The following is a 115,343-nucleotide window of genomic DNA, read 5'->3' as shown; positions in this document are numbered from 1 at the left end:
TGGCCATGTACGACAGCAAGCGCCGCGGCCGCAACAGCTGGCAGGCGTTCACGCCCGAACTGGCCGAGCAGCAACTGCACCGCCTGCAGTTGGAAACCCACCTGCGCCGCGCCGTGCACAACGACGAGCTGCACCTGGTCTACCAACCGCAGGTCGACCTCAGCGACGGCAGCGTGGTCGCGGTCGAGGCCCTGATCCGCTGGCGCAACCGCTCGCTCGGCGAGATGCGTCCGGACCGTTTCATCGGCCATGCCGAGACCACCGGCGACATCGTCGGCATCGGCGGTTGGGTCCTGCACGAGGCCTGCCGGCAACTGCGCGAATGGCGCGATCAGGGCCTGCATATCGAACGGGTCGCGGTCAACGTGTCCTACCGTCAGTTCCTCGGCGACGACCTCGCCAGCAGCGTCGCCCAGGCCCTGTCCGAATACGGCCTGTCCGGCAGCGCGCTGGAGCTGGAATTCACCGAGCGCGTGCTGATCGAGGACGCGCCCGACACGGTGCGCACCTTCGCCCGCCTGCGCGAACTCGGCGTCAGCCTGTCGATCGACGACTTCGGCGAAGGTTATAGCGCCCTCAACTACCTGCGCCGGCTGCCGATCCACGGCCTCAAGCTCAGCCAGTTGTTCGTCCAGGGCGTGCCCGACAACCATTCCGACGTCGCCGTCTGCCAGGCGGTCACCGGCATCGCCCGCAGCCTCGGCCTGGGCCTGGTCGCCGAAGGCATCGAGACCGAGCGCCAGCGCGCCTTCCTGCGCGAACTCGGGGTCGCCGTCGGCCAGGGCTTTTTGTTCGCGCCGGGATTGGCTCCGAACGACCTGCGCGACTATTGCCGCGGGTTGATGCGCAGTTGAGGCATGGGTCGCCCTGTTTGTGGATGATGCTTGCGGCATCACTGCCGGCGAGCGCTTCTCTCGCCTGCCGCTTCGCGCCGATCGAGTGCGCATAAACGCGGTCGCCGCCGCGATGCGGACATGAGGCGCTGCCCGGCAGTCCCCCGACCAACTGCACGGCCGCAACGTCTTCGCAAGCGCCCCGACCTGAGCGAGGATGTAGCCCAACCCGCACAGAGTTCCGCCCGCATGACCTTGCCGCCCGGTGTCGTATTACGTCCGATTCTGCCCCGCGACGATGCCGCGCTGGCCGCCATCGCCCGGCAGGTGCAGGCGGAATTCGGCGCCGGCTCGGTCAGCGACCCCGAGGTGGACGCCATGCAGCGGGTCTACAGCCGGCCGCGCAGCGCCTACTTCGTGGTCGAACGCGACGGCAGGCTCGGCGGCGGCGCCGGCATCGCCCCTCTGCTCGGCGGCGACGACGGGGTCTGCGAACTGCGCAAGTTCTACCTGCTGCCATCGGTGCGCGGGCTCGGGCTGGGCCAGGCGCTGCTGGACAAGTGCCTGTTGACGGCGCGCGGGTTCGGCTTCGGCCAATGCTATGCCGAGATGCTGGACCGGATGAGCGACGCTCAGCGCTTGCTGCAGAGCAACAGCTTCCAGTTGCTGGAAGCGCCGATGGGCTATGGGGAACTGCCCGGCAGCCATAGCTGGTACTTGCGCTCGGTTTAGGAGCCCAGCGCCCCGGCCGCAAAGACTCAGAGCCATGCCTCAGAGAAGCCCCCGGTGTTCGGCTACGCCGAAGTAAAGCGGAGCCTGCCTTCGCGGAAACGACGGTAGGTACTGGTCGTCCTCTGCCGCCCCCGTCTAAGCCTCGGCCGGAAGGGACCGCAGCCCCCGCCCCGACGCCCGCCCGGCTCGTCCTTTAGAATGGCCGCCTTTCCGCCTTCAGGACCGCTCATGCAACTCGACAACGTCCGCGCCGTGATCACCGGCGGCGTTTCCGGCCTCGGCCTGGCCGTGGCCCAGCACCTGGCCGCCCGCGGCGGCAAGGTCGCCCTGTTCGACGTCAACGACGACAAGGGCGCGCAGGCCGTGGCCGAACTCGGCGCCGACAAGGCCCGCTATTTCCGCACCGACGTCACCGACGAAGCCGGCGTGGCCGCCAACCTCGGCGCCGCCAAGGAATACCTCGGCGGCCTCAACGCGACCATCAACTGCGCCGGCATCCTCGGCGCCGGCCGCGTGCTCGGCAAGGACGCGCCGATGGCGCTGTCGCAGTTCCAGACCACGGTCATGGTCAACCTGGTCGGCAGCTTCAACGTCGCCAAGGCCGCGGCCAACCTGATGCAGCACAACGAAGCCGGCGACGACGGCGAGCGCGGCGTGATCGTCAACACCGCCTCGGTCGCGGCCTACGAGGGCCAGATCGGCCAGGCCGCGTATTCGGCCTCGAAGGCCGGCGTGGTCGGCATGACCCTGCCGATGGCGCGCGAGTTCTCGCGCTTCGGCATCCGAGTGATGACGATCGCCCCGGGCATCTTCTGGACGCCGATGGTCGACGGCATGCCGGATTCGGTGCAGCAGTCGCTGAGCGCCTCGATCCCGTTCCCCTCGCGCCTGGGCCGTCCGGAGGAATTCGCCGACCTCGTCGCTTACATCCTCGGCAACCGCTACCTCAACGGCGAAACCATCCGCCTCGACGGCGCGACGCGGTTGGCGCCGAAGTAAAGCCGGGAATCGGGAGTCGGGAGTCGGGATTCGCAAAGCGATCCGCGCCCGCTCCCAACCTCCTCGGCTCCTGGCTCTTCCTAATCCCGAATCCCCAATCTCGAATCCCTAACGCCCATGAAAGCCTACGACGTAAAAAAAGGTAACGTAATCGAGCACAACAACACCGTGTACCAGGTGCGCGACATCGAACGCAGCTCGCCGCAGGGCCGCGGCGGCAACGTCAAGTTCCGCTTCACCATGTACTCGGTGCCCGGCGGCACCAAGTTCGACCTGAGCGTCGGCGGCGACGACGAGCTCAAGGAAGTCGAGCTGACCCGCCGCCAGGTCACCTACTCGTACAAGGACGGCGACGCCTTCGTGTTCCTCGACGACGAGGACTACACGCCGTACACGCTCGATGCCGACGTGGTCGGCGACGACGCCGGCTACATCGTCGACGACCTCGGCGGCTGCTACGTGCAGATCATCGACGACCAGCCGGTGGCGCTGCAGCTGCCCGCCAGCGTGGCGCTGGAAGTGATCGAGACCCCGCCGGAGCTCAAGGGCGGCACCGCGACCAAGCGCCCGAAGCCGGCCAAGCTGTCGACCGGCATCGAGATCATGGTGCCCGAGTACATCGGCACCGGCGAGCGCGTGCTGGTCAACACCGCCACCGGCGAATTCGCCGGCCGCGCCGACTGATCGTGACGCAAGGCTTCGAGTATCGCTTCGCAGCGGCGACCGACGCGGATCTTCCGCGTCTGTTGCCGGTGCTGCGCGCGTTCTACGAAGCCGAACACCTGCCCTGGAACGAGGCCGCCCTGCGCCGCGCACTGGCGAGCCTGGTGGCCGATCCCGATGCCGGCCGTCTGCGCCTGATCGAACGCGACGGCGAGATCGCCGGCTACTTCGTCCTGGGGTTCTGCTTCAGCCTCGAATTCGGCGGCCGCTACGGTTTGCTCGACGAGTTGTTCGTGCTGCCGGCGCATCGCGGCGGCGGCCTGGCCAAGCGCGCGCTGGCCGAAATCGAAACGCTGTGCCGGGCAGAAGGCCTGGACGCGATGCGGCTCGAGGTCAACGACGACAACGCGCATGCGCGCGGCATCTACGAACGCGCCGGTTATGCGGCCCATCCGCGCCGATTGATGACCAAATGGTTGCGCGACTGAGCGGCCCGATCGCTCGGCAGTCCGAGGCGTGCGCCCCCGCTGCCGCGTTCAAACGCAAGCACGCCGTCATGGATCCTTACGCTTTTCCCCGGCAAAAAACGAAAGAAAACCGGATACTGGCTTTCGCTTGAACGACGGCAACGATGCAGCGTATCCGATGCATCGAGCGCGGATGTCCCGACTCTAGCACCCGGTCACAACTCGCCAGGCACGCGGTCCTCCTAAGGCGCTGCAATGCCGCTGCAACCTCGCTCGGTCACGCTCTATGCTTTGCCCGACGCGGCCGTTCGGCCGCGCGCGCAACGCCCCGCCAGTTCCGGAGCCAGGCCTTGACCACGTCCACCCGTCGCGACTTCCTCAAACTCGCCGGCGCCTCCGCCGCGCTGGGCCTGCTGCCTCCCTCGATCCGCGCCGCCCTGGCCACGCCGGCCGCGCGCGTCACCGGCACGATCCAGGACGTGCAGCACGTGGTGATCCTGATGCAGGAAAACCGCTCCTTCGACCATTACCTCGGCGCCTTGCGCGGGGTGCGCGGTTTCGACGATCCGCGCCCGATTCCGCTGCCCGGCGGCAAGACGGTCTGGCAGCAGCCCAAGTCGACGACCAACGCGCAAGCGGTGCTGCCGTTCCGCCTCGACACCCGCACCACGGCCGCGCATTGCATGGCCGACATCGACCACAGCTGGAAGGGCTCGCACACGCGCTGGAAGGACTACAACGCCTGGGTCGCGACCAAGGGTCCGATGTGCATGGGCCACTTCACCCGCGAGGACCTGCCGTTCTATTACGCGCTGGCCGACGCGTTCACGGTGTGCGACGCCTATTACTGCTCGCACCACGGCCCGACCAACCCGAACCGCATGCATCTGTTCGCCGGCACCAGCGGCATGACCGTCGGCGATTTCGGCCCGCAGGCGGTCAACAACGCCGACGACGGCAACTGGACCGCCGACATGGCGCTGGACAAGCCGACCTTCGCCGGCCATCGCTGGACCACCTATGCCGAGCGCCTGCAGAACGCCGGCATCGGCTGGCGCGTGTACCAGGAACACGACAACTACGGCGACAACTCGCTCGCCTACTTCGCCAATTTCCGCAAGCTCGACCGCCAGTCCGAACTGTACAAGCGCGGCCGCGCCTGGTCGCCCGGCTCCACCGCGGAAAACGCCAAGGCCTCGCGCGGCGAATACCTGATCGCCGACTTCGCCAAGGATGTACGCGAAGGCAGCTTGCCGGCGGTGTCGTGGATCGTGCCGTCCTACATCATGAGCGAGCACCCGGAAGCCACGCCGGCCTACGGCGAGTCGCTGACCGCGCGCCTGCTCGAGGCGCTGGTCGCCAACCCCGAGGTCTGGTCCAAGACCGTCTTCATCATCGACTACGACGAAAACGGCGGCTTCTTCGACCACGTGCCGCCGCCGCTGCCGGCGATCGGCTCCAGCCTCGGCAAGAGCACGGTCGACACCGCGACCGAAAACTACAACGGCGTGCCGGTCGGCCTGGGCGTGCGCGTGCCGATGTTCGTGATCTCGCCGTGGAGCAAGGGCGGCTGGGTCAATTCGCAGGTGTTCGACCACACCTCGGTGCTGCGCTTCCTGGAAGCGCGCTTCGGCATCGCCGAACCGAACATCAGCGCCTGGCGCCGCACCGTCGCCGGCGACCTCAGCACCGCCTTCGACTTCGCCAATCCGAACGCGCAGTGGCCGGCCCTGCCCGATACCGGCGGCGCCATGTCCGGTGCCGACGCCAGTTGCAAACTGGCGACGCCCAAGCCGCCCGCGCAAGCGCGGATGCCGCGCCAGGAGCGCGGCCAGCGGCCGGCGCGCGCGCTGCCGTACGAGTTGCGCGTCGACGGCCGCATCGAGGCCAGCAGCGGCCGTTACTGGCTGGACTTCGGCAACGACGGCGTCGCCGGCGCCTGCTACAACGTGTACGCCGGCAACCGCAGCGACGGCCCGTGGTACTACACGCTCGACCCGGGCACGCAGTTGTCGGATTACTGGAGCGCGAAGCAATACACCAACGGCGTCTACGACCTTTCGGCGTATGGCCCGAACGGTTTCCTGCGGGTGTTCCGCGGCGACCTGCTCAAGGCCACCGCGGCCCAGGGCGCGGACCCGGAAGTCTCGGTCCGCCACGACGCGATCGGCGAGATGCTGGTGCTCGAATTCGTCAACCGCGGCCGCGCCGCTTGCCGCCTCAGTCTGCGCGCCAACCGCTACAGCGATGCGCCCGCCCGCTATTACGACCTGGCCCCGGGCGCGAGCTTGCGCGATCACTGGCCGCTCGCCACGAGCAAACGCTGGTACGACTTCAGCATCACCTCCGACGCCGATGCCGGCTGGCTGCGCCGCATCGCCGGGCATGCCGAGAACGGCGCGGCGAGCGTGAGCGATCCGGCGATCGGGGCCTGAGCCTGCGTTCGCAGCATCTGCAGTAACACCGCTCTCGCAGGGCGGTGTCAGTGACGATCAAGACCTCGCGGCTGGCGAAGCCGGCTGACTATCGTGGTCGCGGCTTGCGCCGCTCCTACCCCACGGGACGGCGCTGTTTGAGGGTAGGAACGGCGTGAGCCGCGACCGCGGGGCGCGCAGAGGCAACGCTGCCGATGGCATCCATCAAGGCGGCGTGCTTTCGCCGGGGTTGGGGCGACGCGAGCCGCGACCTCGGGGGCGCGCCGAAACAACCATGCCGATGCCATGCATCGAAGTGACGCGCTTTCGCCGGAGTAGGAGCGGCGCAAGCCGCGACATCGCGGCGACGGTCTCTCGGCGCCTCAATCCGGAAAATTCAGATCAAGATCAAACCCAAAGCTTCCGCCGCTGAAGCGGCGGGTTACTTTCTTTTGTCTAAAGCAACAAAAGAAAGGTAACCAAAGAAAAGTGCTTTGTTTTGAATCACCAGCCCGCACGAGCGGTGCCGACGCGGGGATTTTTCATACGGGACATCCCTGTCCCGATGAAAAACGGCGCGCATCCCTGCGCGCCGCCCTCCGGGTCTTCTCTGGCCTTCGCTAGTGCGAGGCGGCGCACAGCCAAAGCCGAAGCAGCAACAGGAAATCGGAGCGCGGCGCACCATCCCTGTAGGAGCGGCGTGAGCCGCGACCGAGGGACGCGCAGAGGCAACCATGCCGATGCCATCCATCGAAGCGGCGCGCTTTCGCCGGGGTAGGAGCGGCGCAAGCCGCGACCGCGTCGTTACGGTCTTGCGGCGTATGGATCAAGAAGGATCTGAATCAGGGTCAGATCAAGATCAAACCCAAAGCTTCCGCCACTAAAGCGGCGGGTTACTTTCTTTTGTCTAAAGCAACAAAAGAAAGATAACCAAAGAAAAATGCTTCTCTTTGAATCACGGGCCCGCGCGTTCGATGCCTCCGCGGTGATTTTTCATACGGGACATCCCTGTCCCGATGAAAAACGGCCCGCATCCCTGCGGGCCGCCCTCCGGGTCTTCTCTGGCCTTCGCGAGTGCGAGGCGGCGCACAGCGAAAGCTGCAATGCGGAACAGGATCGCGGCGCACACCATCCCTGTAGGAGCGGCGTAAGCCGCGACCGCGGGACGCGCAGAGGCAACCATGCCGATGCCATCCATCGAAGCGGCGCGCTTTCGCCGGGGTAGGATCGGCGCAAGCCGCGACCGCGTCGTTACGGTCTTGCGGCGCAGGCTTTAAGAAAGATCAAGATCAAGATCAAACCCAAAGCTTCCGCCGCTGAAGCGGCGGGTTACTTTCTTTTGTCTGAAGCAACAAAAGAAAGGTAACCAAAGAAAAATGCTTCTCTTTGAATCACGGGCCCGCGCGTTCGATGCCTCCGCGGGGATTTTTCATACGGGACATCCCTGTCCCGATGAAAAACGGCGCGCGTCCCTGCGCGCCGCCCTCCGGGTCTTCTTTGGCCTTCGCTAGTGCAAGGCGGCGCACAGCCAAAGCCGAAGCAGCAACAAGAAATCGGAACGCGGCGCACCATCCGCTGTAGGAGCGGCGTAAGCCGCGACCACCGGACGCGCAGACGCAACCATGCCGATGCCATCCATCGAAGCGGCGCGCTTTCGCCGGGGTAGGAGCGGCGCAAGCCGCGACCGCGAATCTGCGGCCGCCGGCGCGGACGGTCGGAGTAGCGCAGTCGCGCTTACGCCGCTCCTACAGGTATCTCGGCCGGCAACGCCGCGAGATCGAGGCGACGCGGTCGCGGCTTGCGTCGCTCCTACCCTGTTCTCATTCGGAGAAACGCACCAGGGGCCGCGCGTTGCCCGCTACAGCCGCATGCCCAACCAGATCACCGTTTCGGTCGAGGCCGACACCACCGGCGACAGCAGCCGCGACCAGAAGCGGTCGGTGGTCAGGCGGCCGGCCGGGGCGTCGTGATGTCGCCGCTCTTCCTCGACCGGACCAGTTCGCTCAGCATCCGCAAGGCGAAGAAGCGTGCCATGGCGATCTGACCGGCGTAGAGGTGCACCGCTCCGTGCTCGCCGGCGTGATTGACCTTGAGGATGCGGCCGCCCGGTTCGGTATCGCCCGGCGCCGCCGGCGGAGCCATGGCGGCGGCCGTCTCAGCGACGGGCCAGCCACTTGCGCGCCATGCGCCGCATCGAATCGTCGGCGCCGGGGTCGTCGGGCAGTTCGGCGATCTCGCGCCAGGCCAGGTCCAGCGATTCCTCGCTGACCACGTAAGCCTCGTTGTCGCTCGCGCGCACGACGTACCGCAGGTCGTAATGCCAATGGCCGGGAACGTCGCGGCGTTCCGGGATCCAGTGGCGGTCGAGGTCGAACAGCTCGGGCTCGACGCTGAGCCCGGTCAGGCCGGACTCCTCCTCGGCTTCGCGCAGGGCCACCCGGGCCAGGTCGCGGTCGCCGTCGGCGTGGCCGCCGAGCTGCAGCCAGCGCTCCAGTTTGCGGTGGTGGGTCAGCAGGACCCGGCGCCCGGCCCGGTCGACCAGCCACGCCCCGCCGGTGAAATGGCCGGCCAGGCGCTCGCGCAGGAAGGGGTCGCCCGGGGCCAGGGCCCCGTCCGGGGCGGTGCCGCGGCCCTGGGCCTCGTCGAGCAGGTCCAGAAACGCCAGCGTATGTTCGGCTTCCTGCGGCCAACGTCGGCCATATTCGATGAGATTGGAACGCAGATCTTCGATGACGTCGGAATGTTTCGCAGGCATGCGGAGTCAGACACTGGCGCGCGACCGGGGGCGCGATTATGCGGGCAAAGCCCGTGACGGTGTGCGCTTGCCGCCCATTTCCACCCTGGGTTAAGGTGGCCCGCCGCTCCACTGAGGGAGCCGGTCATCGTCGTCGCCAGAACGACGGGTAGAGATCACTTCTTACGAGAGAGAGGGGAGTTCGATGTCGAGAGGCCTGTTCATCACCAAACCGGTGGCGCCGTCCGGCCACGTGGATGCCGGCGAGCCCGTAGAAGGCAGCCTTGAAGGCGAAGCGACGCTCAAGCGATCGTTGACCGCCACCCAACTGGTGATGCTAGGCATCGGCGCCGTGATCGGCGCCGGCATCTTCGTCCTCTCCGGTCACGCCGCGGCCGAACACGCCGGCCCGGCGATCGTGCTCAGTTTCGTCGTCGCCGGCATCGCCTGCGCGCTCGCCGGCCTGTGCTACGCCGAGTTCTCGGCGATGATGCCGGTCTCCGGCAGCGCCTATTCCTATTCCTACGCCACCCTGGGCGAATTCGTCGCCTGGTTCATCGGCTGGAACCTGGTCCTCGAGTACCTGTTCGCAGCCTCGACCGTCGCGGTCGGCTGGTCGGGTTATCTCAACAGTCTGCTGACCACCTTCGGCATGGGCCTGCCGGCGTCGCTGGCGGCCGCGCCGCTCAACGTGGTCGACGGCAGCATCGTCTACACCGGCGGCCTGATCAATCTGCCGGCGGTGGCGATCATCGCGGCGATCAGCGGCCTGTGTTACGTCGGCATCACTCAGTCGGCCTTCGTCAACTCGATCATCGTCGCGATCAAGGTCGTGGTGATCACCCTGTTCGTGGCCTTCGCCGCCAAGTACATCAACCCGGACAACTGGGTGCCGTTCATCCCGGAAAGCCAGGGCCCCGGCAAGTACGGCTTCGACGGCATCATCCGCGGCGCCTCGGTGGTGTTCTTCGCCTACATCGGTTTCGACGCGGTCTCGACCGCCGCCGGCGAGGCCAAGAACCCGCAGCGCGACATGCCGATCGGCATCCTCGGCTCGCTGGTCATCTGCACCATCATCTACATCATCGTCTCCGGCGTGCTGACCGGCCTGCTGCCCTATCACATGCTGAGCACGCCCAAGCCGGTCGCGACCGCGCTGGAAGCCTTCCCGGCGCTGGGCTGGCTGAAGTTCGCGGTCGAGATCGGCGCGATCGCCGGCCTGAGCTCGGTGATCCTGGTCATGCTGATGGGCCAGCCGCGCATCTTCTACTCGATGTCGAAGGACGGCCTGCTGCCGAAGTTCTTCGCCAAGGTGCATCCGAAGTTCCAGACGCCCTACATCGGCACCATCATCGTCGGCATCTTCGCCGCGCTGCTGGCCGGCTTCCTGCCGATCGGCCTGCTCGGCGAGCTGGTCTCGATGGGCACCCTGCTGGCCTTCGCCACCGTCTGCGTCGGCGTGCTGATCCTGCGCCGCACCCGCCCGGACCTGGCGCGCCCGTTCCGCGTGCCGCTGGCGGTGCTGGTCTGCCCGCTCGGCGCGGCCGCCTGCCTGTACCTGTTCTGGAAGCCGTTCTCCGAGCATTGGCACCTGATGACCGGCTGGACCGCGATCGGCATGCTGATCTACTTCGGCTACGGCTACCGCAACAGCAAGCTGCGCAAGGCCGCCAACGGCGCCTGACCGGCACGCAGTCGGCAAGGCCGGCGGAGCTTCCGCCGGCCTTTTTCCTTTTCACGACACCGCCTCCATCGTTCCCGCACCGAACTTCGCCCACCTGCCTTGAAGCCGTCCTCCCCGCAAAGGCGGGGAACCAGAGACTTCACAGTGCGCCGGCGAGGGCCCTGGATTCCCGCCTTCGGGAATGACGGGCGAGGGTCCGGGCTCGGCCGCAAGCAGCATCAGGAAGAAACACATGCTGGGACAACTCTGGGCGACCAAACACCCGCACGCCGCCCACACCGACGCCGAAGGGCTGAGCCTGCACCGCACGCTCGGGCCGTGGGGCCTGACCGCGCTCGGCATCGGCGCGGTGATCGGCGGCGGCATCTTCGTCATCACCGGCAAGGCCGCGGCCGAGCACGCCGGCCCGGCGATCATGCTGTCGTTCGTGCTCGCGGCGATCTGCTGCACCTTCTGCGCCCTGGCCTATGCCGAGTTCGCCGCGATGGTGCCGGTCTCGGGCAGCGCCTATACCTATACCTACGCCACCCTCGGCGAACTCGCCGCCTGGTTCATCGGCTGGATGCTGATATTGGAGTACGGCGTCTCGGCCTCGGCGGTGGCGGTCAGTTGGACCGGCTATCTGCTCAGTCTGCTGGAACATTTCGGCATCACCCTGCCCGCCGCGCTGGTGCAGGCGCCGCTCGACGCCAAGCTGCGTCCGACCGGCGCGATCGCCAACCTGCCGGCGGCGGCGATCGTGCTGGCGCTGACCTGGCTGTGCTACGTGGGCATCCGCAAGTCCTCGGCCATGAACATGGCGATGGTGCTGCTGAAGTCGGGCCTGATCGTCCTGGTGATCGTGGTCGGCTGGAAATACGTCGACCCGACCCTGTGGCAGCCCTTCATCCCCGAGTCGCAGGGCCCCGGCAAGTACGGCTGGGAAGGCGTGCTGCGCGGCGCCTCGATGGTGTTCTTCGCCTACATCGGCTTCGAGGCGGTGTCGGTGGCGGCGCAGGAGTCGCACAAGCCGCAGAAGGACATGCCGATCGGCATGCTGGCCTCGCTGGCGATCTGCACCGTGCTCTACATCGGCATGGCCGCGGTCATGACCGGCCTGGCCCCGTACACCCTGCTCGGTACCGACGAGCCGGTGGTCACCGCCATCGCCGGCCATCCGGAGCTGAACTGGCTACGCCTGGTGGTCGAGATCGGCGCCCTGGTCGGCCTGTCCTCGGTGGTGCTGGTGATGATCATCGGCCAGCCGCGCATCTTCATGATCATGGCGCGCGACGGCCTGCTGCCGCCGGTGTTCACCAAGATCCACCCGAAATACCGCACCCCGCACATCAACACGGTGATCACCGGCATCGGCATCGCGCTGCTGGCCGCCCTGTTCCCGCTCGACATCCTTGGCGACATGACCTCGATGGGCACCCTGATCGCCTTCGCTTCGGTCTGCGCCGGCGTGCTGATCCTGCGCCGCACCCAGCCCGACCTGCCGCGCCCGTTCCGGATCCCGTTCGCCTGGGCGATCTGCCTGGCCGGCATCGGCAGCTGCCTGGTGCTGCTGTCGACCATGACCGCGCACAACTGGATGCTGATGGGCATCTGGACCGGCATCGGGTTCGCCATCTACTTCGCCTACAGCTTCCGCCACAGCCGGATGCGCAAGATCGACGCACAGCGGTAAGCGCGCGGCTTGCCGCGGCGAGCCGGAAAGGCGGAATCGGACACCGGAATCGTACCGGGGCCCGGTTCCGCTTTTTTCGTTCATGCACGCGGACCGGGCGTCGGCTGGCGCGGCTCCCGGGGCATGGCCGCCATCGGCCGGCCTTTGCGCCCGCTCGCCGCCCGATCTGCCGCGTACACCGATCCGATCGCCCGGACCGGGTGTCCGCTCGTAGCGTCCACGACTCGCCATCAAGGAGTTCGTGCATGCCGTCGACCCGCGTTTCGGCCATATGGGGCCGTGTTCTGCTGGTGGGCGCGCTCGCGTCGTGCCCGCAGGGACCGGCGCAAGGAATCGGGCGCAACCAGACCGCGCCGGCGCCGACGACGCGGTATGTCGCAGGACGCTGGTGGAACGGGCACGGCTTCGATACTCAGGACCGCTGCGTTCAAGGCACCCGCTTCGTCGCCTGCCGCGGCGGCAAAACCGGGCGCGTCGTCGATCTCGCCGGGCGCTACGCGATTCCGCCGCTGGCCGATGCGCACAACCATGTCACCAGCGACACCGCGCGGGCGATCGCGGCGGGCGTGTTCTACATGATGAACCCCAACAACCTGGCTTCGTCGAGCCCTCCACCCGAGCGGCGGCGCCCCACGCCCGGGCAGATCGACGCGATCTATGCGATGGGCGGCATCACCGCGCCCGGCGGCCATCCGGTGGCGCTGTATGAAGACGTGATCGGCCCGCGTTACTACAAGAACAAACGGCCGGCCGATTTCGTCGGCGACGCGTATCACTTCGTCACCGCAGCTACCGATATCGGGCCGGTGCTCGACCGGCTGGTCGCCCAGCACGCCGACTTCGTGAAGGTCATCCTCGAACACTCGGAGGAATACGCGCGCCGCCGCGACGATCCGGCGTTTCGCGGGCGGCGCGGGCTTGATCCTTCGCTGCTGCCCGAGTTGGTCCGACAGGCCCATCGCCGCGGGTTGCGCGTCGCGGCACATATCGATACCGCGGCCGATCTGCGTGCGATCGTCGCGGCGAAAGTCGACATCGCCGCGCATATGCCCGGCTACTTCGGGCCGCAAGACAGTTTGGCCACGCTCGACGCCTATGCCATCACCGACGCCGACGCACGGGCTGCCGCGCGCGCTGGCCTACGCGTGATCCCCACCGCCTGGCTGGCCTCGGAGCGTTCCGACCAGGCCCGGTTGCCGACGATCCAAGCCATGCAGCGCGCGAACCTGGACAAGCTCAAGCGCGCCGGCGTACCGATCCTGATCGGAACCGATCGCCAAAGCGACGCGGTGATCACGGAGGCGCGATATCTGCTCTCGCTCGGCGTAATGACGACGCCGCAGGCGCTGGACGCGCTGACCCGGACGACACCCCGGTTCATCTTCCCCGGGCGGCGGATCGGCCGCTTGCGGCCCGGTTACGAAGCAAGCTTCCTGGTGCTCGACGCCGATCCCTCGCGCGATCTGCGCGTGCTGCCAGCGGCGATCGTCGAACGGATCAAGCAGGGGGTGCCGATCGGCGCGCCCGCGCAGTAGTGCTGCGGCCCGCTCGCCGGACGGGAGCCGCAATCGCCGGATCGTCCGGCGCGCGCTTGCGGACGCGGCTCAGGGTTCGGTGCCGGCCGGGCCGGAAGGCCGAAAACGGCTCCGGCCTGGACCGGCGTCGCCCCCTGGGCCCGCCCTCATTCCCAGCGCGCCTTGTCACATAACGCTGCGTTGCCGCAAAAACGAGGCAAGCGCCACATCGCGACGGTAAACTCGGCACCATGAACAGCTCTCTGCCCTACGACCCCCAACGCCTGTCGCACTGCGCCGGCGAGATCATCGTCAACGTGCGCGAGCTGGCGCTGCGCGGCTGGACCCCGGCCACGAGCAGCAATTTCTCCAGCCGCATCGACGCCCAGCACGTCGCCATCACCGTCTCCGGCCGCGACAAGGGCCGGCTGACCGAAGGCGACATCATGGTGGTCGACCTCGACGGCCAGCCGGTCGCGACCAGCCACCGCCCCTCGGCCGAGACCCTGCTGCACACCCAGTTGTACAAGCGCTATCCCCAGGTGGGCTGCGTCCTGCACACCCATTCGCAGACCCAGACCGTGGCCTCGCGCCTGTACGCCGGTGCCGGCCACGTCCACCTGGAAGGCTACGAGCTGCTCAAGGCCTTCTCCGGCACCACCACCCACGAGACCGCGCTGGACCTGCCGGTCTACCCGAACACCCAGGACATGCCGACCCTGGCCGCCCAGGTCGACGCCACCCTCGACCGCCAGGCGATGTGGGGCTATCTGATCGACGGCCACGGCCTGTATGCCTGGGGCCGCGACATGGCCGAGGCCCGGCGCCATCTGGAGGCGTTCGAATTCCTGCTGGGATGCGAACTGGAACTGAGGAGATTGCAGCGATGAGTCGCCTGCGCATTTTCGTCGAGGACCAACCCGACACCCCGCAGCTGAGCACTTCCGACCAAGGCGAGATCGCGCGCGAACTCGCCAAGATCGGCGTCGGCTTCGAGCAGTGGCAGGCCGCGCAGCCGGTCAAGCCGGGCGACCCGCCCGAGGCGATCATGGCCTCCTACCGCAGCGACATCGACCGCCTCGTCGCCGAGCGCGGCTTCAAGACCGTCGACGTGGTCAGCATCGCCCCGGACAACCCGCAGCGCGAAACGATGCGCGGCAAGTTCCTCGACGAGCACTACCACAAGGAAGACGAAGTGCGTTTCTTCGTCGCCGGCTCGGGCCTGTTCACCCTGCACGTCGAACCCAAGGTCTACGAGATCAAGTGCGAACAGGGCGACCTGATCTCGGTGCCCGACAGCACCCTGCACTGGTTCGACATGGGCCCGGAGCCGAGCTTCGTCGCGATCCGCTTCTTCACCGAGCCGGACGGCTGGGTCGGCCACTTCACCGGCAGCGATCTGGCCCAGCAGTTTCCGCGCTACGAGAAGGGCCAGGCGGGGTGAGTCCAGTAACGAGTGAAGAGGAGCGAGGAACGAGCCGGTTGCGCTCGCACCCGATTCGCTTCGCTCGTTCGCCGGCCCCCGCTGGCGCCCACTGCGCGCATAACGCCCAACGCTCGTTCCTCACTTCTCTCCGCTCACGACCGGTCCTATGCCCATCCGCGCCATCCTCACCGATATCGAAGGCACCACCAGCAGCATTTCGTTCGTCAAGGACGTGCTGTTCCCGTACGCGCGCCGCGCCCTGCCGGCCTTCGTCGCCGCGCGCGGACGCGAGCCGGCGGTGCGCAAATGGCTGGATGCGGTCGCGCTGGAAAACGGCGGCGTCTGCCAGGACTCGGTGGTGATCGAGGTGCTGCAGGGCTGGATCGACCAGGACCGCAAGCACACCGCGCTCAAGGCGCTGCAGGGCATGATCTGGGCCGACGGCTACAAGAGCGCCGACTTCACCTCGCACATGTACCCCGACGCGGCCCCGGCGCTGCGACGGTGGAAGGAGCAGGGCCAGCGCCTGTACGTCTATTCCTCCGGCAGCGTGCCGGCGCAGCGGCTGCTGTTCGGCCACAGCGACGCCGGCGACCTGACCGGACTGTTCTCGGGCTGGTTCGACACCGAGGTCGGCGGCAAGCGCGAACGCGACAGTTATGCGCGCATCGCCGAGTCGATCGGCTTGCCGGCGGGCGAGATCCTGTTCCTGTCCGACGTGGTCGAGGAACTCGACGCGGCGCGCGAAGCCGGCCTGGCCACCGTGCTGATCGACCGTCTCGACGACTACCCGCAGCCGCGCGAAGGCGAAGCGACCCACGGCCACATCCGCGCGGAGTCGTTCGCCCAGGTCGAGGTTTGAAGGCGGGCGGCGGTTCGTCGTCGCGCCACCCTGCCCTTTGCCGGCGCCGCTCCCGGGCAGGCGCGGCGCAAGCCGCGACCGCGCACGCACGCTAACGGTCGAATCACGACGGCCTACCGCAGCGCCACGCTGCGATGAGCGCAGCGCCGTCCCGCTACAGCCGGCTCAGATGCCGGATCCGCACTTCATCGCGCTCCACGCCGCGTTCGCTGGCGACCTGACTGCGGATCCGCTCGACCAATTCGGCCGGATCGAACCCCCCGGCTTCCGGCGGCGCGTAATCGAGCGTGGTCTCGCCGCGGATGCAGAACCGGCCGCCGACCAGGATCTCGTAATCGGCGAAATAGAAATGGTGCTCGGACGCCGGGCTCATGCGCGCCGCTCAGGTGCCGACGTGGACGTCGTTGCCGCTTTCGGCGCAGCCCAGATGCTCCAGGGCGATCGACAGGGCCAGGGTATAGCTCTGCGCGGCGTAGCCGTGGACCAGGCGCAGGCGCGGGCCGCATCGCGGCGCGATCGCCGGCTCCAAGGCGTTCATGTCGTCGTCGTGGACCTCGATGTAGGGCATCGGCAAGCGCGCCAGCGCGCCGCGCAAGGCCTCGCTCGGCGGCACGCAGGCGCCGGGGTCGAGCAACAGCAGTTCGGTATTGGCCGCGCGCATCGCCCGCAGGCAATCGACCAATTCGGCTTCGCTGCGGCAGCTGCGCAGTGCGAGCGCCTTGCCGGCGATGGCGGCGCGCTCGACCAGGCTCGCGCGGACCGCGCCGGCCAGGGCCGGCGCGCTCGGATCAACCTCGGACATACCGCCTTGCGGGCCGCGCAGGATCAGGATCGACACGTCGCTACTCACGGCGCACTCGGAATGGCGCGCCTGCGGAGCACTGTAGGAACGAGGGGCGTAAAGGCGCCATTCGCGACGCCGGCGGCGGCGTAAAACCGGCGTCAATTCGTGACGGGTTCGCTGCGTACGGTTCGCTGGAAAGTTCGCTTGGATGACGGTGTTTGCGCCGCGGTCTGCGTTTCGATGTCGCGGCTTGCGCCGCTCCTACCCAAGAGCCGCGCAGCAAAGGGGTAGGAGCGGCGCTAGCCGCGACCGGGCCTTTGCAAGATCGCGGCGAAAACATCGGCAAGGGCGATCGTTACGCGGCATCGGCAGCAAAGACGACCGCGCCCTCCCCTCACCCGTGAATCTTCTCCCCGCGCGCCAGCATCGCCACGAATTTCTCGATCCGGCTCGCGCGCGTCTCCGGCTTCTTCGCCGTCTGCACGCGCCACAACACCGCATAGCGGTTGGTCTTGTCGAGCTGCTCGAAAAACGCGCGCGCCTTGGGCTGCCGGTCCAGCGCCTTGGCCAGGTCGTCGGGCACTTCGATCTTGCTGGCCGAATCGTAGGCCGCGTCCCAGCGCCCGTCGGCCTTGGCCGCCTCGACCTCGCGCAGCCCGCCGGTGGCCATGCGGCCTTCGGCGATCAGGCGCTCGACCTTGCCGATGTTGATCTTCGACCACAGCCCCTTGGGGCGGCGCGGGCTGAAGCGCTGCAGGAAGAAGCAGGCGTCGAAGCTGCGCTTGAGCCCGTCGATCCAGCCGTGGCACAGGGCCACGTCGAGCGCCTGCTCGTAGTTCACCGTGACCACGTTCTGGCCCTTCTTGGCGATCTTCAGCCACACCCCGCTCGCCTCGGGATGGTCGAGCAGCCATTGCTCGAATGCGGCAGCGTCGTCGAAGACGATGATCGGCGATTCGTCGAGTGCGGCCATGGGGTCAGTCCTGTGCGGCGTCGAGCAGACGGTAGGAGGCGGACAGGCGCTGCTCGCCCTGCCACGGGTCGAACACGCGTACCTCGACCCGGTGTTCGCCGGCGGCGGCATCGGTCGGCAGCATCGCATTCCACAAATGCGCCGACGGCGTGGCGATGGCGGCGCGGTCGTAGCCGCGCAAGCGTTCGGCCTCGTCGTCGCGCGCGTTCTCGGCCAGCACCGCCGGGTCGGGTTGCTCGATGCGCCGCATCGGCTTCCACTCGCCCTGGTCGATGCGGTACTCGACCCGGCTGTCCTCGCGGCCCATGTAGACGTTCGCGAACACGCCGCGGACCGGGTAGGAGCCGCGCCGCACCGCCTTCGGCAGATACAGGCGCAGATAAGGACTCGCAGCCCGGCCGCTGTCGCTCTGGCGCGCCGGGAACCAACGCAGGCCATAGCCGGCGTCATTGCGCACCGACAGCCGCGCATAACCGTTCGGGGTGCCGTCGCTCATGGTCGTATCCGGGATGCCCTGAGCATCCTTGACCCCGGACCAGAACGCGCCGCAGGCCGCGCCGACGTTGTACTCGTGCAGCGGTTTCGCGCCCTGCCAACCGTCGGCGGCGTCGTGGAAGACATGCCGCTGAGTGTGGCTGTGGCCGCTGAGCACCAGAACGTTCGGGAACTCCTTCAGCAGCGCGAACAAACGCTCGCGATCGGCCCGGCGGAAAGTCTCGCGGCCCGACGCCGCGTCGAACAAGGGGATGTGCAGGGCGAGCACCAGCAGGCGCTGTTTCGATGCGCCGGCCAGATAGTTTTCCAGGAAGGCGAACTGGTCCGGACGCAGGCCGCCGATGTAGTCGGGCTTCCCGCCCGGCTGATAGACCACGTCGTCGAGCACCACGAAATTCGCCTGCGACTCCTCCCAGGCGTAGCTGTCCGGCCCGTAGACATGGCGGAAACTCAGCAGCGAGTCCTCGTCGCGCGTCGCGTCGAAATCCAGGTCGTGGTTGCCCGGCGCATGCAGCCACGGCACCCCGAGGCGGGCGGTGACCGCATTGAGCTGCGGGTACAGCGTCAAATCGTCGTGGGTGATGTCGCCCAGGCTCAGTCCGAGGTCGGCCACGCGCGCGCCGGCGCGGCCGGCAAGCAGCGGTTCCACGATGTCGCGGCGGTAGTAGTCGACATCGGTCGCGGTCTTGGTCTGCGGGTCGGCGAACACCAGCACGTCGAGCGCGCCGGCCGGCTTGCGGCGCTCGGGAATCAGGCCGTAGTCGCGGCAGCCCATCGCCACCGGCATGCCGCCGTACTTCAGCGCCGGCCCGTCCTGCAGCCGCACGTTGAGCCAATAGTCCGGCAGCCCGCTGGCGCGATTCGCCAACCGGTAACCGGCCGGTTTGATCAGGAACTGGCTGCGGTTATCGCGCAGCGGCAACCGGAACCTGCCCTGCGCGTCGGTGACCGCGATGCGCTCGCCGTCGGACACCCGCTGCCCCGGCAGCCCGCGCTCTCCGGCATCGCGCCGACCGTTGCCGTTGCGGTCCTCGTACACGCTGCCGCCGTCGCAGGGCCCCGCCTGCGCCAGCGAGGTGGCGGGGACGGCCAAAGCGAACCACAAGGCGGCGGACACGGACGGACGCATGGAGGACTCCGGAATGAGCGCTCATTATGCGGCGATCGCCGGCCCGGACCGAGGCCGGCGGCACGCTGTGGGATGAAGGGATGGGGGACGAGGGGAAGGGCCGGCATTGTGTTAACCGGTGGTCAGCCGCCCTGGGAACATTCACCGGTGATGCGGGTGCGACGGCGCTTGCGGGTCCGCGGTCGCGGCTTACGCCGCTCCTACAGGGATGGATTCGCGGCTTTGGGTTGCCAGGCTGCTCTTTGCAGGAGCGACATGCGTCGCGACCGCGGAACGCGTGGAGATCTGAAGGCCGTCGTCATCCATCAAAGCGGCGCGCTTTCGCCAGGGGTAGGAGCGGCGCAAGCCGCGACCACGTCGTTACGGTCTTGCGGCGCGCAATTCAAGAAAGATCTCGATCCAGATCAAGATCAAACCCAAAGCTTCCGCCACTAAAGCGGCGGGTTACTTTCTTTTGTCTAAAGCAACAAAAGAAAGGTAACCAAAGAAGTTGCTTCTTTTTGAACCAAGGGCCCGCGCGAACGGTGCTTTCGCGGTGCTTTTTCATACGGGACATCCCTGTCCCGATGAAAAACGGCGCGCATCCCTGCGCGCCGCCCCTCCGGGTCTTCCATGGCCTTCGCTAGTGCGGACCCGCGCACAGCAACATCAACCCAGTATCAATGTCGACATCAAGAGTTACCGCCACAGCTAAAACAGGAAATCGGAGAACGGCGACGCCCTCCCCTGTAGGAGCGGCGTAAGCCGCGACCGCGAATCTGCGGCCGCCGGCGCGGGTGCGGGGTTGCTCGGTCGCGGCTTACGCCGCTCCTACAGTGGACGGTACGCGGCGCCGTTGCCGTTGCCGTGACTTTGATTTGCCTTGCTCTGCCGCTTTGCCGGTCAATTGAAGACCCGGAGGGCGGCCCGCAGGGATGCGGGCCGTGCGCAGGCAGGCCATGGATGGCCTGTCTGGAGCATCCCTGCGTCGGCTTCGATCGTGCGGGCCTTTGATTCAAAGAAAGCACTTTTCTTTGGTTACCTTTCTTTTGTTGCTTTAGACAAAAGAAAGTAACCCGCCGCTTTAGTGGCGGAAGCTTTGGGGTTGATCTTGATCTTGATCTTGATCGAGATTTTAGAAAGAAACGCCGCAAGACCGTCACGGCGATGTCGCGGCTTGCGCCGCTCCTACCCCTGACGGGCTGCCGCCGGCATCGGCGCGAGGTTGAAGCGGTGCGTGCGACTTACGCCGCTTCTGGAAAGGGGACCAGCCGCTGAGGACCCACCCAGTCACGCCGCGAGGCCGCGGCTGCGCGGTCGCGGCTTGCGCCGCTCCTACCGTGAGAGCGGATCGCGGGACCGGCGATGCGAACACTCCAGGACGAACTAATCGCCCTGCGAACCCCGGTGCGGCTTGCCATGCCGCTCGCGCAGCACCGCCACCGCGTCGCCCAGCGACAGGCCGCGCGCGCGCAGCAGCACTTGCAGGTGGAACAGCAAGTCGGCGGCTTCGCCGCACAGGGCGGCATCGTCTTCGGCCACCGCGGCCAGTGCGGTCTCCACGCCTTCTTCGCCGACTTTCTGGGCGATCGAACGCACGCCCTTCTCGAACAGCTTGGTGGTGTAGCTGCCGGCCGGGCGCTCGCGTTCGCGCTCGGCGATCAGGCCGTCGAGTTCGCCGAGAAAGGCCGCGGCGTCGGCCGGCGCGGTCGGGAAGCAGCTGTCGCGGCCGAGATGGCAGGTCGGGCCGTGCGGACGCGCGCGCACCAGCAAGGTGTCGCGGTCGCAATCGGTCTCGATCGAAACCAGGTCGAGGTAGTGACCGGAGCTTTCGCCTTTGGTCCACAGCCGCTGCTTGCTGCGGCTGAAGAAGGTGACGTGGCCGCTGTCGAGGGTGCCCTGGAGCGCGGCGCGGTCCATGTAGCCGAGCATCAGCACGCGCAGGTTGGCCGCGTCCTGGACCACCGCCGGCAGCAGGCCGTCCTGCTTGTCCCAGGCCAGGGCGTCGATCTGCTCCGCGCTCAGCGTCGCGGACGCTGCTACCGGAGGATTAGTGGAGCTGTCGGACTGGGACACCCTGCTCTCGCAATGCTGCTTTCAAGGCCGGAATGCGGATGCTGCCGGAGTGGAACACGCTCGCGGCCAGGGCCGCGTCGACGTCGGCCTGCAGGAACACCGCGCCGAAATGCTCGATCGCGCCGGCGCCGCCGGAAGCCACCAGCGGCACCTCGCAGATCGCCCGCACCGCGGCGAGTTGTTCGAGATCGTAACCGCTGCGCACGCCGTCGCTGCCCATGCAATTGAGCACGATCTCGCCGGCGCCGCGCCGCTGCGCCTCGACCACCCAGTCCAGGGTGCGCCGGGCCAGAGCCTGGGTGCGGGTGGGGTCGCCGGTGTACTGGCGCACCCGCCATTCGCCGTCGGGGTCGCGCAGGCTGTCGATACCGACCACCACGCACTGCACGCCGAACTCCCCGGCGATCTCGCCGATCAGCTCGGGTCGCTCCAGCGCCGGGGTGTTGATCGAGATCTTGTCGGCGCCGGCGTTGAGCACGCCGCGCGCGTCGTCGACCGAGCGGATGCCGCCGGCGACGCAGAACGGTATGTCGATCGCGCGCGAGACGCGCTCGACCCAGTCGCGGTCGACGCTGCGGCCCTGCGGGCTGGCGGTGATGTCGTAGAACACCAGCTCGTCGGCGCCCTCGTCGCGATAACGCAACGCCAGCTCGACGATGTCGCCCATATCGACGTGGTCGCGGAAACGCACGCCCTTGACGACGCGCCCGTCGCGCACGTCCAGGCAGGGCACGATGCGCCGGCTCAATCCGTTCAGCATCGGCGCACCTGGCGCAAGGCATCCGTCAGTTCGAACCGGCCTTCGATCAGCGCCTTGCCGAGCACCGCGCCGGCGCAGCCGACGCCGTCGGCGGCGACGATGTCGGCGATGTCGCGGATGCCGCCGGACGCCTGCAGTTGCACGTGCGGGGCGACCTCGTGGATGTGCCGGTACAGGTCGAGGTTCGGCCCGGCCAGGGTGCCGTCGCGGGAGACGTCGGTGCACAGCAGGTGGCGCAGGCCGGCCTGGGCATAGCGTTCGAGCAAGGGCTCCAGGCGCACGCCGCTGTCCTCGGTCCAGCCGGCCACCGGCAGTTCCCAGTCGCCTTCGCTGTTCTGGCGCACGTCCAGGGCGATGGTGATGCGGTCGGCGCCGAAGCGCTTGAGCCAGCCGATCACCAGCTCGGGTTCCTTGATCGCCAGCGAACCGACCACGACCCGGTCCGCGCCGGCGTCGAGAATGGCCTCGACGTCGGCCTCGCTGCGCACCCCGCCGCCGGTCTGCACGCGCATCCAACTGGAGGTGGTGATCGCGCGCAACAACGGCGCCAGGGTATAGCCGCCGTAGCGGGCGGCGTCGAGGTCGATCAAGTGCAGCCACTTGGCGCCGGCCTCGGCGTAGCGCGTGGCCAGGGCGAGCGGCTCGGTCTCGTAACGGGTTTCCTGGGCGTAGTCGCCCTGGTGCAGGCGGACGACCCGACCGTCGCGAACGTCGATCGCGGGATATAGCGTGCTGTTGCCCATGTTCACGCCTCCAACGCCAGGAAATTGGCGAGCAGGCGCGAGCCGACGGCGGCCGAGCGCTCCGGATGGAACTGGGCGCCGTAGCAACGCCCGCGCCCGGCGACCGCGGTGAAGCTGCGGCCGTAGCTGGCGCTGGCCAGGGTGTCCGAGGTCAGCGGCGCGGCGTAACTGTGGACGAAATAGGCTTGGTCGCGCTCGCCGATGCCGGTCAACAATCCCGGGGCGCCGGTGGGCGTTTCGCATTTGTCGAGGAAATTCCAGCCCATGTGAGGCACACGTACTCCTGGTCCTGATTGCAGCCTGGTGATCCGGCCCGGAAGGAGTCCGAGGCACTCGACCTCGCCCTCCTCCGAGGACTCGTACAGCAGCTGCATGCCCAGACAGATCCCGAGCAACGGCTGCTGCAAGCGGCGGATCGGATCGACCAGGCCCCGTTCCCGCAACCGCGCCATCGCGGGGGCAGCTGCGCCCACGCCCGGCAGGATCACGCGATCGGCCGAGGCGATCGTTGCGGGGTCGGCGCTCAGGATCGAACGCGCACCCAGCCGCTCCAATGCATAACGCACCGAGCCGATGTTCCCCCCACCCGAGTCGACGACTACCACCCACGACATCACAGGACCCCTTTGGTACTCGGCAATTCGCGACCTTCGCGGCGGATCGCCTGGCGCAGCGCGCGCGCCACGGATTTGAAGCAAGCCTCAACTTTGTGGTGATCGTTATCACCTTCTACGTTCAGATTCAGGTTGAGCCCGGCGGTTTCGCACAGCGAACGGAAGAAATGCGCGACCAGCTCGGTCGGGAAATCGCCGACCCGCTCGCGCGCGAAGGTGCCGGAAAACACGAAATACGGGCGGCCGGAGAAATCCAGCGCCGCGCGCGCCAGCGTTTCGTCCATCGGCAATACGATCGTATGTTGGCCTGGTGTGCTTTCTCGAAGTGTGTTTTCCGCAAATGTGCTTTCTTCGGTTGCGGCCCGCTGAAGTGTGCTTTCCTCGCCCGCACGCTCCGAACCGCCCGCCGCCGCCGCGTCGAAGCCGTAGCGGCCGATGCCGCGCTTGTCGCCGAGCGCCTCGCGCAGGGCCTGCCCCAGCGCCAGCGCGCTGTCTTCGATGGTGTGGTGCTCGTCGATGTGCAGGTCGCCCTCGCAACGCAGCTCCAGGGCGAAGCCGCCGTGCTTGCCGATCTGTTCGAGCATGTGGTCGAAGAAGCCCAGGCCGGTGTGGACCTTGGGTTCGGCGGCCCGGTCCAGGTCGACCGCGACCTCGATCCGGGTCTCGCGGGTGTTGCGCTGCACCCGCGCGGTGCGCGGGCAGTCGGCCAGGGCGTGGGCGATGCCGGCCCAGTCCCACTCGCCGCCGAACTGCTCGGTGCGCAGTTGGAACGCGCGGATGCCGAGGTTGGCGGCGAAGCCGTTGTCGGTCTCGCGGTCGCCGACCATCGCCGAGCGCGCCCAGTCGATGCCGCGGTCCTTCAACAGCGGCAGCGCCAGACCGATGCCGGGCTTGCGGGTCGGCAGGTTCTCGGCCGGGAAACTGGTGTCGATGAGCACCTCGCGGAACACGATGCCCTGGCTTTCGAACACCTGCATCATCAACTGGTGCGGGCCGTCGAAACTCCAGCGCGGATACGCCTCGGTGCCGAGGCCGTCCTGGTTGGTGACCATCACGAACTGGTAGCCGGCGTCGCGCAGCTTCAGCATCGCCGGGATCACCCCGCGCACGAAACGCAGCTTGGCGTAGCTGTCGATCTGGAAATCGGCCGGCTCCTCGATCAGGGTTCCGTCGCGATCGACGAACAGGATCGGCGTCAGCGCGCTCATGCCGCCACTCCGCGCATCTGCGCCGTGCGGGTCAGCACCTCGATCACCGCCGCATTCTGTTCCGGCGTGCCCAGGCTGATGCGCAGGGCGTTGCCGAGCTGCGGCGCGGCGCGCATGTCGCGCACCACCACGCCGGCGTCGAGCAGGCCGTCGAACGCCGCTTGGGCATCGTCGAAACGGGCGAGCAGGAAGTTGGCCTGCGAGGGATAGACCTGGAGCACCCCGGGCAAGGCCTGCAAGGCCGCGTACAGGCGTTCGCGCTCGCCGATCGCGGTGACCACGCGGGCCTTGGTGGTGTTGCGCGGCACCTCGGCCAGGGCGCGCAGGGCCAGGTTCACGCACGGCGTGGGCAGCGGATACGGCGCCTGGCAGCGCTGCAATGCGGCGATCAGCTCGGCGTCGGCGATCACGCTGCCGATCCGCGCCGCGGCCAGCGCGTGCGCCTTCGACAGGGTCCGCAGCACCGTGATATTGCGGCGCGCGGCGAGCAGGCTCACCGCCGAGGGACCGTCGGCGAATTCGAGGTAGGCCTCGTCGACCACGACCAGGGCGCGGCCGCGCAGGCGCAGGGCCAGCGCGTCGATCTCGGCCAGCGGCAGCAAGGTACCCGAAGGGTTGCCGGGCGAGCACAGGAACACCAGCCGGGCCTGCTCGCGCTCGGCCGCCTCGGCGACGGCGGCGAAATCGCAGGCGAAACCGGCCGGCGTGTCGCGCAGGGCGACTTCGACGGCGCGGGTGCCGTGCAGGCGCGCGTTGACCGCGTACATGCCGAAGGTCGGCGGCGTCAGCACGATGGCGTCGCCGCCCGGGCGGCACAGCGCGCGCACCAGCAGATCGATCGCTTCGTCGCTGCCGCGACCGGCCAGGAGCTGCTGCGGCTCGCAGCCGTACAGCCCGGCCAAGGTCTCGCGCAGGCGCTGCGGTTGCGGGTCGGGATAGCGGCGCACCGAACCTTCGCCGTCGGCGACGCTCGGCCAGGCGGCCTCGTTGGCGTTGAGCCAGACCCGGCCGCTGCGCTTTTCGCTGCGCGCCGAGCTGTAACCGGCGAAGTCGCGCAGGTCTTCGCGCAACAGGTTCAGGGGGTTGTCGTCGTTCATGTCGATCCGGTCCGTTGCGTTCGCGCCGCTCATGCCGCCACCGCCCGCAGGCGTATAGCCACCGCCTCGCGATGCGCGTCCAGGCCTTCGGCCGAGGCCAGCTCGACCGCGCACGGCCCGATCGCCAGCAGGCCGCGCGGCTGCACTTCCTGCACCGTGATCGCGACCTGGAAGCTGGCGACGTTGACGCCGCTGGCGTAGCGCGCCGCGCCGCTGGTCGGCAGCACGTGGTTGGTGCCGCTGCAGTAATCGCCCAGCGCCTCCGGCGCCCAGTCGCCGAGGAACACCGAACCCGCGGCCTCGACTTCCGGCAACCGCTCGCGCGCATCGCGCAGGGCCAGGATCAAGTGCTCGGGGGCGTAGCGGTTGCTGACTTCGAGCGCGCGTTCGATCGAATCGACCCGGATCGAACGCGAGGATCGCAGGGCCGCACGCGCGGTGTCGGCGCGCGACAGCCGGGCCAATTGGGTCTCGAGTTCGAGGTCGACCGCATCGAGCAGGGCCTCGTCGTCGCTCAGCAGCAGCACTTGCGAGTCCGGGCCGTGTTCGGCCTGCGACAACAGGTCGGCGGCGACGAAGTCGGCGCGCGCGCCGGCATCGGCGATCACCAGCACTTCCGACGGCCCGGCCGGCAGGTCGATCGCCGCCCCGCCCTCGATCAGCGCGACCTGGCGCTTGGCCTCGGTGACGTAGGCGTTGCCGGGCCCGAACAGCTTGTCGCACTTGCCGATGCTTTCGGTACCGAAGGCCATCGCCGCGATCGCCTGGGCGCCGCCGAGCTTGAACACCCGGGTCACCCCGCAGCGGCGCGCGGCGTAGAGCACCGCCGGGTCGGCGCTGCCGTCGCGGCGCGGCGGCGTGCACAGGGCGATTTCGCGGCAACCGGCCAGGTCGGCCGGTATCGCCAGCATCAGCGCGGTCGACGGCAGCGGCGCCGAGCCGGCCGGCACGTACAGGCCGACCCGGCGGATCGGCCGCAGGATGCGTTCGCAGCGCACGCCGTCGGCGGTGTCGATCGCATACGGCTCGGTCATGCCGGCGTCGTGGAACAGCGCGATGCGTTCGGCGGCCTCGTCGATCGCCGCGCGCAAGGCCGGCGTGAGCGAGGCCTCGGCGGCGTCGAACTCGGCCGCATCGACCGCGAAGCGCTCGGGCGCGGCGCCGTCGAAACGTTCGGCATACCGGCGCAGCGCGGCGTCGCCGTCGCGGCGCACCGCTTCGACGATCTCGGCCACCGCGGTCGCGGTCGAGGCCCGGGTCTGCTGGGCGGGACGGCGCAGCGCCTGTTCGCGCGCGGCTTCGTCGAGCGCATTCCAGTCGAGGCGTTGCATCTTCGCGGTCATGCCAGCATGCCCTCGACCGGCACCACCATCAGCCCGCGCGCGCCGGCGCGCTTGAGTTCTTCCAGCCGCTGCCAGGTCACCGCGCCGTGGCACAGCGCCTGCAGGGCCACGCCATCGCCGTTGTCCAGGCTCATCACCGTCGGCGGTTCGGCATCGGGCAGCAGCGGCAGCAATTCGTCGAGCAGATTGCGCGGCGCCTGGAACATCAGCAGCTTGCTGTTGCGCACCCGCAGGGCGCCGTCGAGGCGGCGCAGCAGCAGGTCGGCCAGTTCGCCGCGCACGTCGTCGAAGCCGACGGCCGGGCCGGCCAGCACCGCCTCGCTTTCGATCAGGGTCTGCACCGGCTTGAGCTGGTTGGCCGACAGGGTCGCGCCGCTCGACACCAGGTCGCAGATCGCCTCGGCCTGGCCCAGGCGCGGGGCGATTTCGACCGAGCCCGACAGCAGCACGACCTGGGCGTCGACGCCCTCGCCGGCCAGCCACTGCGACAGCAGCGCCGGATAGCTGGTGGCGATGCGCTTGCCGGCCAGTTGCTGCGGGCCTTCCCAGTGCCAGGCCTCGGGCACGGCCAGCGCCAGCCGGCAGCCGCCGAAACCGAGCGCGCGCCACTCGCGGAACGCCGATTCGCGGCCGTTGCCGCGGCGGTCGCCGTCCTGTTCGAGCAGGACGTTGCGCCCGACCACCCCGAGGTCGCAGACGCCGTCGGCGATCAGGCCGGGAATGTCGTCGTCGCGCACCAGCAACAGGTCGACCGGCAGGGTTTCTCCGTAGCAGAACAAACGATCGCGGCTCTCGCGCCAGCTCAGCCCGCAGGCGGCCAGCAGCGCACGCGCCGGCTCGGCGAGACGGCCGGATTTCTGGATCGCGATGCGCAAGCGGTCACGCGCGGCGGCGCTGGCGGGAGGGCTCATGAACGGGTCTCGGAAGGGGGCGGTCGATGCGGGAAAGAGGCGGCAGGCCGATGGCGGCGTGCCCAGGGGAAGCGCGGAAGGCGCGAACGGGGTCAGCGATGTCGCGTGGCGCGCCGGTGCAGGGCCGCGCCGTAACCGCCGGTGCCGCGCTCGAGCACGCGGGCGACGCGCCCGATCGTGGTCACGCTGACCTGGGTGCGGTCGTGGATCTCGCGATACGGCACGCCTTCGTTGAGCAAAGGCACGACCCGCCAGCGATCGCTCATCGCCTCCAGCTCGGCCGGCGTGCACAGGTCCTCGAGGAAGGCCCGCACCTGTTCGGCGCTGCGCAGGCCGGCCAGGGCCACCGCCAAGTCGGCGATCGCATCCTCGGTCTGCTCGGTGTCGTTGGCGCGGCGCTTCATTGCGGAGAACTCGGTCGGCTGGGCGGATGGGGTGCAGGGCGGTCGACCGCGGCCGGAAAGGCTGCGGGCCGACGCCCGACAACTGAATGCATTAATGTACTAACGCGTTAATACATTATCGATCCGGCCGACTTTCGTCAAGCCGGCCTGTCGCGGCGATGAATTGCGTTAAGACTCAGATGCGCCCGGACCTGCGCCCCTGGCCGGGGTCGAGGCGCCGCGCGACCGCTGCCCCCCGACGCTCCCGCCACCGCGACGCAACGGCCTGTGTCCGCCACCGCCCACGGAAGATGAATACCAACCCTGCCCTCGTCGCCGCACCGAGCCGCCCCGCCTCGCCCCAGCGCCGCTGGGCCGGGTGGGCCTGGCTCTGCCTGCTCGCCGCCACGCTGTTCGCGCCGGCCTCGGCGCAGAGCGTGCTGAACCTGGAGCGCAGCACCCGCGAGGTCGAGCTCGCGCCGTTCACCCGTTACTACCACGACACCGGCGGGCGCCTCGACCTCGACGGCGCGCGCCGGGCGCTCGCCGAAAAGCGCTACCGGCCGCTGCCCAACGGCAACGGCTCGTTCGGCTTCCAGCGCGGCGCTTACTGGTTCCACGTGGCCGCGGTGAACCGCAACGGCGAGGTGCCGCGCTGGCTGCTGGTGCAGCAGTTCGCACTGAGCGACCGCCTCGACGTCTACACCCGCACGCGCGACGGCGCCTCGACCCACCAGATCGGCGGCGACAGCCAGTTGTTCGCCTCGCGCGCGATCCGCTACCGCCATCCCAATTTCTGGATCGACCTGCCGGCCGACCAGCCGGTCGACATCTTCGTGCGCGTGCGCAGCGACAGCTCGATGCAGGTGCCGCTCACGCTGTACACGCCGAGCGCGTTCACCGAACTCGCGCGCGACGCCCAGTTCGGCATCGGCCTGTACTACGGCATCCTGGTCGCGCTGTTCTTCTACAACCTGGTGCTGTGGCTGAGCCTGCGCGATTCCAGCTACTTCTGGTACCTGTTCCACATCTGCGCCTTCGGCCTGGTGCTGCTGACCCTCAACGGCCTCGGCTTCGAGTACCTGTGGCCGCGCTCGCCGTGGCTCGCCGACCACTCGGTGCCCTTGTCGATCTGCCTAGCCCAGATCGGCATGCAACAGTTCGCGCGCAACTTCCTCAGCCTGCGCCGGCGCTGGCGCTTCGGCGACTACGTCGGCCTGGGCATGATCGGGTTCTTCGTTCTGCTCGGCATCGCCGCGACCCAGTTGCCCTACCGCATCGCCACGCCGATCGCCTCGGCGGCGGTGTTCGTCAGCATCGCCTGGATCGCGGTCGAAGGCATCGTGGTGATGCGCCGCGGCTACAAGCCGGCGCGCCTGTTCCTGCTGGCCTGGTCGGCGTTCCTGCTCGGCACCGGCATGTTCGCGGCGATCGCCTTCGACCTGCTGCCGAAGATGTTCATCACCGAATACGGCGTGCAGATCGGCTCGGCGCTGGAAATGCTGCTGCTTTCGGTCGCGCTGGGCTATCGCTACGCCTCGCTGCGCAACGAGAACGAACGCATCGTGCGCGAGGCCAAGGAGCAACTCGAACACAAGGTCGAGCAGCGCACCACCGAGCTGCGCAGCACCCTGGCCCTGCTCGAGGACGCGCATGCGCGCCTGCGCGAGACCAGCCAGCGCGACGGCCTGACCGGCCTGCACAATCGCAGTCATTTCCGCGAGGCCTTCGAGGCCTTGCTGCACCGCTCGCGGCGCCAGCATCGGCCGCTGGTGCTGATGATGATCGACCTGGACCACTTCAAGCAGATCAACGACCACCACGGCCACCTGGTGGGCGACGAATGCCTGCGCTGGGCGGCGGGCCTGATCGCGCAGATCCTGATCCCGCACCACGCTCTGCTGGCCCGTTTCGGCGGCGAGGAATTCGTCGCGGTGCTGCCCGACCAGGACCTCGATGCCGGCGCGCAGGTCGCCGAGGCGCTGCGGCTGCGCCTGAGCTCGCAGCCCTGCCCCAGCCGCAGCCACGACATCCCGGTCACCGCCAGCATCGGCGTGCACGAGATCGCACCGGATGCGGACATGGGCGTGGAAGCGGCGTTGCAGTTCGCCGACCAGGCCCTGTACCTGGCCAAGGCCGACGGCCGCGACTGCGTGCGAGTGTGGGGGGCGGCGGTGCAGGCCTGAGCCGGAGACGGCGATTGCGCGGACCGCGCGATGCGGCTCAGCCCCGCAGTCGCCAACTGCGCGTCACCGGCCGTACATCACATCGGACCGCAGCGCGTACTTGACGCCTTCGGGCACCGCGGCGCCTTCGTGCCAGGTGTCGTGCACGAACAGCAGGCCGGCGCCGGTCTTCGGCACCACCTTGAACTGGCGGAAGTCGGTCTCGCCGCCAGCGAAGTCGTCGTTGAGATACACCAGCAAGGTCAGCCGGCTCGACCGGCCGTCTTCGCTCCAGGGGCCGTCCTTGTGCATGCGGAACCGCTGGCCCGGCGAGTATTTGTAGAAGCGCAGCGCTCTCGGCAGGCCGGCCGCGCGCTCGCCCTCGAGCACCGGCAGTTCGAGCGCGGACAACCGCTGCCACAGCCGCTCGACCCAGGCCGGCGACTCGAACACCACGCGTTCGTTGTTGCGCACGTGCTGCAGGCTTTTCTGCTCGCCCGACGGGCTGCGCACGCCGGCCGATTCGAAGCCGTGACCTTCGGCGAGCGCGATCAAGGCCTCGCACTCGGACGGCGCCAGCAAGCCGTGGACGCTGAAGACGCGGACGCTGTGGAAGATCGTCTGCATCCTGGGCTCCTGCCGGGGAACAACGATTCGGTGGCGATCCGGTGATGTCGGTGCCGGAGGCACAGCGGCCCTCACCCCAACCCCTCTCCCGCCAGCGGGAGAGGGGCTTTGGCGTAGGTGTCGCTCAGTCCTGCATCGCGGCGCGCGCCGCGGCGATCAGGGTGCCTTCGTGGATCAGTTGCACGGCGGTGGCGACTTCGCCGTCGAGCGCGCGGTCGCGGTCGAGGAAGGCGATGGCTTCGCGCAGCCTGGCGTGCGCCGCGGCGACCGCCTTGCCCGGACGGAACTCCTCGGCGGCCGCCAGTTCGGCGCGCAGGCCTTCGACCTCGGCGAGGAACCCCGGGTGATCGGCGCTGTCGCCGATCGGGCCACCCGAGACCTTGCTCGCGAGCGTCTTGGCGTCGGCGCGGTCGGCCAGATCCCGGGCGGCGTTGATCATGTCGCGGCGCAGGTCCAGCGCCTGGGCGGCGGTGTACAGCTCCAGCGCGAGCACCTTGCCGAGGTCCTCGGTCATCGCCAGCACGTGGCGGGCCTCGTTGGCGCCCATCGAAACGTGGTCCTCGGCGTTGGCGCTGGTCGGGATCGAATACACCGAGGCCGGATGCGCGCGGCTGGCGAGATCGTTGACGATGGCCGCGGCGGTGTATTGCACGATCATGTGGCCGGATTCGGTCGCGTCCTCGTTGCCGATCAAAAAGCCCGGCAGGCCGTCGTTGGTGGCCGGGTCGACCAGCTTGTTGAGGCGGCGCTCGGAAATGCTCGCCAGCACCGGAATCGCGGCCTTGACGTAGCTCATCGCCAGCGCCAGCGGCATGCCGTGGAAATGGCCGGCCGAGATCACCTGCTCCTCGACGTGCTCGGCCTGCGCGTCCGGGAACACGATCGGGTTGTCGGTCAGCGAATTGAGTTCGATCTCGAGCACGCGCGCGGCCTGGGCGATGGCATCGCGCACCGCGCCGTGCACCTGCGGGATGCAGCGCAGCGAGTAGCTGTCCTGCGGCTGGTGCTTCTTGCCGCCGCGGAACGGACGGAAGCGGGTGTAGAACTTCTCGCGGCCGTGGCGCTGGCTGAAGGGCACCCAGTCCCAGCCGATGTCGAAGCTGAGCTGCTGCGACTGTTCGGTGTCCCAGCTCTGCGGCAGCCAGGGACGGAAGCGCGGCACCAGGTGATAGGGAATGTCGGCGAGGGTCGAGCCTTCGAGCAAGCGGCGCAGGTTGGCGGCGACCTCGACCTGGCCCGGGTGCGGACGCAGGTCGTGCACGGCCTCGGCGAAGGCGCCCAGGCGGCCGGCGAAAGCGTCGATGGTCATCGCCGCGGCGAGGTCGGCGGTGTCGAGCAGATCTTCCAGGCGGGCCAGCGCGAGCACGCCGCAGGCGAGCATCTGCGCGGTGCCGTTGTTGAGCGCCAAGCCTTCCTTGTAGGACAGCTTGACCGGGGTCAGCCCGGCCAGCTGCAGCGCTTCCGCGCCCGGCATGCGCCGGCCGTCGTAGTAGGCTTCGCCGCCGCCGAGCAACACGATGGCCAGGTGCGACAACGGCGCCAGGTCGCCGCTGGCGCCGACCGAACCCAACTGCGGCACCACCGGCACGATGCCGGCGTTGAGCATCGCCGCGAGCGCCTGCAGGGTCTGCACGCGGATGCCGGAGTGGCCGCGCATCAGGGTGTTGATGCGGATGCACAGCATCGCGCGCACGATCTCCGGGGCGAACGGCTCGCCGACGCAGACCGCGTGGGTGACGATCAGGTTGCGCTGCAACTCTTCGTGCAGGGTCTCTTGATTGCGCTTGGCGCCCGGCAACTGGTCGCGCAGGTGGTGCGCGCCGAGCAGCCGGTCGGCGTTGCTGCCGAAGCCGGTGGAGACGCCGTAGATCGGTTCTTCGCGGCGCACCTGTTCGGCCAGGAAGTCGGCCGCGCGGGCCACCGCCGGCAGTTGCGCCGCGGCCAGTTCGACCTGGGCGCCGTAAGCCACGGCCACGAGCTGCGAACGCGTCAGCGAACGGCCATCGAGTTGGATCTTGTTCAAGTTGTAACCTCGCCTCGCACCCTGGCGATCATCTGAACGGCCGCGCTTACGCCGCGAACGGCGCAGCCCGGCCGAGCGTACTCGGGAGTCGGTGCGTCAATGAAACGATGGGAACCGCGGCGGCGTCATGGCGCCGCGGCATGGAGTCGGCCCGCACCCGCGCCGGATCGCGATCCGGTGCGGGACGAACCACAGAATCGGCCGCGGACGCGAACCCGCTCGCCCGCCGCCGCGGCCCCGCCGTGCAGCAGGCCGCCGCGCGGATCGTCCGATCCGCCGCGCCGGCCCGGCCTGCACGGGCCGGGGTCACTTCATGACCCGCGACTGCTCCAGCTCGACCCGCAGCGTGCGCGCCAGCTCGGCGCGCGACACCTCGAACTGGTCTTCGCGGCGCAGGTCCTTGACCGTCGCCGTGCCCTTGGCGATTTCGTCCTCGCCCAGCACCACCACGAAGCGGATGCCGGCGCGGTCGGCGTACTTGAACTGCTTGCCGAGCTTGGAGGTCTCCATCACCACTTCGGTGTTGAGGCCGCCGTGGCGCAACTCGTTGGCCACCGCCAGGCAGTGCGGCAGGTGCGCGTCGTCCATCTGGGTGACCAGCACCTGCACGCTGCTGTCGGCGGTGCTGACCAGGCCGGCTTCCTGCAACTGCCAGAACAAACGGGTCAGGCCGATCGAAATGCCGACGCCCGGCAGCTTGGACTTGGTGTAGTGGCTGGCCAGGTCCTCGTAGCGCCCGCCCGAACAAATCGAGCCGATCTGCGGGAAGTCGTCGAGGGTGGTCTCGTAGACCGTGCCGGTGTAGTAGTCCAGGCCGCGCGCGATCGAGAAGTTGAGGGCGTAGTTCTTTTCCGGCACGCCCAGCGCGCGGATCAGCTCCAGCACCTCGCGCAGCTCGGCCGCGCCTTCGCGCAGGGCCTCGTTGCCCTCGCCCAGCGCGGCCAGCCTGGCCAGCGCGTCGGCGTGCGAGTTCGAACGCACCGCGACGAAGTCGAGGATGGTCGCGACCGCGTCCGCGGCCAGGCCGAAGTCCGGCCCGGTCAGGGTTTCGCGCACGTAGTCGGGGCCGCGCTTGTCGAGCTTGTCGACCTCGCGCAGCACCAGCGCCTGCAGGCCGCCGTCGGCGACGCCCTGGGCCTCGAAGAAGCCGCGCAGCAGCTTGCGGTTGTTGAGCTGGATCGTGAACGGCCCGATGTCGAGCTCGGAGAACACCGCATAGATCGCCGCCGGCAGCTCGGCGTCGTAGCGCACGCTGAGGCTGTCCTTGCCGATCACGTCTATATCGCACTGGTAGAACTCGCGGAAGCGGCCGCGCTGCTGGCGCTCGCCGCGGTACACGCGCTGCATCTGGTAGCGGCGGAACGGGAACGCCAGCTCGTGCTCGTGTTCGGCCACGTAGCGCGCCAGCGGCACGGTCAGGTCGAAGCGCAGCGCCATTTCAGGCACCCCGCGCTCGCCGGACTGCGCGCTCTTCTCCAGCGAGCCGGTGGACTGGACGAAATAGACCTGGCGCTCGGTTTCGCCGCCCGACTTGGTCAGCAGCACCTCCGACAGCTCCATGACCGGGGTTTCCACGGGCAGGAAGCCGAAACGCTCGAAATTGCGCCGGATCGTGTCCAGCATGCGCTGGAAGGCGATCTGGTCGCGGGGCAGCAGCTCCATGACTCCCGGCGGGGTACGAGGCTTGATCAAGCGGAACTCCAATACGTCGGCCGCGCCGACAACGAGCTGGGGGGTTGGAAAGCGCCACAGTTTAACGGCCGCCCCCGCTCCCTGCTCGCCCGATCGACAGACCCCTTGCGCCGGCCGGGGGTGAGTCGCTAGAATTTGCGGCTCAGCAGTCGGGGTGTAGCTCAGTCTGGTAGAGCGCTACGTTCGGGACGTAGAGGTCGCAGGTTCGAATCCTGTCTCCCCGACCAATGCTGAGAGTGTTTCTGACTAAGCCGGCCTTGCGCCGGCTTTTTCGCGTCTGCGCATCCGGCCCTTCCGCGCATGGCCTCGCCCCACGGCCGGAGCGGGCCGGCAGGCGACGCGACGCGTGTGCAGCCGCGCCTGCGCACCGCAGACCCGGACGCCTTCCCTACTGCGACGGGAGATTCGAAGGATGTCCCCGGCCGGCCCGACTCCCGCGCACCCGGGCCAAGCCCTCGGCCGTCCGAGGGGCCGGCAGCGCCCGTGACTACAGCTCTTGTCCGAACATGAGCCGATGGCCGTCGATGGTGCGGACACCGAACTCGCGCATGCCCCAGGGCTTGTCCGACAGCGGCTGAGTGAACTCGGCGCCCGCAGCCCGGTATTCGGCGAACAGGGCAGCAGCGTCCGACACGGTCACGTAGCCGTACCACGAATGGTCGCCCAGCTCCGCCGGCGGAATCGCGTCCGCGCATTCGCCGAGCATCACCCGGAAACTTCCGCGGGACAGAAAGCTCCAGCCGGGCGCGGTGAAATCGATGCCCAGGCCGAGAACGGACACGTAGTAGTCGGTGGACCGGGCCAGGTCGAGTACCGCCAGCGTGTAGCGAACCTTGGTGAAATCCGACATCGGCATCTCCTCGCCATAAACCGCGTTGCTGCCCGCGCTAACGAAGCCGCAGGACTGCGCCCTCGCGCCCCGGCGTATGCAAGCTCAGGCGTGGCCTCGGCTCCCTCGGCTCTCGCACTGCGGCACCGCGTTCGGGCAACGAGGGCGCCCCGGTCTCCGGGGCGCGCACCTGGCATTGCCGGCGCTCGGCAGGCTTGGCCGTCATGCGCCGGCGCTGCGCCGCTCAGCGCAGCGGGAACGGCAAGGGGTTGGTGTGGTGCACGACGATGTTCACCACGCTCACCCGGCACTGGTAATGCAGCAGCGGCACGACTTCGTTGGCGCCCGGGTCCGGCCAGACCTGCGAGCGGTAGACATCGCAGATCGACTGCGCGAATGCACCCTGCCCGCGATACGCGAACAGGATCGCGTTGTCCCACAACTGCCGGAAATACACCACCGAGTCGGGGGACGGAGCCACCGCGGAGGCACTGCCCGCACTTACGAGCGTCGAGGCGCCGAGCGCCGCGGCCAACACCAGCTTCAATGCATTCATTGTCTTGATACTCTCCATGTGATTGACGATGAAACGACGGCACAGCGCCTGTATAGACGAGGCAGTGCGGCGGCATCCCTTACCTCGAACCTCGTGGTTTGTTCGTTCCCGGATGCGCATCACAGGCGGAATGCGGCACCGGCCTGCCGCAGCTCATGGCCTCGCGTGGTGTCGGCAGGAATTTCGAGCGCATGCAAACGGCCGCCCTCGCCACAAGGCTCGCTGGCTCGGCCCAAGCAGACCCGGCCAGCCTCCGAAGACGCCGCCCGGTCGATTGACGATATGCGCATGGCGCGGCGTCGATGAGGCGTCCTAGCCGCTCGTCCGCGACAGCGCCGCCTCCACGGGCAGGAACTCGCCGACCCGGGCGAAGCCGTAACCCTGCTCGCGCAGGGCCGGCACGAGCCGGCGCACGATCTCGACGATGCCGTGACGGGCGTGGCCATGCTCGTCGTCGCCGTCGTGCAGCAGCACGATCGCGCCGGGGTGGATGCGCGCCAGCACCGACTCGACCACGCAGGACACGTAGCCCGGCGCCTGCGGTTCCAGCCAATCGCGCGGGTCGACCGACCAGCCGACCACGGTATAGCCCAGGCCGGCGAGCGCATCGACCTGCCCCGGCGCGATTTCGCCGTAGGCCGGGCGGAACAGCCGCGGCGCCTCGGCCACGCCGGCCTCGCGCAAGGCCGTCGCGGCCGGATGGATTTCGCTCGCGATCCAGTCCTCGACGCCGAAGCCGCGCGCGTCGGCATGGCTCAGCGAGTGGTTGCCGATCTCGTGGCCGTCGCGAAGGATGCGTTCGATCAAACCCGGTTGCGCGCGCGCGGCCTCGCCGACGCAGAAGAAGGTCGCGGCGACCTCGAGTTCGGCCAGGACCGACAACAACGCCGGCGTGGCGCGGCCGGGGCCGTCGTCGAAGGTCAGCGCCAGCCGGCGCTGGTCCGGCGATCCGCGGCCGAGGTAGCTGCGCGGGCGATCGGCGAGGAAGCGGTGATAGTCCATGCGCGGCTCCGTTCAGCGTGTCAGCCAGGTCTTGCGATGGCCGCGCAGTTCGTCGATCAGCCCGATCACGTTGGCCGGCAGCAACAGCACGTCGATCACGGTGTTGCAGATCGACACCAGCACCAGGTCGAGCGGCCCGAGTTGCAGGCGCGTGCGCGCGTGCATCACCGCGATGAAATTGAGCAGCGCCATCAGCCACCAGTTCAGGGCGGCGATGCCGAGCAAGGTCGGGCTGCGGTAGATCGAGGCGCCGGCGATCAGCAGCAACAAGGTCGGCACCAGCGCCGACTGCGCCCACAGCAGCCACCACGGCAGCATCTTCATGGTCCGCGGCCAGGAGATGCTCCAGGCCACGCGGAACGACTCCAGGCGCCCGCGCGCCCAGCGCCGGCGCTGGCGGAACAGGCCGAAGAAGGTCGAGGGGCAGATGGTGTAGGCGATCGCGTCCGGCGCGTAGGCGATCGAATAACCGTGTGCGAGCGCGCGCCAGGTCCAGGCGATGTCCTCGACCAGCCATTCGCCCCAGCCGCCGAGTTCGCGGATCACCTGCGTGCGATGCAGCGAGAACGCGCCGGCGACCACGTTGACCACGCCGATCTTGCTCTGCACGTAGCGGATCGCGGCGAGCGCGCCGACATGCTCGTAGAACTGCAGGCGGTGCAACCAAGAGTTATGCCGCCCGGCCGGTACGATCAGGCCGCAGGCGGCGGCGTGGCGCGGCGAGCTGTACAAGGCCTCGACCGCGCGGCGCAGCGAGCACGGCATGATCACCGTGTCGCTGTCGATCACCGTGACCACGTCGGACTCGGCCGACAGCTGCGGCAAGGCCGCATCGAGCGCCAGGCCCTTGGCGCCGCCGTTGCGCGCCAGCGAGATCAGGCGATAGGTCTTGTCGCGCGGTTGCGCCAACCAGGCGGCCACTGTGGCCGGGGTGGAATTGGTCGAACCGTCGTCGACCAGCAGCACTTCGATGCGGCCCGGATAGTCGGCACGCTCGATCGCGTCCAGCGTCATCAGGAACGAAGCCTCGGGCTCGTTGTAGAACGGCACCAGGATCGAGACGAAGGGATAGTGGGCGAGCGTCGGCGCGGCCGGCCGCCGCACCGCCTTGAACAGCGCCCATCCGGCCAGGAACACCAGGCAGCACAACAGCACGAGGGTGGAGAAACCGACGAGGCCGGTCAGGACGAGCTGGCTCAACATGGGGCGATGCATCCGGCAGCGCGATACGCGGCCGCGGCATCGTCGATGCGCAGTCACGCTCGCAGGGTCTGATTGGCAGACCGGACGCGTCGATACGGGTCGCCGCGCGTATGCGCGGCCCCGCACGCCTGGTGCTTGTGGGGGGAACTACGTTGGGCAGGACGTGGTGGGGTTAAGGGTTGCTCGGTCGAAACGCAATGCGTTGTCGCGTTTTCTCAATAGAGAATGAAAGCAGCAAAGGTTTTATTCTGTGACGACGGCAAGCAGTTCGACGATCGTTGTAGCGTTGCTCGCTCGACATGCGATCGAGGATCGATGAAGAATCGAAACCGAACCGTCTTATCCCCCGGCCATCATGAACACTCCCCCGACGCCGCACTCCGCTCACGCCGCCCCTGCGTTCCGTCCGCGCTTCGACATCGGCGCGCAGCGCATCGACTGCGGGCGCGAGCCGGACGTCGCCACCCACGACGCGGCCGATCGGTTCGCGAGCTGGCCCCTGCTCGACTATTCGTCGTGCGAACCGACCGAGGACCAGGCCGCGATCAACCGCTGGCTGGCCGCCGCCGACCTGGGCGAGCGCGACATCCTGCACGTAGGCACCGGCAATTCCTCGGTGGCGCGGCTGCTGGCCGGCAAGGTGCGCGGCATCGTCTCGGTGACGGTGGCCCGCAACGAGTGGGAACACGGCAACGCGCTCGGCCTGCCGCGCTACTCGGTGCATCTGCTCAACAAGCACAGCGACGACTTCGCCCGCCGCTTCGAGGCGGCGAGCTTCGACTGCATCCTCGACAACAACCTCGCCAGCTTCGCCTGCTGCCAGCGCCATCTCGAACGCTATTTCGAGACCCTGGTGCACTTGCTGCGGCCGGACGGTTTCATCCTGACCCACTGGCTCGGCATGCAGTGGACCCTGGACGTCGGCGTCGACGACGTCGAACCGGTCTGGCGGCTCGACGCCGGCAAGCTGCGCGCGATCGCCAGCGCCTACGGCCTGGCGGTCGAGCGCCAGGACGAGTTGTTCTTCCTGCGGCGCGCGCGCGCGCCGCAAGCCGGCGCGGCCCAGCTCTGAGCCGCCGCTCGCCGCGCCGGCGCCCGCGACCGCCGTGAGCGAGCGCTCCGCCCCGCCGATCGGCCCGGCGCCCGGTGCTCCGCCGCGCCGTCCGCGCAACCGTTTCGCCACCGCCGCGCAGCTGTGGCGCATCGGCCGGCGCGAGCCGCGTTTCGGCGGGCTGTTGCTCGACAACCTGATCACCACCTTCGGCGCCAGCTTCACCCTGATCGCGCTGCCGTTCCTGGTGATGCGCCTGACCGGCAGCGCCTTCGACCTCGGCCTGACCGCGGCGATCGAAGCCTTGCCGAGCGTGCTGTTCCTGTTCTTCTTCGGCGGCTTTCTCGACCGCGCCAACCCGATCCGGGTGCTGTGGATCTGCCGCGCGCTGTACGTCCTGATCAACGCCGGCATGGGCCTGCTGACCTGGTTCGGGCTGATGACGATCGAACTCATCTATGCCCTGGCCCTGTTCGGCGGCCTGGTCTGGGCGGTCGCCTACCCGGCCGGACGCGCGAGCTTCGGCCTGTACATCCGCAAGGGCCTGCTGCCGGCCGGCAACGCCTTGTTCGCGGTGGCTTCGAGCCTGGCGATGATGCTGCTGCCGATGCTGGCCGGCACCCTGATCCTGGCCTCCAGCGACAACCGGGGCCTGGCGATCGCGTTCGGGATCGACGCGCTCAGCGTCGCCGCCTCGCTGTGGCTGCTCGCCGCGGTGCGCCGGCGCGGACCGGTGCGGCGGCCGGCCCAGGCGAGCGAAGCCGGTGCCGCACCGGCGCAGACGGCCGCGGCGTCGCTCCAGGCGATTCCGCGCAGCTATTACCTGTATCTGTTGGTCAGCACGGTGCTGGTGTTCGGACCGGTGCAGATCCTGCTGCCGGTGCTGCTGGTCGAACACGGCGATACGCGCTATTTCCTGGTCTATGTCGCCCAGTTCGCCGGCATCGCCGCGGCCGCGGTCTTCGCCGGCCACGCATCGAACGGCCTGGCCGCGGTCATTGCGAAACTGCTCGCGTGTTGGGCGGTGGCCGCGCTGGCCTATGGCCTGCTGACCTGGAATGCCAGCCTGGCGACGGTGCTGGCCGCGTTCTGCCTGCTCGCCGGCGCGTCCAATTTCTACGGCATCCAGTCGCTGTCGTGGCTGCAGCGCAGCGTCGCGGCGCAGCACATGGGCCGCGAAATGACCTGGTTCTCGGCAGCGACCATGGGCGCGATGCCGCTGGCGACCTTGTCGACCGGACTGTTGCTCGAACGCCTGCGCTTCGCCGCGACCACCCGCTGGCTGATGGCGCTGATCGCGCTGTGCCTGCTCGCCGGCCTCGTCCATCTGCGGCTGCGGTTGGCGCGCGCACCGCTGCCGCAAACGCTCCGGGGGCCGACGGCCCCCGGAGCTTGACGCCCGATGACGTTCGATACCGCCGAACGTCAGTTGGTCTTGAAGCCGTACATGAAGGTCGCCGGCACGCCGTTGACCGCGCCCGCGGTGCCCGGGTTCGGGCTGGTGTTGCCGGCGCCGCCGAGGCCGTCCCAGTTGGTCTGGCCCAGCGAATACAGCCCCGCGCCGACGATCGACAGCGCATTGAGCGCCGCGGTCTGGGTCGGCGCCGCACCGTAGTAGGTGACGAAGCTGCGCGCCGCGCCCGGAGCGAGCGAACCGAAGCGGAAGTCCATGTGCGAACCCAGATCGCCGGGGCCGTTGTCGGTCATCGGCCCGGACAAGCCGGAGTTGGCGGCGAGCGGATCGAGCGAGTTGAAGCCGTTGTTGTTCCAGGCCAGCAGGAACGGCGACGCCCCGGCCAGGGTGATGTACTCCGAGAACGTATTCGGCGGCACGTCGTAGTCGATGCCCCGGGTGTAACGCAGGTCCTTGACCGTGGTGCGGCCGATGTTCTCGATCTTGACGTCGACCCGGTACAGGTAACTCGTCGCCGCGATCGGGGTGTACTGATGGGTCACCCGGAAGGTGCTGCCGACGGTGACCACCGAGGTCGCCGCGCTCGTGGTCGGAGTGAAGCTCACCAGGGTCACGTTGCTGATGCCGGAGCAACGCGAGGTCCGCCCGCTCACCGGCGCGGCCGGATCGGCGTTGGCCACGCCCCAGCCTTCGCAGGGTGCGCCCGGCGCCGAGGCTTCGCCGTTGGTCGGCATGTAGCGCAGGCCGACCAGGCGGGTGCCGTAACGGCCGCTCGACAAGGCGATGTTCGGGCACTCGATGTTGAGATGACCGGTCGGCGCCACGCCGAGCTGGATGATGCCGTTGTTGATCAGGCCCGGGCAGCCTTCCGGCGGGTCGACCGCACAGACATAGCCCCAATCCCTGGCCTCCACGCTCGGCGTGTCGACCCGCTGGAACTTCGGAATGCGTTCCAGGTGCGGCTGGAATTCCTTGTACGGCAGTTGCGGCCTGAACGCGCCGGGGTCCCACAGATCGGCGCAGCCGGTGTTGAGGCCCGGGTCGACCTGGACGAAGTAGAAGTCCTGGATATCGCCGACGCCCTGCCAATCGCCGAAGGTGTTGCCGGCGAGGATGAAGCGGTCGTTCTTGCGGTCGATGGCGTACAGGCTTTCGCGGAACTTGTCGCCGAAACGGCGCGGCGACAGGCCGCCGTAACGCAGCAGGTCGCCGGTGTTGGCCGCGAACAGAAAGCCCTGGGTGCCGGCGATGGTGCCGACCACCGCGACCGCGCCATCGCGGCCGTCCAGGCCGCGCGCTTCGACCACGTCGAAGGCGGTGAAGCTGGCCTGGTCGCGATCGACCCAGCTCGCCTGCACCAGCGGCCGGCAACTGTAGCGGGCGTAACGCGCCAGATAGGCCTGCGACGCGCTGCCTTCGTCGAGCCCGGTGGAGGCGCCGACCGAGACCGTCTCGCCGCTGTAGTTCGCGTTCAACAGCGCGGTCAGGCCGTGGAAGTCGCGATGGTCCTGGCCGTCGATCAACACGCTGCTGCACACCGGCGCGCCGTTGGCGTCGGTGCGGAACATCAGGCCGCCGCGCTTGGCATCGGTGGTCAACGCGGTGCCGGCCACGACGATGTCGGTGAAGCCGCCGCTGCTGGCGAGGTTCTCGGTGACCGCGCGGAAACGCAGGCCCGGCCAGTCGCCGCTGCCGTCGTAACGGTGATCCCACAGCACGTTGCCGGCCGCATCCAGGCGCGCGATGCGGCCGAGGGTGCGGCCGTCCTTGTCGTTTTCCTCGCCGACCACGACCAGTTCGCCCTGCGCCGCCTTGCTCGGCATCACCGCGCCGGTTTCGATCAGGTCATAGCCGGTCGCGCGATGGCTGGTCGCGGCGTTGTCGAGCAAGGTGGTCCAGATCTGCCGTCCGCGGCAATCGAGTTGCAGCACGTAGATGAAGCTGCCTTCGCCGAGCTGCACCGAACCGGTCACGGCGAAACCGCGCTCGCCGCTGAGTTCGGCGATGCCGTACGCGTCGGAGCGCTTGCTGCCGGCGATCATGTAGGCCTGTTGCCAGGTGTCGATGCTGCTGTCGTCGGTGACGCCGACATCGTTGGCGCGGGTCACCAGGACCTGGGTAGTGCCGTCGCTGGCGCGACGGGTGCCGACGGTGACCGAGCCGCGGCCCGGACAATAGTTCACCGCCTTCACGTCCTCGCCGCCGTCGCGCCAAGGTTGGTTGCCGTAGTGAGTTTCGAAGTTCTGGGCTTGCGCCAAGGGCGCGGCGAGCATCAAGCCCGTTGCCAGCACCGCGGCGTGATGCCGCAGCCTGGAGCCGGTACGTCCCATGAGTTCCATATGAGCCTCGTTGCGGAATCGTTCCGCGTGGATGGGTCGATCGCACTGCATCGCCGACCATAGCCCTCCCCGGCGCGCGTTCCGAGGAAGAACACGGGGCGATACCGGGACATAACGGGAACGATTCGCGCGATCGGACCGCTGCGTTCGAGGCGAACGCATGAGCTTTCCGTTAAAGCGCACAACGCGTCACAGCGCCAATGCGAGCGCCGGCAAGTTAGCGTCGCACGCGCCGACCGACGGCGTGCGGTGAGAACCGCGTGCGACGAGAACGGCGCACGATGAGAACGACGCGCGCCGATCGGCGGCGCGCGAGGTAACTCCACGAGTGCGACCGTCGGCGCGCGACCCTGCGACGCCGCGGCACGGCAGCGCCATCGACCTGAGGACGGAGCCGCTTCGCTGCGGCGCGCCCTACTTCGCCTCGCCGAGCAATTCCACCTCGGCCAGCTCGATGCCGCCCTGTCCGGCGCCGTCGGCGAGCAGGCGCAGGCGATAACGCGAATACGCCGCCGGCTCGGCGATGGCGAACGCGCGCGTCTGCCGGCGCCAGGCGAAAGCCTGCCCGCTGCGTTCGTCGAGGGTGGTCCACTGCGCGCCGTCGTTGGAGCCCTGCAAGGCCCAGGCCTGCGGATCGCCGCGCCGCGCCGCCGAGGTCAATGTGTACAGGCGCACCGTCGCCGGCGTCTTGAAATTCCAGCTCAGCAAGGGCATCGGCCCGCTCAGGCGCGTCGCGGTGGTGGCGTCGTCGTCGAACAAGGCCGCCGCCTGCTTGGCCGCGACACCGGCGACCGCGGCGTTGTCGCGCCGTCCCAGATCGTGCCAAGGCTTCGGCGTCTCGCCATCGGCGCTCAGCGATTCCGGCAGCGCCTGCGCGCTGCTGGCCCAGTTCGACGGCGTCGGGCCCATGCGGAAATCCAGCACCGCGCCTTGCGTCAATAATTCATGCGGCAGGGTCAAGCGGTCCCAGGCTTCGCCATTGACCCGCAGCGACTGCACGTAGCGGTTGCGCGCGCTGACCTTGGGCGCGTTGATCCGCAGCTCGCGGCCGTTTTCCAGGCGGATGCTCATGCGTTCGAACCGCGGCGCGCCGATCACGTACTCGGGCGAGCCCATCCGCAGCGGATAGAACCCCGCGGCGCTGAACAACCACCACGCCGACATCTCGCCGTTGTCCTCGTCGCCGGGATAGCCCTGGCCGATCTCGCCGCCGACGTAGAGGCGGTCGAGGATGTCGCGCACCTTTTCCTGGATCCGCCACGGCTGGCCGGCGGCGGCGTACATGTACGGAATATGGTGCGAGGGCTGATTGCTGTGGCCGTACTGGCCCATGCGCACGTCGCGCGCTTCGAGCATTTCGTGGATGACGCCGCCGTAGCTGCCGACCTCGAAGGTGCCCGGCGTGGCGAAGAACAGATCGAGCTTGTTGCCCAGCGCGGTGCGCCCGCCGTACAGCGCGCTCAGGCCGGCGCCGTCCTGCGGCGCGTGGAAGGCCATGTTCCAGGCATTGGTCTCGGTGTAGTCGCCGCCCCAGCGGGTCGGGTCGAACTCGGTCGCGGTGTAGCGCCAGCGGCCGTCGCGGTGGCGGCCGACGAAGAAGCCGAGTTGCGGATTGAACAGGTTGACGTAGCCGAGGGCGCGATTGCGGTAGTACACCGCATCGTCGCGATAGCTCGCCCGGTAGGGATCGTCGGCGCCCGCTTCCTGCGCCAGCGCGCCGGCCAGGCGGCCGATCGCGTAGTCGTTGATGTAGCCGTCCATCGACCACGACAGGCCTTCGCCGACGGTGGTGTCGGTGTAGCCGGTGAAGATCGCGCGCTCGATGCCCTTGCGGCCCGCGCCCGGCACCGGGCTGACGCTGGACGCGTTGCGGATCGCCGACTGGTAGAACGAGCGCACGTCGAAATTGCGCACGCCCTTGAGCCAGGCGTCGGCGAAGGCGACGTCGGAGCTGGTGCCGACCATCAGGTCGGCGTAGCCCGGCGAGGACCAGCGCGCGATCCAGCCGCCGTCGCGGTATTGCTGGACGAAGCCGTCGATCATCTCGCCGGCATGACCAGGGGTCAGCAGGACGTAGGCCGGCCAGCTGGTGCGGTAGGTGTCCCAGAAGCCGTTGTTGACGTAGACCTTGCCGTCGACGATGGCCGCGCCGGTGGCCTCGGCGCTGTCCTTGCCGGCCGGCGCCGAGAACGGACTCGCGTACCGGTACAGCGGCCGCTCGGCGGTGCCGGTGTTCTCGTAGCCGCTGTTGGGGTACAGGAACAAGCGGTACAGATTGGAATACAGCACCGCCTGCTCGTGCGCCGGCGCGCCCTCGGCGCGGACGATGCCGAGCTTGGCGTCCCACGCAGCGCGGGCGCGTTCGCGCACCGCGTCGAAGTCTTCGTCGGCACCGATTTCCAGTTCCAGGTTGCGCCGCGCCTGCTCGACGCTGATCAGCGAGGTGGCGATGCGCATCGTCACCTGGCGGTTGGGGTCGCCGCTGAGGTCGAAGCCGTACCAGGCCGAGACCCGGTCGCGGCCGCCGGCCTTGTCGCGGTCGAGCCGGGCGCCGTCGCGGATGGGCCGGTCGAAGCAGGCGTAGAAGAACAGGCGCGAGGCGCCGGTCGAGAGCTTGCTCATGCTCTCGCTCCAGCCGCTCAGGCTGCGGCCGTCGCGGTCCAGGCGGATGTCGCCGTGTTCGTCGCGATGGTCGAACAGCAGTTGCGCGCGGGTCTCGCCGGGCTCGGCCGGGAAGGTGAAGCGCATCGCCGCGGCATGGTCGGTCGGGGTCATCTCGGCGACCAGGCCGTTGTCGAAGCGCACCCGGTAATAGTCGGCGCGCGCGGTTTCCTCGTCGTGGCCGAAACTCAGCGCGCGTTTGCTACGGTCGAATTCGGGCCGGCCCTCGCCCATCGCCGGCATCACGTGGAAGGTCTGGCGGTCGCCCATCCACGGGCTCGGCTCGTGCGACAGCGCGAAGGCCTCGATGCGCGGACGGTTGTCGTCGCCGTTGCGCTCCTGATACTGGTAGATCCAGTGCGAACCGGCGTTGGTGGTCGGGGTCCAGAAGTTGAAGCCGTGCGGCAGCGCCACCGCCGGGAAGGTGTTGCCGCGCGAGAAGCGGCTGTTGGAATTGCTGCCGCGGCGGGTGTCGACGTAGTCGCTCGGGCGCAGCGCGGCGCGCTTGCCCTTGGCGAGCGCCGGCGCCGGCGCGATGCGCAGGTCGTCGAGGTAGCCCTGGTACGGCAGCGCGCTGTCGCCGTCGTGGACCAGCAGTATCCGGCGCACGCGGCGGCCGGCGGCTACCTCGCCGATGCGGCTGCTGACCGCGTTCCATTGATCCGGGTAGAGCAGCCGCGCCATGCCCTGCTCGCGCGCGGTCAGGCCATTGCCGTACAGGTCCAGCGGCTTGCGTTGCGACAGCCGGCTGCCGTCGTCGAACACCAAGTCGATGGCGACATAGGTCGAAGCGTTGCGCAACGCATCGAGTTTCGACGGCGCGGCCTGGCCGGGGAGGTGCGCGCTCGACAGCGGGAACACCCGATAGGACAACTGCGTGTCCTTGGTCACCGCGATGTCGACCTCGAAGGCCTGCGCGCTTTGCGCCGCCCCGCTGCCGACGCCTTGGTAGCGCAGCGAGCGCACGCCGCTGAAGCCGACGCCGGGTTTGGCGGTCAGGGCGGCCGCCGCGGGCGGGCCGCCGTCGGCGCTCAGGCGCGGCGCCGGGCTCGCGGCCGCGGTCTCGGCGATCGCCGGCTCACCGGCCTCGAACGAGGTCCAGAAGCTGCGCGCCGGCCCGGCCGTCGCGGCCGGCGCCAAGGCCCCGGCCAGGACCAGGGCCATGGCCTGTTTCGCTCTCGCCCCTGCGCCCTCGCGGCGCACTGCGTACTTTGCCGACATTCCCGCTCCCGTTGCACCGGACGGCGATCGCCTCCGATTCGCGTTGCGCCGACCGGCGAACGCCCCTGCTTTGGCGATTTGAATCGATCTAAATCGACCTTGTCAAACCGCGCCGCAGCATCGGCCGCCGCCGCGCACCGGCAAAAAATCCAATCTGAACAATCACTTCCACCGCGAACCCCGGCCCGGGTGGCGCGCCTTTGGCACACCTTTTGCGTCACCCCTCCTGGAATGTGATTTGCATCACATTTTTGTGCTGGTCTAGATCAGCACTTGCAGCCCTTCGCAACACGGAAGTCCGTCCCCCATGCCCACCCCGCATCGACTTGCTCTCTCCCTTGCTTTCGCGACCGCGAGCGCAATCTGCCCCTCAACGTCAGTTTTTGCTGCAGAGCGTCATACTGCCACGGCGAACCCGATGCCCGACATCGAGCGCCTGCGCGCCGAACGGCAGTGGCTCGCCGCGCTGGCGCGCATCGAAAGCGCGCAGGCGTCCGCCCCCGGCGACGACCGTCTGTACCGGTTGCAGGTGCTGACCCTGGCCGATCTCGGCAGCGCGCATCGCGCCTGGACCCTGTATCGCGCTCGTCCCGAGCTGTTCGATGCCGCCGAACGCCAGCGCCTGGAGGCCGGCCGCCTCGCCCGCCTCACGCTCTGGGGCAGCCTGTTCCCCGAGGACGAGACCACCCGCCTCGACGAAATGCGCGACGCGCGCGAGGCCTTCGGCCAGTACCGCGCCACCCAGACGCCCGGGCAACGCCAGGCCGACCTGCGCACCCGCTTCGACGAACTGCTGCTGCTCAATCACCTCGAACGCCATGCCGAGGTGATCGAACGCTACCGCGCCCTGCAGGCCGAGGGCGTCGAGGTGCCGATGTATGCGCTGGCCAAGGTGGGCGCCTCGCTGCTCGCCGACAAGCATCCCGAGCAAGCCGCGAGCGTGCTCGAACGGGTCGTGCGCGAGTGGCCCGAGGATCACGACTCGCAGTTGCAACTGGCCTACGCCTATTCGGAAAGCGAGCGCTTCGACGCCGCCCTGGCCCAGTTGGACAAGATCAAGGCGGCCGAGCCGGCCTGGGTGCGCGTCGACGGCGCCAAGCAGAGCTTCGAGAACTGGCGCCACTACGACGCCGACAGCACCCACACCATGATCCGCCTGTACGGCGAGGACACCGTCGGCGCGCAGCGGCGGCTGGAAGCGATGGCGGCGATCGGCCCGGACAACCCGAGCCTGCAGACCAACCTCGGCGTCGCCTATCAAAAACGCGGCTGGACCGACCGCGCGCTGCAACGCTTCCAGATGGCGAGCACGCTCGAACCGAGCAACGTCGGCGCGCGCATCGGCCAGATCGGCGCCTACCTCGAACACGCCCGCGTCGACCTGGCGCGGCCGATCCACGACGAGCTGATCGCCCACCGCCCGCGCGACGTGCAGGTCAAGCAGATGAGCGAGTCCTGGGACCGGCGCCTGGGCTGGCAGTGGACGCTCAGCACCGCCGGCGGGCGCAGCGACGCGCGCGGCGGCGGCGCGGCCGCATCGCCGTTCGGCAGCCGCGACGCGGTGCACCGTTTCGAGATCCGCAGCCCCTTGATCGACGACCGCTGGCGCCTGACCGCGCACGCCCAGGACGCCTGGGCCGACTACCCCGGCGCCCGCGTCCACGACCGCCGCAACGGCGTCGGCGCGCTGTACGCCTACGACCGCCTCAGCCTGGGCTTCGGCGTCGATCGCGCCGACGACCGCTGGCTCGCCGGCGGCGACCGCACCGGCTACTACCTCGACGCCGGTTGGCGCCTCGACGATGCCTGGCACGCCAATGCCTCGTGGTATCGGCAAACCCCGGACGCGTCGCTGCAGGCGCGCCGCGCCGGCATCGACGCCGATGCCCTGAGCCTGGGCCTGCGCTGGACGCCGAGCGAACGCACCACGCTCGGCGCGAGCGCGCAGCAACTGCGCTACAGCGACGACAACCGCCGCAGCGCGCTCGCGCTGAGCCTGGACCAGCGCCTGTACACGCGACCGCACCTGCAAATCGCCGGCCTGGCCGACCTGTCGACCAGCCGCGCCAGCCGCCGCGATGCCGAGGTGCCGTATTTCAACCCCAGCCGCGACGCCTCGCTGAACCTCGGTGTGCGCCTGGATCACGTCGCCTGGCGCCGCTACACCCGCCACTTCGTGCAACGCCTCAGCGCCAGCGCCGGCCCGTACTGGCAACAGGGCTACGGCAGCGCCTGGGTGCCGCAGCTGCGCTACGAACACGAATGGCGTTTCGGCAGCGGCCGCACGCTCAACTACGGCGTCAACTGGTCGCGTCCGGTCTACGACGGCGTGCGCGAGGACCGCGTCGCCTTCGATCTGAGCTTCCGTTGGGGTGAGGAATGAACATGTCGTCTTTCGCTGTCTCGCGCGCCGCCGTCTCCACCCGTCTGCACCGCAGCTTCCATCGTCTGCTCGCTGGCGCAGCGCTGGCCTTGGCCGCACTGGCGCCGCTCGCGGCGAGCGCCGACGAACTGTTGGTGCTGAGCTATCACGACGTGCGCGACGAAGTGGCGCGCAAGGGCGACCCCGATGCCTACGCGGTCAGCACCCAGAACTTCGCCGCGCACCTGGACTGGCTGCACGGCCACGGCTACCAGCCGGTCGCGCTGAGCCAGGTCATCGCCGCCTCGCGCGGCGGCAAACCCTTGCCGCCCAAGGCGGTGCTGCTGACCTTCGACGACGGCCTGCGCAGCATCTACACCCACGTCTTCCCGCTGCTGCGCGCCTACCACTACCCGGCGCTGATGGCGGTGGTGACCTCCTGGGTCGACCTGCCGCGCGACCAGAAAGTCGATTACGGCCCGCGCATGTTCACCCACGACGACTTCGTCACCTGGGAGCAACTGCGCGAGATGCAGGCCTCGGGCCTGGTCGAAGTCGCCTCGCACAGCCACGCCCTGCACCGCGGCGTGACCTCCAACCCGCAGGGCAACACCATGCCCGCCGCGATCACCCGCGCCTGGAACGAAAAGACCCGGCGCTACGAGACCGAAGCCGAATACCTGGCGCGCATCCGCCAGGACCTCACCGACAGCGCCGCCGAGATCGAGCGCGAACTCGGCGTGCGCCCGAAGTCGGTGATCTGGCCGTATGCGGCCTACAACAGCCAGACCAATGCGATCGCCGACGAACTCGGCATGGCGGTGACCTTCGACCTGGAAGGCCGCCACCAGAAGATCGGCGCCGACCTGCACGGCCTGGCGCGCCTGCTGGTGTTCGACAACCCCACCGTCAACGACCTGGCCTACGAGCTGCGCCACGACGAGGAACTCGACGGCCTGCGCGCCTTGCAGGTCGACCTGGACTACGTCTACGACGCCGACCCGGCGCAGCAGGCGCGCAACCTCGACAGACTGATCGAACGGGTCAAGCAGGTCGGCCCCAGCCACGTGTTCCTGCAAGCCTTCGCCGACCCCGACGGCAACGGCTCGGCCGATGCGCTGTATTTCCCGAACCGGCACCTGCCGATGCGCGCCGACCTGTACAACCGCGTCGCCTGGCAGCTCAAGACCCGCGCCAACGTCAAGGTGTTCGCCTGGTTGCCGGTGCTCGGCTTCGAACTGCCGGATGCGGCCTTGAACCAGCGCCTGAAGATCCAGGCCAGCAACCCGGACGAGACTTTCCGCCTCAATCCCTTCGAGCCGCAGACCCGGCGCATCGTCGCCGAGGTCTACGAGGACCTCGCGGTCAGCGGCTACACCGAAGGCCTGCTGTTCCACGACGATGCGCTGCTGCGCGAAGACGAGTTGCGCGGCCAGGCGCCGGCCGACCCGGCCAAGCGCACCCAGGCATTGATCGAGTTCACCCGCGAGCTGGCCCGCGCCGCCGGCAAATGGCGGCCCAAGCTGATCACCGTGCGCAACCTGTTCGCCGCACCGGTGCTGGAGCCGCGCAGCGAGGCCTGGTTCGCGCAGGAGCTCGCCGCCTTCAACCAGGCCTACGACTACACCGCGGTGATGGCGATGCCGTGGATGGAAAAGAGCCGCGATCCGCAGGCCTGGATGGACCGGCTGCTGGCCGAGGTGAAGAAGTCGCCGCGCGGCCTGTCGCGCACCATCTTCGAACTGCAGACCGTCGACTGGCGCAACCGGCAGCCGATCCCGGCCGCGCAGTTGAAGGCGATGGCCCACCGCCTGCAGGCCGGCGGCGCGCGCCACCTGGCCTGGTACCCGGACGACTTCATCGACGACCGGCCCTCGACCCGGGACGCGCGCGAAATCATGTCCGTGCGCGGCTTCCCCTACCTCGAACGTTGAGCTCCGCCCACTCCATTCGTCGCCGAGCCCACCCGGCCGGCCCGTCCGCGCTGCCATCGAGTCCACCATGAGCCCGCTCGCCAGTCCATTGCTCGCCGCGCTGTTCCAGTTCGCCTTCTTCTATCCGATCGTGATGTCGTTCTTCTGGATCTCCGGCGGGCTGTACTACTACTTCCGCCGCGAGCGGAAGGCGCGGGTGCGCACCGATCCGCCGCCGCTGGCGGACGCGCCGTTCGCCTCGATCCTGATCCCCTGCCACAACGAAGGCGACCACGTCCACGAAACCATCGCCGCGGCGCTGGCCCAGCGCTATCCGCAGTTCGAAGTGATCGCGATCAACGACGGCAGCCGCGACGACACCGGCGAAAAACTCAACCGCCTGGCCGCGCTGCATCCGCAATTGCGCGTGGTGCACCTGGACCGCAACCTCGGCAAGGCCAATGCGATGCGCATGGGCGCGCTGGCGGCGCGTTCGGACTATCTGGTCTGCATCGACGGCGACGCCCTGCTCGACGAATACGCGATGCACTGGATGATCTGGCACCTGTGCTCGGGCGCGCGGGTCGGCGCGGTCACCGGCAACCCGCGCATCCGCAATCGCTCGACCCTGCTCGGCCGCCTGCAGGTCGGCGAGTTCTCCTCGATCATCGGCATGATCAAGCGCGCCCAGCGCGTGTACGGCCGCATCTTCACCGTGTCGGGCGTGATCTGCGCGTTCCGCCGCAGCGCGCTGCACCGGATCGGTTACTGGTCCGACAGCATGGTCACCGAAGACATCGACATCAGCTGGCGCCTGCAGATGGACCACTGGGACATCCGCTACGAACCCAATGCGATGTGCTTCATCCTGATGCCGGAAACCCTCGGCGGCCTTTGGAAACAGCGCCTGCGCTGGGCCCAGGGTGGCGTGGAAGTGTTGATGCGGCATACCCGCGACCTGTTCTCCTGGCGCAAGCGGCGCATGTGGGCGGTGCTGGCCGAATACGTGCTGAGCCTGATCTGGGCCTACGTCATGGCCTTGATCATCGGCCTGTGGGCGCTCGGACTGGTCGTCGACCTGCCCGAGCAACTGCGCGTGACCACCTTGCTGCCGTCGTGGCACGGCGTGATTCTGGCGCTGATCTGCCTGCTGCAGTTCGCCGCCAGCATCGTCATCGACCGCCAGTACGAGACCGGGGTCGGGCGCAATTACTACTGGATGATCTGGTACCCGATGGCGTACTGGCTGCTGAGCTTCGCCACCACCGTCGCGGCGGTGCCCAAGGCGCTGGCGAAACGTCGCGGCACCCGCGCGACCTGGGTCAGCCCGGACCGGGGGATCCGATGAAGCCGACCGCCACCCCGGCCAAGCCCAAGCCTGCCGAGCACAAGCCGGGCGGACACAAACACGGCCCGCGCCGGCGCACCGCGCACAAGCACGACTCGCGCCTGATCCAGAAACCCGGCGCCCAGGACGCCTGGCCGCGCACCCTGTGGGGCGTGGTCACCGGCGCGTTCTGGCTGGCCTATCTGTATTTGTGGATGCCGGTGGCGACCCTGGCGATGTGGCTGCTCGGCGTCCGCCGCACCGCCTCCGAGCTGTATCTGCGCGAACACAGCGTCGACCCTTTCCTGATGCTGGTGCTGCCGGCGACCGCGACGGCCGTGGTCGCGCTGCTGCTGATCTGGGCCGAGTACAACCGCTGGCGCTTCGCCTCGGCCGAGAGCGAGCGCCGCGGCGTACAGGCCGAGGTGCCCCTGGACGAAGTCGCCGGCCGGCTAGGCGCCAGCACCGAACTGGCGCAAGCGCTCAACCAGGGGCGCATCAGCGTCCTGCACATGGACCCGAACCACGCCGTGCCGTTGTCGCTGACCGCGCTGGCCCCGCCCACGAGCAGCCGACCCTTCCCGCCGGTGTCGCCGATACCCCGCTTCGCCCGCGAAACAGCGCCGCAGGGCTCGTGGATCCTGATGATCGCGCTGGCGATCTCGATCGCCATCGTGGTCGGCGTATTGATGGTGGTCTCGTTCGGCTATCGGCAGATCCACAGCGTAGCGCCGAAGCGCACCATCGAAGGCACGCCGGGCCTGGACCGCCCGGCCTACCTGCCCGCGAACGCCGAGGCCGCACTGGACCCGGCCGCGATCGGCCAACGCACCGCGACCGGCATCGAATCCGCGCTGCGCGACGCCCAGGCGCTGCGCATCGCCGACACCCAACGCCGCGATGACACACGCCCACGCCGCACCACCGGCGTGCTGGCGCCCAACGCCAAGCCGCGCCCCCTGCCCGCGCACAGCCCGAAACCGCCTTATCCCATCGACGCGTTGCGCCGCGGCGAAGGCGGCCTGGTGACTTTGCGCGTGCAGGTCTCCGCCGAAGGGCGGCCGACCAACGTCGAAATCGCCAAGCGCAGCAGCCACCGCGAACTCGACCGCGCCGCCGTCCGCACCGTACGCACCTGGCGCTTCGCCCCCGCGGTGCGCAAAGGCAAAGCAGTGGCCGCGGTGGTGATCGTGCCGGTGGAGTTCAAGCCGGAGCGTTGAGCGGCCGCCGTCGCTTCGCCTTCTCCCGCTAGCGGGAGCCTCGCCCTTCCCCTTGCCCTTCCCCCCTTTGAAAAAGGGGGGCTGGGGGGATTTGCCTTTAGCTTTAGCCCTTGCCTGAGCCGTAGCCCAGGCAAACCTACATCAGTGCAGGCTTCCCGACGGCACCGCCCCGACGCCACCCTCCCCCGCAGCCGCCGAAACACAAGCCGCCATCACCGGGTCCAACCGTCGCGCCAACGCCTGAAACACCTCCCGCAACAACCGGTGATTCTGCCCCGCGGGATAACCGATCTCGATCAACACCTCAGGCTGCAGAGTCCGCACGATCCCGTGCAACTCCTGCTGAAAAGCGGAAAGCGCTTCGAACGCATCAACGGGCATGACCACCCCTCCTGCGGGGGCGTGAGCTCGGGCTTGCGGGGCATACGCGGTACTCCTGTCCTTAGGCGAGGAACCCGCGCGGTGCGGCATGCCACCGGCGGGATGTCGGGAGGTTCGAAACCGCACATAGTCGGCGGGCGTATTCCCCTTGCGGGTGTTGTATTAGCCGCCCTCCCGACGCATAAGCACGCGTCGGCACGCCCAAACATCAGGCATGAAAAACCCACCAATTGACGGAGGTGGGTACCGCTATGTGTGTTGGAGTTTCGACGCTCCTAATCGCGACTTTGCATAGTTCGCCAACGGCTGTCAATCAGACAAGTCCGAGCTCATCTGCCAACCACGTATCTACACAGAGGACATTCCAGGACGGTGGCAAATGGTGCCAAAGCCCGCTCAAGACCCATATCGGGCATTCGAATCTTTCACGCCACGGCAGATCTCGGCGTTCAAAGGCATACGAGGTTTAGCTAGCGCTACTTCTACCTAGAAGTCGGCAAGTGGGATCATAAGGCCTATACAGTCATAGCCCGTTACGAAGTAGCAGCTAGACACCAGTCTATATAGCAGAAGTCAGTGCTTCTCGGATTCGGCCAATTGCGCGAGAGATATGCATCCTGCAGTCGTAACAAATCCGGTTTCCTCTGCCTCTGCCGGCAGCATATATAGAACGTCGAGCGGCAATTCCTTTCCTGCAAGCTTCAATTCCGCCTTCAGTCGGGACAGAGGCTCGCCAGACGGGCCAACAATCAAAATGTCGAAATCACTGCCAACACCGAACAGCGAAGACCCAAACATGAAGGATTCGAACTCCCGTAGGGACTCGCAAGATCTAAGTAAGTATTTCGCGACATCACATGCCGTCATCAACGGTTCCGCAGCAGCGCACTTAACTCCTCCCATTTCATTACCTCGCATCCAAGGCCCCGCCCTGCTTCGATGGCATTCTGTGTAGGATGCCCGTTGGGATTGATGTTCCAAGCAATATCGATGGGGCCGAACCGATCCCAGAAGGTGCGAATAGCATCGGCTGTCGGCTCATACTCCATAATCATGCCTACCCGTAAGCTTCGCCCATCGGCGAGCGTCATTGTGAAGACGCGATCAAATTCTCTATCGAGGTTCGCAACGGATCTAACTTGCCTAATCAGACGGTACGAGAAAAAATAGTCCTTATGAGCAGCAGTCTTTACGTCGTCCGAATAAATAGCGGAAACGAGTGTTCCGGCGCTTCCCCAGCCTATTGTATTGCCTTCTAAATGTCTGATCGCCTTGCCTTCCCAGACGCACTCCTTTCGATACCCGCATAGGAAATCCATGCCGGGAAAATCTGCATAGTATTGCATCGATAATTCGGCACTGATCGTGTAGGCGGCCGAAATAACTGCAACTACGTCAACCCGACCAGGCATCGTAATCCTGATAGCGTCATCGCGGAGATGCTGCGCCGAACCCACTCCGTGTGTTTCCCAGATGTTTCTAAGTGCGTAGTTCACCTGCCAGTTCATGCGAAGATTTGTTCCATTTCTGCGGGATAGCGGATAGCACCGCCGGCGACACCACAAACGTGCCGTTCTGAGAGACCTCGAACATGTTCTTGGTATCGGGCAAAAGTCTGTCGCTCAGCCTCTGTCATGTGATGCGGGTTTGCTTTGATGGTGGCTAGGATTCGGAAATGATTAGGCAGAATGACACCTCGCATCCTCTGCACCCACGTCTTAGCCGTTTCAGATTCCGGATCGTATTCGAAGCTTAATCCATCGGAGGGCGAGAACTCCTTCCACACGGCCTTGTTTTCGTCCATGGCGGCGACCACGGCGTCTCTAACTTGGCTACGCTCATCGTAGGCACGAATTCCTTGCTTGTGCATCAAAGCAGCGAGGTGGTTGCTTTTCCAACCTAGCAACGTACCCCGGCTATATCCGTCCGGATCCTTGTCGATGATCGTGTGGCACGTCGGGCACAACAGGATAAGGTTTTCGAAGGAGTCGGGCACGAACTCTCCGGCGGGTCTTTCTTCGTGACGCGGCCCCGTTTCTCCATGCGGAATTACATGAGCCATCTCGGCTATGTGCTTGTCTCCGCCCATTTCAGCGGGGAACAGAGGCTGGAGGCACTGGGGGCGTTGACAGTGACCTGCAGCCTCGGAGAACAGCCGTAGTTTTGTTTCTATAGGTATATGTTTGCGACCTGTCATGGTTGGGAGCATTAAATCCTATGCGATCAGGAAATGGTGTAGCTGCTGCAGCCAAAATAGACCAATAACGACACATGCTGGGGCCGAGGTACTGACGAGGAAGACTTGCATCACCATTATATAGGAGGCACTCGTGGATCGAGCGGTCGCCCCTAGCCGAAAGCGGCCGATCACGCTGATCGGCTAGCCGGTCGGAGAAGGATTGACCTGGGGCTTCGGCGCCGCAACCGGCGATGGCCAGCGGTAGTATCAGCAAAGGTTTTACGAGGGCTCGGATCCGCGCTTTAGAGCACCCAAACGCGGCCATACCGAAACTGTCCTAAGAGAATCTTTTAGCCTCGACAGAATCTGTAATAAGACGGCGGTGGCCGGAACTACGAGCCAATTCCGTTCTAGCTCGTGATACACATGGAGGAAGGTGAATGCGTATTGGTTCGGTACTCGCGCCTGTTCGGTACCCGGATTGCAACTTCGGCAGCCTCTCGCCATGCGCAATTCGCGACTGGGCGAAAGCTTCGGGGCTCTCAGTCGCCTCCGAAATCTGTGCCAACTTTTGCCTACCCCCTCCGGGTTGGGCACAGCGACTTTCGAACCCGCGGCCAGTACTTCGACTAGCCTAGAACGAGAAATGGATTTCTAAGGGGGACGGACGTGATTGAATTGCCAGCCATAACATTCACGGAGAATTTCGGCCCAGCGCGCATCATGCGACGCATCCGCGACGGCTCATTAGAGGCGATCATTTCAGATACTGCCTACACCCACGCTTCTGGCCTAAGAGGCCGGCTGCTGGAACTTGGCAACGGTGAACGGATACTGCGCGTTGCGTCCTCTACCGCGCTCTGGACCGATGACATTGACGGCATTATTCGTACAGGGCGCGCGAACAATTTCCAGTGGGTCGACCATCGCCACCTGCGCGAATTCCGAGAAGCGATCGCCGTCCGAGGCTGGCAGGCCATTCGAGAAGCTCTCGGGCAACAGATGCATGCATCGTTCCGCCTGAGCTGCGACCAAGCTCAAGTGCCCGATCAACCCCGACTCAGGCCGCCTCAGCTGGCGGCCTTTCATGGAATTGGCGGGCACTGGCAAATGGATCCAGCGCACCCGGCAACTGTTGTAATGCCGACTGGCACGGGCAAGACTGAAACGATCCTGGCAACGTTCGTAGGCTTAAACGCCATGCCCATGCTTGTCGTTGTGCCCAGCAAGACGTTGGGCGCCCAGACCGCTGAGAAGTTCCTGACCCTGGGGAAATTGCGCGAACTGGGTGTCGTACCGCACAGCATCTCTAATCCAATCGTTGGCGTACTTCGAAGATCAATTACAGCCGCCGAGCATCTAGAGCTGTTCCAGCGATGCCATGTTGTTGTCGCAATAATCAACTCCTTGGCACATCGGGCAAGCGTCGCGCATCTCACAGGAATTGCGGCGCACTGTGACGTCGTGTGCTTCGATGAAGCGCATCATGTAACCGCATTCAACTGGGACCGCCTGAAGACGGCTTTCGCTGGCAAGCGCGTGCTGCAGTTCACCGCAACCCCCTTCCGCCGCGACGGTCAGCTCGTAGAAGGCAAGGTAATCTTTCAGTACCCACTCGCTCGCGCCCAGAAGGATGGCTACTTCAAACCCATTCGACTCCGCCCTGTCTCGGCTCTGCCCGGCGCTCAAGCGGACGAATCAATTGCGAGCACTGCCGTCGACCAACTGCGACAGGATCTCGCGGGCGGCCAGGGCCAAGAGCTCGCTGCACCCCCCTTCGATCACCGGCTTATGGCGCGATGCGGGTCAATTATTCGAGCCCAAATAGTTCATGAAATCTATGCGCGATTGGCGCCGGATCTGAACCCCGTATTGATACATTCCAAGGATGCCCAAGCGACACAGTCTCTGCGGGAGCTGCGTGAGGGTCGATCCAAGATTGCCGTGTGTGTTGACATGCTTGGGGAAGGTTTTGACCTTCCTCAACTCAAGATTGCGGCGATCCATGACAGCCACAAAAGCCTAGCAATTTTCCTTCAATTCGCTGGCCGATTTACCCGAGTTGCTGATCGCTCGATCGGGAATGCCACGGTTGTCGCCAACATCGCTGATACTTCAGTGACGGGCGCGTTGGAGCGTCTTTACAGTGAAGATGCTGATTGGAATACGCTACTAAGTGAGCTCAGCGGCACCGCGATCGATGAGCATGCCACGTTCGTCAACTTCCTGGATTCTTCTAGGCCTATCGAACTTCCAAACGATCCCCGAAAGATTGCACCAAAGCTACTTAGGCCAATGTTCGGCACTGCTGTCTATCATGTCACTAGCTTCAGCCCACAACAATTCGAAAAGGGCATGGAACGCGGTAGGCGAGTGGTAGCGGCCTGGCGAAATGATGATACGCATACGGTTTACTTCGTTACGCGCAGGGACGAGAAAGTTCGGTGGACCCACGCCCGTGATATTCAAGACACGATGTGGTCCCTGTTTGTTCTGCATCATGATACTCAACGCGGCCTGCTATTCGTATCATCCACGGATAAGAAATCCTTGTTCGAAGATGTCGCAAAGGCTGTCAGTCCAGATGCGACCCTCATCGCCGGAGAAGTCGTGTTTCGCATTTTGAGCGGGATTTCGATGTTGACCCTTCAGAACGTCGGCCTAAAGCGGTACAGCAGAAGGAATCTCAGTTACTCAATGCATTCTGGCCAAGAGGTTGGCTCTGCCCTCACGCAGATCGAACGCACCAACACGATTCGAAACAACCTTGCAGGGACAGGCTGGGAAGGAGGGCGTCGCGTGGGCGTAGGTTGTTCACAGAAGGGGCGAATCTGGTCGCTTGACCAAGGCACTCTCCCTAAACTCATTGAATGGTTCGACCACATTGCAAGAAAGCTGGTCGACGAAACAATTGACACTACGCACGTACTGGATGGGATGTTGTATCCAGAGATCGTGGATATCCTGCCAGAAGTCTCAATACTCGCGATCGACTGGCCCGAAAAAATCTTGCGCTCAGCGGAGGCGAGAGTCCAGTTCGTCTCCAATGAGGCACCCCCAAGACAGTGGCCGCTGTATCGCCTAGAACTCCGCATCAGCGATGACTGTCGAGTTTCCCCTACGGCATTGCGTTTTAAGCTATCCGCCGAAGACGATGCGACGATCGCAACCTTCGAGCTTGAGATTGGCCCCGCCGTGAATGGATGTGTCGTCCGGCAATTGTCGGGCGCCCCGCTATCAATCGCCGTCGGCTCCCGCACGCAATTAGCTACAGATTTCCTCAGCACCTATCCACCGGGCATTCGGTTTGTCAACTTATGGCAGCTCGAGGGTGAACTTCTAGTCAGGCCCCGCCCTCCCGGCGACGAAAGATTGCCTGATACCGCGTTCGAAGCTTGGGATTGGACCGGCACTGATATCGAGCGCGAATCCATCTGGAGTGCGGGCCAGACCCGGCGAAACTCGATCCAGTGGAAGGCAGCACAGAAATTCATCGCGGATGGATTCCATGTGGTTATTGACGATGATGGTGCGGGCGAGGCTGCAGACCTCGTGTGTCTGAAGGACGAGCCCGACCGCGTTGTGCTTTCCCTTGTACATTGCAAGTTCTCTCACGGCCCCACACCGGGCTCACGGCTAAACGACGTAGTCGAGCTCTGCTCGCAAGCAGTACGTTCTGCGAAATGGAAGTGGCGGTTCGAGGAACTGATTAGTCATGTCATCAAGCGTTCGGACGGCGGCATAAATGCCGGTCGACAGCGCTTCTTGCGGGGGGATCTTGTCTCAATGAAGAAAATCATGAGTATGGCGCGTTCAAAGCCGGTGCAAGGCCGTGTGATCATTATTCAGCCTGGGCTGCGCCAGTCGAACCGGAGCATGGAGCAAGAACGCATTCTTGTGGGGACTGCGGCCTATCTGAAAGAAACGATCGATTGCGACCTGGAGATTGTTTGCAGCACGTAATATAGCGAGGAATAGCCCACCATACGATGCAGCGAGAAGGACCTCGGCCTCGGCGTTCCGATGATACGCGCCATCGACAAGAGCTTAGCGAATTCTCGGATCGGGCTTGTGCTGGTAACCCCTACGCTTCTGGCCCGCCTCCCCAAAGGAAGCGTTACCGACAAAGAGCTTTCGACACTCCTAGCGGGTAACCAGCTCATTCCCGTCGTGCACAATGCAACGTACGAAGCCCTCCGCAATGTCAGCCCATGCCTAGCCTCCCGAACAGGTCTTGATACCGCAGAATATTCAATGGCTGTGGTAGCGGAAAAATCGCCGAGCTAGTCACGCTGCAGATCTAGTGAAACCACGCCCTAACAATTCATTCAAACCGACGCCGCTACGCGGAACGGATTAATTCGGCGTTAGATTCCAGGAGACAGCCCATGGGAAACAGCCAATTGCCAGACGATCGAGTTATCGTCGAACGACTGAAACAAGAACTCGCCGAGTCCGAGCCTACACGCCGCCGAAGAATAATTGAAAAATTCGTACTAGCTGCCTTAGGCAGCATTCCGTGGATTGGTGGCTTTCTCAGTGCCGCATACGAGTACAAAGCCGAGGAAGGAACGCTCCAGCAAGACTCTCTCCAGACTCAATGGCTTGAAGAACATCAAGAAAAGATCACCGCACTGAGAGCTACGCTCGCTGAAATTCAGTCTCGCTTCGAGTCTCTCGGCCCGGATATTGAGGATCGGATTCAAAGTCCTGAGTATCTGAACATTGTTCGCAAAGCCTTCCGCACGTGGGATGAAGCGGACACTGAAGAGAAGCGTCGCTATGTAGCAAATCTGATCACAAATGCTGCTGGCACCCGCGTCTGCTCCGATGACGTAGTTCGACTCTTCACTGATTGGATTCAGCTCTACCATGAAGCGCACTTCGCTGTCATTCGAGAAATCTACTCATACCCTGGCTCCACGAAGCTTGACATCTGGACGGCCATCTACGGCGACACCCCACGTGAGGACTCTGCCGAAGCAGACCTCTATCGGCTATTGATACGCGACCTAAGCACGGGCGGCGTTATTCGACAGGAGCGTGATACAAACGCGCACGGCCAGTTCCTGCGCAAACGACCGCAGAAAACAGGCGCACGCCCTCAAGCTCCAACTACAACTGAGTCAGCCTTTGAGGACGCAAAACCCCATGTACTCACTGAACTCGGCAAACAGTTCGTGCACTACACCATGAATGAAGTGGTTACTCGTCTCGAAGACGACGCCAAAAGGGCTTGAGACATAACAATCCATTCGACCGAGGCCACTACGCGGCGCGATTCCAATCAAGAATTAGACCGCAATGGAGCATCCATGAACATTGAGCTTATTGCCCACAATCCCAACGAGGACTGTGAAATTTCCATCGGATTTTATGAGTTCGCTCATGCCGGATGTGGGCCCATGAACGAAAAATATGTTCAGTCGACTGATGAGTATGTGCTCCGATGCTCCTGCGGTCTTAAGATTCACTTTCCACGCTTTGGCGTCGCTGTCAGCGCGATCATGAATTCCGTTATAGACGAGCAGCCAAGAGACCTAGAGCCCGGATCGTTCCACTCCAACTTGGCTGAGACGATCCGTGTTCGCCCCCGTGGCGCAGCCTAAGAATTCGTTCAAGTCGACACGCTTCATGGCGTTGATAACCTAAAATATTAACCGATGCCCGATTCCAGTCGAAAGCAGCAGTGCTTCTTCTGTCGACAATGACGATTCTACGAGCGAAGAGCGCCAATAATTCGCTCCTAGGCGCAATCGGACTGAGTCGTTGAGCCGTCGCAGTGGCACTGCCGGACCCAGTCCGCTGCTCCGGCTCAGCACCCACCGACTTAACGGCTCAACGGAATCTCCAAACAGCTCTCCCAATACCGCCGAACCCGTACAGACTAGCCCGCATCGGCCATGCCCCCCACCATCGTCTTGGCGCTACACCATTGATTTCTACAGCGGATTGCGCAGCACGCTCACCACCGCTACCAACCGGTTGCCGGGATGCATGCTCTTGCCGGTGGCGCGACCGGCTTCGAAGTTGATTACGGTATGACGATCGGATTGCAGCAATTTCCTATCGCTGACATCGCCGACGTAGCTGACGCGCGATTAGTAGCGCGTGAGTTCGAAATAGCGCTGGCGGGGAAATTTATCGCGGAGCGAAAGTCAAAGTTGCGCTTGTTGGTTTCAACTTCCAGGCGGATGGGGAGCACGCGACTGAATTCCACGGCATCATTGAAGGGTTCGCTGACGAAGATCAGGCTATCGGCGGCATCTAGTTCGTGGTCGACAATGCCGCCGCCAGACACGATGCGATACCGATAGTTGCGGTCGCGCAGTTTGAGAGCCCGTTCAGCGTAAGCACGCCTGAGATACGGGTCATATCTTAGTATCTTCGGCGCCGCTTCTACTTGACCCATGGCGTGTGCTCTTTCAGGATTAGCCGCGAGTGCTCCGGCAGTTCGGACGCCGACCGCGGCATACATGGAGACGTAAATGCCGAAGCTGGACTCTCATCTCTTAGCGGCGAAACTAGCGTCACTAGTCTGGGTGTTCGCTATCTGTGCGTGTACCGCCAAAACCGCGGGCCTTACTTCAGCTCAAGGCAAAGCCGCCATCAACGACTCGCTTAGCGCGCAACAACTCCATGACAGAATCCGGGCCTGGATTCTGAGCGTGAACGACGCCCGAGACCTGTCCGAGCGGAACATCGAGAAGCGCACTGGCCTTGATCTCGGGCCTGACTCGGAGCAGCCAAACGGTTTCCGCGGCGTCGGGGCTCTGCCCGAAGGGTGGCGCTACTCGTTGTCGTCAGTAAAAACTGTGCCCGGACCGAGCCCTCACTCCGTTCTGTTCAGTATGGGACGTATCAGCGAGAGCTACGCCGATATGACGCCTGTGTGTGTCGAGTTGGAGCATTACCGGTCTGCCCTCATCGCCGCCGGATTCAAACCGTCGCAGCGCCCGCAGCGGCTGGGCACAGAATACAGGTTCTTCCGTACTAAAAAGGTCTCTGTACGCGTCGAAACTCACGGGAAGACAAAACGCTACGACAAGCAACGATGTGTTTCTAGATTGTTCGTCTCTGCCGCGGCCCCTCCAGGATGATCAGGCATGGCAACACTTCAGGAAGAATTGGAAGCAAAGCAAAATCTCGACACCTTGACCCTTGACGGCCGCTCTTCCAGGATCGGGCCACGAGTGCGCCGGACGCTCACCGCGGCACACATGGAGACGTAAATGCCCAAGCTCGATTCTCACCTTCTAGCGACGAGACTGGCCCCGCTGGTCTGCGTGCTCGCTGCCTGTGCGTGCGCCACTACGACCGCGGGCCCCACTTCGGTTCAGGAGAAGGCCGCCATGACGAAATCGGCATCGCCCGCCATCAACGACTCCCTTAGCGCACAACAACTCCATGACAGGATCCTGGCCTGGATTTTGAGTGTGAACGACGCCCGTGACTTATCCGGGCCGAACATCGAGAAGCGCATTGGTCTCGACCTGGGGCTTGCCCCCGAGACTCCCAACAATTTCCACGCTGTCGGGACACTGTCTGAGGGTTGGCGGTACTCGCTGTCTTCGGTTAAAACCACACCCGGACAGGAGCCCCATGCCGTCCTGCTCAACATGAGGCGCACTGGCGACGGCTACGCCGATATGGCTCGCGTATGCGTTGGCCTGGAACATTACCAATCCCCCCTCATCGCCGCAGGATTCGAAGCATCTGAGCGCCCTCGGCGGGGAGGCACGGAATACAGGATTTTCAGAACGAAGAAGGTCCATGTACGCATTGAGCTCCACCGAAAGACAACGCCCCTCGACGAGAAGTTGTGTGTTTCCCGGCTATTCGTCGCGGCTGTGGCCCCTCAAGGATGATCGGAAATGGCAACACTTCAGGACGAATTAGAAGCCAGGAAAAATCTCGACGCGATGCTGACTGAATTCGAGCGACAAGGCGAAACAAACAATCTGAACCCAGGGAGGATTTTTCGCGGCGTCCTCGACAGCACCCCGGGACTCAAGGTGCAGTTCGTGGCCGCGGTAGAGAAAGGACATCTGGTCGCGATAGAAGCCGAGCCGGATCCGAGATTCAACGGCAGTTACGACTACGTCAATCGCGTCATGCGGCTGTCGACTGATCAATTGAGCGACGCCGATCCGAGCCTCGCGCCTGAAGTGCTCAAAGACAACGTCAACCTGATTCGCTACACCGCTGGTCACGAGATCGATCACGCAGTGTCCCGCAACGAATATTTGCAGTTGGGGCAGCGATTCCAGGAGCAGGTTGCAGCAATCGCGAACGGCTCATCGCCTCACGACTTTACTGCTGCGGTGAAGGAGTACAACGAGGGCGCTCGCGCAAGAGAAGCACGAGCTGAAGTCGCGGGATTCAATACCATTTCAGCTCAAGTGAGACACGAGAACCCTGCAGCGACGCTGGCCGACGTGTATGAAGCCGACGGCGGCGCGTCCAACTACATCGATGAGATCGACAGAGATCCCCCGGGCTACGTTGTCCAACCGGGCCTGCACCTCAAGCCCGATCTACAAATGGACGCGGATAAAAGCCTGGAAACGATGGCGAAGGAGTTTTACGACCGTAACCCAGACTACCCAGCCCGCAACATCGACTGGGCCTTCAGCGAAATCTACCGTCAGGAAGCCATCGCACAAGCCGCGCATCCGGGACGCGACTTTCCTGAGATCAGGATCAATGTCCAGGCGCTTGGCGCGGAGGTGACTTTGCCGCCGGACTTCATCGACACCAGCCGCTCGCCAGACAAGCCGACGCCGCCTGCGCCGCGCCCTGCTCCTCCCGGCGCCAACGATCCCGGTCATCCCGATCACCCGCTGCTGGAGAAGATCAGGGGCAGCGTGCGCGACCTGGAGCAAAGCATCGGCAAGCCCTGGGACGAGCAGAGCGAACGCATGAGCGCCAGCGCGCTTTCATTGGCGGTCGCGAACAAGTTCGCCCCTGGCGACGATGTCAAAGTCGCGCTTAACCGCCCTACCGCGCAGAACGCGGCGGGCGAAGTGCTGTTCGTGTATCGGGACGGCCGCGGCGCCTCTCCGGACCCCGCGGCCAACTATGCGCACATGCCGGTGGCCCAGGCTCTGTCGCTGCCCGCGCCCGAGCGGTACGAGCAAGCGCAAACCATGCGCGAGGCGCAGACGGCCGAACAGCGCTTGGCGCAGGAGAACGCGCAGCAGACACAGGGGATGGCCGGACAGTCTCAAGGTGGGCCGCGGATGTAGCGTTGGTCCGCGTGCTGTCGCACGCGGCAGTTCGTACAACCCTGCCCTCCACCGCAATGTCTGAAGCGCAGTGCAGGTTCGATACCGCCGCAGCTTGCGGCAGGTTCGGGAGCGATGAGTCCGCTTGTGGATCGCCAAGCATCGGGTTGCAGGCATGCGGCGCGAACTGGAGTGTCGCGGTCGCGGCTTGCGCCCCTCCTACCCAAGACCGCCGCGGCCGCAACCGCACTGGCGCCAAACGACGGCATAAAGAACCTGTCGCCCGCGAAAACCGGCACTGCGGCGTAGTTTGGATCCCCACTTCGCGAATCTGGTCACAGATAACAATCAACGTGCGTCAATCGGACATGTCCGAACTCGTCACCAAACCACGTATTCCTGCATTAAGTCGCTCGAAATGCTCCGGCGGGGCTATCAGAAGGCGATGACCGTTGTGCTAGGCTCGTTCGGAATCAAAGGAGTGATTCATGCCAGAAAACGCAAACTCTTATGAGACGCTCGTTGCAGTTTTCCGGGACGAGCTTGCGATCGATCCAGCTCGCGTTCACATGAATTCGCTGCTGATCGGCGAATTGGGCTTCGACTCCATCGCCTTCGCGATCGGCCTGGTGGCGATCGAGGAAAGGCTCGGGGTGACGCTCCAGCAGGAAGAGCTGATCCTCTGCAAGACCGTCGCAGACGTCGTCCGACTCATCGATCTGACGCGCGATCGCGCCATCGGGTCCGGCGCCGGAATTTCCTTCGAATCCGCAATTCCCGCCTAAAGCTCCGGTCGCCGCGAGAGGTAACCCCCGTGGCCGGCCGCGCGTTATCGGAAGATCAAGGAGCGATCGGATCGTGAGCAGGTTTACCCAGCAGGTATTCGTCTGTGCGCCCAACTCCGGCAAAGGCCTGGTGACGGGCGAACCGCAACAGCCGATCCGGCGCACTTGGAAAGAGATTCATGAGATCGCACGCCGCATGGCGGGCTCGCTCGCGTCGGCCGGGGTGAATCCCGGCGACACGGTCGGCGTGCTGGTCGGCGAGCCCGTGAGCATTGCGCCGGTGATTCAGGCCGTGTGGATGCGCGGGGCATCGGTGACGATGTTGCATCAGCCCTCTCCGCGATCGGACCTCGACGCCTGGGCGGAAGACACCTTCGCGGTGCTCGACATGATCGGCGCGAAGGTCGTGGTCGTCGGCGACGTCTTCGCCCGCACGACGCCGCTGTTCGAAGCGCAAGGCACCACAGTCGTGTCCGCGGAGACGCTGGCCGAAGGCGCGGCGCTCGACCCGGTCGATTGCGGCGAAGACGATATCGCCTTCCTGCAGCTCACCTCCGGCTCGACCGGGCTGCCGAAGGCGGTGGCGATCTCGCATCGGAACCTGCACGAGAACGCCGCGGCGATGGTGAGCGCGTCGCGGCTCGACCCGCAGGCCGATGTGCTGGTGAGCTGGCTGCCGCTGTACCACGACATGGGCATGATCGGGTTCATGGTGCTGCCCATGCAGGTCGGCGCGGAGGCCGTTTGCGCAGCACCCGGGGAGTTCCTGCGCTCGCCGCGGCTGTGGCCGACATTGATATCCAAATACCGCGGCACGATGACCGCGGGGCCGAACTTCGCCTATGCCCTGCTCGCCCGTTACCTGCGGGCGGCGCCCGACGGCGCGTTCGATCTATCGTCGCTGCGGTTCGTGCTCAGCGGAGCCGAACCCATCGACCATGCCACCGTGTCCGCCGTGATCGAATCCGGCGCGCGCTTCGGGCTCGACGACAAGGCCTTCGTCGCCGCGTACGGGATGGCGGAAGCCACCCTCGCCATTTCTTTCTCCGAGACTGGCGCAGGCATGCAGTTCGATACGGTCGACCAGGCGGCGATCGAACTGAAGTCGCATGCGGCGCCGCGCACCGACGCTGCCGCGCGCCACCTGGCTAGGCTGGGCAAGCCCCTGCCCGGCATCGAGATCCGGGTCGGCGACGGGCCGGGCGCCGGCACCCAGGCGCGGGCGGTCGGCGAAATCAAGATCCGCGGCGATGCCGTCTCGCGCTATTACCTCACGCCGGGCGGCAAACAATCGCTGCTCGGCGACGGCGGCTGGTTCAGCACCGGCGACATCGGCTATGTCACCGAAACCGGCGAGGTCGTCGTCTGCGGCCGGTCGAAGGACATGATCATCGTCGCGGGACGCAACATCTTCCCCACCGACATCGAACGCGCGGCCTGCCGCGTCGGCGGCGTGCGTCCGGGCAACGCCATCGCGGTCGCCCTGGCCGCGGCGGGCATCCGCGAAGAGTTCGCGGTGGTGGTCGAAGCCGTCGACAGCGCCGACCTCGAGTCCAGCGCGCGCATCAAGAACGAAGTATCGAACGCGGTTTACGCGGCCTTCGGCGTCAGCCCCCGCCTGGTCTCGGTGGTGCCGCCGCGCACGCTGCCGAAGACGCCGTCGGGCAAGCCGCGGCGCTCGGCGACCATCAGCATCGTCGAGGCCGAGATGGCGATGTCGCATGGCGCGAACCACCAACGAACACAGGAACAGGTCGGCTGATGAGCCTGCAGAGCGAAACCCCGATGTCCGCCACCGCGTCCTTCAAGGACCGCCTGGACCGGCTGCTGGCTTCCGAGCCGACGCGCCGGATGATCGACGAGGCGGAAGTCGCCGGCCGGTTCCCTCGCGGCATCATCGAATTGCTGGGCCAGGAAGGCATCTTCGCCGCCAAGTGGCAGGACTGCCCGGTGCCGGCGCTGGAGCATACGCTGGCCTTGTCCGAGCGCTTCGGCCGGCTCGGCGCCGGCGGCATCGCCTCCGGCGTCACCCTGCACGACTCGGCGATCGGGATGCTGCGCCGGTTCGGCCGTTCCGACCGGCTGCGCGAGGTCGCCGGCCGGGCGATCGCGGGCCAGGCCGTGTTGTGCATTTCCGCGACCGAGGCCGGCGCGGGCTCGGACATGCTCGGGCTCGCCTCGACCGCGGTCCGGGAAGACGGCGGCTTCCGCCTGCGCGGGCACAAGAAGATGGCCTCGCCTTCGCCGATGGCCGATTACATCGTGCTGGCGCTGCGCGGGACCGACGAGAGCCACGCCGGCCGCGACGATCTGGCGCTGTTCCTGGTGCCCACCTCGCAGTTGCGTGTCGGCAAGCAGTTCGACACCGTCGGCGCCCGAAGCATCAGCACCGCCCCGGTGTTCTTCGACACCTGGGTGCCCGCCGAGATGATGATCGCCCGCCCGGGCACCGGTCTTGCCGTGCTCAGCATGGCCTTGGCCCAGGAACGTTTCGCCGTGGCGGCCCAGGTCGTCGGCGCCTGCCAACTGGCCCTGGGCGTGACCGTGGCCCGGATGAAGCGGCGCAAGTCCTTCGGGGCCACGCTGTTCGACCATCAAGCGCTGCGGCTGAGGGTCGCCGACCTGCAGGCGCGGGTCGATTTGATGCGCTTGGCTTTGAACGCCCTGATCGCGGACGGCGCCGGGTTCAACGTGCGCTCGGCCTCGGCCGCCAAGGTCAGTGTGGTTCGCCTCGGCTGCGAAGTGATGTCCGAGTGCATGCACATCTTCGGCAGCGCCGGCGTGCTCGAGTCGGAATCGCCGCTGGGCCGTTGGTGGCGCGACGTGAAGATGGCGCGCATCGGCGGCGGCACGGACGAAATGCTGTGGGAGATCGTGGCCGCGGGCCTGGAGCCGGATTACGCCAACTACGACCGACTGGTCGACGAGTGGCAGCCGGAGCCTGCGGTGCAACTGCGGGCTGTAGAACAGCAGGCTGTAGAGCAGCAGGCTGCCGCTCCGCGGATCGGCTAGCCGCAGTTCGACTGAGCCGCAGCTCAGCGCCGGCTGCGTTGCGCGACCGCCGCGCCGACGCGTTGCGCGTCGCGGCCGACGAACCCCAGCAGCGCCGAGCCGCGGTTGCGCATCCGGTACAGACCGACGAAGTGCAGTCCGGACGCGCCGATGCCCGCGTCGTGCCGGGGCTGTCCGTCCGCGCCGAGCAGTTCCGCGCCGAGCCAGGACCAGTCGTTGCGATAGCCGGTGGCCCACAGCACGGTCGTCGCGTCGATCCGCTTGCCGTCGGCGGTGACCAACTGCGCGCCTTCCGCATCGACGACCCGCTCGGCGAAGCCGACGCTGCGGGCGAGTTCGTCGATCTTCGTGCCGACCACCGGGTCGGGCATCGCCAATCGCCGCGCGAGGGGCGTGTTGGTCGGCAGGCGCAGGATGCCGCACTTGGACAACCACCAGAACGCATCGCGCCCCAGGATCCGCTGCGGCAATCGCGGTTGCCTGCGGCCCTTGCAGACCACCACCTCGCGGCTGCCCGCCAACTCGGTCGCGATCTGCAGGCCCGAGTTCGCCGAGCCGACGACCGCGACCTTGCCTGCGGGAATCTGCTCGGGATTTCGGTAAGCGTGCGAATGCAGTTGGGTGACCGACGGCGCCAGCCGTTTGGAAAACTCGGGAACGACGGGGGTCTGGAAGGCCCCGACCGCGGCGACGACCTGGCGCGCGGCGATGCTCGCGTGCGGGGTGGTCACCGTGAAGCCCTCGCCGGACCGGCCGACCGAAACCACCCGCTGGCCGAAATGGATCGGCAGCTCGAACGTCGCCGCGTAGGTCCGGAAATAGTCCGGCACTTCGTCCTTGGCCGGGTAGCGATCCGGATCGCCGGGGAACGGCAGGCCCGGCAGGCCGCAGAACCGCGCGGAGGTAAACAGCCGCAGCGAATCCCAGCGATGGGTCCATGACACGCCGAGTTCGTCCGCGGCGTCGAGCATGACGAAGTCCACGCCCGCCTGCTTGAGCGTACGGCCGACGGCGAGGCCGGCCTGGCCCGCGCCGATCACGACGACGTCGATGGCGCGGGGCAGCTCGCTCCCGCCGGCGGATGCGCTCGAACTTGGCATGGTCACTCCACGACACCATCACGGACGAAGGCCGGCGCCGACGGCGCCGGCGTGGATAAACGCAGGCGCAGGCGGATCATTGCGCGAGCTCGCGAACGGCAGCCACGACCTCGGCGAGGTGCTGCGCACCGAACAGACTGTGGTGGGTGCCGGCGACGACGCGCGTGGCCACCGTGCCGCGGGTGCGGGATGCCCAGCCCCAATCGCCGGCGGCCTCGTGCAGGTGCGCCGCATACTCGCTGACTTGCCCGTCGCGCGCCCGGATCAGCGCGACATCCGCCGCGACGACGGGCGGCTTGTAGCTGCGGCAGGCATTCACGACCTGCGCGAATACCGGATAGACATGATGCAGTTCGGTGGCGAGCAGGTCGGCGCCGGCGGTGTCCTCCCGGAACCAGTCCTGCAGCGTTTCCTCGTCGACCGGGCCGGGTGGCGGATCCGTCGGCGCGGGCGCATCGAACACGATCAGTTGCGCCACCCGTTCTCCCGCCGCCTCGAGTTGCGCGGCCATCTCCAGCGCGATCACCGCACCCGACGACCACCCCGACAGGGTGTAAGGGCCCGGCGCCGCGGCGCGGACCGCGGCCACATAACCCTGCGCCAGCGCTTCCACGGTGTCCGGCAGCGGCTCGCTCGCGGCGAGTCCGAAACTGGCGCGGTCGAGATCGCGCGCCAAGTCGCGATAGGCCGCGACCGATCCGCCGGCCGGATGCACCAGGAACAGCGCCGGCCCGGTTCCGGGGTGCAAGGGCACCAGGGCGTTGGACAGCCGCTGCCCGGTCATGAGGCTGGCCAAGCGCGCGACGGTGCGCGACTCGAGCAGCCCGCCGAGGGAAATATTGAGCTTGGTCCTGGAGCGAAGCGCGGCGACCGCGCGCAATGCAGTGAACGACTGCCCGCCGAGGTTGAAGAAATCGTCGTCGACGCCGATGGTGTCGACGCCCAGCACTTCCTTCCAGACGGCGACGATGGTGCGCTCCAGCTCGGTGCGTGGCGCGCGGTACTGCACCCCGGCCTCGGCGGCCGGTTCGGCGAGCGCGAGCAGCGCGCCGCGGTCGAGTTTGCCGTTGGAGGTGACGGGCAGACCGGCGATGACGGTGATCTGACTCGGGATCAGATAACTCGGCAGCCGGTCCGTGAGGCTCGCGCGGATGGACTCGCCGTCGCCGGGGCTCGCCTCGTCGTGGAGCACGACGAACGCGCGCAGTTGCTTGTGCTTGGCCTCGCCCGCCACGACGACGACGGCGTCCTTGACCCGCGGATCGGCCGCCAGCACGTGCTCGACTTCGCCGGGCTCGACCCGGTGCCCCTGAATCTTGCATTGCGCATCGATGCGCCCGATCAGCTCGATGTTGCCGTCGGGCAGCAGGCGGCCGAGGTCGCCGGTGCGATAGATCCGCTCGCCGGTGGCGGGGTGGGCCACGAACGCCCGCGACGTCTTCTCGGGATCGCCCCAATACCCTTGCGCCAGGCCGACCCCGCCGATGTGCAGTTGGCCCGTCGTCCAGGTCGGCGTCTCGTTGCCCTGCTCGTCGAGGACGTACCAGGGTTGGTTCGCCATCGGCCGTCCGTAGGGGATGCTGCGCCACTTCGGGTCGACCGCGTCGATGGGGTGCCAGATCGACCAGATGGACGCTTCCGTCGCGCCGCCCAGGCTGATCACCTTCGCGTTCGGCGCGATCGCCTTGATGTCGTCGGGCAGAGACAGCGGAATCCAGTCGCCGGACAGCATCACGATGCGCAGCGCGGGCAACTGGACGCCTTCGGCGCGGGCAACGTCGACCAGCAACTGCATCAGCGGAGGCGCCGAATTCCACACCGTGACGCCGCGTTCGACCATCGCCGCCAGCCACGCGTGCGGGCTATGGTCGGACGGATCGGGCAGCACCAGCGTCGCGCCCGCCATCGCCGAGCCGAAGATGTCGTAGACCGACAGGTCGAACGACAGCGACGAGACCCCGAACACCACGTCCTCGGCGACGATGCCGAACTCGCCGTTGACGTCGAGAATCGTGTTGACCGGGCCACGGTGATCGAGTGCGACGCCTTTGGGCTGACCGGTCGAGCCGGAGGTGTAGATGACGTAGGCCAGCGCGGACGGGTCGAGGCCGGTGGGCAAGTCCGCGCTTGCGCCGGCCGCGCTTGCGGAGGTCGCGCCTGCACCGGACGTGCTTGCGGAGGCGGCATCGCCGCGGACCGCAACGACGGGCACGCCCTGGCGCTCGCCTGCATCGGCGCCGACGATGACCGCCGCGCCGATGTCGCTGACCAGTTGGTCGATCCGCCGCGGCGGCCACGCCGGATCCATCGGCACGTACGCGGCCCCTGCGAGCAGCGCCGCGTAGACGGCGATCATCTGCGCGACGCCCTTGGCCAGCACGATGGCGACGCGATCGCCGGGGCGAACGCCATGGGCGCACAACACCTTCGCCAGGGATTCGGCGGCCGCGAGCAGTTCGGCGTAGCTCAGCGATTCGTCGCCGCAGACGACGGCCGGATGATCGGGCGCGACGCAGGCGCCGACCTTCAGCCCGTCCGACAGACGCCCCTCGTGCAAGGGCCGCGTGGGCCGGATGTCCAGCGGCGGCGCGTTGTCGCGGGCCGTCACGAGCGTCGTCGTGGCAGTCCAGGCCTGCGGGTCGTCGGCCAGGGTGCGGATCAGCGCTTCATGCGCTTTGCACAAGGCATCGATGAAACCCGCGGGGAACGCGGCTTCCACGACGTCCCAGACGATTTCGATGCGGCCGCCGCGAAGCAGGAAGAACTGGTGATCGAGCAACACCTGCGGCGTGGCGAGCTTGCTGTAGCCGAACTCCTCCTGCTCGCCGCCGGCCAAACCCGAGGACACCACGAACGGACACGCGGCGCTGCCTTGCGAACGGTGGCGAGCGTTCAACGCCTCGAGCACGTCGACTCCCGACCAATCGGTGCGGCCGAGGTCGCCGATGATCGTCGCCTGCAGGCGCCCTGCTCTTTCCAGCAGGCTGGCCGTTGCGCGCCAATCGAATTCCAGCGGATAGATCGCGCCCAGGTTGCCCAGTACCGATTCGGCGCCTGGAATCCGCCTGAGCAGACGGCGCGTGATCATCTGGTTGAGAATGAAATGGCGCGACCCGCTGAAACGGGCGACGACCTCGCCGTACACCGCCAGCAATGCCGTCACCGGGCTCATGCCGTGCAGGGCGACGCCTGCGGTGAACGCGCCCCAGGTCGCCGCGTCGAGGACCAGACGGCGCCGGTTCAACCCCGGGTTTCCGTGCAGGCGCACGAGCGGCAGCTCCGGCGGAGCGGGCAGCGCCGCTACGCGATCGGCCCAATAGGCGCGCGCCCGCTCGGCGGCTTCGTGGCGCTGCGCCAACGCCAGCGAAACCTCGGCGATCCCCACCTGGTCGGCGGGCAGTTCGATGTCCGGTGCCGCGTAGTACTGCTCGACCTCGGAAAGCAGGCGCAGCCCCGAAAACTGATCGAGAAACAGATTGCTGAAGTTGACGTGCAGGCGGACGTCGTTGTCGCCGTACCGTGTCAGCTGGAAATCGAGCCACGGCCAGCGGTCCATGGGCAGCGTCTGATTCGACATCCGGTGCCGGACCTGCATCAGCCCCAGCGTCGTCGCCAGGTCGGAGAGCCCGCGCAGGTCCCAGACGGATACGCGAGGCGGCCTGACGTCGTCGACCTGCCGCAGCCGCAGGTCCGGCGTCACCGCGACGATGTTTCGCCGGTGGCGTTCGAGCACGCGCGCGATCGCGGCGACGAAACGATCGATGTCCAGGCCGGGACGCTCGACCTCGAAGTAAAGATGCGGGTGCAGCGCATATTCCATGCCGTCGGCGGCGCTGACGACCAGCAGCCGTTGCATGTCCGTCAACGGGAAATCGGCGTGGCCGGGCTTGGCGTCCGGCACTGCGACGGTCCCGTCGTTCGAGGGCGCGCTCACGAGCATAGTTCTCCTTGCTCTATACCTGTCCGTCCTTCGGCCGGACACTACCTTTCGCCCCCAGGGGCGTCAATCGACTTCCGGGGGATTTCGGAAACGCTTCACAGTACCGGGCGAAATAGCGCGTTACGCTTACTCACTTCGCACTTTCGGCAACAGGCGCCGGCCCTTGCTGCATACGGACAAACCGTCCGCGCCCGGCCAGCGCTCCGCATCACCCGCCGGCCTGTGCGCCGTCGCCGAGAAAAAACCCGGCGGCGGCGGCGAAGACCCCGACCGGGTCTTCCAATTGCGGAAAATGGCCGACATCGTCGAGCACGAACACATCCGCGCGCGGGACGAGTTGCCGATAACGTTCGGCCATATGCAGCCCGCTGACCGGGTCGAGCGCGCCGCAGATCAGGCGCAAAGGGATATCGGCCGTTTGCAGCGCGCCCACCCAGCGGGCGCGTTCGCGCCGGCGTTCGCCCATGTACCCGAGCAGCGAAGGCACCGCATGCAGGCCTGCTTCGTGCTGCAACAACGCCCAGTATTCGTCGATCGCCGTCTCGCTGAGCGGCCGCATCGGTGAGAACAAGGCTTGGAGACTGCGGCCGAAGCCGCGACGGTTCATCAGCCCGACCAGCCCGGGTCCCAGGGGCGAAGCGAGCAATCGCTGGATCGGCCGCGCACGATGGGTTTCCGGGAACAGCCCGCCGTTGAGCAGGCACAGCCGCAGGATGCTCAGCGCGGCGTGCTCGGGCTCCCGGCTGCTGCGGGCGAGCAGTTCCTGCGCGACCGTGTCGCCATAATCGTGGGCGAGCACGAACGCGGCGCTCCAGCCGTAATGATGCGCGACCGCCTCGGCCAGATCCGCCTGCTCTTTTACCCGGTAGCGATGGCCGCGAGGCTTGGCGGAAAAGCCCAGGCCCAGCAGGTCGAAGGCAAGCACTTCGAAGCGCGAAGTCAGCATCGGCCACATCGGCGCCCAGTCCACGCTGCTGGTCGGGAAGCCGTGAATCAGCAACAGCCGCGGCCCCGCTCCGGCGCGTCGGCAGTAGATGCGCCGTCCGCCGACGGCGATGAATTCGCCGGCGTCCCGCCAGGCGCACAGCGCGGGAAAGCGATCGATCGCGCTCATGGCCGACGGCCGATGAAACAGCGAGCCGCCGTCGACACGCGTTTCCGCCGCCGGCCCTCGACCCATCGCGTACGGAGCATCGGATCGCTCCGTGCCGGCTCCGGCTCTGCAGGTGGGCTACTTTGAAATGAAGACGGCGCTGAAACTGTTCGCATACCGGTCCCTCGATGCGCTTGTGTCCTGATTGCCGGATCCGATCTTACGTCGCGCCAGCCGGCTCGACGGCTCATCGGAATCTCCCGACGGCTCTGGCCAAACCACCGTACCCATATCGCCTGGTCGCCCCGCCTCCACAATGCCCTCCGCCCGCCCCCGCCTTGCCGCTGCTGTGCGATGCGCTGCCGATCGCACAGCAGGCTCGCAACCTTCGCCCTGGAGGCGTGCGTGGGCTTACTGGTTGGCGGCGACCAGCGGGGATGGTCGCATAACCGGCACGGCGTCCGGGCCGCCGGGCGGCTGCGCCGGCGGTTGCGCCCGAATGTTCTCGGCGCGGCATGTAGCTGAAGCGACGGCAGCGCGATGGCGGTCACGCAATCGGGTTGCTCCTCCAAGGGCCCGTTGACCGCTTGGTTTTCCAGAATGCAGGTGAGCCGCTCCCTGTAGGAGCGGCGTGAGCCGCGACCGCGAATTCCGGCGCGCGGCGCTAGCTGGAAACCCCGCAGTCGCGACTTACGTCGCTCCTACAAAGGCCTGACGGCTGCGCGGTTTCCGGGATGCAGGTGAGTCGCTCTTGGTAGGAGCGGCGTGAGCCGCGACCGCGAATTGCGGCGCGCGGCGCTAGCCGGAAACCCCGCAGTCGCGACTTACGTCGCTCCTACAAGGGCCAGGCGGCTGCGCGGCTTCCAGGGTGCAGGGGAGTCGCTCCCTGTAGGAGCGGCGTAAGCCGCGACCGCGAATTGCGGCGCGCGGCGCAAGCTGGGAACCGCGCAGTCGCGACTTACGTCGCTCCTACAAAGGCCTGACGGCTGCGCAGTTTCCGGAGCGCAGATGAATCGCTTTTTGTAGGAGCGGCGTAAGCCGCGACCGCGAATGCTGGCGTGCGGCGCGAGCTGGAAACCCCGCGGTCGCGACTTACGTCGCTCCTACAAGGGCCAGGCGGCTGCGCGGCTTCCAGGGTGCAGGGGAGTCGCTCCCTATAGGAGCGGCGTGAGCCGCGACCGCGAATTGCGGCGCGCGGCGCAAGCTGGGAACCGCGCAGTCGCGACTTACGTCGCTCCTACAAGGGCCAGGCGGCTGCGCGGCTTCCAGGGTGCAGGTGAATCGCTCCCTGTAGGAGCGGCGTAAGCCGCGACCGCGAATGCTGGCGTGCGGCGCGGGCTGGAAACCCCGCGGTCGCGACTTACGTCGCTCCTACAAGGGCCAGGCGGCTGCGCGGCTTCCAGGGTGCAGGGGAGTCGCTCCCTGTAGGAGCGGCGTAAGCCGCGACCGCGAATGCTGGCGTGCGGCGCGAGCTGGAAACCCCGCGGTCGCGACTTGCGTCGCTCCTACAGGGCCCCGGTCGCTGTGCTGGCGGTCAGCGGTTTTGCGACTCGGGGTGCCTGACCTGCCCTGCCCCGCGCACCACGAAGCGCTCGATGGTCAGCGACTCCACGCCCATCGGGCCATAGGCGTGCAAGCGCGTGGTCGAGATGCCGATCTCGGCGCCGAGGCCGAGCTGGCCGCCGTCGTTGAAGCGCGAGGAGGCGTTGACCATGACCGCCGAGCTGCGGGTGCGGCGCACGAAAGCCTCGGCAGTGACGGCGTCCTCGGTGGCGATGACCTCGGTGTGGTCGGAGCCGAAGCGGGCGATGTGCGCCAGCGCCTCGTCGAGGCCGTCGACGACTTTGGCGGCGATGATCAGGTCGAGGTATTCGGCGGCGTAATCGCCTTCGTCGGCCGCCTGCACCGTATTCGCCATGTCGGCGGGCGCCAGCGCGCGGATGCGCTCGCAGCCGCGCACCTGCACCTCGCGCGCGGCCAGCGCGGCCAGCGCGCGCGGGACGAAGGCGGCGGCGATGTCGCGATGCACCAGCACGGTCTCCAGCGCATTGCACACGCCCGGCCGCGAGGCCTTGCCGTCGATCAGCAAGCCGAGCGCGAGGTCGAGGTCGGCGGCGCGATCGACATAGAGGTGGCAGACGCCCTTGTAGTGCTTGATGACCGGCACCCGCGCGTGTTCGGCGACGAAACGGATCAGGCCTTCGCCGCCGCGCGGAATCGCCAGGTCGATCAGGTCCGACAACTGCAACAGTTCGAGCACATGCTCGCGCGCGGTGTCCTCGATCAGCGATACCGCCGCGGTCGGCAGGCCTTGCTCGCTCAGCGCCGCATGCAGGCAGGCGGCGATGGCGGCATTGCTGGCGCGCGCTTCCGAGCCGCCGCGCAGCAGCACCGCGTTGCCGGCCTTCAGGCACAGCGCCGCGGCATCGGCGGTGACGTTCGGGCGCGCCTCGTAGATCATCGCGATCAAGCCCAGCGGCACGCGCTGGCGTTCGATCACCAAGCCGTTGGGCCGGGTCTCGCGGCGGGTCACTTCGCCGAGCGGGTCGGCCTGCGCCGCCACTTCGCGCAGCGCCGCGGCGATTGCGCCGAGCCGCGACGGGTCGAGCCGCAGGCGATCGAGCATCGCCGCGCTCAAGCCGGCCGCTTCGCCGCGGCCGAGGTCTTCGGCGTTCGCGGCGAGGATGCGTTCGCTGGAAGCGTCGAGCTGCGCCGCCATCGCTTCGATCAGGCGGCGGCGCGCGTCGCCGTCGAGCGCGGCGAGGACGGCGGAGGCGTCGCGCGCCTGTTGGGCCAGGGCCCGGACATAACCGCTCATGGCAACACTTCCTTCGGCAATTCGGCGGCCGGACCTTGGCCGGCCTCGGCATCACGGGGCGACTCGCTGGCGCGGTCGAGCAGCACCAGGTCGTCGCGGTGCACCACCGATTCGCCGTAGCGGAAACCGATCAGCGCTTCGATGGCGCGGCTGTGGCGGCCGGCGATGCGACGCACCTCGCCGGCGTTGTACTGAACCAGGCCGCGGCCGAGCACGCCCGCGGCATCGCCGACGCCGCGCAGCTCGACCACGTCGCCGCGGCGGAACTCGCCTTCGGCCGCGACCACCCCGCCCGGCAGCAACGAGGCGCCGCGGTCGTGCAGCGCAGTCGCCGCGCCGGCGTCGATGCGCAGGCAGCCGCTGGCCGGCGCATGCCGCAGCCATTGCTTGCGCGCGCGCAAACGATCGCTGCGCGCCGCCACCAGGGTGCCGTGCAAACGGCCCTCGCCGAGCGCGGCGACGACTTCGGCATCGCGGCCGCAGAACAGCGCGGTGGCGATGCCGGCGGTGGCGGCCTTGGCCGCGGCTTCGAGCTTGGTGCGCATACCGCCGGTGCCGAGCGCGCCGGCGCCGCCGCTGGCGGCGTCGAGCAATTCCGGGGTGACCACGGCGACCTGCGCGATCGGCCGCGCCGACGGGTCGCGTTGCGGATGGCCGCTGTATAGCCCGCCGATGTCGGTCGCGATCAGCAGCAGGTCGGCATCGACCAGGGAGGCCACCGCCGCGGCAAGATTGTCGTTGTCGCCGAGCTTGAGTTCGTCGACCGCGACGGTGTCGTTCTCGTTGATCACCGGCAGCGCGCCGAGCCTCAACAGCTCGCGCAAGGAGGCGCGTGCGTTGAGATAGCGGCGGCGGTTGCGCAGGTCGTCGTGGGTCAGCAGCACCTGCGCGACCGGCACCGGCGACAACCCCTGCCAGAACGCGATCAGCGAGGCCTGGCCCAGGGAGGCCAGCGCCTGCCGCAGCACCAGGCCGTTGCCGCCGGCCTCGATGCGGCTGCGCCCGGCCGCGACCGCGCCGGACGAGACCAACACCACTTCGCGCTGTTGCGCGCGCGCCTCGGCGATGAATCGCGCCAGCCCGGTGGCATAGCGCGGGTCGAGCCCGCCGCCGGCTTGGTCGGCGAACCCGGCCAGCAGACTGCTGCCGACCTTGAGCACAGCGCGACGCCAGTTCGGCAAAGGCTGGGCGATGAAATCCTTTGCCGCGACGCTCATGTCAGTGCCTGCAAGCGTCTGCGCAGCACGTCCAGGCGCAGGTCGGCGGACGCGCCGGGCGACACGCGTGCGGCCAGGCTGGCCTCGGGGTCGCCTTCGGCCCAGCGCGCCGGATCGGCGGCCTGCTTGTAGGCGTCGCGGAACGGCAGCCCCTGGCGGGCGAGATCGACCGCGAGGTCGGTCGCGTACATCGACGGGTCGAGCGCGGCGCGCAGGTTGTCGGGCTTCCACTCCAGGTTGCGCAGCAGGTCCGGCAGCAGTTCGAGCGCACCGAGGCCGCGGCCGAAGGCGTGGAAGATCGCGCCCTTGGAGAACTGCAGGTCGCGGTGGTAGCCGGACGGCAAGGACAACAGGTGCTCGATCTCCGAACGCGCCGCGGCGACGCTGGCGTAGCTCGCGCGCATCAGCTCGATCACGTCCGGGTTGCGCTTGTTCGGCATGATCGAGCTGCCGGTGGTGTATTCGGCCGGCAGCGCGACGAAGGCGAATTCGGCGGTGGTGAACAGGCTCAGGTCCCAGGCCAGGCGGCGCAGGTCGAGCACCGCGGTCGACAAGGCGTCGATCGCGCCGAGCTCGAACTTGCCGCGCGACAGCTGGGCGTAGGCGGCCGACACCTGCAGGCGGCCGAAGCCGAGCGCCTGGGTGGTGTGGTCGCGCGCCAGCGGCAGGTTGACGCCGTAACCGGCGGCGCTGCCGAGCGGGTTGGCGTCGACCCAGTCCAGGGTCTGCTGCGCGCGCACGGCGTTGTCGATGAAGCCCTCGGCCCAGGCGCCCCACCACATGCCGGCCGACGACACCACCGCGCGTTGCAGATGGGTGTAGCCCGGCAGCGGCAGCTGCGCTTCGGCCTCGGCGCGGGCCAGCGCGACCTCGGCGGTTTCGCGGCACAGCGCGTACAGGCGCAACAGCCGGTCCTTGAGCCAGAGCCGTGTCGCGACCAGGATCTGGTCGTTGCGGCTGCGTCCGGTGTGGATCTTGCGGCCGGCGTCGCCGAGCCGCTCGATCAAGCGGCCTTCGATCGCCGAATGGCCGTCCTCGAAACGCTCGTCGAGGACGAAGCGGCCGGCGCGGAAGTCCTCGGCCAGCACCTCGAGCTCGCGGTTCAGGCCGGCCAGTTCGTCGGCGCTGAGAATGCCGATCTGCTGCAGCCCTTGCGCGTGCGCGGCGCTGGCCTGGATGTCGAACAGGAAGAACTCGCGGTCCAGGATCACGTCCTCGCCGGCGAGGAAGTTCTGAATGCGTGCGTCGACCTTGACGCCGGGTTTTTGCCAAAGCAGATCGGACATGGGGCGGCTCGCGGGGGGCTGGAGGGGGTTGGGGGGTGGAGCGAGGAGTGAGGAGTGAGGAACTAGGAACTGAGAACTGGACGCAACGCTTTTACTCGTTCCTCGTTCCTCGCTTCTCACTCGTTCCTCGCTACAAATTCCTAGCTACAAGTTCCTCGCTTCAAGCCACGCCGGCACCTCGCCCGGCGCCAGCTCGCTGCGTTCGCCGCTCGCGCGGCGCTTGAGTTCGACGATACCGCGATCGAGTCCGCGCCGGCCCACCACGACCTGCCAGGGCAGGCCGAGCAGGTCCATGCGCGCGAACTTGACCCCGGCGCGTTCCGGGGTGTCGTCGTGCAATACGTCGATGCCGCGCGCTTCGAGCTGCGCCTGCAGGTCGACGCAGGCGGCCTCGACCTGGGCATCGGCGGGGTCGAGATTGACCAGGCCGACCCGGAACGGCGCGACCGCATCGGGCCAGACGATGCCCTTGTCGTCGTGGCCGGCCTCGATGATGGCGCCGAACAGGCGCGACACGCCGATGCCGTAGGAACCGCCGTGGATCGGGCGCTCGTCGCCTTCGGGCGTGGTCACCAGCGCCTTCATCGGCGCCGAGTACTTGGTGCCGAAATAGAACACCTGCCCGACCTCGATGCCGCGCGTGTGCACGCGTCGTTCGGCCGGCACTTCGCGCTCGAAGCGCTCGATGTCGTGCACGTCCTCGGTCGCGGCGTAGCGCGCGGTCCAGGCCTGCACGATCGGTTCCAGGTCGCCTTCGTAGTCGGTGTCGTCGCCGGGGATCGGCAGATCCAGCACGGCGCGGTCGCAGTACACCGCCGACTCGCCGGTCTGGGCCAGCACCAGGAACTCGTGCGACAGATCGCCGCCGATCGGGCCGGTTTCGGCGCGCATCGGGATCGCGCGGATGCCCATGCGGGCGAAAATGCGCAGGTAGGCGACGAACATGCGCCGGTAGGAACGGCGCGCCGCGGCCTCGTCCAGGTCGAAGGAATACGCATCCTTCATCAGGAACTCGCGCCCGCGCATCACCCCGAACCGCGGCCGTTGCTCGTCGCGGAACTTCCACTGCACGTGGTACAGGTTCATCGGCAGGGCGCGGTACGACCGCACGTTGGCGCGGAAGATCGCGGTGATCATGTCCTCGTTGGTCGGCCCGTACAGCAGCTCGCGCTCGTGCCGGTCCTTGATCCGCAGCATTTCCGGGCCGTACGCGTCGTAGCGCCCGCTCTCGCGCCACAGATCGGCCAGTTGCAGGGTCGGCATCAGCAACTCGAGCGCGCCGGCGCGGTTCATCTCGTCGCGAACGATGGTCTCGATCTTGCGTAACACCCGCAGGCCGGCCGGCAGCCAGGAATAGATGCCCGCGGCTTCCTGGCGGATCAGCCCCGCCCGCAGCATCAGCCGATGCGAAGCGATCTGCGCATCGGCGGGGTTTTCCTTCAGTGTCGGCAACAGGTAACGCGAGAGACGCATGACGACTTGCTCCTGGGGTTTCGACGCGACTGACGACCATCAACCCTTACCGCTCCCCTTCCCCCATCGGCAAAAGGAGGAGGAACCGCGTAACGGGTGCGTCATGGCCGCGGTCGCGACTCCACCTCGATGCCGGTCAACTCGTCGAAGCCGAACGCCAGGTTGAGGTTCTGCAGGGCCTGCGTCGCCGCGCCCTTGAGCAGGTTGTCCAGGGTCGATACCACCACCACCCGGCGGCCGTCCTCGGACATGCTGAAGCCGCCGATGTCGACGTGATGCTTGCCGGCGATGGCGCTGACCCAGGGCGCCTCTTCCTGCACCCGCACCATCGGCTCGCCGTCGTAATGGCGGTGATAGTGCTCGACCAGCTCTTCGCGGTCGAAGCGGCGCGACAGATGCAGGTTCGAGGTGATGGTCAGGCCGCGGAAATGCGCGGCCACGTGCGGCATGAACTCGACCGGATGGCCCAGGTGGCGGGTGACTTCGCGCTCGTGCATATGCCCGGTCAACGCGTACGGCATCAGGTTGTCGCGCAGCTTGTCGGGGTCGTTCTTGTCCGAGGGCGAGGTGCCGGCGCCGGAATAACCGGACACGCCGAAGCACTGCACCGGGCCTTCCAGCACGTTGAGCAGCGGCGCGATCGCCAGTTGCATGGCGCTGGCGTAGCAGCCCGGATTGCTGATCCGGCGCTGGCCGTGGTACTGGGCGCGGGTCAACTCCGGCAAGCCGTAGTACCAGTGGTCGTCGAAACGGTAGTCGGCCGACAGGTCGATCAGCACCGGATCGGCGCCGGCCGCATCGAACGCGGCCACGCACTGCGCCGCCTTGCCGTTCGGCAGGGCCAGCACGATCGCGTCGGCGCCGAGGCCCGGCAGCGCTTCGTGGCTCGGCGAGCTGTAGCGCAGGTCGCCGCCTTTCGCGGCGTATTCGGGGATGTGCTCGGCGACCGGCTGCCCGACCAGTTCGCGCGAGGACACGAAGGCCAGTTCGAATTGCGGATGCGCGGCGATCAGCCGGATCAGCTCGGCGCCGACATGGCCGCGCGCGCCGACGATGCCTAGGGTCTTAGCCATGGGTCTTGCCTCCGGAAGCATGCTGTTCGAGCTTGTACTGCAGGTTGCGTTTCACCGCCGGCCATTCGCTGTCGATGATCGAGAAGGCGACGGTGTCGCGGCGGCTGCCGTCGGCGTGGCGGCGGTGGTTGCGCAGCACGCCGTCCTGCTTGGCGCCGAGGCGCGCGATGGCGGTGCGCGAGGCCAGGTTGAACCAGCTGGTCTCGAACCCGACCGCGATGCAATCCAGCGACTCGAAGGCATGGCCCAGCAACAGCAGCTTGGCCTCGGTGTTGAGGCCGGTGCGCTGCACCCGCGGCGCGTAGAAGGTGTAGCCGATCTGCAGCCGCGGCACGCTCGCGTCCATGTCGTAGTAGCGGGTGCTGCCGACCACCTCGCCGGCCGCGTCGAGCACCGCATAGGCCCAGGCCGCGCCACGCCCCTGCATCGCCAGCGCCGCGTCGACATAGGCTTCGACGCCTTCCGGCGCCGGCACGTTGGTGTACCAGGCGCGCGCCAGCTCGCCGTCGGCCAGAGCCACGCGCAGGCCGTCGGCATGCGCATAGCTCAGCGGTTCGAGCGCGACGTGGCGGCCGCTCAAGCGGATCGGCCGATGCCAGGCGGCGGTGCCGTCTTCGTTCATGGGCTCAGTCCTGCAGGGTCGGGTCGCGCCGGGACGAAAACGCCACGCATTCGGCGATCTCGTCGAAGCCGTTCATGCCGTACCAGAACACCTTCCACTTCTCCTGCTTGTAGCAGCCGTCGGACTCGGCGTAATAGAAGGGATTGACTGGATTGCCGTGGCGCGAGCGCCAGAACAGGCTCGGGTTCTGCTCGCGCATGACCTGCCAGACCGCGCGGCCGAGGCCTTCGCCCTGGGCGTCGTCGAGCACCGCGAACTTGTCCAGGTAGGTATGCCCGCCGCCCTCGATCAGAATCACCGCGGCGCGATAGTTCTCGCTGACGTAGGCGCGCTTGAGTGTGGTCGTGTCGAAATAGTCGCCGACCAGTTTGCGCCCGAACGCCGACTCGATCAGGCTGCGCAGCCGCACCAGATCGAGCTGGTCCCAACGCTCGGCCTGCAGCACGCGTTCGCCGCGCCGCACCAGGGTGCCCGAGCCCTTGTGGGTGAACAATTCCTTGGCGAGCTCGGCCGGCTTGGTGATCGACACCGACGAGGTCAGCGGCAGCTTGTCGAGCAAGTCCTTGATCTGTTCGATCTTGACCCGCATGCCGCCGTTGATCCAGGGCTGCTCGATCAGGTGTTCGTACTCGGTCGACAGATTGATCGAATCGATGACCCGGCCTTCGTCGTCGAGCAGGCCGCCGGTGCCGGTCAGGAACACGATCTTGTACGGCTGCAGCACCTGCACCAGTTCGTTGGCGGCGAAATCGGCGTTGACGTTGAGGATCTGGCCGCCGGCGGTCTCGCCGAGGCTGGCGATCACCGGGATCGAGCCGGCCTGCAGGCTGGCCTCGATCGGCGCCAGGTTGATCGCACGCACCTCGCCGACCAGGCCATAGGTGTCGCGGTCGAGGTAATCGGCCTCGAACACGCCGGAGATGATCGAGGTCGCGCGCGCGTCGCCGGTCTGCAGTGCCTCGACCAGCTTGAGGTTCTGCGCCTGGAACACCCGGCGCACGATCGCCAGCGCTTCCGGCGAGGTCACCCGCAGGCCGTTGACCGTGCGCTTCTCGATCCCGGCCGCGGCGAGCTCGGTGTCGAGCTGGGGGCCGGCGCCGTGGATCACGATCGGGGTCAGGCCCACGTCCTGCAGGAACGCCAGCGACGAGGTCAACGCGGTCAGGTCGTCGCGCAACACCGCGCCGCCGACCTTGACCACGGCGAAGCGCTTGGCGTCGAGCTGGGAGAAACGTTTGAGGTACTGCGAGATTTCCTTCGCGCTGGCCATGCTCGAAAGCAGGCGCACGATGGTCTGGCGCGTTTGCAGGTGGGCGTCCATCGAAATGCTCATTGCGCGTTGTTGTCCATGATGCGGGCGACGCTGTCGGCGTAACGTTGCAGCTGTTCCAGGGCGACCCACTCGTCGGCGGTGTGGGCCTGGGCGATGTCGCCGGGGCCGTAGACCATCGCGGTCAGGCCGCCGGCCGAGAACAGCGAGGCCTCGGTCCAGAAATCCACCGCGTTGCCGATCGGCAGCTCGAGCGCGTCGGCGAGATCGCGCGCGTCCAGGCGGCGCTGCTCGGCGGTGGCGACATCGCCGGCGGGCAGCGAGGGGCCGCGGAAAGTTTCTTCGTAGCTTTCGATGGCGCTGGCGTCGGCCATGCCGCGGAAGCCTTCGTGCAGCCCGTCGATGGACTGCGAGGGCAGCGGCCGGAAGCCGAAGCGCAGCTCCGCGCTCGGCGCGATCATATTGGCCTTGATCCCGCCTTCGACCCGGCCGATGTTGAAGCGCAGGCCGGTCAGGCCGCCGAAGCGCTGGTGCGATTGGGATTCGACGAAATCCAGCGCCTTGCCGCCCCAGCGGATCGCCTGGTGCAACGCGCTGGTCTGCATCGCGTTGGCGCCCGAGGCGTGGCCGGCGACACCGCGGAACTTCAGCAGCACCGAGCTGATGCCGCGGTGCGCGAGCACCGCCTCGCACATCGTCGGCTCGGCGATGATGGCTTCGTCGAAACCGTGATCGGTAGCGAGGAAGCCGGCGATGCAGCGCGGATCGTTGGCCTCTTCGTCGGTGCTGAACAAGAACGCGGCGTCGCCCTCGGTGACCGCGGCGGCGGCGAGCAGCCCGGCGGCCGCGCCCTTGATATCGCAGGCGCCCAGGCCGATCGCGCGGTCTTCGGTGACCCGCAGGACGTGCGGATCGGCGCTCCAGGCCTGCGACGACGGCACCGTGTCGAGATGGACGTTGAACAAACGCCGCGGCTGCCCGCGCACGGCGAGCATCGACACCGCCCCGGCGCCGTGATCGACGACTTCGACGCGGAAGCCGTCGAGCTGGCTGCGCAGATAGTCGAAGATGCCGCCGGTGCCGATCTCGCGCGGCGGATTGCGGGTGTCGTAGGAGACCAGGGCTTGGAGGTGCTTCAGGACTTCGGGGAGCATGGTGGGATCCGAGTCTTGCGCGTGAATGGCGGGAGAGGAGTCAGGAGTGAAAAATGAGGAGAGGCTAAGTTCGCTTTCGCTCACTTCTCACTCCTCTCCGCGCACTCCTGCCCAGGGCATCAGCCCTTGCGATTGATCTCCGCCCACAGCGTGCTGCTCATGCCGAACAGCTTGATGAAGCCTTCGGCCTCGGCCACGCCCCAGTCGGCGGCCTGGGCGTAGGTCGCGCCCTTGGCGTTGAGGATGTGCGGCGAGTCGATCGCGACCGCGTTGACCACGCCGCCCGAGGTCTCCAGCACCACTTCGCCGTTGACGGTGCTCTGCGAGCTGGCCAGGAAGGCTTCGAGGTCGGTCTTGAGCGGGTCGTGGAAGAAGCCTTCGTAGACCAGCTCGACCCACTTGCGCGCGACGTCCGGCTTGAACCGGTTCTGCTGCTTGCTCAGCACCGCCTCTTCCAGCGCGCGGTGCGCGGTCAGCAGCGCGATCAGGCCCGGCGCTTCGAAGATGATCCGGCCCTTGAGACCGATGGTGGTATCGCCGGTGTACAGACCGCGGCCAACGCCGTACTGCGCGAACAAACCGTTGAGCTTGGCCAGCAGCTTGTGGCCTTCGATCTTCTCGCCGTCCAGGGCCACCGCTTCGCCGTTCTCGAACGTCAAACTGACCTTCAACGACTGCGCCGGCCATTCCGCACGCGGCTTGCACCAGCCCACCGCGCCCTCGCCCGGCGCCTGCCAGCGATCGATCTCGCCGCCGGACATGGTCAGGCCGAGCAGGTTCTCGTTGATCGTGTAGGCCTTCTGCTTGGCGCGCACGCCGAAGCCGCGCTCTTCCAGGTATTTCTGCTCGTAGGCGCGCACTTCGGTGTGTTCTTTCTGGATTTCGCGGATCGGCGCGACGATCTCGTAGTCGCCGAGCGCCTTCACCGCCAGGTCGAAGCGGACCTGGTCGTTGCCCATGCCGGTGCAACCGTGGGCGATGACCTTGCAGCCCAGCTCGGCGGCGCGCGCGAGCGCGGCCTCGACGATCAGGTAACGGTCCGACACCAGCAGCGGGTACTGGCCCTGGTAGCCCTCGCCGGCCCAGACGAAGGGCTTGACGAAGCCCGACCAGATCGCCGGGCCGCCGTCGACGGTGACGTGGCTGGCGACGCCGAGCTCGGCCGCGCGCTCCTCGATGAAGGCGCGCTCTTCGGCATCGACGCCGCCGGTGTCGGCGAACACGGTGTGCACGGCCCAGCCTCGCTCCTGCAGATAGGGCACGCAGAAGCTGGTGTCGAGGCCGCCGGAGAAGGCGAGGACGATGTCTTTGGCCTCGGGCCTCGGGACTCGGGACTCGGGACTCGGGGAAGCGGATTGCTGCGACATGGGAAACTCCGGAAGTTAGAAACGAAAGAGATGAGGCGGACGCGCTTACGAGTCCCGAGTCCCGAGTCCCGAGTCCCGCACCAGGGCGGCCATGATCGCCTTCTGCACGTGCAGCCGGTTCTCGGCTTCGTCGATGGCGATGCACTGCGGCGAGTCCATTACCGCGTCGGTGGCCTTGACGTTGCGGCGCAGCGGCAGACAGTGGCTGAACACGCCATTGTTGGTCAGCGCCATCTTGGCTTCGTCGACGATGAAGTGCCGGTACTGGTCGCGGATGGGTTTTTCCGGGCCCCAGTTGCCGAAGTACGGCAACGCGCCCCAGCTCTTGGCGTAGACCACGTCGGCGCCGCGGTAGGCGCTGTCGATGTCGTGGCTGACCTGCAGCGAGCCGCCGCTCTCGGCGACGTTCTGCTCGGCCCAGCCCATGTAGCGCTCGTCGAGCACGTACTCCGGGGTCGGGCACAGCAGGGTCACGTCCATGCCCAGGCGGGTGGCGATGGTCAGCGCCGAGTTGGCGACGGCGGTGTTGAGCGGCTTGGGGTGATAGGTCCAGGTCAGCACGTACTTCTTGCCGCGCAGGTCGCTGGTGCCGAAGTGCTCCTGCAGGGCCAGCGCGTGGGCGAGCTCCTGGCAGGGATGGGTGATGGTTTCCATGTTGATGACCGGCACCGGCGAGTACTTGGCGAAGCTCGCCAGCACCTTGTCCTGGCGGTCGTTGGCCCAGTCGACGAATTTCGGGAACGCGCGCACGCCGATCAGGTCGACGTAGCGGCCGAGCACCCTGGCCACTTCGGCGATGTGCTCTTCGGTGTCGCCGTCCATGACCGTGCCCAGGTCGAACTCGATCGGCCAGGCGTCCTTGCCGGGCTGCAGCACCACCGCATGCCCGCCCAACTGGAACGCGCCCAGCTCGAAGCTGGTGCGGGTGCGCATGGACGGGTTGAAGAACACCAGCGCGATCGATTTGCCCTTGAGCTGATCGCCGAGCTTGTTGCGCTTGAACGCGGCGGCCTGCGCGAGCAGCGCATCGAGGTCGCTGCGCGACCAGTCCTGGGTATTGAGGAAATGCTTCATTGGTCAGCTCGAGAATGGGGAATCGGGAATGGCGTATCGGTTAGAGCGGTTGCGCTGTGGCCGGCAGTCGCGAGAGGAGACGGATAAGGGCGTACTGCTTTGCCGATTCCCGATTCCCCATTCCCGATTCCCGAACCTGAAAAACAAAAAAGCCCAGCGCTAAGGCTGGGCTTTTCGTGTGTGTTGCTTGTTACACGAACGACGGCGAGCGCCGTCACCCAGCGGATTGGCAGGGCAACGGTCGACGCGCGCGCGAGGTCATGCCCGCCGCCATGTAGGCGGAGGTCAGGATGTCGGCGTCGGCGTAGTTCGGGTTCATGAGGCCGCGAATGCTCGCATGGGCCGGCCCGTGGCGCAAGCCGCCCGGCTCGTCCAGGCGGCCTTCCAGGCCGGCCGCGATCAGCGCGAGGTGCTGATCGGGGTGATGACCGGGGTCACCGCGACCCGGATCCGCAGCTTGTTGCCGGGGTCTTCGGGCAGGCGCGAGCGGAACCGGCTGCCCTTGTAGACGTAATCGACGTCGTAGGCGATCGGACGGCGGAACTCGCGCTCGACCGGCACCGGCTTGCAGTTCTCGCCGGTGCTGGGCTTGGGATTGCGCTCGCGGCCGAGCGCTTCGCGGACCGCGCCCACCACCCGCGACAGGCGCGAATCCTCGGGGGTGGTCGGCTCCGGCTCGCATTGCTGCTCGACCGTGGTGGCGCGCAGGGTCTGGTAGACCGGCGTCACCCGCAGCACCTGGGCGTAGTCGAAGCGCACGTTCTCGGCCTGGATCACCGTGTGCTGGGCCGCCGCCGGAATCGTCCACAGGCCAGCCACGGCGCTCGCGAGCACCAGGATCGAAGCCTGCAGGACGGTTCGGTTCATCGGACTCGCGAAGTGGGATTCGTAAACAAAGTGTAAGAGCAGTGTCCGCTCACGGCCTGAATCCCGCCTTTAGACCCCGAGCCTGCACGCTTTCGGCGCGATCGGGGCGACGCTGCACGGCCCCGAGGCCGGCCCGATTGCGCGCCGGACCGGCGCCGCCGCGCCCAGACCCGCCCCGAGCCGCTCCGCTCGTCCATCAGCCCGGACATCCGCGGCCGCACCGGAACGGCGAACTGCGACACCGCCCTCGCCGGCCCGGATCGACGCGGCGCGCACCGCGAGGGCGATCGGCCGTTAGAATGAACCGACCCCAAGCCGTATCTCCATGAGCCTGCATCTCTACAACAGCCTGTCGCGACAGGTCGAAGCCTTCGTCCCGCTGGATCCGGCACGCCCGACGATGTACGTCTGCGGCCCCACGGTCTACAACTTCGCGCATATCGGCAACGCCCGCGGCCCGGTCGTGTTCGGCGTGCTCGCCGACCTGCTGCGCCGTCGCTACGGCGTGCTGGCCTATGCGCGCAACATCACCGACGTCGACGACAAGATCAACGCCGCGGCCGCCGAACAGGGCGTGCCGATCTCGACCATCACCGACCGTTTCGCCGCCGCCTACCGCGAGGACATGTCCGGCCTCGGCGTGCGCCTGCCCGAGATCGAGCCGGCCGCGACCGCGCACATCGGCGAAATCGTGACGATGATCGAGCGCCTGATCGAAAACGGTCACGCCTACGCCGCCGAGGGCCACGTGCTGTTCGCGATCGAGACCTACGACGGCTACGGCAAGCTCTCGCGCCGCGACATCGACGACATGCGCGCCGGCGCCCGCATCGAGGTCGCGCCGTACAAGCGCGACGCCGGCGACTTCGTGCTGTGGAAGCCCTCGACCGGCGAGCTGCCGGGCTGGGACTCGCCCTGGGGCCGCGGCCGCCCGGGCTGGCATATCGAATGCTCGGCGATGGCCGCCGCGCATCTGGGCGAAACCATCGACATCCACGCCGGCGGCGTCGACCTGGTGTTTCCGCACCACGAGAACGAAATCGCCCAGAGCGAATGCGCCCACGGCGGCAAGACCTTCGCCCGCTTCTGGCTGCACAACGGCATGCTCAATTTCGACGGCGGCAAGATGGCCAAGTCGAAGGGCAACATCGAGACCGTGCGCGACCTGCTCGGCAAGCATCCGGCCGAGGCGCTGCGCTATGCCCTGCTGTCGGCACATTACCGCCAACCGCTGGAATGGTCGCCGGGCCTGATCGAACAGAGCGCGCGCACCCTGGACCGCCTGTACGGCACCTTGCGCGAGTTGGCCGAGGTCGACGCCGGCGAGGTGTCGGCCGGCACGATCCCGGCCAGCATCGAGGCCGCGCTCGAGGACGACCTCAACACCCCGCAGGCACTGGCCGAACTGGCGCGCATCGCCGGCGAAGCGCGCAAGGCCACCGACCCGGCCGAGCAGGCCCAGCTCAAGCGCGACCTGCTCGGCGCCGGCCTGGCCCTGGGCCTGTTGCAGCAAGACCCGGCGGCCTGGTTCGTCGGCGCGGTCGATGCCGGCGACGACGCCCGCATCCAGGACCTGGTCGACCAACGCAACGCCGCCAAGAAGGCGCGCGATTTCGCCCGCGCCGATGCGATCCGCGACCAGCTCGCCGGCGAAGGCATCCTGCTCGAGGACACGCCGGCCGGCGTGCGCTGGGTCAGGAAGCGCGCCACCCAGCCGGCCTGAGGGCCGGCCCGACGCTCCTGAGCAGGCGCCCCTGCGCTCGCTCACGCCCGGCCGGCGACGGCCGCGGCGCAGGCCCCGAATACCGCGCCAGGGACGGCCGCCTACCGTGATCGAATCGATGATAGTCAGCCCCTTCCCGCTCGAACCCACCGCCGCGCAGGCCCAGGCCGCGATCCGCGAGGAGTTCGCCTTCTTCGGCGACTGGTCCGAGCGTTACCAGTACCTGATCGACCTCGGCCGCAAGCTGCCCGACCTGCCGGACGAGTGGAAGACCGAGGAACATCGCCTGCTCGGCTGCCAGTCGATGGTCTGGATCGTGGTCGAAGGCGACGCCGACAAGCTGGTGTTCCATGCGATCAGCGACTCGGCCATCGTCTCCGGCCTGATCTACCTGGCCCTGCGCGTGTACTCGGGCCGCAGCGCGACCGAGATCGTCGCCACCCCGGCCGACTACATCGCCGACATCGGCCTGGCCAAGCACCTCTCGCCGACCCGCAGCAACGGCCTGGCGGCCCTGCTCGCCTTCGTCCGCGAGCAGGCGCAACGGCGCTTGTGAGCCACGGCGCCGACCGCCCCGACGCCGTCGGCACCGGCGCCGGCTCGCGCGAGGCTGTCGCCGGCGTTCCAGCGCCCCCTGCAACGATCGGCGCGGCGCAACTGCTGCGCAACCCGGGCTTCGTCGGCCTGCTGGTGTACCGCCTGCTGGGCATGCTGTCGTACCAGATCGTCGCGGTCACGGTCGGCTGGCACGTCTACGAGATCACCCACGACCCGCTCGCGCTCGGCCTGATCGGCCTGACCGAGGTCATCCCCTACTTCTGCTTCGCCCTGTTCGCCGGCTATGCGGTCGACCATTTGCCGCGGCGCAAGCTCGGCCTGTTCGCCTGCCTGGGGCTGATGCTGACCACCTTGATGCTCGCCGGCGTCGCCAGCGGCCATCTGCCGGCGGGCGCGTTCGGTTTCGGCACCCTGACCATCTATGCGGCGATCGCGATCAACGGCGTGGTCCGCGCCTTCCTGGCGCCGGTCTACATGTCGCTGTTCGCGCGCGTGCTCAAGCGCGAGCACTACGCGCGCGGCGCCGGGGTGAGCAGCGTGGTGATGCAGACCGGGCTGGTGCTCGGCCCGGCCATGGGCGGCGCGCTGGTGGCCTGGGGCGGCAAGACTTCGGCCTACCTGGTCGCGGCCGGCTTCGCCCTGGCCGCGGCGATCGCGATCATTTCCCTGCGCGTGAGCGAGCCGCCGGCGCCGGCCCAGCGAGCGCCGGTGTTCAAGAGCATCGGCGAAGGCCTGCGCTTCGTCTTCAACAACCAGGTGGTGCTCGGCGCGCAGGCGCTGGACATGTTCTCGGTGCTTTTCGGCGGCGCGGTCGCGCTGCTGCCGGCCTTCATCCACGACATCCTGCATTACGGCCCGGAGGCCCTGGGCGTGCTGCGCGCGGCGCCGGCCGCCGGCGCGGTGCTGATCGGATTGTGGCTGGCGAAACATCCGCCGCAGAAGAACGCCGGCCGCCTGCTGCTGTACGCGGTGGCGGGGTTCGGCCTGTGCATCATCGGCTTCGCCCTGTCGCGGCAGTTCTGGCTGTCGGCGGCGATGCTGATGCTGTCGGGCATGTGCGACGGCGTCTCGGTGGTGCTGCGCTCGACCATCCTGCAGTTGTCCACGCCCGACGAAATGCGCGGCCGGGTCTCCTCGATCAACGGCATCTTCATCGGCTCCTCGAACGAGCTCGGCGCGTTCGAGTCCGGCCTGGCGGCACGCCTGATGGGCCTGGTGCCGTCGGTGATCTTCGGCGGCTGCATGACCCTGGCGGTGGTCGGCGCGACCGCGAAACTGGCGCCGAAGCTGCGCCGGCTGGACCTGCGCGACCTGCAATGAGGCCGCGCTGCGGCCCGCTCAGCGACACACTCAGTCGCGGCGCAACCGGACCCGCTTGCGTTGCGCATCAGGCTGCCCGGCCGTGTCGGTGCGCGGCGCCGGTTTGCGCACCGCCGCCGCGACCGCGCCGACCAGGGCGATCAGGCCGTTCAAGGCCACCGTCGCGGCCACTATGAGCACATCGCCATAGCTGCCGGCCGCGCTGGGCTCGGCGTCGAGGCCGGCCAACTGCCACACGCCCAGCCCGATCAACAGCGAGCCGAGCACCAGGTTGAGCACGAACAAAGCCGCGCCGGCGACGCGGTCGAAGCCGTAGGACAGCCGCCACAGCGCCAGGTTGAGCCCGATGACCAACACCGGTGCAGCGATCAACAACAGATCGTCCATGAAATCGTCGTCGTCATGCGGTGGCCTACACGGTAACACCGCCGCCGGCGGCGGTCGCCCGGCCGCGCTCAGGGCGATCGACGAGCGCGCTGCGCCTCAAGCCGCGCTCCGAGAGCGGCGCGCAAGCGATGCGCCTCTCGCGGTACGGATTCAAGCGATGCGCCCCAGGCGGCGCTTGCCGAAAACGAAAAGCCCCGCATTCGCGGGGCCTTTCGTGATGCCGGACGGCGCGAGCGGAGAATCAGTCGCCCATCTGCTTCTGCAGGTGTTCCCAACGCTCCTGCGCGTCGATGGTGCGCTCGGCGGTCAGGCGCGCCTCCAGGCGCTCCAGGCCGATTTCTTCGCCGGTATCGACGCAGAAACCGTAGTCGCCGGAATCCACCCGCTTGAGCGTGCTGTCGATCTTGCTGATCAGCTTGCGGTAACGGTCGCGGGTGCGAAGCTCGAGCGAGTTTTCGGTCTCGCGGGTGGCGCGCTCGGCCTCGTCGCCGACGTCGCGCACTTCGTCCTTGAGGTTCTCGATGGTCTGCTTCGACTCTTCGACCAGATCGGTACGCCACTGCAACAGACGCTGGCGGAAGTACTCCAGCTGCAGCGGGCTCATGTATTCCTCGTCGGCGGCCGGCTTATAGCCTTCCGGAACGAGCGGGCGGCCGGTGGCCGGGTCGTTCTTATAGGGCACGACCTTGACCTTGGTTTTCGGTGCGGGGGTTTGTTGGCTCTTGGCGGTCACGGCCACGGCGACCTTGCCGGCCGGGCGCGCGGCCGGAGCGGCGGTTGTCGCGGGCTTGCCCGCGGGAGTCTTGCTGGATGCTGTCTGGGTCACTGTGTTCTTGCTTTGGTCGGAGATGCTGACGACCTGCGTCGGGGCGGCCTTGGAAGACGACGGCGACGCGGGCTGCTTGTCGGCAGGCTTGGCTGCGGGCTTCACAGCTTCGGGCTTTTTCACTTCAGTTTTTTTAAGCTCGGGCTTCTTCGCTCCGCTGTCCTTGCCTGCCGCGGATTTCTTGGCCGGTGCCGCGGGCACCGCCTTCTTCGCCGGAACCGCCGGCTTGGCCGCCGGCTTGTTCGCGACCGGCGCCTTGGCGGGCGCCGTCTTCTTCGCGGGCGCGGCCTTCTTGACCGCCGGTTTGCTCGGCGCGGCTTTCTTGGCTGCCGCCGTCTTGGTCGCCGCGGGCTTGCTCGCAGGCTTCTTGGCCGCGGGCGTCTTGGCCGCGGGCTTCTTGGCGACCGCCTTCTTCGGCGCAGGCTTGGCCACGGTCTTGGCCACCTTCTTGACGGCCGGCTTGACGGTCTTCTTGGCGGCCTTGGCGGCCTTCTTCGCAGGTTTTTTCACTGCCACGAGCGGCTTGTCCTTCTATTCCCTGAGGGCGCCCCTGGACGCGGTCCAGGAGCTTCGCGGGCCAAGCATGACCCACCCGGTCATCAAATGCACATGCGTTCGACGACCGCAAGTGAAATCCGGCATTACGCCGGTTTTCGCCCGGTCCGAGCAAACCTGGCGGCTTCGCTTCCACGCCGCGCGGACCTTCGTGTTGCACTTGCCTTGTTTGGGGAAAGCGCGCTGTTATACCCTGCTGCGGCACCCGCGGCAACCGCGCGAAATACCCGGCCAAACGCAGTGCCGGCGGTCCGTTCAGCGGCCCGGCCCCGCCCTATGTCCCTACCGCTGCCGGCATGAAGGAAACGTGATCGACCGCCTGCTCATCGCCCTGCTTCACGGCTACAAACGTTGGATCAGTCCAATGTTAGGCCAGCGTTGCCGCTTCCATCCCAGTTGCTCGTCGTACTCGATGCAGGCCATCGAGCGCTTCGGCGCGCTCAAGGGCAGCTGGCTCACGGTACGGCGCATCGCGCGCTGCCATCCCCTGCACCCCGGCGGGCACGATCCGGTGCCGCCCCTGGAACCTGGAAAGCACTCATGTCATCGACACTGATCGTCAACGCCCGCCTGGTCAACGAAGGACGCGAGTACGACGGCGACCTGCGCATCGAGGACGGCCGCATCGCCGAGATCGGCAGCGGCCTGGCCGCGCGCGGCAACGAAAGCGTGGTCGACGCCCAGGGTCGGCGCTTGCTGCCGGGCATGATCGACGACCAGGTTCACTTCCGTGAACCGGGCCTGGAGTACAAGGCCGACATGGCGACCGAGTCGGCGGCCGCGGTCGCCGGCGGCCTGACCACGTTCATGGACATGCCCAACACCAACCCGCCGACCCTGGATGCGCAAGCGCTGGAGGACAAATACCGCCGCGCCGCCGGCCGCGCCTGGGGCAACTTCGGCTTCTACCTGGGCGCCAGCAACGACAATCTGGCCGCGATCCAGTCGCTGGACCCGCGCACCGCGCCCGGCGTGAAAGTGTTCATGGGCGCCTCGACCGGCAACATGCTGGTCGACGATCCGGTCACCCTCGACGCGATCTTCCGCGACGTGCCGACGCCGATCATCACCCATTGCGAAGACACGCCGATGATCGACGCCGAACTGGCGCGCTACAAGGCGAAGTACGGCGACGACATCCCGGCGCGCTTTCATCCCGACATCCGCTCGCGCGAGGCCTGCAAGAAATCCACCGAACTGGCGATCTCGCTGGCGCGCCGGCACGGCACCCGCCTGCACGTGCTGCACATCAGCACAGCCGACGAGCTGGCGCTGTTCGAGGCCGGCCCGATCGAAGGCAAGCGCATCACCGCCGAGACCTGCATCCACTTCCTGCGCTTCGACCGCGACGACTACGAGAAGCTCGGCCACCTGATCAAGTGCAACCCGGCGATCAAGGATCCGGCCGACCGCGAGGCGCTGATCCGCGCGGTCGCCGGCGACGTCATCGACGTGCTCGCCACCGACCACGCGCCGCACACCCTGGAAGAGAAGGCCCGCCCCTACACCGGCGCGCCGAGCGGCCTGCCCTTGGTGCAGTTCGCGCTCAACGCCGCGCTGGAGCTGGTGCACGAAGGCCATTTGACCACCGCCCAGGTGGTCGACAAATTCGCCCACGCGCCGGCCAAGCTGTTCGACGTCGACCGGCGCGGCTTCCTGCGCGAGGGCTATGCCGCCGACCTGGTGCTGATCGACGACACGCCCTACACGGTGCAGCGCGAAGACGTGCTGTCCAAGTGCGGCTGGTCGCCGTTCGAGGGCCGCACCTTCCATTCGCGCATCGCCTCGACCTGGGTCAACGGCGTGTTGGCCTGGGACGGCAGTGCCTTGGTCGGCGCACCGAACGGACAGCGCCTGGCGTTCAATCGATGAGGGCAGCGCTCGCAGGCTCGATGCTGGTCGCGGCGTGGCTGGTACCGGCCGCCTTCGCCGGCACGCAAACCGCGCCGGCCGCCGCGCCCATGCGTGCAGCGGCCGATGGCCGCATCGTGTTTCCGCCGGCGGCGCAACAAGGCGCGCTGGTGATCGGCAAGGTCCCCGCCGGCAGCGTGGTGCGCTACGGCGAGCGCGTCCTGCGCACCACCGGCTACGGCACGGTGGTGTTCGGGGTCGGCCGCGAGGCCACCGGCACCCTCGCCTTGCAGGTCGAAACCGCGCCGGGCCGCATCGAGACGGTGCGCATCGCGGTGACGCCGCGCGATTTTCCGACCGAGTACATCCAGGGCGTGCCGCCCAAGACGGTCAATCCGCCGCCGGAGATCGCCGCGCGGATCGAACGCGAGCAGGCCGAAGTCACCGCCGCGCGCGCCCGCGACGACGACCGCGCCGATTTCGCCCAGCCCTTCGTCTGGCCGGTGCGCGGCCGCATCAGCGGCCGGTTCGGCAATCAGCGGGTCTACAACGGCCAGAAAGGCTCGGGCCATTCCGGCATGGACATCGCCGCGCCGACCGGCACCGCGATCCTGGCGCCGGCCGCCGGCGTCGTCACCTTCGCCAAGCCCGGCCTGTACCTGACCGGCGGCACGGTATTGCTCGATCACGGCCACGGGGTCAGTTCGAACTTCCTGCACCTGTCGCGCATCGACGTCAAAGTCGGCGACCGCGTCGCCCAGGGCCAGACACTCGGCGCGGTCGGCGCGACCGGGCGCGCGACCGGCCCGCACCTGCACTGGGGCATGAACTGGTTCGATGTGCGGGTCGACCCGCTGCTGGTGCTGGAGCGCGGTCAGGCCACGCAGGCTGCGAATGCAGCGGCGAAAGCGGCGACGCCCTGAGGCGCTGAACGCTCAGGCCGCGGCGGGCGCCGGATACAGGCGTCCGAGCGGCTGGTACGACGGCGAGCGTTCCAGCTCGCACAGGCGCAGCCATTTCGGATTCGGCTGGCGTGGGCCCGCCGCGAGCAGGCCGGCGCCGGTCGAGATCAGGCCGAGCCGCGAACGCGCCGCGGTCAGGGCGATATAGAAATCGCTCTCGTCGATGTCGTCGCTGTCGAACGAGGGCGGCAGGCGGCGCTCTTCGGGCAACCATGGCGCGATCTGTTCCCACAGCGCCGGCCAGTCGAGCTGCGGAAACGGCGCGGCGCGCGCCGCCATCGGGGTCAGCTGCGGCGTCAGGCGCCCGGGCGGCTGCACCGGGTTCTCGGCGAAACAGCGGTAGACGAATTCGCTCGCGGTCATCGCATCGGCGCCGGCGCGGGCGACCCGCTGCAAGGCTTCGTACAGCACCCGGCGCAAGGCCGCCTGCGGCGGCAATTCGCGCTCGCGCACCGCGGCGAGCACGCCGAGCGCGCGCAGGGGATCGCCTGCATAGTTCGGCCGGCGCAAGGACAAGGCATGCGCGAGCACGGCGATGCGGTCGTTGTCCTGCAAGTCCTCGCCCTGCCCCGACAGCGGCCGGCGCACGTCGACCGCGATCGGGTCGGCGGCGAGGCACTCGTCCAGGGCCGGCTCGACCACGCCGCCGGCGCCGAAATCGATCACGCAACCGGCGCGGCCGACCAGGGCCACGTGGTCGTAGTCGCTGTCGCCGAACCAAGCGCTCAGACTCGCCAGCTCGCTGCGGCCGCGCATCAGCAACAGATCGCCGGTGCGCAACTGCGCGGCCGAGACGGTCGCCGTATCCCCGTCGGTGTCCAGGCCGTCCGGCCGGTTCACGCCACCACCTCGCGCTCGGGCTCGACGCTGTGGCCGGTGACCCGGTCGCGGCCGGCCGACTTGCTGGCGTACAGCGCGGCGTCGGCGCGTTCGAGCAACTGCTCCGGGGTTTCGCCGGTGCGCAGCTCGGCCACGCCGAGACTCAGGCTGACCGGCAACAAACGCCCGTCGATCGACAGCGGACTGCCGCTGACCGATTCGCGCAGGTGCTCGGCGACCCGGATCGCATCGCGCAGATAGGTGTCGGCCAGCACCACCAGCACTTCGTCGCCGCCGTAGCGGCCGAACAGGTCGTAGGCGCGCAAGCGGTTTCGGGTGCGCAAGGCGACGATGCGCAGGGTTTCATCGCCGACGCGGTGGCCGTGTTCGTCGTTGATGCGCTTGAAGTGGTCGATGTCGAAGAACACCACCGACAAGGGCCGGTGCGAGCGGTGCGCGCTGTCGACCGCGCCGCGCAGGCTCTGCGAGATCGCCGCGCGGGTCATCGCCCCGGTCAGGCTGTCGTAGGTGGCCAAGCGGTTGGCGGTGTCGCGGTCGCGCCGCAGCTGTTGCAGCTTCGAGGTCAGGCCGAGCAGCAGGCCGAGCCCGCCGAAGGCCAGGCCGATCGGAAACGCATATTCCAGCCAGGCGTATTCCGGCCACCACTGGTGATTGGCGCCGACCAGCACCACCAGCAGCACCATCAACGGCGACCACGCCAGCAACAGGAAATAGGCTTCGCGCTGGCGCCGCCAGATCGCCACCACGGTGCAGTACAGCACCAGCGCGATCACCAGCAGCAGATTGAGGTTGCCGAACAGCGCGCTGTGCTTCCAGGTGCGGAACAGCGACACCAGCAACAAGGCGCCGAGCGAGACGCTGCAGTAGTCGAGAATGCGCGCGACCTTCGGCTGGGTGGTGCGCAGGCCGAGGAAGAAGATCAGGAAGCGGATGCTGGCGAGCACCGCCGCGGTATTGAGCACGACGTTGGTGCGCCCGTCCGGGGCGATTTCGTCGAGCCAGGGAATCGCCCGCATCTCGCCGCCGTCGGCGGTCAGGGTCAGGATCTGCAGGACCAGGGTCAGGCCGAGGTAAGCGTAGCCGCGCTCGCGCAGGCCGGCCCAGAAGCCGAACGCGAGCACCGCCGCCACCCCCATCGCGGTCAGCACGATGCTGCGCAGGCCCACGTGCAGCATGTCCTCGCGCTGCACCTTCGCCAGCGGCTGGATCGTCACCTTCGACGGCAGCACGTCGACCGTGAGCATGCGCAGGTACAGCGAATCGCCGCGGCGCAAACCGTTCGGCAACGGAAACACGATGAAGCGGGTGGAATGGCTGAAGTCGGTGTCGGGCCCGTAGATCGAGCGCCGCAGCGGTACCGCGTCGCCCGGCCGCCACAGTTCGATCTCGCGCCGGTACGGCCGGCTGATCACCAGTTGCGGCGCGTCGGCCCCGGGGACGTCCTGGTTGACCGTCACCCGCCACCACACCGGCTGGCGCCGCGGCGCGGTGATCTGCTGGCCGGGCACCGCCTGGAACTCGCGATCGAATTCGCCCCCGAGTATCCGCGCCGGCACCGGGTCCTGGCCCAGGCGGGACAGACTCAGCGACGGCGACGCATAGGAGGCGCGGCCCGGCGAAGCCAGGCCCAAGGATTGCGCCGACACGATCGTCGCCACCCACATTCCCAGCAGCACCAACAGGGTCTGCCAGGCTCGACGCGAGGGTTTCCCCATGCCCCTTCCGGTCACAAGTCTGGTGAACCGAGCATAGCCCATGGGCCTCGCGCTCCGGTGGAGGGGGCCGTCACGGTTTGGGCCTTGAATCTGTGCACTCGCCCACGCCTCCATGCATTGCCGCAGCGATCCTGCCGCGGCTCGGAGGCGATGCTACACGTCCGCCGGCTCGGCGCGATGCCGGCGGTCCGTAGGACATCGCCGCGTCGTGCCGTCAGTGTGGTCCGTCAGACGCGGGCCGTCAGAGACAGATCGTCAGAGCCAGGCCGCCGGACTCAGGTCGTCGGACGCGGACGACCGGACGTCGGTCATGCGAGGTCGGCTGCCGAGCATTGCCCATCGAACGCCGACTGCGGCCGGCAGGCGCTCAGTCGCGGGCGCCGTGGCCGGTGACCCGGGCGACGGCGTCGTGCGCGTGCAGGCTTTCGAAATGGGCGATCTGCGCATCGAAGGTTTCGATGCGTTTGTCGCGGGACAAGACCGCGGCGACGCGGCGCGCGGCGTCTTCGCAGAACATCAGGTTTTCCGCGTTGAGGCGGGCGAAAGCCTGCTCGTCTTCGCGCTTGACCGCGGTCTGCACCGGCGTGCCGAGCGCCTGTTCGATCGCGTCGATCAAGGCCACCAGCGGCACTTCGTCGAACGCCGGACGCAGCTCGACGCGCACGTCGGCGCGGCTGCGCTGGGCGTGCGGCGTCGCCGCCAGGCCGCGCTCGGAGGCCAGCCAGTCGCCGACCACCGCAGTCGACAGCGGATGCGCGGCAGCGAAGTCGTCGGCAAAACGTCGAGCGTTCAGCTGGCGCGACAGCGCCGCCGAGGCCGGACAGGTGCTGGAGTATTCGACCGCGAAACGCAGGCCCAGGTGCAGGTGCCCGTCGAGCAGGCGCGCGTCGATCTCGACCGGGTAGCGCTTCCAGCCGGCGTTGTGGCTGGCCAGCGCCGGACGCAGCAACAGTTGCTCGTAGCGCAGGACCAGGCGCGCGGCGCTGGAAATGCCGCCCTGGCCGTCGACCAGGCTCTGCAGCACCCGGCGCAGTCCGGCCGGCGTCACCGTCTCGCTGGCGAAGGCGTTCTGCAGGTGCAGGTACATGCGCGACATGTGGATGCCGCGCGCGTCGGCGTCGCGCAGATTCACCGAAACGTCGACCGAGGCCGCGACCTGGATCGGGCTGCCGTCGGCCGCGGCGATCCGCAGCGGCAAGGCGATGTTGGACATCCCGACCCAGTCGAGCGGTCGCGCCGCGGCGGCGGCGTCGAAGGCGACATCGGGCAGGACGGGCTTCAGTGCGGTGGGGGTCTGGGGAGGATTCACGACGGCAACAATGGGGGCGCGCGGGGGGAACGCAACGCCGCCATTCTAGCCCCCACGGGCCGGACGCCCCCTGCCCGGCCCTGCAACGGTCAGTTGCGGGCGCCGCGCCAGGCCGCCAGCAGCGCGGTCCACGGCGACAACGGCCGGGCCGCATCGCCGCGTTGCAGGCGGGTATGCGCCAGCGCCGTCCACAGCCGCCGCGGCACGGTCGAGCCGCCGCGGGCGGGCCACTGGGCGAGCAGTTCGCGGCTCCATTCGGCCGCCGCGCCGTCGCCCGGGCGCGCCAGGGTGCGCGCGACCACGCTCAGCGGCACCGCCGCGTCGCCCTGCAGGACGAGCCGGGCCTCCAGCAGCGACGACAGGATCGGCGCCACCGCGGCCTCGGCCGACTGCCCCGGCACCGGCCCGAACAGGGCCAGATCGATGGCGCCGATGGCCTCGGCCAACGGGGTCAGCATCTCGAAGGCTTCGTTGCGGTCGCCCGGGCGCTCGCGGCTGTCGCGCAGCGACGGCAGCATCACCGCCAGCGCCTTCCACGGCGCCGATTGCCGCTGCAGAGCCAGGCCGAGCGGGTGCCGTCGGCGGCCCTGGCTCCAGCCCTGCAGTTCTTCGACCCACCAGCCGAGCTTGGCCTCGCCGGGCGCGGCATCGCTGCCGCCCCAGGCGGCATCGGTCAGTTCCTGCTGCAGGCTGGCCCAGGCCAGCGCGATGCTGCGTTGGGCGCGAGGCACGAACACTTCGGCCACCGACCATTCCGGCCAGCGCGCGCGCCACTTGCCGGTGAAATCCTCCAGCGCGTCGTCGCGGTCGGCGGCGGCGGCGGTCATCGCGTCGCCGGCCATGCGCCTGGCTCGCTCAGACTCGAAGGCAGCTCGACCAACACATCGCCCCGCCAGGCGATCGGGTCGTCCTCGCTGAGGCGATAGCCCCACAGCGCCACCACCGAGGCCATGCCGGCGGCGCGCGCGGCGACGATGTCGCGTTCGTCGTCGCCGACGTAGACGCAGTCGCCGGGGCGCATGCCGATCAGCTCGGCGGCATGGGTCAGCGGCAGCGGATCGGGCTTGCGCACCGCCAGGGTGTCGCCGCCGATCAGCACCGCGCAGCGGGTCTGCCAACCCAGCAACGGGATCAGCTTGCGCGCGAGGTATTCGGGTTTATTGGTGACGATGCCCCAGACGCAGCCGGCCGCCTCCAGCGCCGCCAGCATCGGCTCGATGCCTTCGAACGGTGCGCCGTGCAGGCCGAGTTCGCGTTCGTACAGATCGAGGAACTCCTGCACCCAGCCGTCGCGCTCGCCGGGGTCGATGTCGGGAAAGGCCGCGCCGATCATCGCCCGCGAGCCCTTCGACACATGCGGCCGCAGCAAGTCGAGGCTGATCGGGTCGCGGCCGCGGTCGGCGCGCATCCGGTTGGCGGCCGCGAGCATGTCCGGCGCGCTGTCGAGCAAGGTGCCGTCGAGATCGAACAGCACCGCCTTCGGAAAGACCTGCGACGCAGCCTGCCCGAGCGTAGCGGCGGCGCTCATGCCTCGGGCTCCGGCTTCACTGCGCAGGCCAGGTAATTGATGTCGGTGCGCGAGATCACCCGCGCCGCGTTGCGCCAGGGCTCGTACATCAGGCCGCTGACGTCCTCCATCCGCAGGCCGGCCTCGCGCAACCAGGCGGCGAGTTCGGACGGCTTGATGAAGTCGCGGTACTGATGGGTGCCCTTGGGCAGCACCCGCGCCACGTACTCGGCGCCGACGATCGCCAGCGCGAACGCCGCCGGGGTGCGGTTGAGGGTCGACAGGAACAGGCGGCCGCCGGGCTTGAGCAGGCGCGCGCAGGCGCGCACCACCGCGGCCGGGTCGGGCACGTGTTCGAGCATCTCCATGCAGGTGATCGCATCGAAGCGGCCCGGCATCTCCCCGGCCAGGCTCTCGGCCGACTGCAGGCGGTAGTCGACCGCGACGCCGGTCTCCAGGCGATGCAGCTTGGCGACCTTGATCAGTTCCGGCGCCAGGTCGATCGCGGTGACCTGCGCGCCCGCCGCGGCCAGGGCCTCGCTGAGCAGGCCGCCGCCGCATCCGACGTCGAGCACCTGCGCATCGCGCAGCGCGGCGCGCTGGGCGACATAGCCCAGGCGCGCCGGATTGAGCGCGTGCAAGGCCTTCTGCGGGCCTTCCGGATCCCACCAGCGATTGGCCAGCGCGCCGAACTTGTCGAGTTCGGCCTGGCTGAAGTTGTCGTGATCGGCCGCGGCGCTGGCGCCTGCGGTGTGGTCGTGCGGGGTCGAATTGGCTGCGCTCATGACTTCCTGCCCGTCATTGCTGCGGATCGTTGCGGACCGTGCTCTTTGCGCAAGGCGCGCGGAGGATCGGTCCGGCGTGGCGCGGGCCGGGCCCGCGGCGTGTGGGTCGATGCTGTCGAGGTGGATAGTGTGAAGCAGACCGCGCCGACGCGCTGTCGAGGCCGGCCTGCGCGACGCTGATCGGCTCGCAGCCGGCCGGCTCGAAGCCTGCCGCTTTGAAGCTTGCCGCTTTGAAGCTTGCCGCTTCGAAGCCGCGCGGCGGCGACGCCGCGCGCGATGTCGGCGCCGCGCTCAGCGCCCGATCGTCGCGATGCGTTCGCGCCATTGCCGGGCGTTCGCGATCAGGGCCGCGGTGTCCATGTCGATCAACTCGCGCTGGCGCAGCTTGCTGCGCCCGGCGATCCAGACGTCGCTGACCTGGTGACGGCCGGTCGCGTACATCAGCTGCGAGACCACGTGGTGCACCGGCTGGGTTTCGAGCTGGCCGAGGTCGACGCAGACCAGGTCGGCCTGCTTGCCGATCTCGATCGAGCCGATCTTGGCCTCATAGCCGAGCGCCCTGGCGCCGCCGAGGGTGGCCGCGCGCAGCGACTTGAACGCATCCAGCGCCGAGGCGTCGTTGGCCACCGCCTTGGCCAGCAGGGCCGCGGTGCGGGTCTCGCCGAACATGTCGAGGTCGTTGTTGCTGGCGCAGCCGTCGGTGCCGATCGCCAGGTTGACCCCGGCATGCTCCAGCTTGCACGCCGGGCAGAAACCCGAGGCCAGCTTGAGATTGGATTCCGGGCAATGCACCACGCTGACGCCGCGCTCGGCGCACAAGGCGATCTCGGCGTCGGTGAGCTGGGTCATGTGCACCGCGATCAGGCGGTCGCTGACCAGGCCCAGCCGGTCCAGGCGCGCGAGCGGGCGCTGGCCGTGCAGCTTGATCGAGTCGGCCACTTCCTGCGCGGTCTCGTGGGTGTGCAGGTGGATCGGCAGGTCGAGCTGGTCGGCCAGCATGCGGATGCGTTCGAAGTTCGCATCGCTGACCGTGTACGGCGCATGCGGCGCGAACGCGGTGGCGACCAGCGCATCATCGCGCCACAGGTCGTGCACTTCGCCGGCGCGGTCGAAGTATTCGTCGGAACTCTTGGCCCAGGCGGTCGGAAAATCGATCACCGGCAGGCCGACCCGCGCCCGGAAGCCGTGGCGCTTGTACACCGCGGCCTGCACGTCGGGGAAGAAATAGTTCTCGTTGGCGCAGGTAGTGCCGCCGCGCAGCATCTCGGCGATCGCCAGGGCGATGCCGTCTTCGACGAACTGCGGCCCGATCACCGCCGCCTCGACCGGCCAGATGTGGCCCTGCAGCCATTCCATCAGCGGCAGGTCGTCGGCGATCCCGCGCAGCAGGGTCATCGGGTTATGGGTATGGGCGTTGACCAGGCCCGGGATCAGCGCGGCCTCGGGCCGCGACACCGTCTGCGCCGCGGCGTAGCGCGTGCGCGCCTCGGCGGTCGGCAGCAAGTCGACGATGACGCCGTCCTTGACCGCCACGGCGTGGTCTTCGAGCACTACCGCATGCGGCTCGACCGGCACCACCCAGCCCGCTTCGATCAACAGGTCGCAGGCGATGGGCGGGTGTTCGTGGGTCATATGCGCTCGCTCGTAAGGCTGTGGGGCACCGGCGCGGCAGGCGCTGGGCGGGGCACCGTGCGGCCACCGGCCCGGCTCGCACCGGACCTCGATTGTGGGCTGGCCGGATTACAGCGGCACGGATTACAGCAGGCCGGATTACAGCAGGCCGGATTACAGCGGACCGACGATAGCCGGCCTTGCCGATCGCGGACGCCACCCAGGCCAGGGCCCGGCTCGCGCCGCGACCGGACCGCGGCCGCCAGGGCGGCCACGGCCCAAACTCGACTCACTTGGCGCGGCTGAAGTACTCGCCCGAACGAGTGTCGACCTTGATGATCTCGTCCTGGCCGACGAACAGCGGCACGCGCACCACCGCGCCGGTTTCCAGGGTCGCCGGCTTGCCGCCGCCGCCCGAGGTATCGCCGCGCACGCCCGGGTCGGTCTCGACGATCTTCAGTTCGACGAAGTTCGGCGGCTGGACCATGATCGGCACGCCGTTCCACAGGGTCACCACGCAGGCCTCTTCGCCCTTGAGCCACTTCTCCGCGCCGCCCATGCCGGACTTGTCGGCCTGGACCTGCTCGAAGCTTTCCTGGTTCATGAAGTGCCAGTACTCGCCGTCGGTGTAGAGGTACTGCATGTCGGTGTCGATGACGTCGGCGGCCTCGAGGTCGTCGGTCGCCTTCATGGTCATTTCGACCACGCGGCCGGTCTTGATGTTGCGGTACTTCACGCGGGTGAAGGCCTGGCCCTTGCCCGGCTTGACGTACTCGGTGTCGGTGATGACGCAAGGCTCGTTGTTGACGAGGATCTTCATCCCGTTCTTGACGTCGTTCATGCCATAGCTGGCCATGCTGAAACTCCTGCGAATAATGAGTGTGGCGTTGCGTTTGGGTTCCGGTCACCCCCGCACCGGGCGGTGCCGGCGGTGGCCGCGGCCGTCGTCCGGCACGCTCCCGGGCCGGCCTGCGACGGGCCCAGGGGTCCGCGATGCGGGGGACCTGCCTGTGGCGGCGGAAGGCTAGAATGTCGGGCTGCGCCGGCCCTCCGCTGCGATTCACCGCGGCGGCGGGACCCGGGCGCCGTAATCGGAACCCTGAAGGCTAGCCCCGCATGATACCCGCAGCTCACGCCTCCTTACAGCAGGCCACCCCACCCACGGGCTCGACCTCCGGTCCGCCGGCCGCGGGCGCGCGCTGGCAGGCGCTGTGGCGCGACGCGGTGCGCGATCCGCGCGAGCTGCTGGCCCTGCTCGGCCTGTCCGATGCGGCGCTGGCCCTGTCGGACGAGGCCGCGGCGCAGTTCCCGCTGCGGGTGCCGCGCGGTTTCGTCGCGCGCATGCGCCACGGCGACCCGCACGACCCGCTGCTGCGCCAGGTCCTGCCGCTGGACGAGGAGCTGCGGCCGATGCCGGGCTTCAGCCTGGACGCGGTCGGCGACGGCGCGGCCAAGGCCGGCCACGGGGTGATCCGCAAATACCGCGGCCGCGCCCTGCTGATCGCCACCGGCAGTTGCGCGATCCACTGCCGCTACTGCTTCCGCCGTCACTTTCCCTATGCCGAGGAAACCGCCGCGGCCGGCGGCTGGCGCGACGCGGTGGCCGCGATCGCCGCCGACGCCGATATCGACGAGGTGGTCCTGTCCGGCGGCGACCCCTGGTCGCTCGCCACGCCCAAGCTCGAGGAACTGAGCCAGGCCCTGGCCCAGGTGCCTCACCTCAAGCGCCTGCGCATCCACACCCGCCTGCCGGTGGTCCTGCCCGAGCGCGTCGACACCGCCCTGCTGGCCTGGCTCGAACTCCTGCCGTGGCCGGTCGCGGTGGTGCTGCACGCCAACCACGCGCGCGAATTCGACGCCGAGGTCGACGCGGCGGCGCGCCGACTGCGCGGCGCCGGCGCGACCTTGCTCAACCAGGCGGTGCTGCTGCGCGGAGTCAACGACAGCGTCGAGGCCCTGGCCGCGCTGAGCGAACGCAGCTACGCCGCCGGCGTGCTGCCCTACTACCTGCACCAGCTCGACCGGGTCCAGGGTTCGGCCCATTTCGAGATCGACGACGGGCGCGCCCGCGAGCTGCACCGGCAGCTGGCCGCGCGCCTGTCGGGCTACCTGGTGCCCAAGCTGGTGCGCGAAGTGGCAGGCGACCCGGGCAAGCGTCCGTTGTAAGGTTGTAATCTGGTTGGGGTTTGATTGGGGAACGCCAAGGCTGCGCACGCGGACGCACAAGCGCCCGCGGCGTGCGTCCGCGGCGCGATCGAACCCCTCAACGGGTCACAGATTCTCGACCGTGCATGGACGAGGCCGGCGCTTCATGTCATAAAACCGGCCCACGGAGGTGGTCAATGCAATTCGGCAAAGACATGGTGCTGCGCTTGTTGATCGTCGACGACAGCGTCGAGGCGGCGGAGGCCATTGTCAGCGGGCTACGCAACAGCGGCATCGCGGTACGGCCGACACGGCCGGAAAACGAACAGGAAGTCGCCGCACTGATCCTGCAGCATCCACCGGACCTGGTGCTGGCGGCGCGCAACTCGCGCAACGTCTCGCTGGCCAAGCTGATGCAGAGCGTCGACGCCAGCGGCAAGGACCTGCCGGTGCTGGTGCTGCTGGAATCGATCGACGACGCCGCCCTGCTCGGCGCGCTGGAGATCGGTGCGCGCGGCGTGGTGCTGCGCTCCAACATCGCCCACGTCCAGAACGCGGTGCGCGCCGAATGGGCCGACCTGGAAGCGCGCCGCTCCTTGCGCCGCCTCGAAGCCCAGGTGCGCGAGACCGAGCGCCGCTGCGACGCGCTGATCGATTCCTCGCGCGACCCGATCGCCTACATCCACGAAGGCATGCACATCCGTGCCAATGCCGCGTACCTGGAAATCTTCGGCTTCGAGTCCTTCGAGGACATCGAAGGCATGTCCCTGCTCGACCTGGTCGCGCCGTCCCAGGTCGACGGCTTCAAGCAATTGCTCAAGCAGCTCAGCAAGGGCGAACCGCCGCCGCCGAGCTATGAGACCCAGGCCCGCGCACTCGACGGCAACGCCTTCCCGGCGGTGATGGAGTTCACCGCGGCCACCTACGAAGGCGAACACTGCCTGCAGGTGGTGCTGCGCCGCCAGGAGATCGACCCCGAGCTCGCCCGCGAGGTGGAGGCGCTGCGCCAGCGCGACCAGGTTACCGGCCTGCTCAACCGCGCCACCTTCCTGCGCACGCTCGAAGACGCGGTGTCGGATGCGGCGCAGAACTCGGCCCATCACGGCTTGCTGCTGATCGAGCCCGACCACTACAACCAGCTGTTGCAGGAAATCGGCCTGGACCAGGCCGACCAGTTGATCGCCGCCTGCGGCGAGCGCCTGCGCGCGGCGATCGGCCCGGAAGACATCGCCGCGCGGTTCGGCGAGCACCAGTTCGCGGTGCTGACCCGGCACAGCGACCACATGCATACCTCCAACCTCGCCGAGGGCATCCGCGCGGCCTTCGCCGACCACGTGCTGGAAACCGACAGCCTGTCGCTGAGCGCCACCGCCAGCGTCGGCGGCGTGCAGATCGGCGAGAAGATCGCCAGCGTCACCGCCGTGCTCGGCAAGGCCAACCAGTGCCTGCAGTCGGCCAGCGACGTCGGCGGCAACCGCACCGAGCTGTTCGACCCCGGCGCGACCGACCGCGCCGAGGAAGAGCGCATCGCCGCCTGGGTCGGACGCATCCGCGACGCCCTCGACGCCGACCGCTTCGTCATGAACTACCAGCCGCTGATCAACCTGCACGGCGAGCCGATGGAGATGTACGAGGCCTACCTGCGCATGCAGAACAGCCCCTCGGGCGAAGCCGGCGGCGAACTGGTGCAGCCGCTGTCGTTCCTGCAGATCGCCGAAGAACACGGCCTGCTGTGGGAGATCGACCGCTGGGTGGTCGGCAAGGCCATCCAGGTGATCGGCGAGCGCATGCGCCAGGGCCGCCGCACGACCTTGCTGGTCAAGATCACCCAGGCCTCGCTGCAGGACGAAAGCCTGATCCAGCACGTGGTCGAGCAATTGGCCAAGTACGGCGCGGACGGCAAACTGCTGGTCCTGCAACTGCCCGAGTCCAAGGTCTTCACCAACCTGCGCGCCGCCCAGGAACTGCAGTCGCGCATCTCCCAGTACGGCGTACGCGTCGGCCTGGAGCAGTTCGGCGCCGGCCTCAACTCGTTCCAGTTGCTCAATCACTTCGACGCGGCCTTCCTCAAGATCGATCGCGGCTACATGATCGACCTGACCGCGAACCCCGACCACCAACAGCGGATTCGCGAAATCGCCGAGAAGGCGCGCGAACTGGGCCGGCAGACCATCGCCGAATTCGTCCAGGACGCGGCCAGCATGAGCCTGTTGTTCGGCGCCGGCATCGACTACGCCCAGGGCCACTTCCTGGCCGCGGCCGGACCGGACATGGATTACGACTTCCAGTAGGTTTTCTCGGGACTCGGGACTCGGGACTCGGGACTCGGGACTCGGGACTCGGGACTCGGGACTCGGGACTCGGGACTCGGGACTCGGGACTCGGGACTCGGGACTCGGGACTCGGGACTCGGGAAAAGGCTAAGACCCCCCAGGCTCAGGTTGCAACAGAAAAACCGCCGAAAGGCGGTTTTTCTGTGACTGACGAAGTCGCAGCAAACGATCTGCATGCCGCTGCCGCCCCCGTTTGTTGAGGGAGCCAGGGGACTTGCTCTATTGCCCTAGCCCCCCGCGCGCCTCACCGCACCACCGCGCGGCCGCTCGGACGCTGCTCCGGCGCGTTGCGCAGCGCCTCGATGCGTTCTTCCAGCGGCGGATGGCTGCGCATCAAACGCGCGAACCCATGGCCGACCGCGCCGCTGATGCCGAACGCCTGGACCTGGTTCGGCAAGGTGCTCTGGCCGTAGGTCTGCGACAACCGCTGCAGCGCGGCGATCATCTTGTGGCGGCCGGCCAACTGCGCGCCGCCGGCATCGGCGCGGAACTCGCGGTGACGCGAGAACGCCATCGCGATCATGCTGGCGATCAGGCCGAACACCACGTCCAGCACCATCACCACCACGAAATAGAACAGGCCGGGGCCGCGCGACTCGCGCTGGCCGCCGAGCATCGCGTCGATCCACCCGCCGACGATACGCGCGGCGAACAGCACGAAGGTGTTCAGCACGCCCTGGATCAAGGCCATCGTCACCATGTCGCCGTTGGCGACGTGGCTGACCTCATGGGCGAGGACCGCTTCGGCTTCGTCGCGGCTCATCGCCCGTATCAGTCCGGTCGAAACCGCGACCAAAGCCGCGTTGCGGTTGGCGCCGGTGGCGAAGGCGTTGATCTCCGGGGCGTCGTAGACCGCGACCTCGGGCATGCCGATGCCGGCCGCTTCGGCCTGGCGGCGCACGGTCGCGACCAGCCACTGCTCGGTCTCGTCGCGAGGCTGCTCGATCACGTAGGCGCCGGTCGTTCGCTTGGCGATCCACTTCGACATCAGCAGCGAAATCATCGAGCCGCCGAAACCGAACACCGCCGCCATGACCAGAATGCCGCCGTTGTTGCCCAGGCGGATGCCGAAGACGTTCTGCAGCACCGTCATGACGATGCCGAGCAGGACCAGCACGGCCAGGTTGGTGGCCAGGAAGAGGGCTATGCGTTTGAACATGGTCGTACGGGCTCTGTCGTTGCCGCGCACCGTGCGCGGCTTCAGTCGACGTCCCTGTCCGAAGGCGGCATCGCCGCCCGGTCTCGTATGCGCGGTAGCGCCTACTGGTCTCGAATGCGCGGCGGCGCCGCCGGATCTCGAAACGCGGCGCGTGCCGCTGCTAAGCAAATGTGGCGAAGACGCCGTTAATTCAACGAGAATCCGGCTAAGACCCGCCGCAACCGGAGTTGTCGTTCATTGTCCGGACATCCTTCGCCGACCGCTGCGCCTGACCGGACGGACGCGCCGTACCGGGGCCGTTTCGCGCCCTCGCCGACCGGCGACCTGCATCCGGGTTCTCTGCTGGCCGCGTTCGGCAGTTGGCTGCTCGCCCGCCATCATGGCGGCGCCTGGCTGGTCCGTATCGAAGACCTCGACCCGCCGCGCGAAGTTCCCGGCGCGGCCGAACGCCAGCTGCGCACCCTGGCCGGGTTCGGCCTGGACAGCGACGAGGCGATCGTCCGCCAGAGCGCGCGCGGCGCCCTTTATCAGGCCGCGCTCGAGCGCCTGCTCGACGAAGGCCGCGCCTTCTTCTGTCACTGCAGCCGCAGCGACCTGGCGGCGAACCACGGCATCCACCGCCGCTGCGTCGCGCACGCGCCGCGCCACGGCCGCGCCGCGCCGCAGCCGGCGGTGCGTCTGCGCGTCGCCGAGGGCACGGTGGTCGAGTTCGACGACGCCGTGCGCGGAGCGCAGTCGCAGGACGTCGCCCGCGAAGTCGGCGACTTCGTCCTGCGCCGCGCCGACGGCTACTGGGCCTACCAACTCGCGGTCGTGGTCGACGATGCCGAGCAGGCGATCAGCGACGTCGTGCGCGGCGCCGACCTGCTCGATTCGACGCCGCGCCAGATCCTGCTGCAGGCCGCGCTCGGCCTGCCGACGCCGCGCTACGCGCACCTGCCGCTGCTGCTCGACGCCCAGGGCCGCAAACTGTCCAAGTCCGACGCCGCCCGGCCGGTCGATGCCGGCGATCCCCTGCCCGCGCTGCGCGCGGCCTGGCGCCGCCTCGGCCAGGACCCGCAGGCCCTGGACGCGGTAGCGACCGTCACGGAACTGCTCGAACGCGCGCAGGTTTCGTTTAGTCCGGCACAGATTCCGAAATGTGCTGACGCTCTCGCCGCGATGCACAACGATCCTTTGACGAATGCTGTCTAGAATCGGTCCGAGACCGCGCGGTCGCGGTCAAGGAGAGTACAGATGCAGTCACGCGTTGCACTCGTCACCGGCGGCACCGGTGGCATCGGCACCTCGATCGTCCAACGCCTCGCCAAGATGGGCCACAAGGTAGCGACCAACTATCGAGACGAGGCCAAGGGCCGCGCCTGGCAGGCGCAGATGAAGGAACTCGGCATCGACGTGGCGATCGCCAGCGGCGACGTCTCCTCGCCCGAGCAGGCCGAAGCCCTGGTCCGCGGCGTCGAGTCCCAGCTCGGCCCGGTCGACATCCTGGTCAACAACGCCGGCATCACCCGCGACTCCACTTTCCACCGCATGACCTCGCAGCAGTGGAGCGAGGTCATCGCCACCAACCTCAATTCCTGCTTCAACGTCACCCGTCCGGTGATCGAAGGCATGCGCGAGCGCAAGTGGGGCCGGATCGTGCAGATCAGCTCGATCAACGGCCAGAAGGGCCAGTACGGCCAGGCCAACTACGCCGCGGCCAAGGCCGGCATGCACGGCTTCACGATTTCGCTGGCGCAGGAGAACGCGAAGTTCGGCATCACCGTCAACACCGTCTCCCCGGGCTACATCGGCACCGACATGGTCATGGCGGTGCCCGAGGACGTGCGCAACAAGATCGTCGCGCAGATCCCGACCGGCCGCCTCGGCACCCCGGACGAGATCGCCTATGCGGTCGGCTTCTTCATCCCCGACGAAGCCAGCTGGATCACCGGCGCCAATCTGTCCGCCAACGGCGGCCAGTACATGGGCTGGTAAGGACGGCAGACGAACTGCGGCTGTCGACGCCGCAGCAAGACCTGCGCCGCGCCGGAGACCTGTTCAGGGTCTCCGGCTCCGGCCCGCGACCGGGCCCGCCTTCGCGCACCGACGCGACACCGCCGTGGCCGCGCCGCGCAAACGCCCTGTCCGCTATAACTTCCGCAAGCCCGTAACCGGCTGCGCGGCACCGCCCTGCCCGCCGAAACGCCGGCTGCGAAGCCTCCGCGACAAGCGGCGCAGCCCGGAACGCCGTACCTGTTGCAAGCCCTTGCGCCCTGAGCCATGCTGCAAGGCACCACGTTTTAGAGCCAAAGCTCCATGGCCTCGACCCGAATTATCAAGAAGTATCCGAACCGTCGTCTGTACGACACGGAGATCTCCAGCTACATCACCATCGAAGACGTGCGTCAGCTGATCGTCGATGGCGAGGAATTCGAAGTCCGCGATGCGCGCTCCGGCGACGACCTGACCCGTCAGGTCCTGCTGCAGATCATTTCCGAACACGAGCAGGACGGCGAGCCGGTGCTGTCCACCCAGTTGCTGAGCCAGATCATCCGGTTCTACGGCGACTCGCTGCAGGGCTTCATGGGCAACTACCTGGAACGCTCGATGCAGGTGTTCCTGGATCAGCAGCAACAGTTCCGCAACCAGATGGGCGGCATGCTGGGGCAGACGCCCTGGGCGATGATGAACCAGCTCACCGAGCGCAATCTGACCCTGTGGAAAGAGTTCCAGCAGAACCTGTCCGGCAACGTAGGCCAGCCCACGACGCCGAAGCAGAAGACCGACAAGCGCGAGCGTTGAGCCGCGCTTTTTTGTTGCGCGCCGTTTGACCGCCTGCCGCGGTCGTGGCGCGTGGTTTCTTGTCGGGCCGTCGGGGGACGGCCCGGGCGCGTGCATGCACCGTGCCTTTCGCATGAGATAGAACTCCATGAGCAAACGCATCGCCGTCGTCAGTGGCGGCATCGGCGGTCTCGGCACCGAGATCTGCCTCTCGCTGGCCCGCGCCGGCCGCCGCGTGGTCGCCCTCGACCTGGGCACCCGCGAAGAACGCATCGCCGAGTTCGCCGCGCTCACCGGCGAGCTCGACATCCGTTTCGAAGCCGCCAACGTCGCCGACTACGACGACTGCGGCGCGGCGATCGAACGCATCGTCGGGGACGACGGCGCCATCGACATCCTGGTCAACGCAGCCGGCATTACCCGCGACGGCAGCCTGCGCAAGATGGACAAGCGCGCCTGGGACGACGTGCTGAGCGTCAACCTCGACGGGGTGTTCAATCTTTGCCGCCACGCCGTCGACGGCATGACCGAGCGCGGCTTCGGCCGCATCGTCAACATCAGCTCGGTCAACGGCCAGACCGGCCAGTTCGGCCAGACCAACTATTCCGCGGCGAAGGCCGGCATGCACGGCTTCACCATGGCCCTGGCGCGCGAAGTGGCGCGCAAGGGCGTCACCGTCAACTCGGTGTCCCCGGGCTACTGCGAGACCGCGATGGTCATGGCCGTGCCCGAAGACATCCGCAGCCGCATCGTCGACAGCGTCCCCGTGGGCCGCCTGGGCAAGCCCAGCGAAATCGCCCGCACCGTCGAGTTCCTGACCGCCGACGAGGCCGGTTTCATCACCGGCGCCAATATTCCGGTCAACGGCGGGTTGTTCATGAGTTTCTGAGGATGCTCGGGACTCGGGACTCGGGACTCGGGACTCGGGACTCGGGACTCGGGACTCGGGACTCGGG

The 115,343-nt window shown here is 67.6% G+C and carries 94 protein-coding genes, 1 tRNA gene and 1 pseudogene (1 of these 96 running past the window's edge); 40 read left to right on the top strand and 56 right to left on the bottom strand.

Going from position 1 to position 115,343, the window contains the following annotated elements; genetic code table 11:
• The 6 genes from AC6CH2_RS00480 to AC6CH2_RS00455 form a co-directional block, all read left to right on the top strand.
• Positions 1–854: the final stretch of a putative bifunctional diguanylate cyclase/phosphodiesterase gene (locus tag AC6CH2_RS00480; RefSeq protein WP_498267460.1), read on the top strand. Its footprint begins 1,669 nt before the window's first position; 854 of the gene's 2,523 nt are visible here — the last part of the coding sequence; its start codon lies off the left edge, out of view; its stop codon occupies positions 852–854.
• 228 nt (positions 855–1,082) lie between these two features.
• A complete protein-coding gene (locus AC6CH2_RS00475; RefSeq protein ID WP_435394791.1) occupies positions 1,083–1,565 on the top strand; it encodes a GNAT family N-acetyltransferase in 483 nt (160 codons plus the stop codon).
• Positions 1,566–1,793: 228 nt separating this feature from the next.
• On the top strand, positions 1,794–2,564 hold the full coding sequence (locus tag AC6CH2_RS00470) for an SDR family NAD(P)-dependent oxidoreductase (protein WP_498267459.1): 771 nt from the start codon (positions 1,794–1,796) through the stop codon (positions 2,562–2,564).
• A gap of 117 nt (positions 2,565–2,681) precedes the next feature.
• Positions 2,682–3,248, top strand: coding sequence for an elongation factor P-like protein YeiP (yeiP, locus tag AC6CH2_RS00465; protein ID WP_498267458.1), 567 nt, complete (start codon positions 2,682–2,684; stop codon positions 3,246–3,248).
• A 2-nt stretch (positions 3,249–3,250) separates the two neighbouring features.
• The gene (locus AC6CH2_RS00460) at positions 3,251–3,715 is read left to right on the top strand and encodes a GNAT family N-acetyltransferase (protein ID WP_498267457.1); all 465 of its coding nucleotides are present in this window, start codon (positions 3,251–3,253) and stop codon (positions 3,713–3,715) included.
• 329 nt (positions 3,716–4,044) lie between these two features.
• Positions 4,045–6,129, top strand: coding sequence for a phosphocholine-specific phospholipase C (locus AC6CH2_RS00455; RefSeq protein ID WP_498267456.1), 2,085 nt, complete (start codon positions 4,045–4,047; stop codon positions 6,127–6,129).
• A 1,923-nt stretch (positions 6,130–8,052) separates the two neighbouring features.
• Here AC6CH2_RS00455 and AC6CH2_RS00450 read toward each other — a convergent pair.
• Complete coding sequence (locus tag AC6CH2_RS00450; protein ID WP_498267455.1) at positions 8,053–8,250, bottom strand: demethoxyubiquinone hydroxylase family protein; 198 nt, start codon at positions 8,248–8,250, stop codon at positions 8,053–8,055.
• Between the two features lie 13 nt (positions 8,251–8,263).
• Positions 8,264–8,863 (bottom strand): NUDIX hydrolase, encoded by a 600-nt coding sequence (locus AC6CH2_RS00445; RefSeq protein ID WP_498267454.1) that lies wholly within the window; start codon positions 8,861–8,863, stop codon positions 8,264–8,266.
• A gap of 184 nt (positions 8,864–9,047) precedes the next feature.
• Between AC6CH2_RS00445 and AC6CH2_RS00440 the strand changes: the two genes are divergently transcribed.
• From AC6CH2_RS00440 to mtnC, 6 genes are all read left to right on the top strand, one after another.
• Complete coding sequence (locus AC6CH2_RS00440; RefSeq protein ID WP_435394798.1) at positions 9,048–10,526, top strand: amino acid permease; 1,479 nt, start codon at positions 9,048–9,050, stop codon at positions 10,524–10,526.
• A 232-nt stretch (positions 10,527–10,758) separates the two neighbouring features.
• Entirely contained in the window at positions 10,759–12,198 is a 1,440-nt protein-coding gene (locus AC6CH2_RS00435; protein WP_498267453.1) for an amino acid permease, read from the top strand.
• A 245-nt stretch (positions 12,199–12,443) separates the two neighbouring features.
• Positions 12,444–13,733, top strand: coding sequence for an amidohydrolase family protein (locus AC6CH2_RS00430; protein ID WP_498267452.1), 1,290 nt, complete (start codon positions 12,444–12,446; stop codon positions 13,731–13,733).
• A 230-nt stretch (positions 13,734–13,963) separates the two neighbouring features.
• Positions 13,964–14,602, top strand: coding sequence for a methylthioribulose 1-phosphate dehydratase (locus AC6CH2_RS00425; protein WP_435394800.1), 639 nt, complete (start codon positions 13,964–13,966; stop codon positions 14,600–14,602).
• Positions 14,599–15,156: a 1,2-dihydroxy-3-keto-5-methylthiopentene dioxygenase gene (locus tag AC6CH2_RS00420; protein ID WP_498267451.1), complete on the top strand. Its 558-nt coding sequence runs from the start codon at positions 14,599–14,601 to the stop codon at positions 15,154–15,156. The genes AC6CH2_RS00425 and AC6CH2_RS00420 overlap by 4 nt, the downstream gene beginning before the upstream one ends.
• 148 nt (positions 15,157–15,304) lie before the next feature.
• The gene (mtnC, locus tag AC6CH2_RS00415) at positions 15,305–16,000 is read left to right on the top strand and encodes an acireductone synthase (protein WP_498267450.1); all 696 of its coding nucleotides are present in this window, start codon (positions 15,305–15,307) and stop codon (positions 15,998–16,000) included.
• A 154-nt stretch (positions 16,001–16,154) separates the two neighbouring features.
• On the opposite strand, the gene AC6CH2_RS00410 is transcribed toward mtnC, so the two are convergent.
• From AC6CH2_RS00410 to AC6CH2_RS00345, 14 genes are all read right to left on the bottom strand, one after another.
• Positions 16,155–16,373, bottom strand: a complete 219-nt coding sequence (locus AC6CH2_RS00410) for a hypothetical protein (RefSeq protein WP_498267449.1) — start codon at positions 16,371–16,373, stop codon at positions 16,155–16,157.
• 9 nt (positions 16,374–16,382) lie between these two features.
• The gene (locus AC6CH2_RS00405) at positions 16,383–16,838 is read right to left on the bottom strand and encodes a type II 3-dehydroquinate dehydratase (protein ID WP_498268177.1); all 456 of its coding nucleotides are present in this window, start codon (positions 16,836–16,838) and stop codon (positions 16,383–16,385) included.
• Positions 16,839–17,178: 340 nt separating this feature from the next.
• A complete protein-coding gene (locus tag AC6CH2_RS00400) occupies positions 17,179–17,757 on the bottom strand; it encodes a YdeI/OmpD-associated family protein (RefSeq protein ID WP_498267448.1) in 579 nt (192 codons plus the stop codon).
• Between the two features lie 4 nt (positions 17,758–17,761).
• The gene (locus tag AC6CH2_RS00395; RefSeq protein ID WP_498267447.1) at positions 17,762–19,381 is read right to left on the bottom strand and encodes a calcineurin-like phosphoesterase C-terminal domain-containing protein; all 1,620 of its coding nucleotides are present in this window, start codon (positions 19,379–19,381) and stop codon (positions 17,762–17,764) included.
• 382 nt (positions 19,382–19,763) lie between these two features.
• Positions 19,764–19,928 (bottom strand): hypothetical protein, encoded by a 165-nt coding sequence (locus AC6CH2_RS00390; protein ID WP_498267446.1) that lies wholly within the window; start codon positions 19,926–19,928, stop codon positions 19,764–19,766.
• Between the two features lie 818 nt (positions 19,929–20,746).
• Positions 20,747–21,385 (bottom strand): bifunctional phosphoribosyl-AMP cyclohydrolase/phosphoribosyl-ATP diphosphatase HisIE, encoded by a 639-nt coding sequence (gene hisIE, locus AC6CH2_RS00385; protein WP_498268176.1) that lies wholly within the window; start codon positions 21,383–21,385, stop codon positions 20,747–20,749.
• Positions 21,386–21,410: 25 nt separating this feature from the next.
• Entirely contained in the window at positions 21,411–22,196 is a 786-nt protein-coding gene (gene hisF / locus AC6CH2_RS00380) for an imidazole glycerol phosphate synthase subunit HisF (protein WP_498267445.1), read from the bottom strand.
• Positions 22,190–22,939 (bottom strand): 1-(5-phosphoribosyl)-5-[(5-phosphoribosylamino)methylideneamino]imidazole-4-carboxamide isomerase, encoded by a 750-nt coding sequence (hisA, locus tag AC6CH2_RS00375; protein WP_435394807.1) that lies wholly within the window; start codon positions 22,937–22,939, stop codon positions 22,190–22,192. The genes hisF and hisA overlap by 7 nt, the downstream gene beginning before the upstream one ends.
• 2 nt (positions 22,940–22,941) lie before the next feature.
• Positions 22,942–23,553 carry an imidazole glycerol phosphate synthase subunit HisH gene (gene hisH / locus AC6CH2_RS00370; RefSeq protein ID WP_435394808.1) on the bottom strand — a complete coding sequence of 204 codons (612 nt, stop codon included), beginning with the start codon at positions 23,551–23,553 and terminating at the stop codon, positions 22,942–22,944.
• Positions 23,553–24,752 carry a bifunctional histidinol-phosphatase/imidazoleglycerol-phosphate dehydratase HisB gene (gene hisB, locus AC6CH2_RS00365; RefSeq protein WP_498268175.1) on the bottom strand — a complete coding sequence of 400 codons (1,200 nt, stop codon included), beginning with the start codon at positions 24,750–24,752 and terminating at the stop codon, positions 23,553–23,555. The genes hisH and hisB overlap by 1 nt, the downstream gene beginning before the upstream one ends.
• Before the next feature lie 5 nt (positions 24,753–24,757).
• Positions 24,758–25,864, bottom strand: coding sequence for a histidinol-phosphate transaminase (gene hisC, locus AC6CH2_RS00360; RefSeq protein ID WP_498268174.1), 1,107 nt, complete (start codon positions 25,862–25,864; stop codon positions 24,758–24,760).
• 23 nt (positions 25,865–25,887) lie between these two features.
• Positions 25,888–27,189, bottom strand: coding sequence for a histidinol dehydrogenase (gene hisD / locus AC6CH2_RS00355; protein WP_498268173.1), 1,302 nt, complete (start codon positions 27,187–27,189; stop codon positions 25,888–25,890).
• An 8-nt stretch (positions 27,190–27,197) separates the two neighbouring features.
• Positions 27,198–28,112 (bottom strand): ATP phosphoribosyltransferase, encoded by a 915-nt coding sequence (hisG, locus tag AC6CH2_RS00350; protein ID WP_498267444.1) that lies wholly within the window; start codon positions 28,110–28,112, stop codon positions 27,198–27,200.
• Between the two features lie 92 nt (positions 28,113–28,204).
• Positions 28,205–28,516, bottom strand: coding sequence for a YerC/YecD family TrpR-related protein (locus tag AC6CH2_RS00345; RefSeq protein WP_498267443.1), 312 nt, complete (start codon positions 28,514–28,516; stop codon positions 28,205–28,207).
• A gap of 290 nt (positions 28,517–28,806) precedes the next feature.
• On the opposite strand from AC6CH2_RS00345, the gene AC6CH2_RS00340 reads away from it, so the two are divergent.
• Positions 28,807–30,681, top strand: a complete 1,875-nt coding sequence (locus AC6CH2_RS00340; RefSeq protein WP_498267442.1) for a sensor domain-containing diguanylate cyclase — start codon at positions 28,807–28,809, stop codon at positions 30,679–30,681.
• Between the two features lie 63 nt (positions 30,682–30,744).
• Here AC6CH2_RS00340 and AC6CH2_RS00335 read toward each other — a convergent pair whose 3' ends face one another.
• The 3 genes from AC6CH2_RS00335 to hisS all read right to left on the bottom strand — a co-directional run bounded on the left by AC6CH2_RS00335 (position 30,745) and on the right by hisS (position 35,002).
• Complete coding sequence (locus AC6CH2_RS00335; RefSeq protein WP_498267441.1) at positions 30,745–31,287, bottom strand: prolyl hydroxylase family protein; 543 nt, start codon at positions 31,285–31,287, stop codon at positions 30,745–30,747.
• A gap of 124 nt (positions 31,288–31,411) precedes the next feature.
• Positions 31,412–33,310 (bottom strand): HAL/PAL/TAL family ammonia-lyase, encoded by a 1,899-nt coding sequence (locus AC6CH2_RS00330; RefSeq protein ID WP_498267440.1) that lies wholly within the window; start codon positions 33,308–33,310, stop codon positions 31,412–31,414.
• A gap of 306 nt (positions 33,311–33,616) precedes the next feature.
• Positions 33,617–35,002 carry a histidine--tRNA ligase gene (gene hisS, locus AC6CH2_RS00325; protein ID WP_498267439.1) on the bottom strand — a complete coding sequence of 462 codons (1,386 nt, stop codon included), beginning with the start codon at positions 35,000–35,002 and terminating at the stop codon, positions 33,617–33,619.
• 150 nt (positions 35,003–35,152) lie between these two features.
• Between hisS and AC6CH2_RS00320 the strand changes: the two genes are divergently transcribed.
• Positions 35,153–35,229 (top strand) — tRNA-Pro (locus tag AC6CH2_RS00320).
• A 260-nt stretch (positions 35,230–35,489) separates the two neighbouring features.
• Here the strand turns inward: AC6CH2_RS00320 and AC6CH2_RS00315 are convergent.
• The 4 genes from AC6CH2_RS00315 to AC6CH2_RS00300 all read right to left on the bottom strand — a co-directional run bounded on the left by AC6CH2_RS00315 (position 35,490) and on the right by AC6CH2_RS00300 (position 38,592).
• Entirely contained in the window at positions 35,490–35,852 is a 363-nt protein-coding gene (locus AC6CH2_RS00315; protein WP_498267438.1) for a VOC family protein, read from the bottom strand.
• A gap of 223 nt (positions 35,853–36,075) precedes the next feature.
• On the bottom strand, positions 36,076–36,387 hold the full coding sequence (locus AC6CH2_RS00310; protein WP_498267437.1) for a hypothetical protein: 312 nt from the start codon (positions 36,385–36,387) through the stop codon (positions 36,076–36,078).
• Between the two features lie 312 nt (positions 36,388–36,699).
• Complete coding sequence (locus AC6CH2_RS00305; RefSeq protein WP_498267436.1) at positions 36,700–37,389, bottom strand: polysaccharide deacetylase family protein; 690 nt, start codon at positions 37,387–37,389, stop codon at positions 36,700–36,702.
• Between the two features lie 12 nt (positions 37,390–37,401).
• Complete coding sequence (locus AC6CH2_RS00300) at positions 37,402–38,592, bottom strand: glycosyltransferase family 2 protein (protein ID WP_498267435.1); 1,191 nt, start codon at positions 38,590–38,592, stop codon at positions 37,402–37,404.
• A gap of 355 nt (positions 38,593–38,947) precedes the next feature.
• Here AC6CH2_RS00300 and AC6CH2_RS00295 point away from each other — a divergent pair, with 355 nt between their 5' ends.
• Positions 38,948–39,664, top strand: coding sequence for a class I SAM-dependent methyltransferase (locus AC6CH2_RS00295; RefSeq protein ID WP_498267434.1), 717 nt, complete (start codon positions 38,948–38,950; stop codon positions 39,662–39,664).
• A 34-nt stretch (positions 39,665–39,698) separates the two neighbouring features.
• A pseudogene (locus AC6CH2_RS00290) lies at positions 39,699–40,601 on the top strand (MFS transporter); the annotation flags it as partial.
• A 158-nt stretch (positions 40,602–40,759) separates the two neighbouring features.
• On the opposite strand, the gene AC6CH2_RS00285 reads toward AC6CH2_RS00290, so the two are convergent.
• The 3 genes from AC6CH2_RS00285 to AC6CH2_RS00275 all read right to left on the bottom strand — a co-directional run bounded on the left by AC6CH2_RS00285 (position 40,760) and on the right by AC6CH2_RS00275 (position 47,221).
• Positions 40,760–41,047 carry a hypothetical protein gene (locus tag AC6CH2_RS00285; RefSeq protein ID WP_435394827.1) on the bottom strand — a complete coding sequence of 96 codons (288 nt, stop codon included), beginning with the start codon at positions 41,045–41,047 and terminating at the stop codon, positions 40,760–40,762.
• 21 nt (positions 41,048–41,068) lie between these two features.
• Positions 41,069–43,396, bottom strand: a complete 2,328-nt coding sequence (locus AC6CH2_RS00280; RefSeq protein WP_498267433.1) for a hypothetical protein — start codon at positions 43,394–43,396, stop codon at positions 41,069–41,071.
• A gap of 414 nt (positions 43,397–43,810) precedes the next feature.
• On the bottom strand, positions 43,811–47,221 hold the full coding sequence (locus tag AC6CH2_RS00275; RefSeq protein WP_498267432.1) for a GH92 family glycosyl hydrolase: 3,411 nt from the start codon (positions 47,219–47,221) through the stop codon (positions 43,811–43,813).
• Positions 47,222–47,696: 475 nt separating this feature from the next.
• On the opposite strand from AC6CH2_RS00275, the gene pgaA reads away from it, so the two are divergent.
• The 4 genes from pgaA (at position 47,697) to pgaD (ending at position 54,100) form a co-directional block, all read left to right on the top strand.
• Positions 47,697–49,661 carry a poly-beta-1,6 N-acetyl-D-glucosamine export porin PgaA gene (gene pgaA / locus AC6CH2_RS00270; protein WP_498267431.1) on the top strand — a complete coding sequence of 655 codons (1,965 nt, stop codon included), beginning with the start codon at positions 47,697–47,699 and terminating at the stop codon, positions 49,659–49,661.
• Positions 49,662–49,663: 2 nt separating this feature from the next.
• Positions 49,664–51,574, top strand: coding sequence for a poly-beta-1,6-N-acetyl-D-glucosamine N-deacetylase PgaB (gene pgaB / locus AC6CH2_RS00265; protein WP_498267430.1), 1,911 nt, complete (start codon positions 49,664–49,666; stop codon positions 51,572–51,574).
• Between the two features lie 67 nt (positions 51,575–51,641).
• Entirely contained in the window at positions 51,642–52,901 is a 1,260-nt protein-coding gene (gene pgaC / locus AC6CH2_RS00260) for a poly-beta-1,6-N-acetyl-D-glucosamine synthase (protein WP_435395991.1), read from the top strand.
• Positions 52,898–54,100 (top strand): poly-beta-1,6-N-acetyl-D-glucosamine biosynthesis protein PgaD, encoded by a 1,203-nt coding sequence (gene pgaD, locus AC6CH2_RS00255; protein WP_498267429.1) that lies wholly within the window; start codon positions 52,898–52,900, stop codon positions 54,098–54,100. Before pgaC ends, pgaD begins: the two co-directional genes overlap by 4 nt.
• Before the next feature lie 141 nt (positions 54,101–54,241).
• Here pgaD and AC6CH2_RS00250 read toward each other — a convergent pair whose 3' ends face one another.
• The 4 genes from AC6CH2_RS00250 to AC6CH2_RS00235 all read right to left on the bottom strand — a co-directional run bounded on the left by AC6CH2_RS00250 (position 54,242) and on the right by AC6CH2_RS00235 (position 56,543).
• Positions 54,242–54,481, bottom strand: coding sequence for a hypothetical protein (locus AC6CH2_RS00250; RefSeq protein ID WP_498267428.1), 240 nt, complete (start codon positions 54,479–54,481; stop codon positions 54,242–54,244).
• 573 nt (positions 54,482–55,054) lie between these two features.
• Positions 55,055–55,279: a nucleotidyltransferase family protein gene (locus tag AC6CH2_RS00245; protein ID WP_498267427.1), complete on the bottom strand. Its 225-nt coding sequence runs from the start codon at positions 55,277–55,279 to the stop codon at positions 55,055–55,057.
• Positions 55,280–55,347: 68 nt separating this feature from the next.
• A complete protein-coding gene (locus AC6CH2_RS00240) occupies positions 55,348–55,989 on the bottom strand; it encodes a hypothetical protein (RefSeq protein WP_498267426.1) in 642 nt (213 codons plus the stop codon).
• Positions 55,986–56,543 (bottom strand): HNH endonuclease, encoded by a 558-nt coding sequence (locus AC6CH2_RS00235; RefSeq protein ID WP_498268172.1) that lies wholly within the window; start codon positions 56,541–56,543, stop codon positions 55,986–55,988. The genes AC6CH2_RS00240 and AC6CH2_RS00235 overlap by 4 nt, the downstream gene beginning before the upstream one ends.
• A 786-nt stretch (positions 56,544–57,329) precedes the next feature.
• On the opposite strand from AC6CH2_RS00235, the gene AC6CH2_RS00230 reads away from it, so the two are divergent.
• Together AC6CH2_RS00230 and AC6CH2_RS00225 are read left to right on the top strand one after the other, a co-directional pair.
• On the top strand, positions 57,330–60,623 hold the full coding sequence (locus tag AC6CH2_RS00230) for a DEAD/DEAH box helicase (protein ID WP_498267425.1): 3,294 nt from the start codon (positions 57,330–57,332) through the stop codon (positions 60,621–60,623).
• A 425-nt stretch (positions 60,624–61,048) separates the two neighbouring features.
• Positions 61,049–61,900, top strand: a complete 852-nt coding sequence (locus AC6CH2_RS00225) for a hypothetical protein (protein WP_498267424.1) — start codon at positions 61,049–61,051, stop codon at positions 61,898–61,900.
• Positions 61,901–62,694: 794 nt separating this feature from the next.
• Here the strand turns inward: AC6CH2_RS00225 and AC6CH2_RS00220 are convergent.
• Positions 62,695–63,072 carry a hypothetical protein gene (locus AC6CH2_RS00220; protein WP_498267423.1) on the bottom strand — a complete coding sequence of 126 codons (378 nt, stop codon included), beginning with the start codon at positions 63,070–63,072 and terminating at the stop codon, positions 62,695–62,697.
• Between the two features lie 256 nt (positions 63,073–63,328).
• Here AC6CH2_RS00220 and AC6CH2_RS00215 point away from each other — a divergent pair, with 256 nt between their 5' ends.
• The 6 genes from AC6CH2_RS00215 (at position 63,329) to AC6CH2_RS00190 (ending at position 69,684) form a co-directional block, all read left to right on the top strand.
• On the top strand, positions 63,329–63,760 hold the full coding sequence (locus AC6CH2_RS00215; RefSeq protein WP_498267422.1) for a hypothetical protein: 432 nt from the start codon (positions 63,329–63,331) through the stop codon (positions 63,758–63,760).
• A 132-nt stretch (positions 63,761–63,892) separates the two neighbouring features.
• On the top strand, positions 63,893–64,528 hold the full coding sequence (locus AC6CH2_RS00210; RefSeq protein ID WP_498267421.1) for a hypothetical protein: 636 nt from the start codon (positions 63,893–63,895) through the stop codon (positions 64,526–64,528).
• A gap of 6 nt (positions 64,529–64,534) precedes the next feature.
• Positions 64,535–65,908 carry an XVIPCD domain-containing protein gene (locus AC6CH2_RS00205; RefSeq protein ID WP_498267420.1) on the top strand — a complete coding sequence of 458 codons (1,374 nt, stop codon included), beginning with the start codon at positions 64,535–64,537 and terminating at the stop codon, positions 65,906–65,908.
• A 467-nt stretch (positions 65,909–66,375) separates the two neighbouring features.
• The gene (locus AC6CH2_RS00200; protein WP_498267419.1) at positions 66,376–66,672 is read left to right on the top strand and encodes an acyl carrier protein; all 297 of its coding nucleotides are present in this window, start codon (positions 66,376–66,378) and stop codon (positions 66,670–66,672) included.
• A 73-nt stretch (positions 66,673–66,745) separates the two neighbouring features.
• A complete protein-coding gene (locus AC6CH2_RS00195; RefSeq protein WP_498267418.1) occupies positions 66,746–68,434 on the top strand; it encodes a fatty acyl-AMP ligase in 1,689 nt (562 codons plus the stop codon).
• Positions 68,434–69,684, top strand: a complete 1,251-nt coding sequence (locus AC6CH2_RS00190) for an acyl-CoA dehydrogenase family protein (protein ID WP_498267417.1) — start codon at positions 68,434–68,436, stop codon at positions 69,682–69,684. The genes AC6CH2_RS00195 and AC6CH2_RS00190 overlap by 1 nt, the downstream gene beginning before the upstream one ends.
• Positions 69,685–69,707: 23 nt before the next feature.
• Here the strand turns inward: AC6CH2_RS00190 and AC6CH2_RS00185 are convergent, their stop codons facing one another.
• The 14 genes from AC6CH2_RS00185 to AC6CH2_RS00120 form a co-directional block, all read right to left on the bottom strand.
• The gene (locus tag AC6CH2_RS00185) at positions 69,708–70,784 is read right to left on the bottom strand and encodes a flavin-containing monooxygenase (RefSeq protein ID WP_498267416.1); all 1,077 of its coding nucleotides are present in this window, start codon (positions 70,782–70,784) and stop codon (positions 69,708–69,710) included.
• A gap of 76 nt (positions 70,785–70,860) precedes the next feature.
• On the bottom strand, positions 70,861–74,718 hold the full coding sequence (locus AC6CH2_RS00180) for a non-ribosomal peptide synthetase (RefSeq protein ID WP_498267415.1): 3,858 nt from the start codon (positions 74,716–74,718) through the stop codon (positions 70,861–70,863).
• A 214-nt stretch (positions 74,719–74,932) separates the two neighbouring features.
• Positions 74,933–75,838, bottom strand: a complete 906-nt coding sequence (locus tag AC6CH2_RS00175) for an alpha/beta fold hydrolase (RefSeq protein WP_498267414.1) — start codon at positions 75,836–75,838, stop codon at positions 74,933–74,935.
• A gap of 1,513 nt (positions 75,839–77,351) precedes the next feature.
• Positions 77,352–78,635, bottom strand: coding sequence for a glutamate-5-semialdehyde dehydrogenase (locus AC6CH2_RS00170; protein ID WP_498267413.1), 1,284 nt, complete (start codon positions 78,633–78,635; stop codon positions 77,352–77,354).
• Positions 78,632–79,852, bottom strand: coding sequence for a glutamate 5-kinase (proB, locus tag AC6CH2_RS00165; protein ID WP_498267412.1), 1,221 nt, complete (start codon positions 79,850–79,852; stop codon positions 78,632–78,634). The genes AC6CH2_RS00170 and proB overlap by 4 nt, the downstream gene beginning before the upstream one ends.
• Positions 79,849–81,138, bottom strand: a complete 1,290-nt coding sequence (argH, locus tag AC6CH2_RS00160) for an argininosuccinate lyase (RefSeq protein WP_498267411.1) — start codon at positions 81,136–81,138, stop codon at positions 79,849–79,851. Before argH ends, proB begins: the two co-directional genes overlap by 4 nt.
• 144 nt (positions 81,139–81,282) lie before the next feature.
• On the bottom strand, positions 81,283–82,611 hold the full coding sequence (proS, locus tag AC6CH2_RS00155) for a proline--tRNA ligase (RefSeq protein ID WP_498267410.1): 1,329 nt from the start codon (positions 82,609–82,611) through the stop codon (positions 81,283–81,285).
• A gap of 101 nt (positions 82,612–82,712) precedes the next feature.
• The gene (argC, locus tag AC6CH2_RS00150; RefSeq protein ID WP_498267409.1) at positions 82,713–83,684 is read right to left on the bottom strand and encodes an N-acetyl-gamma-glutamyl-phosphate reductase; all 972 of its coding nucleotides are present in this window, start codon (positions 83,682–83,684) and stop codon (positions 82,713–82,715) included.
• The gene (locus AC6CH2_RS00145) at positions 83,677–84,306 is read right to left on the bottom strand and encodes a GNAT family N-acetyltransferase (protein ID WP_498267408.1); all 630 of its coding nucleotides are present in this window, start codon (positions 84,304–84,306) and stop codon (positions 83,677–83,679) included. Before AC6CH2_RS00145 ends, argC begins: the two co-directional genes overlap by 8 nt.
• A gap of 4 nt (positions 84,307–84,310) precedes the next feature.
• Entirely contained in the window at positions 84,311–85,639 is a 1,329-nt protein-coding gene (locus AC6CH2_RS00140) for an acetylglutamate kinase (protein WP_498267407.1), read from the bottom strand.
• Positions 85,636–86,730 (bottom strand): acetylornithine deacetylase, encoded by a 1,095-nt coding sequence (locus tag AC6CH2_RS00135; protein ID WP_498267406.1) that lies wholly within the window; start codon positions 86,728–86,730, stop codon positions 85,636–85,638. The genes AC6CH2_RS00140 and AC6CH2_RS00135 overlap by 4 nt, the downstream gene beginning before the upstream one ends.
• Positions 86,731–86,849: 119 nt before the next feature.
• Positions 86,850–88,097 (bottom strand): argininosuccinate synthase, encoded by a 1,248-nt coding sequence (locus AC6CH2_RS00130; RefSeq protein ID WP_498267405.1) that lies wholly within the window; start codon positions 88,095–88,097, stop codon positions 86,850–86,852.
• 45 nt (positions 88,098–88,142) lie between these two features.
• Positions 88,143–89,171, bottom strand: coding sequence for an N-acetylornithine carbamoyltransferase (locus tag AC6CH2_RS00125; RefSeq protein ID WP_498267404.1), 1,029 nt, complete (start codon positions 89,169–89,171; stop codon positions 88,143–88,145).
• Between the two features lie 399 nt (positions 89,172–89,570).
• The gene (locus AC6CH2_RS00120) at positions 89,571–90,038 is read right to left on the bottom strand and encodes a hypothetical protein (RefSeq protein ID WP_498267403.1); all 468 of its coding nucleotides are present in this window, start codon (positions 90,036–90,038) and stop codon (positions 89,571–89,573) included.
• A 319-nt stretch (positions 90,039–90,357) separates the two neighbouring features.
• On the opposite strand from AC6CH2_RS00120, the gene cysS reads away from it, so the two are divergent.
• The 3 genes from cysS to AC6CH2_RS00105 all read left to right on the top strand — a co-directional run bounded on the left by cysS (position 90,358) and on the right by AC6CH2_RS00105 (position 93,639).
• Positions 90,358–91,761 carry a cysteine--tRNA ligase gene (gene cysS / locus AC6CH2_RS00115; protein WP_435396617.1) on the top strand — a complete coding sequence of 468 codons (1,404 nt, stop codon included), beginning with the start codon at positions 90,358–90,360 and terminating at the stop codon, positions 91,759–91,761.
• Between the two features lie 118 nt (positions 91,762–91,879).
• The gene (locus AC6CH2_RS00110) at positions 91,880–92,317 is read left to right on the top strand and encodes a SufE family protein (protein WP_498267402.1); all 438 of its coding nucleotides are present in this window, start codon (positions 91,880–91,882) and stop codon (positions 92,315–92,317) included.
• Between the two features lie 86 nt (positions 92,318–92,403).
• The gene (locus tag AC6CH2_RS00105) at positions 92,404–93,639 is read left to right on the top strand and encodes an MFS transporter (RefSeq protein WP_498268171.1); all 1,236 of its coding nucleotides are present in this window, start codon (positions 92,404–92,406) and stop codon (positions 93,637–93,639) included.
• A 30-nt stretch (positions 93,640–93,669) separates the two neighbouring features.
• Here AC6CH2_RS00105 and AC6CH2_RS00100 read toward each other — a convergent pair whose 3' ends face one another.
• Together AC6CH2_RS00100 and dksA are read right to left on the bottom strand one after the other, a co-directional pair.
• Positions 93,670–94,026: a hypothetical protein gene (locus AC6CH2_RS00100; protein WP_498267401.1), complete on the bottom strand. Its 357-nt coding sequence runs from the start codon at positions 94,024–94,026 to the stop codon at positions 93,670–93,672.
• Between the two features lie 241 nt (positions 94,027–94,267).
• Positions 94,268–95,368 carry an RNA polymerase-binding protein DksA gene (gene dksA, locus AC6CH2_RS00095; RefSeq protein WP_498267400.1) on the bottom strand — a complete coding sequence of 367 codons (1,101 nt, stop codon included), beginning with the start codon at positions 95,366–95,368 and terminating at the stop codon, positions 94,268–94,270.
• Positions 95,369–95,714: 346 nt separating this feature from the next.
• Here dksA and yidD point away from each other — a divergent pair, with 346 nt between their 5' ends.
• The 3 genes from yidD to AC6CH2_RS00080 are packed head-to-tail and all read left to right on the top strand — an operon-like array spanning position 95,715 to position 98,181.
• Positions 95,715–95,963 (top strand): membrane protein insertion efficiency factor YidD, encoded by a 249-nt coding sequence (yidD, locus tag AC6CH2_RS00090; protein WP_435396615.1) that lies wholly within the window; start codon positions 95,715–95,717, stop codon positions 95,961–95,963.
• The gene (locus AC6CH2_RS00085; protein ID WP_435396616.1) at positions 95,948–97,279 is read left to right on the top strand and encodes a dihydroorotase; all 1,332 of its coding nucleotides are present in this window, start codon (positions 95,948–95,950) and stop codon (positions 97,277–97,279) included. The genes yidD and AC6CH2_RS00085 overlap by 16 nt, the downstream gene beginning before the upstream one ends.
• Positions 97,276–98,181 carry a M23 family metallopeptidase gene (locus tag AC6CH2_RS00080; protein ID WP_498267399.1) on the top strand — a complete coding sequence of 302 codons (906 nt, stop codon included), beginning with the start codon at positions 97,276–97,278 and terminating at the stop codon, positions 98,179–98,181. The genes AC6CH2_RS00085 and AC6CH2_RS00080 overlap by 4 nt, the downstream gene beginning before the upstream one ends.
• 12 nt (positions 98,182–98,193) lie before the next feature.
• On the opposite strand, the gene AC6CH2_RS00075 is transcribed toward AC6CH2_RS00080, so the two are convergent.
• The 8 genes from AC6CH2_RS00075 to efp all read right to left on the bottom strand — a co-directional run bounded on the left by AC6CH2_RS00075 (position 98,194) and on the right by efp (position 106,843).
• A complete protein-coding gene (locus tag AC6CH2_RS00075) occupies positions 98,194–99,060 on the bottom strand; it encodes a hypothetical protein (protein WP_498267398.1) in 867 nt (288 codons plus the stop codon).
• Positions 99,057–100,775, bottom strand: coding sequence for a diguanylate cyclase (locus tag AC6CH2_RS00070; protein ID WP_498267397.1), 1,719 nt, complete (start codon positions 100,773–100,775; stop codon positions 99,057–99,059). Before AC6CH2_RS00070 ends, AC6CH2_RS00075 begins: the two co-directional genes overlap by 4 nt.
• Before the next feature lie 367 nt (positions 100,776–101,142).
• Positions 101,143–102,084, bottom strand: a complete 942-nt coding sequence (folE2, locus tag AC6CH2_RS00065; RefSeq protein WP_498267396.1) for a GTP cyclohydrolase FolE2 — start codon at positions 102,082–102,084, stop codon at positions 101,143–101,145.
• 89 nt (positions 102,085–102,173) lie between these two features.
• Complete coding sequence (locus tag AC6CH2_RS00060) at positions 102,174–102,926, bottom strand: isoprenoid biosynthesis enzyme family protein (protein WP_498267395.1); 753 nt, start codon at positions 102,924–102,926, stop codon at positions 102,174–102,176.
• On the bottom strand, positions 102,908–103,612 hold the full coding sequence (locus AC6CH2_RS00055; protein ID WP_498267394.1) for a phosphoglycolate phosphatase: 705 nt from the start codon (positions 103,610–103,612) through the stop codon (positions 102,908–102,910). The genes AC6CH2_RS00060 and AC6CH2_RS00055 overlap by 19 nt, the downstream gene beginning before the upstream one ends.
• Positions 103,609–104,376 (bottom strand): bifunctional 2-polyprenyl-6-hydroxyphenol methylase/3-demethylubiquinol 3-O-methyltransferase UbiG, encoded by a 768-nt coding sequence (gene ubiG, locus AC6CH2_RS00050; RefSeq protein ID WP_498267393.1) that lies wholly within the window; start codon positions 104,374–104,376, stop codon positions 103,609–103,611. The genes AC6CH2_RS00055 and ubiG overlap by 4 nt, the downstream gene beginning before the upstream one ends.
• Before the next feature lie 291 nt (positions 104,377–104,667).
• On the bottom strand, positions 104,668–106,008 hold the full coding sequence (locus AC6CH2_RS00045) for a TRZ/ATZ family hydrolase (protein WP_498267392.1): 1,341 nt from the start codon (positions 106,006–106,008) through the stop codon (positions 104,668–104,670).
• A 268-nt stretch (positions 106,009–106,276) separates the two neighbouring features.
• Positions 106,277–106,843, bottom strand: coding sequence for an elongation factor P (efp, locus tag AC6CH2_RS00040; RefSeq protein ID WP_435397330.1), 567 nt, complete (start codon positions 106,841–106,843; stop codon positions 106,277–106,279).
• Between the two features lie 260 nt (positions 106,844–107,103).
• Here efp and epmB point away from each other — a divergent pair, with 260 nt between their 5' ends.
• Both epmB and AC6CH2_RS00030 read left to right on the top strand, forming a co-directional pair.
• Positions 107,104–108,153, top strand: a complete 1,050-nt coding sequence (gene epmB / locus AC6CH2_RS00035; RefSeq protein WP_498267391.1) for an EF-P beta-lysylation protein EpmB — start codon at positions 107,104–107,106, stop codon at positions 108,151–108,153.
• Between the two features lie 176 nt (positions 108,154–108,329).
• Positions 108,330–110,423, top strand: a complete 2,094-nt coding sequence (locus AC6CH2_RS00030; RefSeq protein ID WP_498267390.1) for an EAL domain-containing response regulator — start codon at positions 108,330–108,332, stop codon at positions 110,421–110,423.
• 286 nt (positions 110,424–110,709) lie between these two features.
• Here AC6CH2_RS00030 and htpX read toward each other — a convergent pair whose 3' ends face one another.
• Positions 110,710–111,624, bottom strand: a complete 915-nt coding sequence (gene htpX, locus AC6CH2_RS00025; RefSeq protein ID WP_498267389.1) for a protease HtpX — start codon at positions 111,622–111,624, stop codon at positions 110,710–110,712.
• 237 nt (positions 111,625–111,861) lie between these two features.
• Between htpX and gluQRS the strand changes: the two genes are divergently transcribed.
• The 4 genes from gluQRS to phbB (AC6CH2_RS00005) all read left to right on the top strand — a co-directional run bounded on the left by gluQRS (position 111,862) and on the right by phbB (AC6CH2_RS00005) (position 115,276).
• A complete protein-coding gene (gluQRS, locus tag AC6CH2_RS00020) occupies positions 111,862–112,818 on the top strand; it encodes a tRNA glutamyl-Q(34) synthetase GluQRS (RefSeq protein WP_498267388.1) in 957 nt (318 codons plus the stop codon).
• Between the two features lie 42 nt (positions 112,819–112,860).
• Positions 112,861–113,601: an acetoacetyl-CoA reductase gene (phbB, locus tag AC6CH2_RS00015; protein WP_498267387.1), complete on the top strand. Its 741-nt coding sequence runs from the start codon at positions 112,861–112,863 to the stop codon at positions 113,599–113,601.
• A gap of 321 nt (positions 113,602–113,922) precedes the next feature.
• Complete coding sequence (gene phaR, locus AC6CH2_RS00010) at positions 113,923–114,408, top strand: polyhydroxyalkanoate synthesis repressor PhaR (RefSeq protein WP_036147922.1); 486 nt, start codon at positions 113,923–113,925, stop codon at positions 114,406–114,408.
• Between the two features lie 127 nt (positions 114,409–114,535).
• Positions 114,536–115,276, top strand: coding sequence for an acetoacetyl-CoA reductase (phbB, locus tag AC6CH2_RS00005; RefSeq protein WP_498267386.1), 741 nt, complete (start codon positions 114,536–114,538; stop codon positions 115,274–115,276).
• Positions 115,277–115,343 lie beyond the last annotated feature (67 nt).

This window comes from Lysobacter sp. GQ73, assembly GCF_059758755.1.
The sequence above is the reverse complement of the archived record's forward strand: the minus strand, read 5'-3'. Positions and strand labels throughout refer to the sequence as shown.

Bases quoted from the DNA above. Each gene is read 5' to 3' on its own strand.
- AC6CH2_RS00475 (WP_435394791.1), top strand. From the start codon at position 1,083: ATGACCTTGCCGCCCGGTGTCGTATTACGTCCGATTCTGCCCCGCGAC.
- AC6CH2_RS00470 (WP_498267459.1), top strand. From the start codon at position 1,794: ATGCAACTCGACAACGTCCGCGCCGTGATCACCGGCGGCGTTTCCGGC.
- yeiP (WP_498267458.1), top strand. From the start codon at position 2,682: ATGAAAGCCTACGACGTAAAAAAAGGTAACGTAATCGAGCACAACAAC.
- AC6CH2_RS00450 (WP_498267455.1), bottom strand. From the start codon at position 8,250: ATGGCTCCGCCGGCGGCGCCGGGCGATACCGAACCGGGCGGCCGCATC.
- AC6CH2_RS00445 (WP_498267454.1), bottom strand. From the start codon at position 8,863: ATGCCTGCGAAACATTCCGACGTCATCGAAGATCTGCGTTCCAATCTC.
- AC6CH2_RS00440 (WP_435394798.1), top strand. From the start codon at position 9,048: ATGTCGAGAGGCCTGTTCATCACCAAACCGGTGGCGCCGTCCGGCCAC.
- AC6CH2_RS00435 (WP_498267453.1), top strand. From the start codon at position 10,759: ATGCTGGGACAACTCTGGGCGACCAAACACCCGCACGCCGCCCACACC.
- AC6CH2_RS00430 (WP_498267452.1), top strand. From the start codon at position 12,444: ATGCCGTCGACCCGCGTTTCGGCCATATGGGGCCGTGTTCTGCTGGTG.
- AC6CH2_RS00425 (WP_435394800.1), top strand. From the start codon at position 13,964: ATGAACAGCTCTCTGCCCTACGACCCCCAACGCCTGTCGCACTGCGCC.
- AC6CH2_RS00420 (WP_498267451.1), top strand. From the start codon at position 14,599: ATGAGTCGCCTGCGCATTTTCGTCGAGGACCAACCCGACACCCCGCAG.
- mtnC (WP_498267450.1), top strand. From the start codon at position 15,305: ATGCCCATCCGCGCCATCCTCACCGATATCGAAGGCACCACCAGCAGC.
- AC6CH2_RS00410 (WP_498267449.1), bottom strand. From the start codon at position 16,373: ATGAGCCCGGCGTCCGAGCACCATTTCTATTTCGCCGATTACGAGATC.
- AC6CH2_RS00400 (WP_498267448.1), bottom strand. From the start codon at position 17,757: ATGGCCGCACTCGACGAATCGCCGATCATCGTCTTCGACGACGCTGCC.
- AC6CH2_RS00395 (WP_498267447.1), bottom strand. From the start codon at position 19,381: ATGCGTCCGTCCGTGTCCGCCGCCTTGTGGTTCGCTTTGGCCGTCCCC.
- AC6CH2_RS00390 (WP_498267446.1), bottom strand. From the start codon at position 19,928: ATGAAAAAGCACCGCGAAAGCACCGTTCGCGCGGGCCCTTGGTTCAAA.
- hisF (WP_498267445.1), bottom strand. From the start codon at position 22,196: ATGCTGAACGGATTGAGCCGGCGCATCGTGCCCTGCCTGGACGTGCGC.
- hisA (WP_435394807.1), bottom strand. From the start codon at position 22,939: ATGGGCAACAGCACGCTATATCCCGCGATCGACGTTCGCGACGGTCGG.
- hisH (WP_435394808.1), bottom strand. From the start codon at position 23,553: ATGTCGTGGGTGGTAGTCGTCGACTCGGGTGGGGGGAACATCGGCTCG.
- hisD (WP_498268173.1), bottom strand. From the start codon at position 27,189: ATGCAACGCCTCGACTGGAATGCGCTCGACGAAGCCGCGCGCGAACAG.
- hisG (WP_498267444.1), bottom strand. From the start codon at position 28,112: ATGAGCCCTCCCGCCAGCGCCGCCGCGCGTGACCGCTTGCGCATCGCG.
- AC6CH2_RS00345 (WP_498267443.1), bottom strand. From the start codon at position 28,516: ATGAAGCGCCGCGCCAACGACACCGAGCAGACCGAGGATGCGATCGCC.
- AC6CH2_RS00340 (WP_498267442.1), top strand. From the start codon at position 28,807: ATGAATACCAACCCTGCCCTCGTCGCCGCACCGAGCCGCCCCGCCTCG.
- AC6CH2_RS00335 (WP_498267441.1), bottom strand. From the start codon at position 31,287: ATGCAGACGATCTTCCACAGCGTCCGCGTCTTCAGCGTCCACGGCTTG.
- AC6CH2_RS00315 (WP_498267438.1), bottom strand. From the start codon at position 35,852: ATGTCGGATTTCACCAAGGTTCGCTACACGCTGGCGGTACTCGACCTG.
- AC6CH2_RS00310 (WP_498267437.1), bottom strand. From the start codon at position 36,387: ATGAATGCATTGAAGCTGGTGTTGGCCGCGGCGCTCGGCGCCTCGACG.
- AC6CH2_RS00305 (WP_498267436.1), bottom strand. From the start codon at position 37,389: ATGGACTATCACCGCTTCCTCGCCGATCGCCCGCGCAGCTACCTCGGC.
- AC6CH2_RS00300 (WP_498267435.1), bottom strand. From the start codon at position 38,592: ATGTTGAGCCAGCTCGTCCTGACCGGCCTCGTCGGTTTCTCCACCCTC.
- AC6CH2_RS00295 (WP_498267434.1), top strand. From the start codon at position 38,948: ATGAACACTCCCCCGACGCCGCACTCCGCTCACGCCGCCCCTGCGTTC.
- AC6CH2_RS00280 (WP_498267433.1), bottom strand. From the start codon at position 43,396: ATGGAACTCATGGGACGTACCGGCTCCAGGCTGCGGCATCACGCCGCG.
- AC6CH2_RS00275 (WP_498267432.1), bottom strand. From the start codon at position 47,221: ATGGCCCTGGTCCTGGCCGGGGCCTTGGCGCCGGCCGCGACGGCCGGG.
- pgaA (WP_498267431.1), top strand. From the start codon at position 47,697: ATGCCCGACATCGAGCGCCTGCGCGCCGAACGGCAGTGGCTCGCCGCG.
- pgaB (WP_498267430.1), top strand. From the start codon at position 49,664: ATGTCGTCTTTCGCTGTCTCGCGCGCCGCCGTCTCCACCCGTCTGCAC.
- pgaC (WP_435395991.1), top strand. From the start codon at position 51,642: ATGAGCCCGCTCGCCAGTCCATTGCTCGCCGCGCTGTTCCAGTTCGCC.
- pgaD (WP_498267429.1), top strand. From the start codon at position 52,898: ATGAAGCCGACCGCCACCCCGGCCAAGCCCAAGCCTGCCGAGCACAAG.
- AC6CH2_RS00250 (WP_498267428.1), bottom strand. From the start codon at position 54,481: ATGCCCGTTGATGCGTTCGAAGCGCTTTCCGCTTTTCAGCAGGAGTTG.
- AC6CH2_RS00245 (WP_498267427.1), bottom strand. From the start codon at position 55,279: ATGTTTGGGTCTTCGCTGTTCGGTGTTGGCAGTGATTTCGACATTTTG.
- AC6CH2_RS00240 (WP_498267426.1), bottom strand. From the start codon at position 55,989: ATGAACTGGCAGGTGAACTACGCACTTAGAAACATCTGGGAAACACAC.
- AC6CH2_RS00235 (WP_498268172.1), bottom strand. From the start codon at position 56,543: ATGGCTCATGTAATTCCGCATGGAGAAACGGGGCCGCGTCACGAAGAA.
- AC6CH2_RS00225 (WP_498267424.1), top strand. From the start codon at position 61,049: ATGGGAAACAGCCAATTGCCAGACGATCGAGTTATCGTCGAACGACTG.
- AC6CH2_RS00220 (WP_498267423.1), bottom strand. From the start codon at position 63,072: ATGGGTCAAGTAGAAGCGGCGCCGAAGATACTAAGATATGACCCGTAT.
- AC6CH2_RS00210 (WP_498267421.1), top strand. From the start codon at position 63,893: ATGCCCAAGCTCGATTCTCACCTTCTAGCGACGAGACTGGCCCCGCTG.
- AC6CH2_RS00205 (WP_498267420.1), top strand. From the start codon at position 64,535: ATGGCAACACTTCAGGACGAATTAGAAGCCAGGAAAAATCTCGACGCG.
- AC6CH2_RS00200 (WP_498267419.1), top strand. From the start codon at position 66,376: ATGCCAGAAAACGCAAACTCTTATGAGACGCTCGTTGCAGTTTTCCGG.
- AC6CH2_RS00190 (WP_498267417.1), top strand. From the start codon at position 68,434: ATGAGCCTGCAGAGCGAAACCCCGATGTCCGCCACCGCGTCCTTCAAG.
- AC6CH2_RS00185 (WP_498267416.1), bottom strand. From the start codon at position 70,784: ATGCCAAGTTCGAGCGCATCCGCCGGCGGGAGCGAGCTGCCCCGCGCC.
- AC6CH2_RS00175 (WP_498267414.1), bottom strand. From the start codon at position 75,838: ATGAGCGCGATCGATCGCTTTCCCGCGCTGTGCGCCTGGCGGGACGCC.
- AC6CH2_RS00170 (WP_498267413.1), bottom strand. From the start codon at position 78,635: ATGAGCGGTTATGTCCGGGCCCTGGCCCAACAGGCGCGCGACGCCTCC.
- proB (WP_498267412.1), bottom strand. From the start codon at position 79,852: ATGAGCGTCGCGGCAAAGGATTTCATCGCCCAGCCTTTGCCGAACTGG.
- argH (WP_498267411.1), bottom strand. From the start codon at position 81,138: ATGTCCGATCTGCTTTGGCAAAAACCCGGCGTCAAGGTCGACGCACGC.
- proS (WP_498267410.1), bottom strand. From the start codon at position 82,611: ATGCGTCTCTCGCGTTACCTGTTGCCGACACTGAAGGAAAACCCCGCC.
- argC (WP_498267409.1), bottom strand. From the start codon at position 83,684: ATGGCTAAGACCCTAGGCATCGTCGGCGCGCGCGGCCATGTCGGCGCC.
- AC6CH2_RS00145 (WP_498267408.1), bottom strand. From the start codon at position 84,306: ATGAACGAAGACGGCACCGCCGCCTGGCATCGGCCGATCCGCTTGAGC.
- AC6CH2_RS00140 (WP_498267407.1), bottom strand. From the start codon at position 85,639: ATGAGCATTTCGATGGACGCCCACCTGCAAACGCGCCAGACCATCGTG.
- AC6CH2_RS00135 (WP_498267406.1), bottom strand. From the start codon at position 86,730: ATGCTCCCCGAAGTCCTGAAGCACCTCCAAGCCCTGGTCTCCTACGAC.
- AC6CH2_RS00130 (WP_498267405.1), bottom strand. From the start codon at position 88,097: ATGTCGCAGCAATCCGCTTCCCCGAGTCCCGAGTCCCGAGTCCCGAGG.
- AC6CH2_RS00125 (WP_498267404.1), bottom strand. From the start codon at position 89,171: ATGAAGCATTTCCTCAATACCCAGGACTGGTCGCGCAGCGACCTCGAT.
- AC6CH2_RS00120 (WP_498267403.1), bottom strand. From the start codon at position 90,038: ATGAACCGAACCGTCCTGCAGGCTTCGATCCTGGTGCTCGCGAGCGCC.
- AC6CH2_RS00110 (WP_498267402.1), top strand. From the start codon at position 91,880: ATGATAGTCAGCCCCTTCCCGCTCGAACCCACCGCCGCGCAGGCCCAG.
- AC6CH2_RS00100 (WP_498267401.1), bottom strand. From the start codon at position 94,026: ATGGACGATCTGTTGTTGATCGCTGCACCGGTGTTGGTCATCGGGCTC.
- AC6CH2_RS00085 (WP_435396616.1), top strand. From the start codon at position 95,948: ATGTCATCGACACTGATCGTCAACGCCCGCCTGGTCAACGAAGGACGC.
- AC6CH2_RS00080 (WP_498267399.1), top strand. From the start codon at position 97,276: ATGAGGGCAGCGCTCGCAGGCTCGATGCTGGTCGCGGCGTGGCTGGTA.
- AC6CH2_RS00070 (WP_498267397.1), bottom strand. From the start codon at position 100,775: ATGGGGAAACCCTCGCGTCGAGCCTGGCAGACCCTGTTGGTGCTGCTG.
- AC6CH2_RS00060 (WP_498267395.1), bottom strand. From the start codon at position 102,926: ATGGCCGGCGACGCGATGACCGCCGCCGCCGCCGACCGCGACGACGCG.
- AC6CH2_RS00055 (WP_498267394.1), bottom strand. From the start codon at position 103,612: ATGAGCGCCGCCGCTACGCTCGGGCAGGCTGCGTCGCAGGTCTTTCCG.
- ubiG (WP_498267393.1), bottom strand. From the start codon at position 104,376: ATGAGCGCAGCCAATTCGACCCCGCACGACCACACCGCAGGCGCCAGC.
- AC6CH2_RS00045 (WP_498267392.1), bottom strand. From the start codon at position 106,008: ATGACCCACGAACACCCGCCCATCGCCTGCGACCTGTTGATCGAAGCG.
- efp (WP_435397330.1), bottom strand. From the start codon at position 106,843: ATGGCCAGCTATGGCATGAACGACGTCAAGAACGGGATGAAGATCCTC.
- epmB (WP_498267391.1), top strand. From the start codon at position 107,104: ATGATACCCGCAGCTCACGCCTCCTTACAGCAGGCCACCCCACCCACG.
- AC6CH2_RS00030 (WP_498267390.1), top strand. From the start codon at position 108,330: ATGCAATTCGGCAAAGACATGGTGCTGCGCTTGTTGATCGTCGACGAC.
- htpX (WP_498267389.1), bottom strand. From the start codon at position 111,624: ATGTTCAAACGCATAGCCCTCTTCCTGGCCACCAACCTGGCCGTGCTG.
- phbB (WP_498267387.1), top strand. From the start codon at position 112,861: ATGCAGTCACGCGTTGCACTCGTCACCGGCGGCACCGGTGGCATCGGC.
- phaR (WP_036147922.1), top strand. From the start codon at position 113,923: ATGGCCTCGACCCGAATTATCAAGAAGTATCCGAACCGTCGTCTGTAC.
- phbB (WP_498267386.1), top strand. From the start codon at position 114,536: ATGAGCAAACGCATCGCCGTCGTCAGTGGCGGCATCGGCGGTCTCGGC.